This window comes from Burkholderia sp. MSMB1072 (assembly GCF_001524725.1).
In the GTDB taxonomy this organism is placed as follows: Bacteria; Pseudomonadota; Gammaproteobacteria; order Burkholderiales; family Burkholderiaceae; genus Burkholderia.
On sequence record NZ_LOYC01000032.1, the window covers coordinates 1 to 104,331 of the forward strand.

General features: G+C 66.5%; 87 protein-coding genes, 1 tRNA gene and 3 pseudogenes. 57 read left to right on the plus strand and 34 right to left on the minus strand.

The window, feature by feature from the left end; translation table 11 throughout:
- Positions 1–293: 293 nt before the first annotated feature.
- The 6 genes from leuC to asd all read left to right on the plus strand — a co-directional run bounded on the left by leuC (position 294) and on the right by asd (position 5,162).
- Positions 294–1,703 (plus strand): 3-isopropylmalate dehydratase large subunit, encoded by a 1,410-nt coding sequence (gene leuC, locus WS89_RS16475; RefSeq protein ID WP_059501151.1) that lies wholly within the window; start codon positions 294–296, stop codon positions 1,701–1,703.
- 3 nt (positions 1,704–1,706) lie between these two features.
- Positions 1,707–1,853 (plus strand): entericidin A/B family lipoprotein, encoded by a 147-nt coding sequence (locus tag WS89_RS16480; protein WP_034205173.1) that lies wholly within the window; start codon positions 1,707–1,709, stop codon positions 1,851–1,853.
- Between the two features lie 65 nt (positions 1,854–1,918).
- On the plus strand, positions 1,919–2,569 hold the full coding sequence (gene leuD / locus WS89_RS16485; protein WP_034205172.1) for a 3-isopropylmalate dehydratase small subunit: 651 nt from the start codon (positions 1,919–1,921) through the stop codon (positions 2,567–2,569).
- 79 nt (positions 2,570–2,648) lie between these two features.
- Positions 2,649–3,716, plus strand: a complete 1,068-nt coding sequence (gene leuB, locus WS89_RS16490; RefSeq protein ID WP_059791988.1) for a 3-isopropylmalate dehydrogenase — start codon at positions 2,649–2,651, stop codon at positions 3,714–3,716.
- Positions 3,717–3,835: 119 nt separating this feature from the next.
- On the plus strand, positions 3,836–3,955 hold the full coding sequence (locus tag WS89_RS16495; RefSeq protein ID WP_006756675.1) for a hypothetical protein: 120 nt from the start codon (positions 3,836–3,838) through the stop codon (positions 3,953–3,955).
- Positions 3,956–4,040: 85 nt separating this feature from the next.
- On the plus strand, positions 4,041–5,162 hold the full coding sequence (gene asd, locus WS89_RS16500) for an aspartate-semialdehyde dehydrogenase (protein WP_059783982.1): 1,122 nt from the start codon (positions 4,041–4,043) through the stop codon (positions 5,160–5,162).
- A gap of 110 nt (positions 5,163–5,272) precedes the next feature.
- Here asd and flgE read toward each other — a convergent pair whose 3' ends face one another.
- Positions 5,273–6,517 (minus strand): flagellar hook protein FlgE, encoded by a 1,245-nt coding sequence (gene flgE, locus WS89_RS16505; RefSeq protein WP_059791990.1) that lies wholly within the window; start codon positions 6,515–6,517, stop codon positions 5,273–5,275.
- A gap of 813 nt (positions 6,518–7,330) precedes the next feature.
- Between flgE and WS89_RS16510 the strand changes: the two genes are divergently transcribed.
- From WS89_RS16510 to WS89_RS16565, 12 genes are all read left to right on the plus strand, one after another.
- A complete protein-coding gene (locus WS89_RS16510; protein ID WP_059791992.1) occupies positions 7,331–9,475 on the plus strand; it encodes a FimV/HubP family polar landmark protein in 2,145 nt (714 codons plus the stop codon).
- Positions 9,475–10,287, plus strand: a complete 813-nt coding sequence (gene truA / locus WS89_RS16515; RefSeq protein WP_034205167.1) for a tRNA pseudouridine(38-40) synthase TruA — start codon at positions 9,475–9,477, stop codon at positions 10,285–10,287. The genes WS89_RS16510 and truA overlap by 1 nt, the downstream gene beginning before the upstream one ends.
- Entirely contained in the window at positions 10,284–10,985 is a 702-nt protein-coding gene (locus tag WS89_RS16520; protein WP_059501146.1) for a phosphoribosylanthranilate isomerase, read from the plus strand. The genes truA and WS89_RS16520 overlap by 4 nt, the downstream gene beginning before the upstream one ends.
- 55 nt (positions 10,986–11,040) lie before the next feature.
- Positions 11,041–12,234 carry a tryptophan synthase subunit beta gene (gene trpB / locus WS89_RS16525; RefSeq protein WP_059791994.1) on the plus strand — a complete coding sequence of 398 codons (1,194 nt, stop codon included), beginning with the start codon at positions 11,041–11,043 and terminating at the stop codon, positions 12,232–12,234.
- 9 nt (positions 12,235–12,243) lie between these two features.
- The gene (locus tag WS89_RS16530) at positions 12,244–13,095 is read left to right on the plus strand and encodes a DNA-methyltransferase (protein WP_059791997.1); all 852 of its coding nucleotides are present in this window, start codon (positions 12,244–12,246) and stop codon (positions 13,093–13,095) included.
- A 42-nt stretch (positions 13,096–13,137) separates the two neighbouring features.
- Complete coding sequence (gene trpA / locus WS89_RS16535; RefSeq protein WP_059791999.1) at positions 13,138–13,950, plus strand: tryptophan synthase subunit alpha; 813 nt, start codon at positions 13,138–13,140, stop codon at positions 13,948–13,950.
- Between the two features lie 67 nt (positions 13,951–14,017).
- Positions 14,018–14,890 (plus strand): acetyl-CoA carboxylase, carboxyltransferase subunit beta, encoded by an 873-nt coding sequence (gene accD / locus WS89_RS16540; RefSeq protein WP_040139428.1) that lies wholly within the window; start codon positions 14,018–14,020, stop codon positions 14,888–14,890.
- Positions 14,891–14,990: 100 nt separating this feature from the next.
- The gene (gene folC / locus WS89_RS16545) at positions 14,991–16,301 is read left to right on the plus strand and encodes a bifunctional tetrahydrofolate synthase/dihydrofolate synthase (RefSeq protein ID WP_059792001.1); all 1,311 of its coding nucleotides are present in this window, start codon (positions 14,991–14,993) and stop codon (positions 16,299–16,301) included.
- 29 nt (positions 16,302–16,330) lie between these two features.
- Positions 16,331–17,167, plus strand: coding sequence for an SPOR domain-containing protein (locus tag WS89_RS16550; RefSeq protein WP_059792003.1), 837 nt, complete (start codon positions 16,331–16,333; stop codon positions 17,165–17,167).
- 7 nt (positions 17,168–17,174) lie between these two features.
- Entirely contained in the window at positions 17,175–17,669 is a 495-nt protein-coding gene (locus tag WS89_RS16555; protein WP_006479328.1) for a CvpA family protein, read from the plus strand.
- Positions 17,670–17,720: 51 nt separating this feature from the next.
- Entirely contained in the window at positions 17,721–19,253 is a 1,533-nt protein-coding gene (gene purF, locus WS89_RS16560) for an amidophosphoribosyltransferase (protein WP_006495945.1), read from the plus strand.
- A gap of 259 nt (positions 19,254–19,512) precedes the next feature.
- On the plus strand, positions 19,513–20,703 hold the full coding sequence (locus WS89_RS16565; protein ID WP_059501141.1) for an O-succinylhomoserine sulfhydrylase: 1,191 nt from the start codon (positions 19,513–19,515) through the stop codon (positions 20,701–20,703).
- A gap of 102 nt (positions 20,704–20,805) precedes the next feature.
- Here the strand turns inward: WS89_RS16565 and WS89_RS16570 are convergent, their stop codons facing one another.
- Genes WS89_RS16570 through WS89_RS16580 form a run of 3 tightly spaced genes read right to left on the minus strand, consistent with a single transcriptional unit; the run spans position 20,806 to position 23,904 of the window.
- Complete coding sequence (locus WS89_RS16570) at positions 20,806–21,771, minus strand: NAD-dependent epimerase/dehydratase family protein (RefSeq protein WP_059792005.1); 966 nt, start codon at positions 21,769–21,771, stop codon at positions 20,806–20,808.
- Complete coding sequence (gene gmd, locus WS89_RS16575) at positions 21,758–22,804, minus strand: GDP-mannose 4,6-dehydratase (protein WP_059792007.1); 1,047 nt, start codon at positions 22,802–22,804, stop codon at positions 21,758–21,760. The genes WS89_RS16570 and gmd overlap by 14 nt, the downstream gene beginning before the upstream one ends.
- A 35-nt stretch (positions 22,805–22,839) precedes the next feature.
- Positions 22,840–23,904: an acyltransferase family protein gene (locus WS89_RS16580; RefSeq protein WP_059792009.1), complete on the minus strand. Its 1,065-nt coding sequence runs from the start codon at positions 23,902–23,904 to the stop codon at positions 22,840–22,842.
- Between the two features lie 55 nt (positions 23,905–23,959).
- Between WS89_RS16580 and WS89_RS33800 the strand changes: the two genes are divergently transcribed.
- From WS89_RS33800 to WS89_RS16595, 4 genes are all read left to right on the plus strand, one after another.
- Positions 23,960–24,250, plus strand: coding sequence for a hypothetical protein (locus tag WS89_RS33800; protein WP_156440558.1), 291 nt, complete (start codon positions 23,960–23,962; stop codon positions 24,248–24,250).
- A 123-nt stretch (positions 24,251–24,373) separates the two neighbouring features.
- Positions 24,374–26,566 (plus strand): hypothetical protein, encoded by a 2,193-nt coding sequence (locus tag WS89_RS16585; RefSeq protein WP_059792011.1) that lies wholly within the window; start codon positions 24,374–24,376, stop codon positions 26,564–26,566.
- 49 nt (positions 26,567–26,615) lie between these two features.
- Positions 26,616–28,082: a flippase gene (locus WS89_RS16590; protein WP_059501137.1), complete on the plus strand. Its 1,467-nt coding sequence runs from the start codon at positions 26,616–26,618 to the stop codon at positions 28,080–28,082.
- Positions 28,079–30,547 carry a glycosyltransferase family 4 protein gene (locus WS89_RS16595; protein ID WP_059501136.1) on the plus strand — a complete coding sequence of 823 codons (2,469 nt, stop codon included), beginning with the start codon at positions 28,079–28,081 and terminating at the stop codon, positions 30,545–30,547. The genes WS89_RS16590 and WS89_RS16595 overlap by 4 nt, the downstream gene beginning before the upstream one ends.
- A gap of 385 nt (positions 30,548–30,932) precedes the next feature.
- Here WS89_RS16595 and WS89_RS16600 read toward each other — a convergent pair whose 3' ends face one another.
- Positions 30,933–32,108 carry an acyltransferase family protein gene (locus tag WS89_RS16600; RefSeq protein WP_034205151.1) on the minus strand — a complete coding sequence of 392 codons (1,176 nt, stop codon included), beginning with the start codon at positions 32,106–32,108 and terminating at the stop codon, positions 30,933–30,935.
- A gap of 216 nt (positions 32,109–32,324) precedes the next feature.
- On the opposite strand from WS89_RS16600, the gene WS89_RS34230 reads away from it, so the two are divergent.
- Both WS89_RS34230 and galU read left to right on the plus strand, forming a co-directional pair.
- A complete protein-coding gene (locus tag WS89_RS34230; RefSeq protein WP_006479318.1) occupies positions 32,325–32,468 on the plus strand; it encodes a hypothetical protein in 144 nt (47 codons plus the stop codon).
- A gap of 230 nt (positions 32,469–32,698) precedes the next feature.
- Entirely contained in the window at positions 32,699–33,586 is an 888-nt protein-coding gene (galU, locus tag WS89_RS16605) for a UTP--glucose-1-phosphate uridylyltransferase GalU (protein ID WP_059501135.1), read from the plus strand.
- 381 nt (positions 33,587–33,967) lie between these two features.
- Here galU and WS89_RS16610 read toward each other — a convergent pair whose 3' ends face one another.
- On the minus strand, positions 33,968–35,083 hold the full coding sequence (locus tag WS89_RS16610; RefSeq protein ID WP_059792013.1) for an acyltransferase family protein: 1,116 nt from the start codon (positions 35,081–35,083) through the stop codon (positions 33,968–33,970).
- 257 nt (positions 35,084–35,340) lie between these two features.
- On the opposite strand from WS89_RS16610, the gene WS89_RS16615 reads away from it, so the two are divergent.
- Positions 35,341–35,790, plus strand: coding sequence for an HU family DNA-binding protein (locus tag WS89_RS16615; RefSeq protein WP_006492882.1), 450 nt, complete (start codon positions 35,341–35,343; stop codon positions 35,788–35,790).
- Positions 35,791–36,118: 328 nt separating this feature from the next.
- Positions 36,119–36,482: pseudogene (locus tag WS89_RS32555) on the plus strand (AadA family aminoglycoside 3''-O-nucleotidyltransferase); the annotation flags it as partial.
- A 24-nt stretch (positions 36,483–36,506) separates the two neighbouring features.
- On the opposite strand, the gene WS89_RS16620 reads toward WS89_RS32555, so the two are convergent.
- From WS89_RS16620 to WS89_RS34665, 3 genes are all read right to left on the minus strand, one after another.
- Positions 36,507–36,980: a VOC family protein gene (locus tag WS89_RS16620; protein WP_059792018.1), complete on the minus strand. Its 474-nt coding sequence runs from the start codon at positions 36,978–36,980 to the stop codon at positions 36,507–36,509.
- Positions 36,981–37,373: 393 nt separating this feature from the next.
- Positions 37,374–38,531, minus strand: a complete 1,158-nt coding sequence (locus WS89_RS34660) for a porin (protein ID WP_059501132.1) — start codon at positions 38,529–38,531, stop codon at positions 37,374–37,376.
- Between the two features lie 417 nt (positions 38,532–38,948).
- Positions 38,949–39,905 (minus strand): YihY/virulence factor BrkB family protein, encoded by a 957-nt coding sequence (locus WS89_RS34665; protein WP_059792088.1) that lies wholly within the window; start codon positions 39,903–39,905, stop codon positions 38,949–38,951.
- Between the two features lie 144 nt (positions 39,906–40,049).
- Here WS89_RS34665 and fdnG point away from each other — a divergent pair, with 144 nt between their 5' ends.
- From fdnG to WS89_RS16700, 13 genes are all read left to right on the plus strand, one after another.
- On the plus strand, positions 40,050–43,121 hold the full coding sequence (gene fdnG, locus WS89_RS16640) for a formate dehydrogenase-N subunit alpha (protein WP_082742250.1): 3,072 nt from the start codon (positions 40,050–40,052) through the stop codon (positions 43,119–43,121).
- Between the two features lie 9 nt (positions 43,122–43,130).
- Positions 43,131–44,045: a formate dehydrogenase subunit beta gene (fdxH, locus tag WS89_RS16645; protein WP_027782651.1), complete on the plus strand. Its 915-nt coding sequence runs from the start codon at positions 43,131–43,133 to the stop codon at positions 44,043–44,045.
- Complete coding sequence (locus tag WS89_RS16650) at positions 44,042–44,668, plus strand: formate dehydrogenase subunit gamma (protein WP_059501130.1); 627 nt, start codon at positions 44,042–44,044, stop codon at positions 44,666–44,668. Before fdxH ends, WS89_RS16650 begins: the two co-directional genes overlap by 4 nt.
- A 108-nt stretch (positions 44,669–44,776) precedes the next feature.
- Positions 44,777–45,712, plus strand: a complete 936-nt coding sequence (gene fdhE, locus WS89_RS16655; RefSeq protein ID WP_179949379.1) for a formate dehydrogenase accessory protein FdhE — start codon at positions 44,777–44,779, stop codon at positions 45,710–45,712.
- 74 nt (positions 45,713–45,786) lie between these two features.
- Positions 45,787–47,226, plus strand: a complete 1,440-nt coding sequence (selA, locus tag WS89_RS16660) for an L-seryl-tRNA(Sec) selenium transferase (protein WP_059792022.1) — start codon at positions 45,787–45,789, stop codon at positions 47,224–47,226.
- The gene (gene selB / locus WS89_RS16665; protein ID WP_059792090.1) at positions 47,223–49,148 is read left to right on the plus strand and encodes a selenocysteine-specific translation elongation factor; all 1,926 of its coding nucleotides are present in this window, start codon (positions 47,223–47,225) and stop codon (positions 49,146–49,148) included. Before selA ends, selB begins: the two co-directional genes overlap by 4 nt.
- 33 nt (positions 49,149–49,181) lie before the next feature.
- Positions 49,182–49,277: transfer RNA gene (locus WS89_RS16670), tRNA-Sec, on the plus strand.
- 381 nt (positions 49,278–49,658) lie between these two features.
- Complete coding sequence (locus WS89_RS16675; protein WP_059792024.1) at positions 49,659–50,279, plus strand: TetR/AcrR family transcriptional regulator; 621 nt, start codon at positions 49,659–49,661, stop codon at positions 50,277–50,279.
- Between the two features lie 97 nt (positions 50,280–50,376).
- Positions 50,377–51,555, plus strand: coding sequence for an MFS transporter (locus WS89_RS16680; RefSeq protein WP_257128174.1), 1,179 nt, complete (start codon positions 50,377–50,379; stop codon positions 51,553–51,555).
- A 69-nt stretch (positions 51,556–51,624) separates the two neighbouring features.
- Entirely contained in the window at positions 51,625–52,563 is a 939-nt protein-coding gene (locus WS89_RS16685) for an alpha/beta fold hydrolase (RefSeq protein WP_059792028.1), read from the plus strand.
- A 676-nt stretch (positions 52,564–53,239) separates the two neighbouring features.
- Entirely contained in the window at positions 53,240–54,679 is a 1,440-nt protein-coding gene (locus tag WS89_RS16690) for an APC family permease (protein ID WP_059792030.1), read from the plus strand.
- A 5-nt stretch (positions 54,680–54,684) separates the two neighbouring features.
- Complete coding sequence (locus WS89_RS16695) at positions 54,685–55,404, plus strand: helix-turn-helix transcriptional regulator (protein ID WP_059792033.1); 720 nt, start codon at positions 54,685–54,687, stop codon at positions 55,402–55,404.
- A gap of 334 nt (positions 55,405–55,738) precedes the next feature.
- Positions 55,739–56,971, plus strand: coding sequence for a porin (locus WS89_RS16700; RefSeq protein WP_082741885.1), 1,233 nt, complete (start codon positions 55,739–55,741; stop codon positions 56,969–56,971).
- A 69-nt stretch (positions 56,972–57,040) separates the two neighbouring features.
- Here WS89_RS16700 and WS89_RS16705 read toward each other — a convergent pair whose 3' ends face one another.
- Genes WS89_RS16705 through WS89_RS16715 form a run of 3 tightly spaced genes read right to left on the minus strand, consistent with a single transcriptional unit; the run spans position 57,041 to position 60,287 of the window.
- A complete protein-coding gene (locus WS89_RS16705) occupies positions 57,041–58,528 on the minus strand; it encodes an aldehyde dehydrogenase family protein (protein ID WP_059792037.1) in 1,488 nt (495 codons plus the stop codon).
- A gap of 54 nt (positions 58,529–58,582) precedes the next feature.
- Entirely contained in the window at positions 58,583–58,951 is a 369-nt protein-coding gene (locus WS89_RS16710; RefSeq protein WP_059792039.1) for a cupin domain-containing protein, read from the minus strand.
- 34 nt (positions 58,952–58,985) lie between these two features.
- A complete protein-coding gene (locus WS89_RS16715; RefSeq protein WP_059792041.1) occupies positions 58,986–60,287 on the minus strand; it encodes an NAD(P)/FAD-dependent oxidoreductase in 1,302 nt (433 codons plus the stop codon).
- A gap of 344 nt (positions 60,288–60,631) precedes the next feature.
- On the opposite strand from WS89_RS16715, the pseudogene WS89_RS32565 reads away from it, so the two are divergent.
- The 3 genes and pseudogenes from WS89_RS32565 to WS89_RS32570 all read left to right on the plus strand — a co-directional run bounded on the left by WS89_RS32565 (position 60,632) and on the right by WS89_RS32570 (position 63,178).
- A pseudogene (locus WS89_RS32565) lies at positions 60,632–61,231 on the plus strand (transposase).
- 127 nt (positions 61,232–61,358) lie between these two features.
- Positions 61,359–62,480, plus strand: coding sequence for a DUF2827 domain-containing protein (locus tag WS89_RS16730; RefSeq protein ID WP_059792045.1), 1,122 nt, complete (start codon positions 61,359–61,361; stop codon positions 62,478–62,480).
- Positions 62,481–62,965: 485 nt separating this feature from the next.
- Entirely contained in the window at positions 62,966–63,178 is a 213-nt protein-coding gene (locus tag WS89_RS32570) for a hypothetical protein (RefSeq protein WP_082741886.1), read from the plus strand.
- A gap of 59 nt (positions 63,179–63,237) precedes the next feature.
- Here WS89_RS32570 and WS89_RS16735 read toward each other — a convergent pair whose 3' ends face one another.
- From WS89_RS16735 to WS89_RS16745, 3 genes are all read right to left on the minus strand, one after another.
- On the minus strand, positions 63,238–63,663 hold the full coding sequence (locus WS89_RS16735; RefSeq protein ID WP_059792047.1) for an NUDIX hydrolase: 426 nt from the start codon (positions 63,661–63,663) through the stop codon (positions 63,238–63,240).
- A 243-nt stretch (positions 63,664–63,906) separates the two neighbouring features.
- Positions 63,907–65,295 carry a nucleobase:cation symporter-2 family protein gene (locus tag WS89_RS16740; RefSeq protein ID WP_059500831.1) on the minus strand — a complete coding sequence of 463 codons (1,389 nt, stop codon included), beginning with the start codon at positions 65,293–65,295 and terminating at the stop codon, positions 63,907–63,909.
- A 233-nt stretch (positions 65,296–65,528) separates the two neighbouring features.
- The gene (locus tag WS89_RS16745) at positions 65,529–66,506 is read right to left on the minus strand and encodes a LysR family transcriptional regulator (RefSeq protein WP_059792048.1); all 978 of its coding nucleotides are present in this window, start codon (positions 66,504–66,506) and stop codon (positions 65,529–65,531) included.
- A gap of 134 nt (positions 66,507–66,640) precedes the next feature.
- Here WS89_RS16745 and WS89_RS16750 point away from each other — a divergent pair, with 134 nt between their 5' ends.
- The 3 genes from WS89_RS16750 (at position 66,641) to WS89_RS16760 (ending at position 69,093) form a co-directional block, all read left to right on the plus strand.
- Positions 66,641–67,360, plus strand: coding sequence for an SDR family oxidoreductase (locus WS89_RS16750; protein ID WP_059792051.1), 720 nt, complete (start codon positions 66,641–66,643; stop codon positions 67,358–67,360).
- A gap of 243 nt (positions 67,361–67,603) precedes the next feature.
- Positions 67,604–67,939 carry a putative quinol monooxygenase gene (locus tag WS89_RS16755; RefSeq protein ID WP_059500888.1) on the plus strand — a complete coding sequence of 112 codons (336 nt, stop codon included), beginning with the start codon at positions 67,604–67,606 and terminating at the stop codon, positions 67,937–67,939.
- Positions 67,936–69,093 (plus strand): iron-containing alcohol dehydrogenase, encoded by a 1,158-nt coding sequence (locus WS89_RS16760; protein ID WP_059792053.1) that lies wholly within the window; start codon positions 67,936–67,938, stop codon positions 69,091–69,093. Before WS89_RS16755 ends, WS89_RS16760 begins: the two co-directional genes overlap by 4 nt.
- Positions 69,094–69,186: 93 nt before the next feature.
- Here WS89_RS16760 and WS89_RS16765 read toward each other — a convergent pair whose 3' ends face one another.
- Entirely contained in the window at positions 69,187–71,367 is a 2,181-nt protein-coding gene (locus WS89_RS16765; RefSeq protein WP_034205131.1) for an ornithine decarboxylase, read from the minus strand.
- 506 nt (positions 71,368–71,873) lie between these two features.
- Here WS89_RS16765 and WS89_RS16770 point away from each other — a divergent pair.
- Together WS89_RS16770 and potE are read left to right on the plus strand one after the other, a co-directional pair.
- Entirely contained in the window at positions 71,874–74,174 is a 2,301-nt protein-coding gene (locus WS89_RS16770) for an Orn/Lys/Arg decarboxylase N-terminal domain-containing protein (RefSeq protein WP_059792055.1), read from the plus strand.
- A 61-nt stretch (positions 74,175–74,235) separates the two neighbouring features.
- Complete coding sequence (gene potE, locus WS89_RS16775) at positions 74,236–75,621, plus strand: putrescine-ornithine antiporter (protein WP_059500827.1); 1,386 nt, start codon at positions 74,236–74,238, stop codon at positions 75,619–75,621.
- Between the two features lie 3 nt (positions 75,622–75,624).
- On the opposite strand, the gene WS89_RS16780 is transcribed toward potE, so the two are convergent.
- A complete protein-coding gene (locus WS89_RS16780; protein WP_059792057.1) occupies positions 75,625–76,533 on the minus strand; it encodes a LysR family transcriptional regulator in 909 nt (302 codons plus the stop codon).
- A gap of 196 nt (positions 76,534–76,729) precedes the next feature.
- On the opposite strand from WS89_RS16780, the gene WS89_RS16785 reads away from it, so the two are divergent.
- Positions 76,730–77,314, plus strand: coding sequence for a putative glycolipid-binding domain-containing protein (locus WS89_RS16785; RefSeq protein ID WP_059792059.1), 585 nt, complete (start codon positions 76,730–76,732; stop codon positions 77,312–77,314).
- Between the two features lie 39 nt (positions 77,315–77,353).
- Here the strand turns inward: WS89_RS16785 and WS89_RS16790 are convergent, their stop codons facing one another.
- Both WS89_RS16790 and WS89_RS16795 read right to left on the minus strand, forming a co-directional pair.
- The gene (locus WS89_RS16790) at positions 77,354–78,346 is read right to left on the minus strand and encodes a sulfonate ABC transporter substrate-binding protein (RefSeq protein ID WP_059792061.1); all 993 of its coding nucleotides are present in this window, start codon (positions 78,344–78,346) and stop codon (positions 77,354–77,356) included.
- A gap of 205 nt (positions 78,347–78,551) precedes the next feature.
- Complete coding sequence (locus tag WS89_RS16795; RefSeq protein WP_034205125.1) at positions 78,552–78,959, minus strand: DUF427 domain-containing protein; 408 nt, start codon at positions 78,957–78,959, stop codon at positions 78,552–78,554.
- 371 nt (positions 78,960–79,330) lie between these two features.
- Between WS89_RS16795 and WS89_RS16800 the strand changes: the two genes are divergently transcribed.
- Positions 79,331–80,995, plus strand: a complete 1,665-nt coding sequence (locus tag WS89_RS16800; protein WP_059500823.1) for an ABC transporter substrate-binding protein — start codon at positions 79,331–79,333, stop codon at positions 80,993–80,995.
- 45 nt (positions 80,996–81,040) lie between these two features.
- Here the strand turns inward: WS89_RS16800 and WS89_RS34670 are convergent.
- Positions 81,041–81,232, minus strand: a pseudogene (locus WS89_RS34670) (TauD/TfdA family dioxygenase); the annotation flags it as partial.
- A gap of 120 nt (positions 81,233–81,352) precedes the next feature.
- Between WS89_RS34670 and WS89_RS16805 the strand changes: the two are divergent.
- Positions 81,353–81,727, plus strand: a complete 375-nt coding sequence (locus tag WS89_RS16805) for a phage protein NinX family protein (protein WP_059500822.1) — start codon at positions 81,353–81,355, stop codon at positions 81,725–81,727.
- Positions 81,728–81,756: 29 nt separating this feature from the next.
- On the opposite strand, the gene WS89_RS16810 is transcribed toward WS89_RS16805, so the two are convergent.
- The 5 genes from WS89_RS16810 to WS89_RS16830 all read right to left on the minus strand — a co-directional run bounded on the left by WS89_RS16810 (position 81,757) and on the right by WS89_RS16830 (position 87,009).
- Entirely contained in the window at positions 81,757–82,743 is a 987-nt protein-coding gene (locus WS89_RS16810) for an ABC transporter substrate-binding protein (protein WP_059792092.1), read from the minus strand.
- Between the two features lie 126 nt (positions 82,744–82,869).
- Entirely contained in the window at positions 82,870–83,301 is a 432-nt protein-coding gene (locus tag WS89_RS16815; protein ID WP_059792063.1) for a DUF1090 family protein, read from the minus strand.
- A gap of 169 nt (positions 83,302–83,470) precedes the next feature.
- The gene (locus WS89_RS16820) at positions 83,471–84,646 is read right to left on the minus strand and encodes a LysR family transcriptional regulator (protein ID WP_059792065.1); all 1,176 of its coding nucleotides are present in this window, start codon (positions 84,644–84,646) and stop codon (positions 83,471–83,473) included.
- 61 nt (positions 84,647–84,707) lie between these two features.
- Positions 84,708–85,436, minus strand: a complete 729-nt coding sequence (locus WS89_RS16825) for an aspartate/glutamate racemase family protein (protein WP_059792067.1) — start codon at positions 85,434–85,436, stop codon at positions 84,708–84,710.
- A gap of 22 nt (positions 85,437–85,458) precedes the next feature.
- A complete protein-coding gene (locus tag WS89_RS16830) occupies positions 85,459–87,009 on the minus strand; it encodes an NCS1 family nucleobase:cation symporter-1 (protein ID WP_059792069.1) in 1,551 nt (516 codons plus the stop codon).
- Here WS89_RS16830 and WS89_RS34675 point away from each other — a divergent pair.
- Both WS89_RS34675 and WS89_RS16840 read left to right on the plus strand, forming a co-directional pair.
- Complete coding sequence (locus WS89_RS34675) at positions 86,971–87,504, plus strand: hypothetical protein (RefSeq protein ID WP_257128176.1); 534 nt, start codon at positions 86,971–86,973, stop codon at positions 87,502–87,504. The two genes, WS89_RS16830 and WS89_RS34675, sit on opposite strands and share 39 nt — an antisense overlap.
- A 194-nt stretch (positions 87,505–87,698) precedes the next feature.
- Positions 87,699–88,250: a DUF3005 domain-containing protein gene (locus tag WS89_RS16840; protein ID WP_059500817.1), complete on the plus strand. Its 552-nt coding sequence runs from the start codon at positions 87,699–87,701 to the stop codon at positions 88,248–88,250.
- Between the two features lie 63 nt (positions 88,251–88,313).
- Here the strand turns inward: WS89_RS16840 and WS89_RS16845 are convergent, their stop codons facing one another.
- Positions 88,314–89,075, minus strand: coding sequence for a DUF4397 domain-containing protein (locus WS89_RS16845; RefSeq protein ID WP_059500816.1), 762 nt, complete (start codon positions 89,073–89,075; stop codon positions 88,314–88,316).
- 295 nt (positions 89,076–89,370) lie between these two features.
- Entirely contained in the window at positions 89,371–90,678 is a 1,308-nt protein-coding gene (locus WS89_RS16850; protein ID WP_059500815.1) for an MFS transporter, read from the minus strand.
- 536 nt (positions 90,679–91,214) lie between these two features.
- On the opposite strand from WS89_RS16850, the gene WS89_RS16860 reads away from it, so the two are divergent.
- Positions 91,215–91,661, plus strand: coding sequence for a MarR family winged helix-turn-helix transcriptional regulator (locus WS89_RS16860; protein ID WP_059792072.1), 447 nt, complete (start codon positions 91,215–91,217; stop codon positions 91,659–91,661).
- Positions 91,662–91,679: 18 nt separating this feature from the next.
- Here the strand turns inward: WS89_RS16860 and WS89_RS16865 are convergent, their stop codons facing one another.
- From WS89_RS16865 to WS89_RS16885, 5 genes are all read right to left on the minus strand, one after another.
- Positions 91,680–93,965, minus strand: coding sequence for a xanthine dehydrogenase family protein molybdopterin-binding subunit (locus WS89_RS16865; RefSeq protein ID WP_059792074.1), 2,286 nt, complete (start codon positions 93,963–93,965; stop codon positions 91,680–91,682).
- A 164-nt stretch (positions 93,966–94,129) separates the two neighbouring features.
- Positions 94,130–94,783 carry an isochorismatase family protein gene (locus tag WS89_RS16870; RefSeq protein WP_059792094.1) on the minus strand — a complete coding sequence of 218 codons (654 nt, stop codon included), beginning with the start codon at positions 94,781–94,783 and terminating at the stop codon, positions 94,130–94,132.
- Positions 94,784–94,802: 19 nt separating this feature from the next.
- Positions 94,803–95,843 (minus strand): hypothetical protein, encoded by a 1,041-nt coding sequence (locus WS89_RS16875; protein ID WP_059792076.1) that lies wholly within the window; start codon positions 95,841–95,843, stop codon positions 94,803–94,805.
- Between the two features lie 42 nt (positions 95,844–95,885).
- Entirely contained in the window at positions 95,886–96,716 is an 831-nt protein-coding gene (locus WS89_RS16880; protein ID WP_059792078.1) for an alpha/beta fold hydrolase, read from the minus strand.
- A 27-nt stretch (positions 96,717–96,743) separates the two neighbouring features.
- Complete coding sequence (locus WS89_RS16885) at positions 96,744–97,496, minus strand: maleate cis-trans isomerase family protein (protein WP_059792080.1); 753 nt, start codon at positions 97,494–97,496, stop codon at positions 96,744–96,746.
- Positions 97,497–97,794: 298 nt separating this feature from the next.
- Here WS89_RS16885 and WS89_RS16890 point away from each other — a divergent pair, with 298 nt between their 5' ends.
- The 4 genes from WS89_RS16890 to WS89_RS16905 all read left to right on the plus strand — a co-directional run bounded on the left by WS89_RS16890 (position 97,795) and on the right by WS89_RS16905 (position 102,580).
- Positions 97,795–98,952 carry an FAD-dependent monooxygenase gene (locus WS89_RS16890; protein WP_059792082.1) on the plus strand — a complete coding sequence of 386 codons (1,158 nt, stop codon included), beginning with the start codon at positions 97,795–97,797 and terminating at the stop codon, positions 98,950–98,952.
- A gap of 175 nt (positions 98,953–99,127) precedes the next feature.
- Positions 99,128–99,631 carry a (2Fe-2S)-binding protein gene (locus tag WS89_RS16895; RefSeq protein ID WP_059792084.1) on the plus strand — a complete coding sequence of 168 codons (504 nt, stop codon included), beginning with the start codon at positions 99,128–99,130 and terminating at the stop codon, positions 99,629–99,631.
- Positions 99,621–102,023 (plus strand): c-type cytochrome, encoded by a 2,403-nt coding sequence (locus tag WS89_RS16900; protein WP_059792086.1) that lies wholly within the window; start codon positions 99,621–99,623, stop codon positions 102,021–102,023. Before WS89_RS16895 ends, WS89_RS16900 begins: the two co-directional genes overlap by 11 nt.
- A gap of 224 nt (positions 102,024–102,247) precedes the next feature.
- Positions 102,248–102,580, plus strand: a complete 333-nt coding sequence (locus WS89_RS16905; protein WP_059500807.1) for a hypothetical protein — start codon at positions 102,248–102,250, stop codon at positions 102,578–102,580.
- A gap of 117 nt (positions 102,581–102,697) precedes the next feature.
- Here the strand turns inward: WS89_RS16905 and mmsB are convergent, their stop codons facing one another.
- On the minus strand, positions 102,698–103,588 hold the full coding sequence (mmsB, locus tag WS89_RS16910; RefSeq protein WP_059792095.1) for a 3-hydroxyisobutyrate dehydrogenase: 891 nt from the start codon (positions 103,586–103,588) through the stop codon (positions 102,698–102,700).
- Positions 103,589–103,611: 23 nt separating this feature from the next.
- A partial coding sequence (locus tag WS89_RS16915) for an aldehyde dehydrogenase family protein (RefSeq protein WP_156440562.1) occupies positions 103,612–104,331 on the minus strand: 720 nt, incomplete at its 5' end.

Here is a 104,331-nt window from a genome sequence, read left to right on the forward strand (position 1 = left end):
CTCTGGCAGCAATGCTAACCCGCGCTTGATTCCTCACGGCAGGCCAGCCTTTGCCCCGCGGGAGTCATACTGACTAGGCGAGGGCACGGATACGGGCGCCGCACGCGCGCTCGCCGCGCGCCGGCTCGTGCGTGCCCCGTTTTGGCTGGTAATGCCGATACAGGTATTGGCACTACCAGCCAAACCACTGTTTTTAATGGGTTTTTTCGCGTCCGGCCTGCGCCGTGGCGCGTTGTGCGTGGCATAATCGACCGCATCCGCAAGGCTTGTAGTCACAACGACCCCGCATACCCATGGCACAGACTCTCTACGACAAACTGTGGAACACCCACGTGGTCCACACCGAGGAAGACGGCACGACCCTGCTCTACATCGACCGTCAACTGCTGCATGAAGTCACGAGCCCGCAGGCATTCGAAGGGCTGAAGATCGCGCAGCGCCCGGTGTGGCGCATCAGCGCGAACCTGGCCGTGTCGGACCACAACGTGCCGACGACGGACCGCAGCCACGGCATCGCCGATCCCGTCTCGAAGCTGCAGGTCGACACGCTCGACGCGAACTGCGACGCCTTCGGCATCACGCAGTTCAAGATGAACGACGTGCGCCAGGGCATCGTCCACATCATCGGGCCGGAGCAAGGCGCGACGCTGCCGGGCATGACGATCGTGTGCGGCGATTCGCATACGTCGACGCACGGCGCGTTCGGCGCGCTCGCGCACGGCATCGGCACGTCGGAAGTCGAGCACGTGCTCGCGACGCAAACGCTCCTGCAGAAGAAGAGCAAGAACATGCTCGTGAAGGTCGAGGGTGCGCTGCCGCGCGGCTGTACCGCGAAGGACATCGTGCTCGCGATCATCGGCAAGATCGGCACCGCGGGCGGCACGGGCTATGCGATCGAATTCGGCGGCTCGACCATTCGCGCGCTGACGATGGAAGGCCGCATGACCGTCTGCAACATGGCGATCGAGGCCGGCGCGCGCGCGGGCATGGTCGCCGTCGACGATACGACGATCGATTACCTGAAGGGCCGTCCGTTCGTGCCGACCGGCGCGGAATGGGATCAGGCCGTCGAATACTGGCGCCAGTTCAAGTCGGACGAAGGCGCGCAGTTCGACCGCGTGGTCGAGCTGAATGCGGCCGAGATCGTCCCGCAGGTCACGTGGGGCACGTCGCCGGAAATGGTCACGTCGATCGACGGTCGCGTGCCCGATCCCGAGCGCGAAAAGGATCCGGTCAAGCGCGACGCGATGGAGCGTGCGCTGGCCTACATGGCGCTCGAGCCGAACACGCCGATCGAATCGATCAAGGTCGACAAGATCTTCATCGGCTCGTGCACGAACGCACGGATCGAGGACATCCGCGCGGCCGCGTACGTCGTGAAGAAGCTGAACCGCCGCGTCGCCCCGAACGTGCGGCTCGCGATGGTCGTGCCGGGCTCGGGCCTCGTGAAGGCGCAGGCCGAGCGCGAAGGGCTCGACAAGGTGTTCACCGATGCGGGCTTCGAATGGCGCGAGCCGGGCTGCTCGATGTGCCTCGCGATGAACGCCGACCGGCTCGATCCGGGCGAGCGCTGCGCGTCGACGTCGAACCGCAACTTCGAAGGCCGGCAGGGCGCGGGCGGTCGCACGCACCTCGTGAGCCCCGCGATGGCGGCGGCCGCGGCGATCGAAGGTCACTTCGTCGACATTCGCCAGCTGGGGTAACGCGTGACGGCATCGAAGCTCATCGCGCGGCTGGTCGCCGCGCTGGCGCTCGCGGGGCTGGGCGTCGGCCTGGCCGGCTGCAATACCGTCCGAGGCTTCGGCGAGGACGTCCATGCCGCCGGCAACGCGCTGCAGCGCGCCGCGGACTGACGCCACCCGAGAATTTGTCGATGGGTGCCGGCCGCGTGCCGGCCCTTCAACCGGATAGACGGATCATGGAAAAATTCACTGTACATACCGGCGTCGTGGCGCCGCTCGATCGCGAGAACGTCGACACCGACGCGATCATCCCGAAGCAGTTCCTGAAGTCGATCAAGCGCACGGGCTTCGGTCCGAACGCGTTCGACGAATGGCGCTATCTCGATCACGGCGAGCCGGGCCAGGACAACTCGAAGCGTCCGCTGAACCCGGATTTCGTGCTGAACCAGCCGCGCTATCAGGGCGCATCGGTGCTGCTCGCCCGCAAGAACTTCGGCTGCGGCAGCTCGCGCGAGCACGCGCCGTGGGCGCTGCAGCAGTACGGCTTCCGCGCGATCATCGCGCCGAGCTTCGCGGACATCTTCTTCAACAACTGCTACAAGAACGGTCTGCTGCCGATCGTGCTGACCGAGCAGCAGGTCGATCACCTGTTCAACGAGACGGTCGCGTTCAACGGCTATCAACTGACGATCGACCTCGACGCGCAGGTCGTGCGTGCCGCCGACGGCCGCGAGTATCCGTTCGAGATCGCCGCATTCCGCAAGTACTGCCTGCTGAATGGCTTCGACGACATCGGCCTCACGCTGCGCTACGCGGACAAGATCCGCCAGTTCGAAGCGGAGCGGCTCGTGAAGCAGCCGTGGCTCAACACCAAGCTGGTCGGCTGATCGCGCGTTGCGGGCGCGCCGCGCGTGCGCCCGCCCGCCTGCCTGCTTCCCCAATACCCTACCCAGTCAGGAATTTCGCATGAAGATTGCAGTGCTGCCGGGCGACGGCATCGGTCCGGAAATCGTCAATGAAGCGGTGAAGGTGCTGAACGCACTCGACGAGAAGTTCGAACTCGAACAAGCGCCGGTCGGCGGCGCGGGCTACGAGGCGAGCGGCCATCCGCTGCCCGACACGACGCTGGCGCTCGCGAAGCAGGCCGATGCGATCCTGTTCGGCGCGGTCGGCGACTGGAAGTACGACTCGCTGGAGCGCGCGCTGCGCCCCGAGCAGGCGATCCTCGGGCTGCGCAAGCACCTCGAGCTGTTCGCGAACTTCCGTCCGGCGATCTGCTATCCGCAGCTCGTCGATGCGTCGCCGCTGAAGCCCGAACTCGTCGCGGGCCTCGACATCCTGATCGTGCGCGAACTGAACGGCGACATCTACTTCGGCCAGCCGCGCGGCGTGCGTGCGGCGCCGGACGGCCCGTTCGCCGGCGAGCGCGAGGGCTTCGACACGATGCGCTATTCGGAGCCGGAAGTGCGCCGCATCGCGCACGTCGCGTTCCAGGCCGCGCAAAAACGCGCGAAGAAGCTGCTGTCGGTCGACAAGTCGAACGTGCTGGAGACGTCGCAGTTCTGGCGCGACATCATGATCGACGTGTCGAAGGAGTACGCGGACGTCGAGCTGTCGCACATGTACGTCGACAACGCGGCGATGCAGCTCGCGAAGGCGCCGAAGCAGTTCGACGTGATCGTCACCGGCAACATGTTCGGCGACATCCTGTCGGATGAGGCGTCGATGCTGACGGGCTCGATCGGCATGCTGCCGTCGGCGTCGCTCGACAAGCACAACAAGGGCCTGTACGAGCCGTCGCACGGTTCGGCGCCGGACATCGCGGGCAAGGGCATCGCGAACCCGCTCGCGACGATCCTGTCGGCCGCGATGCTGCTGCGCTACTCGCTGAATCGCGCGGAGCAGGCCGATCGCATCGAACGCGCGGTGAAAACGGTGCTCGAACAGGGTTACCGTACGGGCGACATCGCGACGCCGGGCTGCAAGCAGGTCGGCACGGCTGCGATGGGCGACGCGGTGGTCGCCGCGCTGTAAGCGGACGGAAATGAAGTCCGGCAATTAAGATGAAAAGGGCGCGAACGGGCCGTAAAAATCGGCCGGTTCGCGCGCGGTTGGCCGTTGTGCGGGCCACCGGCTTTGTGTAGACTCGAACGATGGCGCTGATTTCCCTGATCTCCCCGGTCCTGAAACTCCACGGCAACACTGCCCGTGCGGGTGCGCGCGCCATCGTCATCACGAAAACCATTACCACGAAAACGATCATTAAACGCTGATCGCCGTCGTGCCCGCCTGTTTCCCCGCGCGGTCACGCGGGGACGGAAATGGCGGGGAAGCTCCATTCAAAGCAAAGGGTTAGTCATGAACGTAGGTCTCGTAGGTTGGCGCGGCATGGTCGGCAGCGTCCTGATGCAGCGCATGCAGGAAGAGGGCGATTTCGACCTGATCGAACCGGTGTTCTTCAGCACCAGCAACACGGGCGGCAAGGCGCCGTCGTTCGCGAAAAACGAGACCACGCTCAAGGACGCGACCAACGTCGACGAGCTGAAGAAGTGCGACGTGATCATCACGTGCCAGGGCGGCGACTATACGAACGACGTGTTTCCGAAGCTGCGCGCGGCCGGCTGGAACGGCTACTGGATCGACGCGGCATCGTCGCTGCGGATGAAGGACGACGCGGTCATCATTCTCGATCCGGTCAACCTCGACGTGATCAAGGACGCGCTGGTCAAGGGCACGAAGAACTTCATCGGCGGCAACTGCACGGTCAGCCTGATGCTGATGGCGCTCGGCGGCCTGTTCCGCGAGAACCTCGTCGACTGGATGACGGCGATGACGTACCAGGCCGCGTCGGGCGCGGGCGCGCAGAACATGCGCGAGCTGCTGTCGCAGATGGGCACGCTGAACGGCGCGGTGCAGGAGCAGCTCGCCGATCCGGCTTCCGCGATTCTCGACATCGACCGCCGCGTGCTGGCTGCGATGAACAGCGATGCGATGCCGACGAGCCACTTCGGCGTGCCGCTCGCCGGTTCGCTGATTCCGTGGATCGACAAGGATCTCGGCAACGGGATGTCGAAGGAAGAGTGGAAGGGCGGCGCGGAAACCAACAAGATCCTCGGCAAGCCGGCGATGGGCGAGCCGGGTTCGATCCCGGTCGACGGCCTGTGCGTGCGGATCGGCGCGATGCGCTGCCACTCGCAGGCGCTGACGATCAAGCTCAAGAAGGACGTGCCGCTCGACGAGATCAACGGCATCCTCGCGTCGGCGAACGACTGGGTGAAGGTCGTGCCGAACGAGCGTGAAGCGTCGATGCGCGACCTGTCGCCGGCGAAGATCACCGGCACGCTGTCGGTGCCGGTCGGCCGCCTGCGCAAGCTCGCGATGGGCGGCGAATACCTGTCGGCGTTCACGGTCGGCGATCAGCTGCTGTGGGGTGCGGCCGAGCCGCTGCGCCGCATGCTGCGCATCCTGCTCGACAAGTAAGCCCGCACGCTGTCCGGCCCGCGGGCCGGGCTGCACGATACGACGCGCCGCGTCGGCCTCGAGATTCAGGGCCGGCGCGGCGCGTTTTTCATGCGCGGTTCAGCGCAGACTCAGCGCAGGTTCAGCAGCGTCTGATCGACGGCCTGCTGGGTCTTGATCGTCTGCGCATTCGCCTGATAATTGCGCTGCGCGGTGATCAGGTTTACGAGCTCGTTCGTGAGGTTGACGTTCGAGTTTTCCAGCGCGCTGCCCTGCAGCGTGCCGTGGTTCGTGCTGCCCGGCGCGGAGATCTGCGGCACGCCCGACGCGGCGGTTTCCGCATACTGGTTGCCGCCGATGTTCACGAGCCCGTTCGGGTTGTTGAAGTTCGCGAGCGCGATCAGGCCGAGCACTGCGCTCTGGCCGTTCGAGTAGTTGCCGGTCAGCGTGCCGTGGGCGCCGATCGAGAACGTCGTCAGCGTGCCGCTCGCGAAGCCGTCCTGCGCGAGATTGTTCACGCCGTCCTTGCCGCCATACTGCGTCGTGCCGCCCAGATCGAGCGTCAGGTTCTGCGGGTTGGCGCCGCCCGTCGTGTTCGGGATCGAGAACGCGAACTGGCCGAGGCTCGGCGTCGGCTGGCCGTTCGCGCCCGACGTCGTCGAGCTGATCCGGCCCGATGCGTCGAACGTGACGGTGCCGAGATTCGTCGGCGTCTGGCCCGGCACGCCCGCGTAGGCCTGCCACGTGCCGGCCGCGCGCTTCGCGAAGTACATCGTGACCTGTTGCGAGCCGCCGAGCGTGTCGTAGACCTGGATCGACGCGTTGTAGTTGTACGTCGTGTTGTCGGTCGCGTTGAACGGCGTCCTGGTCGGCACCTTGTCCTGCGCGTTCAGGTTGAACTGGCCGGTGATCCTGTTCGTCGCGCGCGGCGCGAGGTTGCCGGTCGGCGCTTGCAGCGGCACCGTTTGCGCTGTGTTGATCGCGCCGCCGGCGCCTGCCGCATAGCCCATCAGGTTGCGGCCGTGCGCGTCGACGATCGCACCGTTCTTGTCGCGGTGGAACGTGCCGTCGCGCGAATAAGTGATCGCGCCGTTGCTCGACATCTGGAAGAAGCCGTTGCCGTTGATCGCGACGTCGAGCGCCGACTTCGTCGAATCGATCGTCCCCTGGCCGAAATTCTGCTGCACCGACGCGAGCCGCGTGCCGATGCCGATCTGCGTGTTGACCGACGTCGCGACCGAATTCGCGTACATGTCGGCGAAATTCGCGCGCCCCTGTTTGAAGCCAACCGTGTTTGCGTTCGCGATGTTGTTGCCGATCACGTCGAGCTTGCTCGACGCGCCGGCCAACCCGCTCAAACCCTGCTGATAGCCCATGTTCGGTCCCCGTAACGAGCTGGTGAGTGAATGCAGTCGTGCGACTGCGCGATGGCCCTCCGGCACTTCACGGCAGCAGCCTGGCCGAGCGGGCTCCCGCCTTTCCGGCATGAGCAGGCGCGAGGCCGAAATGCGCCGATTCCTGTTTAGGGGCGATCGTATCGGCGGTAATTAATCGATCTGTGTAATTTTGTGTAATGAAATTGAATTCGTGTGAAAGTGGTCGCTTTCATATGAACGATGGAGCATGAGGAAGGTGCTGAAAGCCTTGTGGGGTGGAGCTTCGGGAGTGTGGATTTTCATTTCTTCGATAAGAGCGGGAAATTGCCTTCTTATCGAAGAACTGGATGTAATTGGAGCGAGCTTGATCGCCGGTCGCGATTTGTTTTGATTTTCGGCTGTCAATTCATTAATGGCGGCCGGGGCGGATTGCCGAGGGGACGTTGGCGTTTCTGTCGCCGCGATCTTGCGGCGTACACGCGGTGAACGTGCCAGAAAGCAGCCATTCGAACGGTGGGGCGATGCCGCTGCGAGATGGTTTTCGACTGCGCGCGCAGGTTGGCTTCGATCGATCGGATGCATGGGCTGACGCAGGTGGACCCGCGCGACACGAGCGCCCGCCGGCAGCCGTTGCATCTACGGGCGACGAATTCGGCCGGAACCCGATCGTGTGAAGTAAACTACGCGGTTACGACGCACAGACCCGCCGAAAGCGTCGCGTTCCGCGCGACGCTTTTGCATTTCTGCAGCCACTTTATTGACGCTTCCAACCGTGAATCCGAGCCGCGCCCGCGCGCGGCGATAGAGCCAACGATGTCCCGAATTTCCTTGTTTCCGCGTCAGTCCCGTCTGTCGCGCGCCGTGCGTGGCGTGCTGGCGATCCTGGCGCTCGGCGCAGCCGCAACGGCGTGGGCGGTCGGCACCGGCGAGCTGCCGGCGTCCGCCGCCGGCGGCGCCGCTCCACTTACCGTGACGGTCCAGCCGGGCCAGTCGCTGAACGACATCGCGAAAGCGGCCACGCAATCGCACGATCCGGCCGTGCTCGCGCGCGCGGGCCGTGCGCTGTTCGACGCCAATCCGCAGGCGTTCATGAAGCGCGACGCGAGCCGCCTGAAAGTCGGCGCGACGTTGACCTTGCCCCCGCTCGACGCCACCGGCGCGGCGCTGGCGCCGGCCGGCGCGTCCGCTGCATCGGGTACGGCGGCCGCTTCCGCACCCGCCGCATCGGGCGGGGCGGCGAGCGTGCAGCACGGCGCATCCGCGCCGCATGCCGGCTCGGCCATGCAGCCCGCGCCGATGGCGCCGGTCGTGCATGCAGCGCCGGTGAGCGGGGCGAGCGCCGCGACGGCGGCGGCGGGGGCGTCGGCTTCGAGCGGTGCTTCGGCTTCGAGCGGCGCGTCGGCTTCGATCGGTGCGTCGGCCGCCCATGGCGCGTCGGTTGTCGATGGCATGCAGCCGGCGGCGCCCACCGCAGGTGCAAGCGGCCCGCACGTATGGACCGGTGCGATCCAGTCGGCGCCGTCGTCCGCGAGCGAGGCTGCGGGGCCGTCGGTGCCGGGCAGCCCGGTCTTCGGCGTGCATGAACCGGCCGGCGCGGCGCCCGCCGTCGGTGCGTCGCAGCCGCGGCCGTCGAGCCTGCAGCAATTGCTGGCATTGAAGAATCGCGTGCTGATGGAGTTGCAGAAGCACGGCATCGGCAAACCGGCAACGACGACCGGCGTTGCGCCTGCGACCGCTCCGGCACCCGCCGCGCCGCGTCCGGCCGCGAATGACGCCGGTGCGTCGGCCGCTGCATCGACGGCGGACGAGGTCGCGTCGGGTGTGGCAGCCAGTGCGCCGCAACCGGCATCGGCTTCGGTACAACCGGCCGCACCCGTCGCGACGCCTGCACGTCGTACCGAGCAGATGGACTGGCGCCCGGCCGCTGCGGCCGGCGCTGCCGTGATCGTGCTCGCGGCCGGCTTCGCGTGGCGCAAGCGCCGCAAGGGTCGTCGCGCGGACGATGCGGGGACGGCTGCGACTGCGGCCGCGGCAGGCGGTGCTGCGGTTGCAGAAGCGGAAGCCGCGCCGTCCGTCGAACGCGAACTGCCGATCACGCCCGAGATGCCGGTCGCACGCGATGCGGCGTCCGACATGAATCTCGCCGCAGCGGCCGCCGCTGCGGCGGAGACGGTCGAGCCACCCGTCGCGGACACATCGTCCGCGCCCGACCTGACGGCGCCGCGCGACGAATCGCCTGAATCGCTGCCTGCGCACGCTGCGGAGCCGGCCGCGAGCGCGGCGACCCCGGTTTCGACCGCGGCGTCGCACGACGCGGAACCGGCCGAAAAAGCCGCTGCCGCCGACGAGCCAGCCGAGCCGGCCGCCGCATCCGCTGCACCTTCGACGACCGAAGCGCAGCACGCGACGCTGATGCAGAACGCGATCAGCGCGCTCAATAGTCTCGACATGCCGTTGCCGCCGCGGGCGGCAGGCGAACCATCGGCGGCGGAGGAGGAACCGTCTGCGGGGGCGACGCAGATCGACGCCGATAAAATTGCAACTAACGGTCAATCTACCCAGCGCCCGGCAATGGGTTCGGGTGAAGCGGTACCGGAACATCCGGCCGACCAGGAAGACGAGTTCGACTGGGATCCGGATGCGGCGACGCCTGCCGGCCACGCGGGCAACCCGCCCGCGACGTCGTCTCTGCCGCCGCTCGGCGGCGCGCAGTTCGGCGCGCTGAAGCTCGACTTCGATCTCGACCTGCCGTCCACGCCGGGCGCTGCGCTGCCTGCGCTTACCCCCGACGAGCTCGCGCGCATCGCCCGCAACAAGCTGGACCTCGCGGCCGAATACGTCGAACTGGGCGACCTGTCGGGCGCGCGGACGCTGCTGCAGGAAGTGGTCGACGCGAACGACGCCGCGACGCACGACGACGCACGCGCACTGCTCGCGAAACTGGCGGACGAGGCGTGATGCGGATCGCGCTTGGCATCCAGTACGACGGCGCGGCGTTCTGCGGCTGGCAGGCGCAGCCGCACGGCAAGACCGTGCAGGACCGGCTCGAACACGCGCTGGCCGAGTTCGCGCGGGTGCCGCTGCACACGACGGTTGCGGGGCGGACCGACACCGGCGTGCACGGGCTCGGGCAAGTCGTGCATTTCGACACCGACCTCGAGCGCGAAGCGTTCTCGTGGGTGCGCGGCACCAACGCGTTCCTGCCGCCGACCGTGTCGGTGCAATGGGCGAAGCCGATGCCGGACACGTTCCACGCGCGTTTCTCGGCGTTCGAGCGCACTTACTACTACGCGCTGTACGTGCACCCCGTGCGCTCGCCGATGCTGGCCGGCCGTGCGGGCTGGATCCACACGCCGCTCGACGACGACGCGATGCGCGCCGCCGCCGCGCACCTGATCGGCGAGCACGACTTTTCGTCGTTTCGGTCGTCGGAATGCCAGTCGAAGACGCCGGTCAAACACCTGTATCAGATCGACGTGCGACGCGCGGGGCATTTCATCCATTTCCGCTTCCGCGCGAACGCGTTCCTGCATCACATGGTACGCAACCTGATGGGCTGCCTCGTCGCGGTCGGACGCGGCCGCTACCCGGCCGACTGGCTCGCCGACGTGCTGGCCGGGCGCGACCGCAACCTCGCGGCGCCCACGTTCATGGCCGACGGGCTGTACCTTGCCCACGTCGGCTACCCGGCGGAATTCGCCGTCCCGCCCGCGCAGCTCGGCAGCGTGCCGTGGAGCAGCGTCTGGGCCGATCTGGACCCACTATCATGACGGATCACGACGTGCCTTCTTCGAATTCCGCCGCGGCGGGCCTGCCGCCGCGCACGCGCATCAAGCTGTGCGGGCTGTCGCGCCGCGAGGACGTGCTGCACGCGGCGGCGCTCGGCGCCGATGCGATCGGCCTGGTGTTCTACCCGAAGAGCCCGCGCGCCGTGACGATCGCGCAGGCGGCCGAGCTGGCGAGTCTCGCGCCGCCGTTCGTGTCCGTGGTCGGGCTGTTCGTGAATGCGACCGAAGCCGAGATCGAGGCCATCGTGCGCGACGTGCCGCTCACGGTGCTGCAGTTCCACGGCGACGAGACGCCGGAGCAGTGCGATGCGCTCGGCCGCGCGGCGCGCCTGCCGTGGTTGCGCGCGGTGCGCGTCGGCCCCTCGACGCAGCCGTCCGATTTGGTAGAATCGGCTCTTCATTATTCGAAAGCGCGCGGCCTCCTGTTCGACACCCTGGTGCCGGATTACGGCGGTAGCGGCAAGGTCTTCGATTGGTCTCTTATTCCCGCAGAGCTCGCGCGTCGGGCCGTTTTGAGTGGTGGCTTGAACGCGCAAAACGTCGGTGATGCGATCCGCCAGTTGCGTCCGTTCGCTGTCGATGTCTCGAGTGGCATCGAAGTGGAGGGCGCGAAGGGCGTGAAGGATCACGCCCGGATGGCGGCGTTCGTACGCGCGGTGCGCGAAGCGGACGCCGGATGAGGCAAGCCGGTGCGGCCCGACAAGCGGGGCGCACCGACCGATCGAGAGAGACACCATGTACAACCTTCCCGATGATCGCGGCCATTTCGGCCCGTATGGCGGCGTGTTCGTCGCCGAGACGCTGATTCACGCGCTGGACGAACTGCGCGCGGCGTATGAAAAGTTCCAGAACGATTCCGACTTCGTCGCCGAATTCGAGCGCGAGCTGAAGTATTTCGTCGGCCGTCCGTCGCCGATCTATCACGCGCAGCGCTGGAGCGAGATGCTCGGCGGCGCGCAGATCTACCTGAAGCGCGAAGACCTGAACCACACCGGTGCGCACAAGATCAACAACGTGATCGGCCAGGCGCTGCTCGCGAAGCGCATGGGCAAGAAGCGCGTGATCGCGGAAACCGGCGCCGGCCAGCACGGCGTCGCGACCGCGACGATCTGCGCGCGCTTCGGGATGGAGTGCGTGGTCTACATGGGCGCGGAGGACGTGCGCCGGCAGGCCGCGAACGTCTACCGGATGAAGCTGCTTGGAGCGACGGTCGTGCCGGTCGAATCGGGTTCGCGCACGCTGAAGGACGCGCTGAACGAAGCAATGCGCGACTGGGTCACGAACATCGAAAGCACGTTCTACATCATCGGCACGGTCGCGGGCCCGCACCCGTACCCGATGATGGTGCGCGACTTCCAGCGCGTGATCGGCGACGAGTGCAAGGTGCAGATGCCCGAGCTCGCGGGCCGGCAGCCGGACGCGGTGATCGCCTGCGTCGGCGGCGGGTCGAACGCGATGGGCATCTTCTATCCGTACATCGACGATCGATCGGTGCAGCTGATCGGCGTCGAAGCGGCCGGCGACGGCATCGACACGGGTCATCACGCGGCATCGCTGATCGCCGGCAGCCCTGGCGTGCTGCACGGCAACCGCACGTATCTGCTGCAGGACGACAACGGCCAGATCATCGAGACGCATTCGGTGTCGGCGGGCCTCGACTATCCGGGCGTCGGCCCCGAACACGCATGGCTGAAGGACAGCGGCCGCGCGCAGTACGTGCCGATCACCGACGACGAGGCGCTGAAGGCATTCCACGACTGCTGCCGGATCGAGGGGATCATCCCCGCGCTCGAGTCGAGCCACGCGATCGCGTATGGCGTGAAGCTCGCGCCGACGTTGCCGAAGGACAAGATCCTGCTCGTCAACCTGTCGGGCCGCGGCGACAAGGACATGCACACGGTCGCCGAGCGATCGGGCATCGAGCTCTGACCCCGACCGATGCGTGACCTGATCGAAGAGCCGGGCGGCGGCGCCGCGAGCGAGGCAGAGGCGGCCCAGCCCGCCGCTGCCGTGCCGCGCGTGCTGCCGCACGGTATCGAACTGCACAACCGCGATTTCCTGACCGATGCCGCGCACCTGCCGGATGCGTCGATCGACCTGATCGTCGCCGATCCGCCGTACGGGCTCGGCAAGGACTACGGCAACGACTCGGACAAGCGTTCGGGCGACGATTTCCTCGCGTGGACGCGCGAGTGGCTCGAGCTCGCGATTCCGAAGCTGAAGCCGAGCGGGTCGATGTACATCTTCTGCACGTGGCAGTACGCGCCGGAAATCTTCAGTTTCCTGAAGACGCAGCTCACGATGGTCAACGAGATCATCTGGGACCGGCGCGTGCCGAGCATGGGCGGCACGACGCGCCGTTTCACGTCGGTGCACGACAACATCGGCTTTTTCGCGGTTTCCAAAGCGTATTACTTCGATCTCGATCCGGTCCGCATCCCGTACGACGCCGACACGAAGAAGGCCCGCTCGCGCAAGCTGTTCGAAGGCAGCAAGTGGCTGGAGATGGGCTACAACCCGAAGGACGTCTGGTCGGTCTCGCGCCTGCACCGGCAGCACGCGGAGCGCGTCGATCATCCGACCCAGAAGCCGCTGGAAATCATCGAGCGGATGGTGCTCGCAAGCTGCCCGCCGGGCGGCCGCGTGCTCGATCCGTTCATGGGCAGCGGCACGACCGCGGTGGCCTGCGCACGGCAGGGGCGCGACTTCGTCGGCTACGAGATCAACGAAAGCTATTGTGCGATCGCGCACGAGCGCGTGAGCGCGCTCGCCGCGCCGGCGTGCGCGTGAATCGCGCCGCCGCGTCGCCGAAACGCATCAAGGAAAATTGCCATGTCCCGTATTCAGCAGACCTTTGCCGCGCTCGCCGAACAAGGCCGTAAGGGCCTGATCCCGTTCATCACGGCCGGCGACCCCGATCCCGCGAAAACCGTCGAATTCATGCACGCGCTCGCCGCAGGCGGCGCGGACGTGATCGAACTCGGCGTGCCGTTCTCGGACCCGATGGCCGACGGCCCCGTGATCCAGCGCTCGTCGGAACGCGCGCTCGCGCGCGGCGTCACGCTCACGAGCGTGCTCGCCGACGTGAAGCGTTTTCGCGAAACCGACACCAAAACCCCCGTCGTGCTGATGGGCTATGCGAACCCGATCGAACGGATGGGCGTCGATGCGTTCGCGGCGCAAGCGCATGCGGCCGGCGTCGACGGCGTGCTGGTGGTCGACTATCCGCCTGAAGAGGCGGGCGTGTTCGCGGAAAAGATGCGGGCCGCGCAGATCGATCCGATCTTCCTGCTCGCGCCCACGTCGACCGACGAGCGCATCGCCGACGTCGGCAAGATCGCGAGCGGCTACGTGTATTACGTGTCGCTCAAGGGCGTGACCGGCGCCGGAAATCTGGATGTTTCGAGCATTGCAGGTAAAATCCCGGCCATCAAGTCGCGCGTGCCGGTTCCGGTGGGCGTCGGCTTCGGTATCCGCGACGCCGAAACGGCGCGCGCGGTGGCCGAAGTGTCGGACGCCGTCGTGATCGGCAGCCGCCTGGTGCAGCTGCTCGAGAGCGCCGCGCCGGAAGGCGCCGCCGCCGCGCTGAAGGCGTTCATCGCCGAGCTGCGCGCCGCGCTGGACGGCGCCGCCAAGGCAGCGTGATAAACACAACACAGGAAGCGGGAACGAGCCGATCGGCCCGCCCCGCCACGGAACAGGAAACCATACGATGAGCTGGCTCGACAAACTGTTGCCGCCGAAGATCAAGCAGACCGACCCGAAAAGCCGCAAGGGCATTCCGGAAGGCCTGTGGGTCAAGTGCCCGTCCTGCGAGGCCGTTCTCTATCGCAACGACGTGGACGCGAACCTGCACGTGTGCCCGAAGTGCGATCACCACATGCGCATCGGCGCGCGCGAGCGTCTCGACGGGCTGCTCGATCCGGAAGGCCGCTACGAGATCGGCCAGGAAGTCGTGCCGGTCGACTCGCTGAAGTTCAAGGACAGCCGCAAGTACCCCGATCGTCTGAAGGAAGCGATGGACGAAACCGGCGAGACCGACGCGATGGTCGTGATGGGTGGAGCGATCCACACGCTGCCGGTCGTGGCTGCCTGCTTCGAGTTTTCGTTCATGGGCGGCTCGATGGGTTCGGTCGTCGGCGAGCGCTTCGCGCGCGGCGCGCAGAACGCGCTGGAACAGCACGTGCCGTTCATCTGCTTCACCGCATCGGGCGGCGCACGGATGCAGGAAAGCCTGCTGTCGCTGATGCAGATGGCCAAGACCACCGCGATGCTGACGAAGCTCGCCGAAGCGAAGCTGCCGTTCATCTCGGTGCTGACCGATCCGACGATGGGCGGCGTGTCGGCAAGCTTCGCGTTCCTCGGCGACGTCGTGATCGCCGAGCCGAAGGCGCTGATCGGCTTCGCGGGCCCGCGCGTGATCGAGCAGACGGTTCGCGAGAAGCTGCCGGAAGGCTTCCAGCGCGCCGAATTCCTGCTGAAGACGGGCGCGATCGACATGATCGTCGACCGCCGCAAGATGCGCGACGAGATCGCGCAGCTGCTCGCACTGCTGCAGCGTCAGCCGGCCGACGCGCTGGCCTGAGCGCAGGGGCTGTGAACCGCGCGCGTCGCCCGGCTTCAGCGTCGGGCGGCGCGCTTCGTTTTTTGGCGTAGTGTGGCCGTACCGATTCAGATTTGATCCGATGAGCACTTTTCCCACTCTCGACGCGTGGCTTTCGCATCTCGAGCGCGCGCACCCGGTCGGCATCGACATGGGCCTCACCCGCATCGGGCAGGTCAAGGCGGCGCTGCAGCTCGAATTCGCGTGCCCCGTGATCACCGTCGGCGGCACGAACGGCAAGGGCTCGACTTGCGCATTCCTCGAGACGATTCTCGTGCGCGCGGGCTACAAGGTCGGTTGCCACACGTCGCCGCACCTGCTCGAATTCAACGAGCGCGCACGCGTGAACGGGCAGAACGTGACCGACGACGAACTGCTGCCGCACTTCGAGGCCGTCGAAGCCGCGCGCACGTCGCTGGCCGAGCCCGTGTCGCTCACGTATTTCGAATTCACGACGCTCGCGATCCTCAATCTGTTCGCGTCGCGCGGGCTCGACGCGGTGATTCTCGAAGTCGGCCTCGGCGGCCGGCTCGATGCGGTCAACATCATCGATACCGATTGCGCGATCGTCACGAGCATCGACATCGACCACACCGAATACCTCGGCGACACGCGCGAGAAGATCGCGTTCGAGAAGGCCGGGATCTTCCGCGCGGGCAAGCCGGCGATCTGCGGCGATCCGGCCGCGCCGCAGACGCTGATCGACCACGCCGAAGCGATCGGCGCCGATCTGTGGCTGGTCGGCCGCGATTTCCGCTACGAGGCGCAGGCGGGCGCCGAGCGTCAGCAATGGAGCTACCTCGGCCGGGAGAAGCGCTATCCGGCGCTCGCGTATCCGGCGCTGCGCGGCGCGAATCAGCTGATCAACGCGTCGGCCGCGCTCGCCGCGCTCGAGGCGCTGCGCCCGGTGCTGCCGGTGTCCGCGCAGGACATCCGGCTCGGGCTGGCGAACGTCGAGCTGCCGGGGCGCTTCCAGGTGCTGCCCGGCAAACCGGCGATCGTGCTCGACGTCGCGCACAATCCGCATGCGTCGGCCGTGCTCGAGCAGAACCTGGGCAACATGGGCTTCTTCCCGTACACGTACGCGGTGTTCGGCGCGATGCACGACAAGGACATCGACGGCGTGCTGCAGCATCTGAAGGGCGAGATCGACCACTGGTGCGTGACCGATCTGCCGCTGCCGCGCGCGGCCTCCGCGGAGCAGCTCGAAGCCGCGCTGCGCAAGGCCGGCGTGGAGGAGGGGCCCGATTCGAGCGTGACGCGTTACGCGTCGCCCGCGGAAGCGTTTCGCGATGCACTAAAAAGAGCATCCGAGAATGATAGAATCGTGGTTTTCGGCAGTTTCCATACGGTTGCCGGCGTGCTGGCCTACCGTAAATCGCAGCAACACTGACTGACGGGCAGTTTCGGACTCAGCCATTCATGGGAATTTTCTCGTTCGGCAAAAAAGACGACGACGCGCCCCCGCGGCGCGGCGGTCGTACCGGGGCCTCCCGGAACGTGCGCACGGAGCGCACTGAACGCGTCGAGCGACGCTCGCGCCGCACCGAGCGTCCGGAATCGGACGCACTGCTCCTCGATCCGACCCTTCCAGAAAAGCAACGTGCGCGCCGTCGCCTCGTCGGCGCGATCGCGCTCGTCGTGGCCGCGGTGATCGTACTGCCGATGGTGCTCGATTCGCATCCGAAGCCGGTCACCGACGACATCGCGATCGACATCCCGAACCGGCCCGCGCACCAGGCGGTCGCGCCGCGCGACGACGATGTGTCCGACGTGCAGGCGGGCGTCGCGCACGACGAACCGCCGGCCTCCGACACGGCCGTTGCGGCCGCACCGGCACCCGCGCCGAAGGATGCCGCCAAGCCGGTCGCGAAACCCGATACGACCACCACCGCGAGCGTGACGCCGCCGAAGCCCGCGCCGAAGCCGGCTGCTCCCGCGGCGAAACCGGCCACGCCGAAGCCTGCGCCCGCAACCGTCGCGAATACCGACGCGGCGAGCCCGGACAGTGGCGACGCGTCGTCGCCGGCATCGCCGGCCGGTGCGCGCTTCGCGGTGCAGCTCGGTTCGTTCAAGGATGACGCGACGGCCCGTTCGTGGGCGGCCAAATTGAAATCGGCGGGTGTGCCCGCATATGTCGAGCATCGCAAGCAGGCAGACGGCAGCACGGCTACACTGTTGCGTGCCGGCCCGTTCGCGGATCGCTCGGCGGCCTCCGCCGCGATCGCGAAGGTCCGCGAAGCCGGTCTGACGCAGTAATGCCACGATGCTGACGGCTTTCGACTACGCTGTATTGGCGGTGATCGTGTTGTCGGCGCTGCGCGGCGCGTGGCGCGGCTTCGTGTCCGAGATTTTCGGGCTGATCGGCTGGATCGCGGCGATCGTGATCGCGAGCCGCTACGTCGGGCTGGTCGTGCCGTATATCCCGGCGAACTGGCCGGGCGGCGCGCTGACGCAGTGGGTGATCGCCTTCGCGTTGCTCGTGATCGGCGTCGTGCTGGTCGCCGGCGTGGCGAACGCGCTGCTGTCGCGGATCGCGCAGGCGAGTGGCCTGGGCGGCGTCGACCGCTCGCTGGGCATGATGTTCGGGCTGGTGCGCGGCTGCGTGCTGGTGGTGCTGCTGGTCGCGGCGGCCGGGCTGACCGAACTGCCCAAACAGGATTTCTGGCGCAATGCGCTATTGCGTCCTTTTGCCGAACAGGGCGTGCACGAGCTGAAGCAACTCCTGCCCGACGGCATGGCCCAGTACGTACGCGTGTGACGACGCGGCCGGGCAAGACGGAACCGATTTTGTCATCTTGAAGGACATGCCATGTGCGGCATCGTAGGTGTTATCTCCCAATCCCCGGTCAATCAGCTGATCTATGACAGCCTGCTGCTGCTGCAGCATCGCGGTCAGGATGCAGCGGGCATTGCGACGGCGGACGGCAGCAATTTCCACATGTACAAGGCGAACGGCATGGTGCGCGACGTGTTCCGCACGCGCAACATGCGCAGCCTGCCCGGCACCTACGGCATCGGCCAGGTGCGCTACCCGACGGCCGGCTCGGCGTCGAGCGAGGCCGAGGCGCAACCGTTCTACGTGAACGCGCCGTTCGGGATCATCCTCGCGCACAACGGCAACCTGACGAACTGGCAGCAACTGAAGGACGAGATGTTCCGGATCGACCGCCGGCACATCAACACCAATTCCGACAGCGAAGTGCTGCTCAACGTGTTCGCGCACGAGCTGCAACTGTCGACCACGGGCCTCGAGCTCGATCCGGCGTCGGTGTTCAAGGCGGTGTCGGGCGTGCATCGCCGCCTGCAGGGTTCGTACGCGATCGTGTCGCTGATCGCCGGCTACGGCCTGCTCGCGTTCCGCGACCCGTTCGGCATCCGTCCGCTGTGCATCGGCAAGCTCGAGACCGAACACGGCACCGAATGGATGGTTGCGTCGGAATCGGTGGCGGTCGAAGGCATCGGTTTCGAATTCGTGCGCGACCTGGAGCCGGGCGAAGCGATCTTCATCGACAAGGCCGGCAACTTCCACAGCCAGCAGTGCGCGGAGAACCCGACGCTGAATCCGTGCATGTTCGAATACGTGTATCTCGCCCGTCCGGACTCGTGCCTCGACGGCGTGCCGGTCTACAACGTGCGCCTGCGCATGGGCGACTATCTCGCCGAGAAGATCAAGCGCGAGCTGCCGAACGTGCCGATCGACGTCGTGATGCCGATTCCCGATTCGTCGCGTCCGGCTGCGATGCAGGTCGCCGCGAAGCTTGGCGTCGAGTATCGCGAAGGCTTCTTCAAGAACCGCTACGTCGGCCGCACCTTCATCATGCCGGGCCAGGCCGTGCGCAAGAAGTCGGTGCGCCAGAAGCTCAACGCGATGAGCATCGAGTTCAAGGACAAGCACGTGCTGATCGTCGACGATTCGATCGTGCGCGGCACGACCTCGCACGAAATCGTGCAGATGGCGCGCGATGCGGGCGCAAAGTCGGTGATCTTCGCGTCGGCGGCGCCGCCCGTGAAGTTCCCGAACGTGTACGGCATCGACATGCCGACGCGTGGCGAGCTCGTCGCGCACGGCCGTACCGACGAGGAAGTCGCGAAGATCATCGGCGCCGACCACCTGATCTACCAGGACGTCGACGACCTGCGCCGCGCGGTGCGCGACATCAACCCGAAGCTGGAGCGCTTCGAGGCGTCGTGCTTCGACGGCAACTACATCACCGGCGACGTGACGCCCGAGTATCTCGATGCGATCGAGCGCGCGCGCCTCACGCCGGCGTCGCAGGCCGATCGCGACACGGCCGGCGACACCGAGCGTTCGCAGATGAACCTGCAACTGTCGGTCGAGTAACGCCGGCGCACGCTTTTATCGAGGCGTGATAGGATGTGGCCTTGCGTCGATTTGATATCAGCTTGCGGACGCGGGGCCACTTCCCAAAACAGCTAAAGCGAAGGCCGGCGGCAGCCGGCCCGAGTCGATCGCTGTCGTACCGCACCGAAGCCCGCTGATGCCGACGCATAGCGGGCTTTTTGTTTTTGGCCTGGGTTTTGACCGGGTCCGCGCCATATGCACGACCGTCGGCGCGGCCATCGAATACGGAAAACGGAACATGGACGACTCCCTCAACTTCGACACGCTTGCGGTGCGCGCGGGCACGCTGCGCAGCGACTTCAACGAACATTCGGAAGCGCTGTTCCTCACGTCGAGCTTCTGCTTCTCGAGCGCCGCCGACGCGGCCGAGCGCTTCGCGAATTCGGAAGACTATTTCACGTACTCGCGCTTCACGAATCCGACCGTCACCATGTTCCAGGAGCGTCTCGCCGCGCTCGAGGGCGGCGAGGCGTGCATCGCGACGGCGTCGGGCATGGCCGCGATCATGTCGGTCGTGATGTCCGCGCTGCAGGCGGGCGACCACCTCGTCAGCTCGCGCAGCCTGTTCGGCTCGACGCTCGGGATGTTCTCGCAGATCTTCAGCAAGTTCGGGATTACGACCACCTTCGTCGACCCGACCGACCTGAACGCGTGGCAGGAAGCCGTGCGGCCGGAAACGAAGATGTTCTTCCTCGAGACGCCGTCGAACCCGCTGACCGAGCTCGCCGACATCGAGGCGATCGGCAGGATCGCGAAGGCCGCGAACGCATTGTTCGTCGTCGACAACTGTTTCTGCAGCCCGGTGCTGCAGCAGCCGCTGAAGCTCGGCGCGGACGTCGTGATGCACTCGGCGACGAAATTCCTCGACGGGCAGGGCCGCGTGCTCGGCGGCGCGCTGGTCGGCTCGAAGGAATTCATCATGGGCAAGGTGTTCCCGTTCGTGCGCAGCGCCGGTCCGACGCTGTCGGCGTTCAACGCGTGGGTGCTGCTGAAGGGAATGGAGACGCTGTCGCTGCGCGTCGAGAAGCAATCGGCGAATGCGCTGGAGATCGCGCGCTGGCTCGACTCGCATCCGGCGGTGGCGCGGGTGTTCTATCCGGGGCTCGAATCGCATCCGCAGCATGAACTCGCGAAGCGCCAGCAGAAGGCGGGCGGCGCGATCGTGTCGTTCGAGCTGAAGGGCGATACGCCCGAGCAGCAGCGCGCGAACGCATGGCGCGTGATCGATGGCACCAGGCTGGTGTCGATCACCGGCAACCTCGGCGACACGCGCACGACGATCACGCATCCGGCCACCACGACGCACGGCCGCATCACGCCGGAAGCGCGCGCGGCGGCGGGAATCACCGAAGGGCTGATCCGCCTCGCGGTCGGCCTCGAGCACGCGGGCGACATTCGCAACGATCTGGCGCGCGGTCTGGACGGCTGAGCGCTACGGCCGAGGTTCGTTCGGCATCGATGAAACGGGCCGCTCGGGAAAGAGCGGCCCGTTGTCGTTTCGGCGCATGCCGTCGCGCGCGTGTTTTCTCGTTCAGCCAGCGGCGTGCCCGTGCGGTGCGGCACGCATCGCGTCCACCATCCATCGCAGCGTTTCGTCGAGCGGCGTGACAGGTAGTTCGCCTACCGCGCGCCGCAGCTTGTCGCGCGACCCGCTCAGGCTTTTCACTTCATTGTGCCGCACGAAGCGCGGATCGATCGTCACGTCGATCACGTAGCCGGCGATGCGCGACAGCATCGCCAGCACTTCCTTCAGCGAATACGCGCGCTCCGAGCAGACGTTGAACGTCTCGCCGGCCGGCGCGGCTTGGACCAGCTTCAGATAGGCGGCCGTCACGTCGCGCACGTCGGAGAAATCGCGGCTCACGTCGAGGTTGCCGAGCGAGATCCGCGGTGCGTTGGACGCATAGTGCGCGACGAGCTTCGGCAGCAGATACGCATCGCTCTGGCCGACGCCCGTGTAGTTGAACGGCCGCGCGATCACGATCGGCAGCCGGTCGGCCCATAGCTTCGCCGCATATTCCATCGCGAGCTTGCTGACCGCGTAGTCGTTCGCCGGGGCGGGCGCGACGGTTTCGTCGAGCACGCCGGCCGTCGAGTTGCCGTAGATGTTCGCGCTGCTTGCCAGCAGCACGGCCGACGGGCGGCGGTCGAGGCCGGCGAGCGCCGCCAGCAGATTGCGCGTGCCGACGATGTTGACCGCGTAGGTCTGCGACGGCTCGTCCTGGGCGACATGCGCGCGCGCGGCGAGATGCACGACCGCGTCGGGTCGCGCGTCGGCCGCAGCCGCGCGCATTGCATCGGCGTCGAGCAGGTCGACGGGCACCAGCGTGCAGTGTGCGAACGCCGGATCGGCGGGGCGGGGCGCGCCGGGCGCGACCGTGCCCCAGACGTCATAGCCGGCCGCCTGCAGGCGTTCGGCCATGTAGCGACCGGTGAAGCCCGTCAGGCCCGTGACGAACGCACGGCGCGACGGACGCCCGGTTTCAGAACGTGTCATGGTGTTGGTTCCGCGTCAAATCCGCTTCGACCATCATCTGGCAAAGTTGTTCGAGCGTCGTCCTGGGTGCCCAGCCGAGTTTGCTTTTCGCCTTGTCCGCGCAGCCGATCAGCAGATCGACTTCGGCCGGGCGGTAGAACTTCGGGTTCACTTCGACGAGCACGTTGCCGGTCGATGCGTCGAGGCCGCGCTCCTGCTCGCCCTTGCCGGTCCATTCGATCTGGTAGCCGGCCGCCGCGAACGCCATCCGCACGAAGTCGCGCACGGTTTCGGTCCGGTTGGTCGCCAGCACGTAGGTGTCGGGCTCGTCGGCCTGCAGCATCCGCCACATGCCTTCGACGTATTCGAGCGCGAAGCCCCAGTCTCGCTTCGCGTCGAGATTGCCCAGTTCGAGGCGGCTCGCCTTGCCCAGCTTGATCTTCGCGATCGTGTCGGTGATCTTGCGCGTGACGAATTCCCGGCCGCGCAGCGGCGATTCGTGGTTGAACAGGATCCCGCTGCTGCCGAACAGGCCGTACGACTCGCGGTAGTTCACGGTCATCCAGTGCGCGTACAGTTTCGCGACGCCGTACGGGCTGCGCGGATAGAACGCCGTGGTTTCCGTTTGCGGAATGGCCTGCACCTTGCCGAACATCTCGGACGTCGACGCCTGGTAGAAGCGCGTCTTCGGGCTCACGACGCGAATCGCCTCGAGCAGGTTCAGCGGGCCGATGCCGGTCACTTCGGCGGTCGTCGCCGGCTGGTCGAACGACACGCCGACGAAGCTTTGCGCGGCGAGGTTGTAGAGCTCGTCCGGCTGCGTGCGTTCGAGCAGGCGCAGGCTCGAACCGGCGTCGGTCAGGTCGTGTTCGACGAGCGTCAGATTCGGATGCGTGTCGACGCCAAGCTCGGCGATGCGCCAGAAATTCACCGAGCTGGTGCGGCGATAGGTGCCGGTGACTTCGTAGCCCTTGTCGAGCAGCAGTTTGGTCAGGTACGCACCGTCTTGCCCCGAAATTCCGGTGATGATGGCCTTTTTACGAGTTTGGCTCATGGCGTTGTCCTGGTAGAAGCGATGGATGATGAAATTCAGGCGGTCGTGCCGGCGGCAGCCGGCAACGTACGGCGCGCAGGCCCGCGCGTCAGGCGCCGTTCGAAGCCGTACCAGCTCAGGGTTGCGTAAGCGAGGCTGATCGCGAGCGCGAGCGCGGCCGTGACGAAGCGGTTCAGGTGCAGCGGCCACAGCGCATACAGCACGCTAAGGTGGATCAGGTAGACGGTGTAGCTGACGGTGCCGACGTAGACGAGCAACGGGTTCGTCAGCACGCGCTGCACGAGGCCGCGGCCGCGCAGCGCGATCACGACGATCGACGTGCACAGCAGCAGCGAGATGCTGTAGAGCGCCGCATTCGACATCGGCGTGTTCGCGGCGCGAAAGCGCGGGAACGACAGGTGCAGCCAGCCGAGAATCGCTAGCGATACGAGCGCGCCGACGATCGCGAGCGGATAGAACGGCTCCAGCGCGCGCCGGTCGCGGCGCAGCACGATCGCGAGCAATGCGCCGGCCGCGAGCAGGTCCATCCGGAACGGCGTCAGGTAGTAGATCGGCCAGAACGAATCGAACCACGGCGTCGCGATCGCGCGCAGCACCGGCGCCGCGACGATCAGCGCGGCGGCGACCCACAGCAGCGCGCGCTCCGAGCACCAGAGCACGACGAACGGCCAGAAGATGTAGAACTGCTCCTCGACCGCGAGCGACCACAGCACGTTCAGGCTGTCATGGCCGATGCTGCCGAGCGACAGCCCGATATTGGTCGAGAAGAACGCGAACCACGGCCAATGCGGCAGCCAGCTCGCGCCGAACAGCAGCGTCGACACCGCCAGCAGCAGCACGTACGGCGGCAGGATGCGGCGCACGCGGCGTGCATAGAAGTGGCTGAAGTACGACTGCCCGCGCGCCTTGCGATCGAGCAGGATGCCGGTGATCAGCAGGCCGCTCAGCACGAAGAACAGATCGACGCCCATCCACAGCGGCGCCTTCAGCGCGTGCTGCAGGAACACGGCGCCGACCGCGATCGCGCGCAGCCCGTCGAGCTGGACGATGCGGCCGTGTTGCGGCGGGGCGAGGTCGGCGGTGCGCGACAGGGCCGTCATCGCGCGGCTCCTTCACGACCCGCATCCGATGCGTGTACGTATTGCATGCCTTTAAATGGAATATGAAATCGAAATCGATTCTAGGGAAAAGAAATCGGTAAAAAAACGCGCGACATTTATCTGCCGATCAACATCCAAATGCCGGTTATTACGATCGCGAGATGAAAGGTTGGCGGCCGGGCGGGCGCGACAGGCGGCGCAGAGCGGAATTTTCTACACGGCGGCGGCCGAAGGGCGGTCGTTATTGCCGTTTTCGGACGCCATTTACACGCTGTTCCGGTTCGATATTTCAGGCAGAAACATCCCCAAATATTTCCAAATTTCTTGTGATTATTTTTGCTTGTAACCTGCATCGCGACGTTTGAAACCCATTTAGCGACAGGGCGCGGCTGCGGGCGATCCGTGGCGGCGCCGGTCGCTGTCGTATCGAGTCTGGAGAAGCGCATTGCGACGTCTGATTCTGGTTGGCATGACGGTATGCGCGGCACTGCTGACGAGCGCCGTGCCGGCCGAAACGGTGTTGCCCGCGACGACGTCGTGGATCGGCAACACGTTCGGCTATGGCGACGGCGCATGGACGCAGATCGACATCCGCGCGATCGCGGTGACGCCCGAGGGCAAGGTGTATACGAATGCGCCGTGGGACGAGAGCGGTGCCGAGGCGAGCGTCTATCAGGACGGGAAGATGCTCGGCTTCGCCGGCGGCACGCACGGCTGGGGCAATCTCGGCGGCAACGCGATCGCCGTCAACAGCAAATATGCGTACGTCGCGATCGGCGTCGGCAATGAGCGCGGCCATCTGCAGTCGCCCGGCATCTGGCCGGACAAGGGCAAGCAATGGTTCGGCATCTCGCGGCGCGCGATCGGCGACATGAAGCAGCCGGCACCGTTTCGCGCGTCGCCGCAAGTCGCGCCGGGCGGGCGTGCCGACGCCGGCCGCGCGCGGATGGCTGCGAGCTTCATGGTGATGAACGAGGTGCCGGCGCCCGCGCGCTCGGAAGTGGGCGACGCGAAGGCGGAAGCGGGCGGCCTCGCGGCCGACGACAAGACATTGTTCGCCACCAATCCGTCGCGCGACGCGGTGGAGGTGTATGACGCGGAGACGATGCAGCGGAAGGGCACGTGGAGCGCGCACGAGCCGGGCCGCATCGCGCTCGCGGGCGACGGCACGCTGTGGCTGCTGACCGATACGCTGGGCGGGCCGGCGCATCTGGTGCACGTGCGGGCCGACGGCAGCAAGCTCGACGACGCGCCGGCGTTGCCGGAAGGCACCGACGCGGTGGACGTCGCGGTCGATGCGAAAGGGCGCGTGCTGGTCGCGGACAACGGGCCGCGCCAGCAGATCCTGATCTTCTCGAAAGGCGGCAAGGGCTATGCGCAGTCGGGCACGCTCGGCGAGCGCGGCGGCATCTTCGCGGGCCCGGTGCCGGGCCGGCCCGGACCGCAGCGCTTCAACGGGCTGACGGGCGTCGGCGTCGACCGTGCCGGCAACATCTATGTGTCGATGAACGGGATCGGGCCGCGCCACGACACGATCGGCGCGGGGCTCGGCGCGGTGCTGGAAAGCTATACGCCGGACGGCAAGCTGCGCTGGCAGGTGCAGGGGCTGCTGTTCGTCGATGGCGCATGGCTCGACCCCGCGCGGCCGAACAGCGTGTACACGGGCAACAAGCGCTTCGAGCTCGACCTGTCGAAGCCGCCGGGCCAGGACTGGAAATACGTCGGCTTCCTGTCGAACCGCTTCAAGTATCCGGACGATCCGGTGTTCCACACGGACCAGTATCCGGGCATGCCGATCGCGCGGCGCGTCGACGGCCGTACGTTCCTGTACCTGACCGACATGTACGCCGATCACCTGAAGATCTACCGCTTCGACGCGAAGCGCGACGGCGAGGTGGCGATTCCGTCCGGCCTGATCGCGGGCCGCGCGCGGCCGGTCGACAAGGTGCCGAACAAACCGCCGGGCGGCGACTGGCTGTGGCGCGACGCGAACGGCAACGGCCGGATCGACGCCGACGAGTTCGAGATCAACACGACCGGCAAGGCGAAGGCGGGCGGCTGGGGCTGGTGGGTCGACACGAAGGGCGACATCTGGCGCACGAGCGACGTGCGCGGCATCCACCGCTTCCAGTACGGCGGTGTCGACAAGGCCGGCAACCCGATCTATTCGTACGACAAGGTCACGACCTACCCGATGCCGCAGCCGTTCACGCAGCTGCGCCGTGCGATCTACGAGCCGCAGACCGACACGCTGTACGCGACCGGCTACACGGCCGACGCGCCGCCGCAGCCGGGCATCAACAAGGAAGTGGGGCGCGTGCTGATCCGCTTCGACAAGTGGTCGACGGGCTCGCCGGTCGTGCGCTACCAGGTGGCGTTGCCGTGGAAGCTCGATGCGAAGCCGATCTTCGACCTGATCGGGATCACGGTCGAGGGCCGCTACATCTTCACCGTGGAGCCGGTCGGCAAGATCCACGTGTACGACAAGGACACCGGCAAGGAAGTGGGCGTGATGAGCCCGGGCGCGGAGGTCGGCAAGGCGTCCGGCTGGGTCGACGTGCCGTTCGGCATCAGCGCATTCCGGCGCGAGAACGGCGAGTACCTGGTGTTCGTCGAGGAAGACGCGCGCGGCAAGGTGCTGATGTATCGCTGGAAACCGTGACGGGCGGCGCGCCGCCCACGACGTCGTCGCCGTCACACAAGGCACAAGCATGGACAAAGGCATACTCAAGAACGTTTCGATCAACTTCATCGGGCTGATCCTGCCGACCTTCGTGTCGCTGGTGACGGTGCCCGCCTATATCCATGCGCTCGGCGTCGAACGCTACGGCGTCGTCAGCCTCGTGTGGACGCTGATCGGCTATTTCGGGATCCTCGATCTCGGGATGAGCATGGCCGCACAGAACCACATCTCGAAGGCGCTCGCGAGCGGCAACGCCGACGAAAGCGCGCGGGTGTTCTGGAGCGCGTTCTGGCTGAATCTCGGCACCGGCATCGCGGGCGGGCTGCTGATCTACTTCGGCGCGTTCGTCTACACCGCGTATTTCACGAAGGTGTCGGCCGCGATGCAGCACGAGGTGTATCTGGCGCTGCCGTGGCTCGCGCTCGCGATTCCGCTCGCGAACGTGTCGTGGGTGTTCGCCGGCGCGATCAACGGCGCCGAACGGTTCGGCGTGTTCAACACGAACCAGACGATCGGCACGTTCCTGTTCCAGCTGCTGCCGCTCGGCGCCGCGTGGTGGATCGCGCCGAACCTGCAGACGGTGCTCGCCGCGGCCGTCGTCGCGCGGCTGATCGCCGCGGCGATGCTCGGTCACGCGAGCATCAAGGTGCTCGGGATCCGGCGCATCGACCCGCCGCAGTGGGGCACCGCGAAAGGGCTGTTCAACTTCGGCGGCTGGATGCTGATCGCGAGCATGACGAGCATGATCGCCGACACGCTCGATCGCGTGATGCTCGGCGCCGGCATGGGCGCGAAGTTCGTCACCTACTACACGGTGCCGCAGAACCTCGTTACGCGCCTGAACATGCTGCCGAACGCGCTGGTGCGCACGCTGTTCCCGCGCCTGTCGGCAGTCGGCCGCGACCATGCCGACACGCTCGCACGCCAGTCGCTCGAATTCCTGAACGGCGTGTTCACGCCGGTCGGCATCGTCGCGATCTTCGCGCTCGCGCCGTTCCTCACGCTGTGGGTGGGCGCCGATCTCGCCGCGCATTCGGCGCCGGTGGGCCGCGTGCTGGTGATCAGCGTCTGGCTCGTCGGTCAGGCGAGCGTCACGCGCATCCTGATCCAGTCGCAGGTCAACCCGGCCCGCGCGGCATTCGCCGGGCTCGTCGAGATGCCGTTCTTCGTCGGCGGCCTGTGGCTCGGCATTCATCACTTCGGGCTGATCGGTGCGGCGGTGGTCGTCGCGGCGCGCGCGCTCGTCGATTACGGCGTGCTGCTGTACCTGTCGGCGATCCGGATGCGCGCGATCGTGCTCGACATGCTGGCCCATCTCGCCTTCCTGCTCGCCAGCCTGTTTCTGGCGCAGGCGTGGTCGGGGCTCGGCGAGTCGATCGGCATGTGCGCGGTCGTGCTGGTGCTGAACGTCGCGTGGTCGCTCACGATGACCCCGGGGCTGCGCGCGCTCGTGCGCGACCTGTTTGTCCGTCTCAATGCGAGGAAAACCATATGAATCGCGATCTGGCGGAACACGCCGTCCTGAATCTCGCCACGGCCGATGCCGCCGTGGCCCACGCGGGCGATGCCGCCGCGCTGCACCGCGCGGTGCCGGCCGAGCGCGCCGGCGCGCGGCAGCCGGCGCGCGCGCTGCGCGTGGCGATCGTCCACGACTGGCTCGTCACCTATGCGGGCGCCGAGCGCGTGCTCGAACAGATCGTCGCGTGCTTTCCCGACGCGGACCTGTTCAGCCTCGTCGATTTCCTCGACGACCGCGCGTTCGTGCGCGGCAAGCGGGTGACGACGTCGTTCATCCAGAAACTGCCGTTCGCACGCACCAAGTACCGCAGCTACCTGCCGCTGATGCCGCTCGCGATCGAGCAGCTCGACGTGTCCGAGTACGACCTCGTGATCTCGAGCAGCCACGCGGTCGCGAAGGGCGTGCTGACCGGGCCGGACCAGGTGCACATCAGCTACGTGCATTCGCCGATCCGCTATGCGTGGGACCTGCAGCATCAGTATCTGGAGCAGTCGAACCTCACGCACGGGCCGAAATCGCTGCTCGCGCGGATGATCCTGCACTACATCCGCAACTGGGATACGCGTACCGCGAACGCGGTGGACGGCTTCGTCGCGAACTCCGCGTTCATCGCCCGGCGCATCAAGAAGGTCTATCACCGCGACGCGGCGGTGATCTTCCCGCCGGTCGACGTCGACGCGTTCTCGCTGAACGCGGTGAAGGAGGATTTCTACCTGACCGCGTCGCGGATGGTGCCGTACAAGAAGATCGATCTGATCGTCGAGGCGTTTTCGCGCACGCCCGAGCGCAAGCTCGTCGTCATCGGCGACGGCCCCGAGATGCAGAAGATTCGTGCGAAGGCTGGCCCGAACGTCGAGATCATGGGCTACCAGCCGTTCGCGGTGCTGCACGACCGGATGCGGCGCGCGAAGGCGTTCGTGTTCGCGGCCGAGGAGGATTTCGGAATCTCGGTCGTCGAGGCGCAGGCGTGCGGCACGCCGGTCATCGCATACGGCAAGGGCGGTGCGCTCGAAACGGTGCTCGACCCGCAATCGAACCTGAATCCGACCGGTCTCTTCTTCGACGAACAGACGGCGCACGCGATCGTCGCGGCCGTCGACGACTTCGAGCGCGCACCGCAGCGCTTCACGCCGGACGCCTGCCGCGCGAACGCGGAGCGGTTTTCCGCCGATACGTTCCGGCGGCGCTTCCTCGACTACGTGGAGCAAGCGCTGCCCGGCTCGACCGCGCAGCGCGGCACGGCCGCACCGATGCCGGCCGCACGCGGTCCGGCGACGCTCGTGCTCGATCAGAGCGGCGTGCTCGGCGGCGCCGAGCTGTCGCTGCTCGAGATCATGAAGCACATGCGCGCGAACGCCGACGTGCTGCTGTTCGACGACGGCCCGTTCCGCGCGGCGCTCGACGAGATCGGCGCGCGCGTCGACGTGGTCGAGCAGGGCGCGCTCGCGGGCGTGCGCAAGCAGGGCGGCGTGTCGTTCGGCGCGGTGAAGCAGCTCGTGCGGCTGGTCCGCGACGTCGCCCGGCGCGCGCGCCGCGCCGAGGTGATCTACGCGAACACGCAACGCGCGATGGTGGTCGCCGCGCTCGCCGGGCGGCTCGCGCGCAAGCCGGTGGTCTGGCACCTGCGCGACATCGTCAGCACCGACCATTTCGGCGGCAAGCAGCTGCAGGCGATCAAGTACTGCGCGCGGCTTGGCGTCACGCGCGTGATCGCGAACTCCGACGCCTCCGCGCAGGCGTTCCGCGCGCTGACGGGCTTCACGCCGCAGCACGTCGACGTCGTGTTCAACGGCATTTCGGCCGAACCGTTCGATGCGCTGAAAGGCGTGAGCCAGGCCGCGCTGCGCGCGCGCCTCGGGTTGCCCGAGGACGCCTGGCTGGTCGGCTCGTTCAGCCGTCTCGCGCGCTGGAAGGGGCAGCACGTGCTGCTGGAGGCCGCCGAGCGGCATCCCGACATGCATGTGGTGCTGGTCGGCGCGCCGCTGTTCGGCGAGGACGAGTATGCGGCGCAACTGCACGAATACGTCGCGCAGCACGGGATGGACGAACGCGTGCATTTCCTCGGGTTTCAGCGCGACGTGGCCGCATGCATGACGGCGGTCGACGTCGTCGCGCACACGTCGATCACGCCGGAGCCGTTCGGGCGCGTGATCGTCGAGGGGATGCTCGCGCGGCGGCCGGTCGTCGCGGCCCGCGCGGGCGGCGTCGTCGAGATCATCGAGGACGGCGACAACGGGCTGCTCTGCGAGCCGGGCAACGCGGCCGCGCTGGCCGATGCGCTGGCGGCGCTCAAGCGCGACGGCGCGCTGCGCGAGCGGCTCGTCGCGAGCGGGCGTGCGACCGCGGTGCGCCGGTTCGGCACCGAAACCTACGTGGAGCGGGTCGAGAAGATCCTCGCGGATACCGCCAAGGCGGCCAAGGCCGCGAACGCGAAGAAGTAGCGGTCGGTGCGAGCCGGCGGGAAACGGGCCCCCATGCGGCGTTGCGCTGCGCGGGGGCTTTGCTTTTCGGCGGGCGACGCGTGCGGTTGCGGCGGAGAGGCGGGTTTGCGCCCCCGGGGCCGAGTCGGGCGCGGGCGTGGCCGGTCGTCATTCTGGAACGGAACCGGGCCGTCGGGAACGTGGGGCGATCAGGCGCTGCCGCCGCAGCCATGGATATCGCCAGGGAGCCGCCCACGCGGGCCGTAGCGCGGTCGGACGGACCAGGCAGCCCGGTTCCTCTCGACCTGGCCCGCAACCGCGTGACGGCCATGAAAGAGCCCCCGCGCGGCGAGATACCGCGCGGGGGCTCCGGACCGGACGGGGCGACCGAGCTGGCCGCCTCGGGTCAGACGGCCTGTTCGGGCGACGACGCGACGACGCGGGCCGCGCGGGTCGGCTTGAAGCTGGCCGACCACATCATCGCCGGCCGTTCGAACATCCGGTAGAACAGGTACGCCACTGGAATCGCGACGGCCATGAACGCGAACGACGGCCAGATCGACAGTTGCAGTTCGGAGTGGAACAGCACCGAGCCGAGGCAGACGAACAGCGGCAGGTGGACCAGGTACAGCGAGTAGCTGAAGTCGCCGAACCAGCTGAGCACGCGCAGCGGCGGCGTCGGGCGCGGCGGGCGGGCGAGCGCGCGATACAGGAAGCATGCGAAGCCGGCCGACCACAGCTGGAACGCGCCGTACTGGCCGAAATGGAATGCGCCGCAGCCGGCGGCCAGCAGCACGGCGGCCGCGACGTACCACGCGCGCGACGGCACGACGGCCGTGCCGCGAGACTGCTGCGCGCGCACGTCCGCGATCCATGCACCGATCGTCCAGGACAGCCAGTACGACGTGAAGAACTGCAGGTCGTGCCGTTCGAGCAGCCAGGCCGACGCGACGTTGACGAGCGCGACCGCGGCCACGACGGCCGGCATGCCGATGCGCCGGCGCAGCGCGAACAGCAGCGGGTAGATCGCGTAGAACTGCACTTCCAGCGACAGCGTCCACAACGCGCCGTTCGACCCGTACGTGTAGCCGGCGACGCCCTGCAGCGAGAACAGGTTCACGAGGAACGCGACGAGGCCGACGTCGCGGATCTTGTGGCTGACGGGCTCGATCTGCAGGCTGACCGCGTCGAGCGCGAGCGTGAACAGCAGCGCGGCGAGCAGCACCGGATAGATGCGCGCGAAGCGGCGCACCCAGAAGTTCGGCGCGTCGAGCCGGTACGCGGGGTTGGCCGCGAGCTTGAGTGCCGCATTGCGGTGGATGCAGTAGCCGCTGATCACGAAGAAGATCGGGACGCCGGCGGAGCCCCACGCAAACGGAAAGGTCAGGTAGCCGGCGATCGCGCCCGGGCTCAGTGCATGACCGTAAGCATGATGGAAGCTCTGCATGCCGACCCAGACGACCTGGCGGCAGTGGAAATAGGCGACGAGCAGCGCCGCGAAGCCGCGCATCGCGTCGATCACGTGTTCCTTGTGATCGGCGACGGGCGGCGCGGCCAGAGACGATCCGCTGAAAGCTTGCATGCGATTCGATTCCTTGCGACGGATGGACGGGAAGTTTCATCCAATCGTAATGCGCAAGAATTCGGTCAATGAATAAAAAAATCTCGCCGGAAATTCCGGTATTCCGCATCATGGGTTTATTCAGGGATGAAGGAGGGCCGTCGAGGAGCTCCAATTATTTGCCGATTTTTTTCTGATAGTTTGAAGCTCCGGTTGATTGATGCAAGGAGCGGCAAGATGGACATGCATTGGATCGCGAGCGCTGCAGTACTGCTGGTCATGGCCGTGCTGTCGGCGTACCGCGAGGCGCTGAAGAACGAACCGATCCGCCCCGGCCTCGAGCGGGGCGGCGTGCCCTATATCGAGGAGTTCGAATCGTAAGAATTTGTATCCGGGAAATCGGTAATTTGTTTCTGCTTCGGCAATCGGTTCGGCAATATCGACCGAACTGAAACGATTATATTTTTTCCGAAATAATTGGGCGATCAGTCCATATCGAAAATGAGCGGAGTGGAATTGGCAGTACCGTCGATTCTCGATATGCCGTTCGGAACACAATCGCGCCGGGTCGCGGGTCGACGCGGCGCAGTCAACGCTATCAGGATGCGAACATGTTGAAAGTTACCAAGGCCGTGTTCCCCGTTGCCGGTCTCGGCACGCGGTTCCTCCCGGCAACGAAGGCGAGCCCGAAGGAAATGTTGCCCGTCGTCGACAAGCCGCTGATCCAGTACGCGGTCGAGGAAGCGATCAACGCCGGTATCACCGAGATGATCTTCGTGACCGGGCGCAGCAAGCGCGCGATCGAGGATCACTTCGACAAGTCGTACGAGATCGAGGCCGAACTCGAGGCGCGCGGCAAGGAAAAGTTGCTCGAACTCGTGCGCGGCATCAAGCCGAGCCACGTCAACTGCTTCTACGTGCGCCAGCCGGAAGCGCTCGGTCTCGGCCACGCGGTGCAGTGCGCGGAGAAGCTCGTGCACGGCGAGCCGTTCGCGGTGATCCTCGCCGACGACCTGCTGCACGGCGAACAGCCGGTGCTCAAGCAGCTCGTCGACGTGTTCGACCACTATCACAGCTCGGTGATCGGGGTCGAGACGATCCCGCGCGAGGACAGCCGCTCGTACGGCGTCGTCGAAGGCCGGGAGTGGGAAGAGGACATCATCAAGCTGTCGGGCATCATCGAGAAGCCGGCGCCCGAGGATGCACCGTCGAATCTCGGCGTGGTCGGCCGCTACGTGTTCATGCCGACGATCTTCGATCACCTGCGCAAGCTCAAGCCGGGTGCAGGCGGCGAACTGCAGCTCACCGACGCCATCCAGTCGCTGCTCGCGAACGAGCAGGTGCTCGCGTATCGCTACTACGGCACGCGTTTCGACTGCGGCAGCAAGATCGGCTATCTGAAGGCTACCGTCGAGCTCGCGCTCCAGCATCCGGAAGTGAGCCGCGAATTCGAGGCGTACCTGCGTACCTGTTTGCCCGCGCTGGCTGCCGTCGCTTAAGCGGCCGCGCGCTCCGTCGTTTCAGGTGGTGGTTGTTCCGTTGGCCCCGGCCGCTCGCGCGCCGGGGCTTTTTTGTTTTTGCGGGCGCACGAGCCTGGTGCGCGACGTCTGCATGCGGTGCCGGGAATGTGCGGAGGGCGGCGTGGCGCGACGCGCGAAGTGTGTCGATGACGCGGGATGTCGCGCGTGAAACCGGTGCCGAAGTATTCGCTGCGTGACCGGATCGGCGGATAGGTTGCGCGGTATGCACGACGCTCGCGCGGGTGGCGCCCGACGACGCAACATCGGCTGCGATGCCATCGGCCGTCGGGCTTCGTTGCCGGTATCGCGGCGTTGCGATCCGGCGTCCGCCGAGTGCCGCGTGCTGCGTTCGTGTGCCGCTCAACGCGGCGACGCGCTCGGCTGCGCGGCGAAGTGCCGGGCCAGCATCGCGGCGATGGGTTTCTTGAAGTCGAGCAGCCGCTTTTCGAGATAGCGCCAGGACAGGTGCGCGAGCAGCACGGCGAGCGCGAATTGCAGCACTTCCGGCAGCGCGTCGCGGACGATGTCCGGTATCGGCACGTGCGCGAACGACGCGGGCAGCACGCCGAAGCGCGCCGGAATCAGGTTGTGGAACAGGTAGAAGCCGTAGCTGATCGTGCCGAGATAGGCGAGCGGCGCCCAGTCGAGCAGCGCGACGACGGGATGCTCGGGCTCGCTGACGATCCACAGCATCAGCGCGCCGAGCGACACGGACAGGCCGAGATCCGCGAGCCCCGCGACCGCATCGGGCAACGCCGTGCAGGCGGGCAGCACGAGGAAGAACGCGACGCCGGCCGCGCCGAGCCAGGCGGGCGGCACGCGGCGCGTGGCGTCGGCGCGATCGGCGAGCGCCATCGCGCCGACGCCGCCGAGCGCGATCAACGCGAAATTCCACGGGGAAAACGCGTAGATCAGTACCGGCGACGCGTCCGACAGGTAGAGCGCGAGATGCGCGAGCGCGCACAGCGCGACGGCCGCGACGCCGAGCGCGACGTGTCGCGCGGCGGGCAGCGCGAGCAGCGCGAGCGGGGCGATCAGATAGAACTGCTGTTCAACGGCGAGGCTCCAGAAGTGCGACGTGGAGCCCGGCCAACCGTCCTTGACGACGCCGATCCAGTAATTCGACAGGAACACCGCGTGCCACGCGAGCCCGAGGTTGACGCCGCGCTGGTAGAACAGCGCGTGCGCGATCGCGAGCGCCGCGAGCAGCAGGTAATACACGGGAAAGATCCGTAGCGCGCGCTTCGCCAGGAACAGCGCCAGCGCGTGGCGACGCGTCATGGTGCCGCGCTCGACCGCCTGGCGGTTGCGATGCAGCTCGCCGACGATCAGGAATCCGCTGATGAGGAAAAACGTCCACACGCCAAGCTTGCCGACGTCGACGGCAAGGACATGGCCCTTGTGGGACAGGAAAACGAGGATGACGGCGAGGGCTCGCAGGCCGTCGAGTCCTTTGACGTATCTGACTTCGCGCATGGAGGCATCCGGGCATTGAGCGAGCCCAGTATAGGTGCGCAAATATCGAACGTAATTCGAGTTCGGACGTATACGTGAAGGCGTTTTTTCACGCTCGAGCGTCGACGAAGTCGGTCGCGCGCAACAAAACCTGCGGGAAACCCCGTGAAAACGCATAAAAGTACTGCACGAAGCGTCAAGGCGCTTGTAGAATCCGGCGTTGAAGCGCGCGCGTTGCACGCTTCGTGTATCCAACGACCACACCTGGTAGGAGAAACATGGCGACTTCCGCAAAAAAGGTGGCCAAGAAGGCTGCCGCACCGGCCACCAAGAAAGTGGCTGCCAAAAAGGCTGCGCCCGCGAAGAAAGTAGTGGCCAAGAAGGCTGTCGCGAAGGCAGCACCGGCTGCTCCGACGCCGCTGAAGGACAAGTTCACGAAGGCATCGCTCGCAACGCACATCGCTGAGCGCGCAGCTGTCGAAGTGAAGGCGGTCAAGGCAGTGCTCGCCGCACTCGAGAACGTCGTGCTGGGCTCGGTTCACAAGAAGGGCGCAGGCGAGTTCACGCTGCCGGGTCTGCTGAAGATCACGGCACAAGTCGTGCCGGCGAAGAAGAAGCGCTTCGGCAAGGATCCGTTCACGGGCGAAGAGCGTTGGTTCCCGGCGAAGCCGGCCAGCGTGCGCGTGAAGGCACGTGCGCTGAAGAAGCTGAAGGACGCGGCAGCGTAATGCCGCGCAACGACTGCCGAATGCAAGTCGGCAGCCGTTGCGATGTCCCGCGATCCCCGTACGCGACAGCGTGCGGGGATTTTTATTGCGCCGCGCAAATCGCGCGGCAGCGAACGGCCGGCGTGGCAATGACGGGCGGCCCGACGCACGATGGGCGGCGGATCGTATGCCGCACATTCGCATCCATATGCGCATCGCCGGGCGACGACCTTCTTGCGCGCGAGGCGCTGTTTCGTCGCGTTCCGTAGCGAGCGCGTCGCCAGGTTCGTCATCGTGACGGACCTCTTCCCGTACGACATCGCCGGCCGGGTCGCCGCCGCGCGCCGCGATCGAACGGCAGCCCGGTGCGATGCCGCAAGCGATCCACCCGTTCGGATCGACGCTCGACGGCGGCCTGAAATTGCGCGGCGACATCGATTTGCTGGCGACGGTCGCGGTGCGCCCGGACGAAGCGGCGCGCTGATGTCGGACCTGCTCGGCGCGTCGGCGTTGCCCGGTCGAGACGGTGTGCGTGCGCTGGAGATCACCGTCATCGCGCTCGGCGACGTGGTGCCGTGGCGTCATCGGGCGCGACGCGAACTGCAGTTAGGCGAATAGCTGCGCCGCGATCTGGAAGCCCGGTATCGTCGAGCCGCTGGTGGTCGATCACGATCGCCATCCTGCTGACGAAGGCGCGACAGCACGCGGCGTCACGCGAGCGCCGGCCGCCCCTGTCGTCAGCCCGCCGTGCCCGCAAAGGCGGCCTTCAGCGCGGCGTCGTCGAACTTGGTCATCTGCATCATCGCGGCGGCCACGCGCCCCGCCTTGACCGTGTCGCGGTCGGCCATCATCGGGATGAGCGCTTCCGGAACGATCTGCCACGACACGCCATAACGATCCCTCAGCCAGCCGCAGCCGTCGGCCGTGCCGCCGTTGTCGAGCAGGGCGCTCCAGTAGCGGTCGAGTTCCGCCTGGTCCGCGCAACTGACGAGCAGCGAGATCGCGTGATTGAACGCCTCCGTGCTCGGGTGGCTCATCGCGAAGAATGGCTGCCCGAACAGCTCGAATTCGACCATCCGCGTGCCGTCGGTGCCGGGTACGGCCGTGACGCGCACGATGCGCGAGTCCGGAAAGATGCCGGCATAGAAGGCCGCTGCTTCTTCGGCTTGCGTCGAATACCAGAGAAAAGGCGTGATTTTCTGAATCGTCATGACGAGTCTCCTGTCTGTATGGGTCCGGGGCAAACCGTGTGCCGCCATCGATACGACGGACGACGCCCGCCGGAATCGACGCGCGGCGCGCACAAATTTCGCATCGGTCGAGCCGGGCGACCCCGGCTATGCGGATGGTAGTCGCTGAACGGAGAAACGGCGACCTCTCCTGACATCGGAAACGGTGTTGCGGATGCATTGCAGCCGCCAGGCGCCGCTGCCGGCGCGCGGACCTATGTCGGGGCTCGCCTTTGGCGCGGAGGTCCTGCGGGCGGTGCCGGCCGCGCCTGCAGGAGACGGACGAAAAAAAGCCAGCCGCGGCCGAAACCGGGGCTGACTTTCCAGGTCGGCGACAAGGCGTCGAAGACGCCATGCACGCCGGATACTTCGTTTTTAGAACTTGTGACGCAGGCCGAGTGCGACGATTTCCTGCGAGCTCTTGCCGGCGATGCCGTACGAACCGACCGACGCTTGCGCATCGCTGCCGTCGGCGTTGTGGCCGCTTGCGTGCTGGTACGCGCCAACCAGGTAGATGTCCGTACGCTTCGACAGCGAGTAGTCCGCGCCGAGCGAAACCTGGTGATACTTGGCGTCCGTCTGGCCGCTACCCTTCGTGTAGATGTAGCCGACGCCCAGCAGCAGCGGTGCCGATGCTTGGTACGTGACGAACGCGCGGCCCGTGTTGTACTTCTGGTTCGTGCCGAAGCCCGAGTTCGCATCCGCCTTGTACTGCGCGTTGCTGTAGCCGAGGCCGAACGTCACGGGACCGAATGCATACTGGCCAGCGACTTGCGCGATGCCGATCGACGATGCCGACGTGTACGCGTTGTTGATGAAGCTGCCCGAGCCGTCGAAGATCGCGTCCGACGTGCCGGCCCAGCCGGTGCGCTGGCCGGTTGCGTTCAGCGGAGCCGAGTTGTTCGCGTGGAAGTAACCTGCAGCCAGGCCGAGCGGGCCGTTGTTGTACGCTGCAGCTGCCGCCCACGTCTGACCCTTGCCGGTTGCGCCGGCGACGCCGCCGAGCGCGTACATCGCTTCGACCTGCAGGCCTGCCCAGACCGGCGACGTGTACTTGATCGCGTTGCTGACGCGCAGGCTGTTGTCGTTGTTGTCGACGTCGCCCGGCGTGGCGAACACGCTGCCGAAGTAGTTGTCAGCCGTGACTGCCTGAACCAGGTCGACGAGCGGGTCGTACTGGCGACCCAGCGTCAGCGTACCGTACTGGTCGCTTTGCAGACCGACGAAAGCCTGGCGACCGAACATGCGGCCACCCTGGCCCAGTGCACCCGATGCCGAGTTGAAGCCGTTTTCCAACTGGAAGATCGCCTTCAGGCCGCCACCGAGGTCTTCCGAACCCTTCAGGCCGAAGCGGCTGCCTTGCAGGTTGCCGCTACCCATCGACCACGAATTGTTACCTTGACCATCGTTGCCGTGAACGTAGGTGATCGACGTGTCGATCACGCCGTACAGCGTCACGCTCGACTGAGCTTGAGCAGCGCCGGCCGCGCCCAGCAGGGCGAGCGAGAGGGTCGAGAGAGCAAGTTTCTTCATCGTTGAGTTTCTCCACGCAAGTGATTCATCGTTATTTGTTGCGGATTGGAGAATAGCTCAGTGCCATACACGCAAGAAAGCTTAAAAAATAAAGTGTCTCGAAAAGGTAACAGCGGGAAAAAGTCCATATATATCAAGCACATCAACGACTGTTCCTGTTTGTGAAATAGTTGACAATTGCTGCGTTGCGATTGTTTCAGTAGTTGACGCACATGTCGGCAGACCCCCCGTTTCGGCCCGTTACAGCAGGAAAACGAGGGTGTGCAAACGTTTGCCGTTGCAGGTGCGTGCGCGTCGATGTGTCGAGATGGCGCCGACGCTGCACGAATGCGCGGCGAATGCCGGGATGGCAAAGGCGCGAGCGCGTGTGCGGGGCGCGCGAGACCGACGCACGGTCGTTTTCAGCGGACGGGCAAATCAGTCGTCGCGCGGGCGATGCTCGGCTTGACCGGCTTGACCGGCTTGATGGGCGGCTTGAGCGGACGCGGCCGGCGCCGCAGGCTCGGCCGGCCGATGCGCGTCGCCGCGGGCTGCCGCGAATTCCGCGCCGAGCAGCAGCACGATCGCGGAGAAGTACAGCCACATCAGCAGGACCGCGAACGAACCGGCCGCGCCGAACGCACTCGCGGTGCCCGCATGCGCGAGATACAGCGCGAACAGCTTCTTGCCGCCGGAGAACAGGATCGCCGACACGATGCCGCCGATCGCGGCGTCGCGCCACGCGACGCGCGCATCGGGCAGGAATTTCATCAACGAAGCGAACGCGGCCGCGAGCACCGCGATGCCGACGAAGAACTGCACGAAGTTCGTGACGACCACGTACGGCGAATTGCCCAGCAGCCAGGTGCCGATGAAGGTGATCGCGGTGTCGAGCACGAGCGACACGATCAGCAGGAACGCGACGCCGAGCACGAGCCCGAACGAGATCAGCCGCACCCGCACCAGCCCGAGCATGCTCGACCAGCGGCTTTCGGTGGCCGGCCAGATCACGCTGAGCGCCGCGCTGAGCGACGCGAACGTGGCCGACGCGCCGATCGCGAGCGCGGCGAACGAGATCAGCGTGGCGAGGCCGCCGCGCTCGCCCGCGCGGTGCGCGTTCTGCACGATCGTCTGGATACTGGCCGCCGCGTCGTCGCCGATCAACTGGTGCGCCTGTTCGAACACCTGGCCGCGCGCGGCGTCGTCGCCGTAGAACCAGCCGGCCACCGCGATCACCATCACGAGGGTCGGCGCGAGCGAGAACGCGGAGAAAAACGCGATGCCCGCGGCCATCGCGGAGCAGCGGTCGGACGAGAAGCGCTTGAACGCGGTGAGGGCCCAGTTGGCCTGCTGCTGGGCGAGACGGGTGGCTTCGGAAGTGATCTGTCGTTTCATGACGGTTCGGTTGCGCGCGGAACGCGGATCATCGCAGAGTTGGTCGGACAAATCGGTATTGATCCGAGGATTCGATCATAGTTGCCTGAACTGTCTATAATTCCTTTCAGTTGCACCCCACCCCACAATAACGCCGAGACCGCCATGCTACAAATGTCCCGGCGCCAGTTCCTGAAGGTGACGGCCACGTCGCTTGCCGGATCGAGTCTTGCCCTGATGGGCTTTTCTCCGTCCGAAGCGCTGGCCGAGGTCCGACAGTACAAACTGGCGCGCACAGTCGAAACGCGCAACACCTGTCCTTACTGCTCAGTGGGTTGCGGCATCCTGATGTACAGCCTCGGCGACGGGGCGAAGAATGCGCAGCCGAGCATCATCCACATCGAAGGCGATCCCGACCACCCCGTCAATCGCGGCACGCTGTGCCCGAAGGGCGCGAGCCTGATCGACTTCATCCACAGCCCGAACCGCCTCACGCATCCCGAGTATCGGGCGCCCGGCTCGGACAAGTGGGAACCCATCTCGTGGAACGACGCGCTCGACCGCATCGCGAAGCTGATGAAGGCCGACCGCGACGCGAACTTCGTCGAGACGGCCGAAGACGGCGCGAAGGTCAACCGCTGGCTCACGACCGGCATGCTGGCCGCGTCGGCGGGCAGCAACGAGGTCGGCTACCTGACGCACAAGACCATCCGCAGTCTCGGGATGCTCGCATTCGACAATCAGGCGCGTGTCTGACATGGCCCGACGGTGGCAGGTCTTGCCCCGACGTTTGGCCGTGGAGCGATGACGAACCATTGGGTCGACATCAAGAACGCGGACGTGATTCTCGTGATGGGCGGCAATGCAGCCGAGGCCCATCCGTGCGGTTTCAAGTGGGTAACGGAGGCGAAGGCGCACCGCAAGGCGCGGCTGATCGTCGTCGACCCGCGCTTCACGCGTACGGCCTCGGTGGCCGATTACTACGCGCCGATCCGCACCGGCACCGACATCGTCTTCCTGGGCGGCGTCATCAATTATCTGCTGACGAACGACAAGATCCAGCATGAGTACGTGAAGAATTACACGGACTTCACGTTCATCGTGCGCGAGGATTTCGCGTTCAACGACGGCATCTATTCCGGCTACGACGCGGAGAAGCACGCGTACCCGGACAAATCGAGCTGGGACTACGAGCGCGGCGACGACGGTTTCGTGAAGGTCGACCCGACGCTGCAGCATCCGCGCTGCGTCTACAACCTGCTGAAGCAGCACTACGCGCGCTATACGCCGGACATGGTCCAGCAGACGTGCGGCACGCCGAAGGACAAGTTCCTGAAGGTGTGCGAGATGCTCGCGACCACGGCCGTTCCCGGCCGCGCCGGCACGGTGCTGTACGCGCTCGGCTGGACCCACCACTCGATCGGCGCGCAGATCATCCGCACCGGCGCGATGGTGCAGCTGCTGCTCGGCAACATCGGCATCGCCGGCGGCGGGATGAACGCGCTGCGCGGTCACTCGAACATCCAGGGGCTGACCGACCTTGGGCTGATGTCGAACCTGCTGCCGGGCTACATGACGCTGCCGATGCAGGCCGAGCAGGACTTCGACGCGTACATCAAGAAGCGCGTGCAGCTGCCGCTGCGGCCGAACCAGTTGAGCTACTGGAAGAACTACAAGGCGTTCCACGTCAGCTTCATGAAGGCGTGGTGGGGCGACGCGGCCACCGCCGAGAACAACTGGGCCTACGACTACCTGCCGAAGCTGGACAAGCAGTACGACCTGCTGCAGGCGATCGAGCTGATGAATGCCGGCAAGATGAACGGCTACATCTGCCAGGGCTTCAATCCGCTCGCGGCGGCGCCGTCGAAGGTGAAGACGGCGGCAGGCCTCGCGAAGCTGAAGTGGCTCGTGATCATGGATCCGCTCGCGACCGAGACGTCCGAGTTCTGGAAACCTCACGGCGACTACAACGACGTCGATGCGTCGAAGATCCAGACCGAGGTGTTCCGCCTGCCGACCACCTGCTTCGCGGAGGAAGACGGCTCGCTCGTGAGTTCGAGCCGCGTGCTGCAGTGGCACTGGAAGGGCGCCGAGCCGCCGGGCGAAGCGAAGAGCGACCTCGAGATCATGTCGGGGCTGTTCCTGCGCATGCGCAAGATGTACCAGAAGGACGGCGGCAAGTACCCGGACCCGATCGTGAACCTGACCTGGCCGTACGCGAACCCGGAAAGCCCGACGCCGGAGGAGCTGGCGATGGAGTTCAACGGGAAAGCGCTCGCCGATCTGCCCGATCCGAAGGATCCGGCGAAGACGCTCGTGAAGAAGGGCGAGCAGCTCGCCGCATTCGCGCAACTGAAGGACGACGGCACGACCGCGAGCGGCTGCTGGATCTTCTGCGGCGCGTGGACGCAGGCCGGCAACCAGATGGGGCGCCGCGACAACTCCGACCCGACCGGCATCGGCCAGACGCTGAACTGGGCGTGGGCATGGCCGGCGAACCGGCGGATCCTGTACAACCGCGCATCGTGCGACGTCGCCGGCAAGCCGTTCGACCCGACCCGCAAGCTGATCGGCTGGAACGGCAGCGCGTGGAAGGGCGTCGACGTGCCGGACTTCAAGGTGGACGAACCGCCCGAAAACGGGATGGGGCCGTTCATCATGAACCCGGAAGGCGTCGCGCGCTTCTTCGCCCGCGCGGGGATGAACGAAGGTCCGTTCCCCGAGCACTACGAGCCGTTCGAGACGCCGCTCGCCGCGAACCCGCTGCACCCGGGCAACCCGCTGGCGCTGAACAACCCGGCCGCCCGCGTGTTCCCGGACGACCGGGCATCGTTCGGCAAGGTGTCCGAGTTCCCGCACGTCGCGACGACGTACCGGCTGACCGAGCATTTCCACTACTGGACCAAGCATGCGCGGCTGAACTCGATCATCCAGCCCGAGCAATTCGTCGAGATCGGCGAAGACCTCGCGAAGGAAGTCGGCGTCGCGCATGGCGAGCGCGTGAAGGTGTCGTCCAAGCGCGGCTACATCGTCGCGGTCGCCCTCGTCACGAAGCGGATCAAGCCGCTGACGATCGACGGCAGGAAGGTCCAGACGGTCGGCGTCCCGTTGCACTGGGGCTTCAAGGGCCTGACGAAGCCCGGCTATCTCGCCAATACCCTGACTCCGTCCGTGGGCGACGGCAACTCCTATACACCGGAATTCAAGTCGTTCCTGGTGAAGGTCGAAAAGGCGTAAGGGGGAGAGATGGCATTGCAATCGCTGGATATCAAGCGGGTTTCGGCCACCACGACGCCACCGCCCACGGTGCGCGAACCGGTGACCGGGAGCGTCGCGAAGCTGATCGACGTATCGAAGTGCATCGGCTGCAAGGCATGCCAGACGGCGTGCATGGAGTGGAACGACCTGCGCGACGAAGTCGGCACCAACGTCGGCGTGTACGACAACCCGGCCGACCTGACTGAGCATTCGTGGACGGTCATGCGGTTCTCCGAATACGAGAACCCGGCGGGCGACCTCGAGTGGCTGATCCGCAAGGACGGCTGCATGCACTGCGAGGATCCGGGCTGTCTGAAGGCGTGTCCGTCGCCGGGCGCGATCGTGCAGTACAACAACGGGATCGTCGATTTCCACGAGGAGAACTGCATCGGTTGCGGCTACTGCGTGACCGGTTGCCCGTTCAACGTGCCGCGGATCTCGAAGAAGGATCATCGCGCGTACAAGTGCACGCTCTGTTCCGACCGCGTCGCGGTCGGCCAGGAACCGGCCTGCGTGAAGACCTGCCCGACGGGCGCGATCGTGTTCGGCACCAAGGAGGACATGAAGCAGCACGCGGCCGAGCGCATCGAGGACCTGAAGGAGCGCGGCTTCGAGCATGCGGGGCTGTACGACCCGCAGGGCGTCGGCGGCACGCACGTGATGTACGTGCTGCACCACGCGGACAAACCGTCGCTGTATCACGGATTGCCCGACAATCCGTCGATCAGCCCGATGGTGAAGCTGTGGAAAGGCATCGCGAAACCGCTCGCGGTCGCCGGCCTCGCGCTGACCGCGCTGGCCGGATTCTTCCACTACGTCCGCGTCGGTCCGAACGAGGTGAGCGACGAAGAGGAATCGGCCGCGCGCGACGAAGCGCGACGCATCAAGGAGGACGCGAAATGAACCACGACGACCCCAACCTGATCGTCCGCTACACGCCGAACGAGCGCACGAACCACTGGATCACCGCGATCACGTTCGTGCTGCTCGCGTTGTCCGGGCTCGCGCTGTTCCATCCGTCGATGTTCTGGCTCACCGCGCTGTTCGGCGGCGGTCAGTGGACGCGGATCCTGCATCCGTTCGTCGGCCTCGTGATGTTCGTGTCGTTCGCGATCCTCGTCGTGCGCTTCTGGCACCACAATGCGCTTGACGCTGACGACCGGCAGTGGCTGAAGCAGATCGGCGACGTGCTGACCAACCAGGAAGACAAGCTGCCGCCGGTCGGGCGCTATAACGCCGGGCAGAAGCTGCTATTCTTCACGCTGGTGGCGTGCCTGCTGCTGCTCCTGCTGTCGGGAGTCGTGATCTGGCGGCGCTATTTCTCGTTCTACTTCCCGATCGGGATCATCCGCGCGGCCGCTGTCGTGCATGCCGTGGCGGCCTTCGTGCTGATCGCGAGCATCATCGTGCACATTTACGCGGCGTTGTGGGTGAAGGGTTCGATCGGCGCGATGGTGCGGGGCACCGTCACGCTGGGCTGGGCCCGCAAGCATCACCCGAAGTGGTTCCGTGAAAGCGTGAAGTAACGCAGCGGAGCGGGGCGGTACGCCGATTGCGGCGTATCGTTCCGCCAACCGCCGGAATCGCCCGAAAGCGCCGATTCGTCGGCGCTTCGTTTTTTGGAAGACATTTTCGTGACACAACGCATTCTGGAGCCGACCGAGATCTCGGCACTCGATCATTCGGCCATTCCGCGCTTTCGCCTGCCGGAGCGTGCGACCGCGTTCGCGGCGCGCGCCGCGCGGCTGCGCAAGCTTGCCGACCTGAACCCGATCAGCGGCTATCTGCGGCTGATGGCCACCGTCGCCGACGCGCAGCACGCGACGCTGCAGACGCTGGAGCTGCCGCTGCCGTCGAAGGAAGCGATCGCACGCGCACAGGAACATTCGATGCCGCTCGTGCCGGCGCTCGACGGCCAGCGCGATTCGCGGTGGCGCGCCGTGCTGTATGAACTGCTCGATCGCGTCGAAAGCGCCGGGCTCGTCAATCCGCAGCTCGCGAAGCTGCTCGACCGGCTGCGCCTGACGGCGCCCGCCGAACTCGACGCGCAGGCCGATGCGATCCTCGCGCTGCGCTTCGCGGAGGTCGATCCGGCCACCGCGCCGTTCCTGATGGCCGCGCTGCAGGTCGCGTGGACCGATCTCGCGAGCCGCGTGACGCCGGCCGATGTCCCGTATCTCGACCAGCCGGGGCTGTGCCCGGTGTGCGGCACGCATCCGGTCGCGAGCGTCGTGCGGGTCGGCGGCCAGTACCAGGGCTACCGTTTCCTGCAGTGCGGGCTGTGCACGACCGAGTGGCACATGGTGCGCACCAAGTGCTCGCACTGCGATTCGACGAAGGGCATCGCGTATCACGGGATCGAAGGCGGCAGCGAAGCCATCAAGGCCGAATCGTGCGACGAGTGCAAGACCTATCGCAAGATCGGCTATCAGGAGAAGGACTACGAGTTCGAGCCGCTGGCGGACGATCTCGCAAGCCTCACGCTCGACCTGCTGATGAACGAGGCCGGCTACCAGCGCAGTTCGCCGAACCCGCTGCTGTGGCCCGACGTCTCGCGCGAGGCGGACTGACGGCACGGGGCCGTGGCGGCGCGCGAGCGCCGGCCCCGGCCGACTGCGGAGCATGAGACTGGAGCGACAACGACGTGACCGAACCGGGTGTGAATGAATTGAATGCCGTGCTGGCGCGCGTGCCGTCGGTCGAGCGCGTGCTGTCGTCGGCGCCGCTGCAGCCGCTCGTCGCGGACTATGGCCGCACGCGCGTGCTCAATGCCGTGCGCGCCGAACTGGAACGCTGGCGCACGGCGGCACAGCACGATCCCGCGGCGGCCGAGCCGCTCGACGAGCCGCGCATCGCCGCGGCCGTCGCGCACGCATTGGCCGCACAGAGCGCGGGCGCCGTGCGCCCCGTGTTCAACCTGACCGGCACCGTGCTGCACACGAACCTCGGGCGAGCGTTGCTGCCCGACGACGCGGTGCGTGCCGTGGTCGACGCGCTCACGCGGCCCGTCAACCTCGAGTTCGATCTCGCCACCGGCCGCCGCGGCGACCGCGACGACCTGATCGACGATCTGCTGTGCGAGCTGACGGGCGCGGAAGCCGCGACCATCGTCAACAACAATGCGGCGGCCGTGCTGCTGACGCTGTCGGCGCTTGCGACGAAGCGGGAAGTGGTCGTGTCGCGCGGCGAGCTGGTCGAGATCGGCGGCGCGTTTCGCATCCCCGACATCATGAGCCGTGCCGGCGCGAAGCTGCGCGAAGTCGGCACGACCAACCGCACGCATCTGCGCGACTACGCGGATGCGATCGGCTCGCGCACGGCGCTGCTGATGAAGGTGCATTGCAGCAACTACGCGATCAGCGGCTTCACGAAGGAGACGACGCTCGCCGAGCTCGCGCCGCTCGCGCGCGAGCACGGGGTGCCGGTCGCCGTCGATCTCGGCAGCGGCACGCTGGCCGACCTGTCGCAATGGGACTTGCCGCACGAGACGACCGTGCAGGAAACCGTCGCTGCCGGCGCGAACGTCGTCACGTTCAGCGGCGACAAGCTGCTCGGTGGCCCGCAAGCCGGCCTGATCGTCGGCGATCGGGCGCTCATCGCGAAGATCAAGAAGCATCCGCTCAAACGTGCGCTGCGCGTCGGCAAGCTGACGCTCGCGGCGCTCGAACCGGTGCTGCGCCTGTATCAGGCGCCTGAATTCCTGCGCGACCGGCTCACGACGCTGCGTCTGCTGACGCGCCCGCAGCGCGACATCGCCGAAGCCGCCGAACGCATGCGCCCGGTGTTGCAGGCGGCGCTCGGCAGCGGTTTCGACGTGACGGTCGAGCCGATGTTCAGCCAGATCGGCAGCGGTGCGCTGCCGGTCGACCAATTGCCGAGCGCCGGGCTCGTCGTTCGCGCCGCGGACGGCAAGCGCAGCGGCCGCGCGCTCGTGCAGCTCGAAAAACGCCTGCGCGAATGGCCACGCCCGGTGATCGGCCGCGTGGGCGACAACGCGCTGCGGCTCGATCTGCGCTGCCTCGAAGCGGCCGACGAAGCGGCGTTCGCCGCGCAATGCGTGCCGCTCGCGGGGCCGGCCGCATGATCGTCGGGACCGCTGGACACATCGACCACGGCAAGACCACGCTCGTGCGGGCGCTGACGGGCGTCGACACCGATCGGCTGAAGGAAGAGAAGGCGCGCGGCATCTCCATCGAGCTCGGCTACGCGTATACGCCGCTCGACAACGGCGACGTGCTCGGCCTGATCGACGTGCCGGGCCACGAGAAACTGATTCACACGATGGCGGCCGGTGCATGCGGCATCGACTTCGCACTCGTCGTGATTGCCGCCGACGACGGCGTGATGCCGCAGACGCGCGAGCATCTCGCGATCCTGCAACTGCTCGGCGTCACGCATGGCGCCGTCGCGCTGACGAAATGCGATCGCGTCGATGCCGCACGCGTTGCCGAGGCGCGCGACGAGATCGCCGCGTGGTTGCACGATTCGACGCTGGCCGGCGTGCCGATCTTCGAAACGCGTGCCACGGTGGCCGGCGATCCGGGCGTCGCCGCGTTGAAGCAGCACCTGGCCGACGCTGCGATCGCGTGGCGTGCGCGTCGCGACGACGGGCTGTTCCGGCTCGCGGTCGATCGCGTGTTTACGCTCGCCGGGCAAGGCACCGTCGTGACCGGTACCGCATTCGCGGGCCGCGTCGCGACGGGCGACACGCTCGCGATCGTGCGCACGGGCGACGCGGCCCGCGTGCGCAGCATCCATGCGCAGAACCGGCCGGTCGAGGCCGGGTGCGCGGGCGAGCGCTGCGCGCTGAACCTGGCCGGCGTCGACAAGGCCGACGTCGAGCGCGGCGACACCGTCACCGATGCGCGGCTCGTCGCGACGTCGCCGCGTCTGGACGTCGACCTGACGCTGCTCGCGGACGCGGGGCTGACGCTGACTCACTGGGCGCCGCTGCATGTGCATCTCGGCACGCTGCATCGCGTGGCCCATGTCGCGCTGCTCGACGGCGACACGCTCGCGGCCGGCCAGCGGATGCGCGTGCAACTGGTATTCGACGAGCCGGTGTTCGCGCTGCCGGGCGACCGTTTCATCGTCCGCAATCCGCAGGCGACGCGTACCGTCGGCGGCGGCCGGGTGCTCGATCCGTTCGGGCCGGCACGCAAGCGCCGCACGCCTGCGCGCCGCGCATGGCTCGATGCGCTCGCGGCGTGGCTCGACGAAGGACGCCTCGATGCGCTGCTCGCGCAGGCGCCGCTCGGCATTGCGCGCGCGACGCTCACGCATCTGACGGGATTCGCACCCGATGCGCTGGTGTTGCCCGACGATGCGCTGGCGATCGGACAACGCGATGCCGCGTCGAACGAAGGTGCGGTGATTTCGCATGTGCACTGGCGTGCATTGCAGACGCGGGCGGTCGATACGCTGCGTGCGTACCACGAGCGCATGCCCGACGAGCAGGGGCTCGACGCCGCACGCTTGCGGCGGATGGCTGCGCCGCTCGTCGGCGATGCGCTGTGGCGCGCGCTCGTCGATGCGCTGGCGGCGGGCGGCGAAGTCGCGCGCAGCGGGCCGTGGCTGCATCTGCCGTCGCATTCGGTGAGCCTCGAGCCGCGCGAGGAAGCGCTGGCGCAGCAACTGCTGCCGCTGATCCACGCGGGGCGCTTCGATCCGCCGTGGGTGCGCGACCTGGCCCGCGACACGGGTGCTGCCGAGGACGCGGTGCGCACGCTGCTGCGCAAGCTCGCACGGCGCGGCGACGTGCATCAGGTCGTGCGCGACCTGTTCTATCATGCGGACGTCGCGCGCGAACTGGCGGAACTGGTCGCACATCTCGCACCGTCGCGCGGCGGCGGGCTCGATGCCGCGACGTTCCGCGATGCGACGGGGCTCGGTCGCAAGCGCGCGATCCAGATTCTCGAGTTCTTCGATCGGGTTGGGTATACTCGCTTCCGCCGCGATCTTCACTACCTGCGGCCTGACAGCGGTTGGGTGGGTATTCAGGCGTAGGCGCTCGTCGTTCTCGTGATTCTTTTTCTCCGCGGAAGGCATTCGTATCCGGTGGTACGGCCGGGCTTCAAACCCGGTTAGGGGCGTCAGCCGCTCCTGGGTAGGTTCGACTCCTGCTGCCTTCCGCCACATGGGCCTTCCGGGCCATTCCGGCTTCTTCCGTTGATGTCCTGTAGGTCGCTGATTTTAAAGCGGTTTATGGGTAACGACGTGCTTGCGACTACCGTTGACGTCCCGCACAATTTCCTCACGAAGTATGGGTAGCGATGTGGGTTTGTGGGTAGGGAGGGCAACATGGCGGGACGACAGATACATCGACTCAGCGCTCCGAGTCGCGTTTCCCCACGACACAAGCGTCGGAAGGGAGGGGCCCACGCGCGACTGGCCCATTGCCTAGGGCGACCGATCGCTACGATTTATTGGACGGCTGGAACTAGGGCAGTAATACCAGCACGAGAGGATGCAAAAAATCTCTTGATTTGGAAACGATTGCTTTCTAATATACGCAGCATGAACACTTCCTTCACTGACAGAGTCACATCGCGTGGCGCAGGCCGACCGCGTGAATTCGAGCTCGACGACATACTGGACAAGGCGATCATAGTCTTCAGTGAGTTCGGGTTCCACGCGACATCACTGGGCAGGTTGACGGCGGCACTTGGCATTACGGAAGGCAGCATCTACAAAGCATTCAAGGACAAGCGGGCCGTTTTTCTGGCAGCTTTCGAACGTTACGTGAGCCTGCGCAACGAGCGGATGGCGCGGGAACTGGCGAGCGCACAGACGGGCAGGCAATGCGTCGAGACGATCCTCGGACTATATGCGGAATACAGTCACGGAGTGGTTGGACGGCGCGGCTGTCTCGTGGTCGGCAGTGCCGTGGATCTGGCAAGCTCCGATGCGGAAATGGCCAAGCGCGTAGCCAGCGTGCTCAAAGTGCATGAAAAGCGTCTTGTGGAGGCTGTCCGGCAAGGCCAGGAAGACGGCTCTATTTCCTCGCGCCTGGATGCCGAGTCCACTGGGCGGCTGCTGCTTTGCGTCGTTCAGGGCATGCGCGTGCTGGGCAAGACGGGGCGGTCGCATGGCGAGATGATGGGCGTTGTCGAAAATGCGCTCGAATTGCTCAACTGATTTTTTTTGTCAAATTTGGAAGTGATTGCTTCCTATTGTGGAGCTGCAAACCGTGAAGACGACTCATGCTGGAACAGCACCGCGTTCGATGCTATCGATGCAGCTCGCGCTGATCCTTGCCGCGGCAGGCGCATTCATTACCGCAAACCTTTACTACGCGCAGCCTGTGGTTGGCCTGATTGGATCGGCATTCAGTTTGTCGCCGGCTACGACGGGCCTTGTCGTCACGCTCACGCAGCTCGGCTACGGACTGGGGTTGTTGGCGATTGTCCCGTTAGGCGACCTTTTCGAAAATCGTCGGCTGATTCTTCTATTGACGCTCTGTTGCGTGACCTCGTTGTTCCTCGCATCGATGTCGCGTCATGCCGGCTCCTTCCTCGCCGCCTCACTGTGTGTCGGGATTTCGTCGGTCGTGGTGCAGATCCTGATTCCCTACGCATCACATCTTGCACCAGAAGAAGGGCGCGGCCGCATCATCGGTCTGATGACCAGTGGGCAGATGCTCGGCATCATGCTGGCGCGACCAGTGGCTGGCGTGGTAGCGCATGAAGCGTCGTGGCGCGCCATATTTGTGATGTCCGGGGTGTGTCTGTCAATTGCCGGCGCCGTGCTATGGAGCGTGCTGCCACGACGCATGCCAGACGCGGCGCTGGATTATCGTCAATTGCTTCGATCAATGGCCCGTCTGGCGTGTACGACCGAGGTGTTGCAGCGGTGTGCTTTCTATCATGCCGCCCTCTTTGCATCCTTCTGCCTGTTCTGGACCGTCGTGCCCCTGTTGCTCGCCGGCCTCCGCTATGGTTTGTCGCAAGTAGACATCGCCTGGTTTTCGCTTGTCGGCGCCGCTGGCGTTGCGGCGGCACCCGTCGCAGGCACAGTCGCGGATCGCGGCTGGACGCGCACGGCAACCGGCGTCGCGATGTTGCTCGTTGCCGCGAGTTTTCCGATGACCTGGCTGGCGCACCGTAATACTGCGGAAGGCGTCGCGATGTTTGCCGGTGCAGCAGTCGCGCTCGGAATTGGCGTGACGCTCCATGTGGTGCTCGGGCAGCGCGCGATTTTCGCGTTGGGCGTCGAGCATCGCAGCAAACTGAACGGCCTGTTTATGGCCGCTTTCTACCTGAGCGGCGCAGCTGGGTCTGCGATCGGTACCTGGGCATACGCGCGTGGCGGCTGGCCGCTCGCTTCTGCGATCGGCTTTGCTTTGCCAATGGTGGCGGCAATGGTCTTTGCGACCGAGTTCCGTCCCGGTCGCCCGCGCCCATCGCACCGATGAGTCGTCCGTTACTCGCACTGCCCACCGGCGGTGTGTTGGCGCAACATTGAGCAGAGGAGAAAAGTTGTCATGGAGCAGAGCGTAATTTGCACGTCGGCGGCCGATACATGCCCGCCGTTTGATGCCACCGAATTCTGGCGTGTGTTTCATCACGGTACTGCCACAGTGAACGGCGTGCGCCTGCATTTCGTGGAGGGTGGTCGCGGCGCGCCAGTGTTGCTCCTGCCCGGATGGCCGCAAAGCTGGTATGCATGGCGGTATGTCATGCCACTGCTTACCGCGGCGGGGCGACGCGTGATTGCCATCGATCCGCGAGGCATGGGAGATTCGGATCGTCCTGCCGCCGGGTACGACATGCGAACGGTGGCAGCCGAGATTCACGGGTTCGTCGAAGCGCTGGAACTGGTGTCCGATGGTCCGATCGACGTCGTGGGACATGATCTCGGCACCTGGATCGGCTATGCGTATGCCGCCGAGTGGCCGCAAGACGTGGGCCGTCTCGCAGTCTTCGACGCGGCGTTGCCCGGCATCTCGCCACCCCCGTCAGCAGGCATTCCGACCGAAGAAGCCAATGTCAAGACGTGGCATTTCGCTTTCAACCGTCTAGAGGATCTGCCGGAAATCTTGCTGCAGGGCCGTGAGCGGGAATTCCTGGCCTGGCTGTTCCGCGTCAAAGCGCTTCGCGGATGGACCATTATGCCCACGGATCTCGAAGAGTATGTAAGAGTGAACGCCGCACCTGGCGCGACGCGCTCAGCGCTCTCCTATTACCGGCACATGCTCGGTGTCGAGGGGCTGGAACACAGCCGCCAGCGCGCCCGGACCAAGCTAGACATGCCGGTGCTCGCGTTTGGAGCGCAGACGGGCGTCGGATCGATGCTGTTCGACACCATGCGCCTCGTCGCTCGAGACGTTCATGGCGGCGTATTTAACAATTGCGGCCACTATATGCCGGAGGAGGCGCCACGTGTTGTCGCGAGTCAGATTCTCGCATTCGCGGCGGCGTGACGGAAGCGGAGGATTGGCAACGGAGACCGCAATTGGCATCGGTAGTGCACACAGCGCACAAACGAGTGATGTGATGAACTAACGATCGGCCTTCCGCCACACATTTTCTGGCTTGACTGCCTTGTTCGGTTTGTCACGGGCACCGCCTTCTTGCGAAGCAAAGGGGGAAGGTCTCCCCCATGTCGAACTAACAATTGATCCGGAGAATATCGCCTCGCAGAGGGTAATCGCTGCGTGCAATGCGACCTGGCGGACGCACCGGCGCAATAGGGCTTCCTCCATGGCATTGACAATCGAGAGTCTGCCGCCTTCCGCCACTCGCATTTCGTCGATTTCGCGCTCCTGACCTTCGGGGCGTCCATGCTCGTCCGTCGTCACGCTACTGCGCTTACCGTGGTCGGCCTGCTCGCGCTTGACCCGTACGTGCAGCGTTTGCGGTGTGCAGCCAGTCGTCGGCCCCATTCGATCGAAGTTCGCATCGACGGATGTTCGCTACACTGCTCGCGCATCGGCGTGCGGCGCGCCGCTGCTGGCGAAGGCTGGCGGCGGTTGCTGGTGTATGGAAACTGAAAGAAAAAATCAGCCGAACGGTTGATTGTGCGCGGTGATTTGGCTTTGAAGAATGGTCTTCACCCGACCTCATCGAGAAGGTCGTGGATTCAGGAGACAGTCGAAAATGAAGGGAGATGTCCAAAGCAAGCCAGCGCTCAGGAAAAACGCGCTCGGCATGTTGTCGATCGTATTTCTGGTCATTGCGACCAACGGCCCGTTGACCGCGCTTGTCGGCGTGATACCCGTGAGCATCAGTCTCGGCAACGGGATTGGCGTTCCCGGCACATTCGTATTCGCTGGCCTGATTTACCTGCTTTTCAGCGTCGGGTACGCCGCGATGAGCCGTTACGTGAAAAACGCCGGGGCGTTCTATGCCTACATTGCGACGGGCCTTGGCCGGCCTGCCGGCGTCGGCGGTGCGTTCCTCGCGCTGCTGGCCTACAACGCGATGCAGCTTGCTTGCTATGCGTTGGTCGGTTTCTTCATCAGTCAGTCGGCGGAAGCCCATTTTGCGGTGCACGTGCCATGGTGGATTTCGGCCGCAGCCGTGGTGCTCGTCGTGCATTACTTTGGCTACCGCAACGTCGAATTCAGCGGCAAGTTCCTTTGCATGCTCATGGGATGCGAAATCGCCATCATCGTGATCTTCGATGCCGCGGTTGCCATTCATGGAGGCCCCCAGGGCTTCTCGCCCAGTTCGTTCACACCGTCGACCGTGTTCACCGCAGGGTTCGGACCGTCCCTGGTGTTCGTCGTCGGCTCGTACATGGGCTTCGAGACCACGGCGATCTACTCCGAGGAGGCGCGGGACCCAGTGCGCAGTATCCCGCGCGCAACGTACATGGCGATCACCGTCATCATGTGCCTGTATGCCGTCTCGGTATGGATGATCATCACCGCCTACGGTCCTGCCGAGGCGATCGTGCAGGCCGGCAAGGATCCCGGCAACATGTGGTTCGCGATGACGGGGAAGCTGGTGGGCAACTGGGCGGCCGATGCAATGGGCGTGCTGATGATCACGAGCCTGCTCGCCGCATTGATCAGCTTTCATAATACGATTTCCCGTTACTTCTTCTCGCTTGCGCGAGAGGGTGTGATCTGGCCTGCCCTGGCGCGCACCCATGCGACTCAGCAAACGCCTTATGTCGCCAGCGCGGTGCAGACGGCTTGTGCGTTGGCGGTAGTGACGGCTTGTGCCGTGAAGCATGTCGATCCGCTGTTGGGCGTACTCCCATGGTCGAGCGTCGTGGCGTCGGTCGGCATCGTTGCGGTTCAGGGTTTCGCTTCATTGGCCGTGCTGGGATTTTTCTGGAAGAATAGCCGCGGCGTGTCGATCTGGCAGCGTCTCGTGGCGCCTGCGCTGGCGTCGCTGGGGCTGTTTTTCTGTCTGTGGCAGATATTTGCGCATATCGACCTGCTCAGCGGCAGCGACTCGATCGTCGCGCGTCTGGTGCCGTTCGCGACCCTGGCGGTTGCGGTCGTCGGTGCCGCGTTTGCGATGTGGCTCCGGTCGGCTCGCCCGGCGCTGTACGCGAATCTGGGGCGTTTATTGAGCGAGGTGTAGTTGAAATGCACGAGTGCGAGTGGACGAATGCGGGACGGCGGAATCAGTTCTCGGCGGATTCGCGCTTTGCGGAAGAGACCCTTCACTTCGTGGCGCGAACGACCGGGGTCAAGACGGTGGCGTTCTATCTCGTCGACGACAACACTGGTTACTGCAATTTCCAGCGCCACGAGGTGCCCGAGACGTTCCATCGCCAATACGAAACCGGCATGTGCAAGTACGACCCCTTCGAGATTCATCGGGTCGCCCTGTCGGATGTGCGCAGTGCGGTGCTGACGCAGCGCGTCGGTCACTGTCCGGAGGATCAGCACTATGTTCGATTCCTTCGCGCGCATGGTTATACGGACATCGTGGAGATGTTGTTTCGGAACGAAGGACGCGTCGTCGGCGGCATGTCGCTGCTGCTTCACGATAGCGATGACGATGCGGCGATCCTGTCAGCAGTCGATGCGATGCAGCCGTACATCGAGTTCAATCTCTGCCGGGCGCGCAATCGCGGTACGCCGACTCTCAAGCGGGAGGCGGCGCAACGCTTCCTGTTGTCGTCGCGTGAAATCGATGTGGTCGATTTGATGATGCGGGGGACTACGAACAACGATATCGCATCGAGCCTCAATATCAGCGTGGCAACAGTCAAGACCCATGTACTGAAGATCTTCCATAAGGTCGGTGTGTCGAATCGCTCGACGCTCGTGTCGAAATTGTCCGAGTACGGTTTTCATTGATCTTCGCTGCCGGGGTCCGTGCGTCTCGGCAGCAATACGCTATTCATCAGTTTCCGCGCTCCGTCATTCCCCTACGTTCGTATCGGCATTCCGCTTCCGCGGCATTGTCCACGTCACTCCCCCTTAAGTGTTTACCCGTCCAGGTCACGAAATCAACCAAACGGTTGATGTCGGCGTAGCGGATCGGTGCAGGACAATCGATTCGGCGGGACGGTTATCCGTTCCGCCGAACCGGCGGCTAGCCGCGAGATAGTGCGGCTAATCGGGAAAGTCAGACAGGCGGGGCCGGCAAGAAGCTGTCGGCATGCGTCCAAAAAACTAAGGATAACTACTGATGAAAGCATGTCTATTCGATCTGGCATGTCGCGGAGGTCAGGGTGGTGCGATCGCGGTGGCAGCAATGCTTGCCTGCGGCAGTTCTCATGCACAAAGCAGCGTCACGCTATACGGTGTGATCGACACCGGCATCACGTACGTCAACAATCAGCAGCAATCGGTGGCGGGCGGTGTCGCCGGAAAGCGTGCGTGGAGCATGACGAGCGGAAACGTCGCGCCGACCACGCTGGGTTTCAAGGGTACCGAGAGCCTCGGTGGCGGATACAGTGCGATCTTCGACCTGAGGAACTATTTCCTCTCGAATAATGGTGCGCTGTTCGAGCAGAATGCCCTGTTCGACGCGACTGCCATCGTCGGAATCCAGTCGGATCGATGGGGTACGCTTACGTTAGGGCGGCAGTTCGATTCGTATACCGATGCGTTGGCGCCGTTTGCGGTCAGCAATACCTGGGCCGGGCCTGCCGGCGCGCATTTCGGCGATATCGACAATCTCAATGCCGCCTTCAATGTCAACAATGCGGTGAAATACCTGAGCCCGAGTTTTTCGGGACTGTCGCTTGGCGGTACATTCAGCTTCGGCAACCAGGCGGGTGCATTTGCGACGAACCGCGCGTGGGCGTTGGCGATCAACTATTCGAACGGTCCGTTCTCGGCCGCGGCCGGCTATCTGTCGATGCGCAATCCGCTGACCGCCGGGCTGCGTGGAGATACGGTGTATATCGGTGAACTCAGTTGCGGACAAAGTCCGTCGAGTTACTGCGGGATGCACGACAGCGACGAACTGCGCACGTTCGGAGCAGGCGCCAGCTATGCATTCGACAAGCTGACCCTGTCGACTGCGGTTACGCAGGCGAAGCTGCTGGGCAGCCGCTACCTGACGGCGATTGCAGGGCCGGTCAGCGATATCCGGTTCGACACGGCCGAGGCCAGCGCGCTCTACAACGTGACGCCGGCGCTGCAGGCAGGCGTCGCGTACAGCTATACGCTCGCGAAGATATCGGCCACCGATTCGCGGACCGATATTCACAAGGTGAGTGTGGGCGGCATCTACAGCCTGTCCAAGCGGACCGCACTGTACGCGACGGTGAACTATGAAAGGATGGCCGGTGACGGTTTGGGTATCGACCCGCTGACCGGCGCGATGCGCAACTACGCACAGTTGGCCTACGTGGGTAGCGCAAATGCGTCGTCGCAAGTGGCCGTATCGGTCGGAATCAAGCACACGTTCTGATCGTGGCACGAATGCAAAGGGCCGGCGTCTCGCAGCGCCGGCCCTTGAGTGCGAGATGTCGGGTGTTCTTCAGTGCCGGATCATGACCGACTTCAGTTCCGTGTAATCGTCGATGAAGGCCGAGCCGAATTCTCGGCCGATGCCCGATGCCTTGACGCCGCCGAAGGGCAGCGCAGGATCGAGGAACGTGTGCATGTTGACCCAAACGGTACCTGCTTCGATTCGGGGAATCAGGTTCATCGCCTTGCCGAGGTCGTTGGTCCACAGGCTTGCCGCCAACCCGTACGGTGTGTCGTTGAACAGGTCCACGAGTTCTGCCTCGTCGTCATAGGCCAGGAACGTCGCGATCGGGCCGAAGGTTTCCTCGCTGAGCATCTTCGCGCGGCGATCGTCGACGAGGACTGCGGTCGGCGTCACGAAGTAGCCGGTGCGGTCGAGCGGTTGGCCGCCGAACGCGATCGTGCCGCCTTCGCTGCGTGCCAGATCGAAGAAGCCGACGATCTTGTCGAAGTGGGCGCGGTTCGAGAGCGGACCGAACTGGGTGTGCTCGTCCATCGGATCGCCGATCTGGAGACCCGCCAGCGCACCCTTGAGTTTTTCGAGCACCTCGCCGAGACGCGAGCGATGCACGAAGAAACGCTCGCCGGCGGCACATACTTGCCCCTGGTGAACGAAGCCCGATTCGAGGATGCCGGACACGGTCTTGTCGGCATCGACGTCCTTCAGAAATCCGACGGCGTTCTTGCCGCCGAGTTCGAGCGTCGCACGCGTGAGCTTGGCGTCCATCGCGCTACGGCCGACGGCAACGCCGGTCGGCACCGAACCGGTAAAGCTGACCTTGGCCGTACCTTCATGATCGACCAGCCAGCGCCCGGGATTGCCGCCGCCGCTCACGACGTTGAACGCGCCGGCCGGTGCGCCGGCTTCGGAAGCCAGTTCGGCGATGCGCAGTAGCGTCAACGGCGTGAACTGGCTCGGCTTGATGATCACGGTGCAACCGGTCGCCAGCGCGGACGCGAATTTCCAGACTGCGATCAGGATCGAGAAATTCCACGGCACGATGCCGACCACTACACCCACCGGCTCGCGGCGAGTGAATGCGCTGTATCGCTCGCCGTTGAACGACGGCAGCGACGGCGTGATGGTTTCGCCGTGGATGCGCGTGGCGGCGCCGGCGTAGTGCTTGAGAAAGCCGATGGCTTGGTCGACTTCGAATGCGCGCGAAATCTGGATGATCTTCCCCGACTGCAGCGTTTCGATTTGCGCGAGCTCCTCGCGATGCTTCTCGAACAGGTCGGCCAGCCGAAGCAGGACATTCGCCCGCTCGGCCGGGGTAGTCCGTCCCCATGCGCCTTCAAACGCGGCGCGGCTTGATGCCACCGCTGCATCGACGTCGTCGCGTGTCGCGTCGGCGACTTCGGCGATTACCTGTTCGTTCGACGGGTTCACGACCGCGATGCGGTCACCTCGACCTTCGACGGCCCGACCGTGGATGTAGTGCCCGTGAGGGCGGGAAAGAAAGGCCGTGACTTCCGGCAGGATTGAAATCGCTGTCATGGGGAATCCATCGAAAAAAATGGACGTTGAAGGATGCGAAGAACCGGCGTGTCGTCAGGCAAACAGCAGGAAATGCTTCGTGTAGCCGTCAGTCAGGACTTCCCAGATAGTCGATGTGCCCTTCGTAACGAACCAGGAGTCGCCGGCCTTGAAGTGCCGAGTCTCGCCCGTCGATTCATCGGTGATACGCACCTCGCCATGCATGATCGTCGCCTGCTCCGAGAACGGGTAGACGAGGCGGTATTTGCCCTTGCTGGTGCCGAAATAGCCTGCATTTACCGGGTCCGTGAAGGTACCGTAGGTACTGTGTGCGTACGCTTGTACGTCGCCTCCTTCGAGAATCTCGCCTCCGAGGGCCGTCAGGCTGCCGATCGAAGCGAGTTCGGCGATGGTTTTGCCTTGCTGGAGAGAAATCATGGACATGGTGTGCTCCTGAACGGGAAGTTTCGAGTGGCGCTCAACGGCGCCCGTGGAAATAGCCGGACGTCTGATGGGCGAGCTTGCCGAGACTGACCAGCAGTGCGCGGAAATGATCCTTGCCGGGGATCGAGGCATGGCTGATCGAGCTCAGCAGGCGGTAGCGCTCGGAGCCGCCCATGATCCCTTCCGCCAGGATCTTGCAGAGCAGTTGGCTGGGCGTGACGCCGAAACCGGAGTAGCCCTGTACGTAGAAGACATTCGGGCGGTCGACGAGTGTGCCGAGTTGCGGAAAGAGTTTCAGGCTGCAGGGCAGCGGGCCGCCCCACGCCATGTCGATCCTGACGTCGTTCAGGTACGGGAAGATCTGCAGCATGCGAGCCCGGCAGAACGCATACAGGTCGCTGGGCATGTATTCGAGCAACTGGTGCGCGGTGCCGAACATCAGCCGGTTGTCGGTAGTGACACGGAAATAGTCGATGACCGGCCGAATATCGCTGTACGCACCACGGATCGGGCTGATTTGCTCGATCAGCGCGGCCGGCAGCGGTTCGGTAACCGAATTGAACGCCCAGACGTCGAGTGTCTTTCGATGCAGTTCGGGCTCGATGCGATTGTTGAAGCCATCCACTGCCCATACCAGTTGCTTAGCCCGAATGTTGCCCTTCGCCGTGCGGACATGGACGCGATCGCCATAGGTGACTTGCAGAGCGGGGCTGTGTTCGAAAATGCGCACACCGTAGCGCTCCGATACGACCTGTGCTTCACCCAGCAGCAGGTTCAGCGAATGAACGTGACCGCAACCATTATGAAGGAGTGCTGCATGATAGACGTCCGAGCCGATGATTTGCTTCACTTCGCTGCCTTCGAGGTAGCGGATTTCGTGCGGTGATCCCAATGACGAAAATTCGGCTTGCCATTGCTGGAGGGTGCGGGCCTGACGCGCATTGAAGGCAAGATAACCATAGCCGCTGCATATGTCCGCCTGGATGTCGTACCTGGCGATACGCTCGCGCATGATCTGCGGCCCCAGTTCATTGAGCGCGAAGATCGCCTTCAGGCCGTCTTCGCCTACGTCGCGCCGGATACCGTCGAGGTCGTGTCCGACGCCGACCATGACATGGCCGCCGTTGCGGCCGGAGCCGCCATATCCGAGATAGCGGGCTTCCAGCACGACCGTATTCGTGAGCCCGTGCTCGGCAAGTTCGAGCGCGGTATGGATACCCGAAAATCCGCCGCCGATGATGACCACGTCGGTTTCCAGATCGGCTTCCAGCGACGGGAAGCTCAAGTCGTACTTGGCGGTTGCCGTGTAGTAGGTCGCGGTTTCGTCTACATGCATGATATGGATGTTTGTTTTACGTGAGCCGGCAGGTAGAGGTTCACTGATTCGCGAGGGTCTCCTTGAAGCAGGAATCGCTGCATCTGCCGGTTCGATTGCACGATCGATCCCGCTACGGGAAACGGATATTGGGCGACGCGCGACTCACGGACGAGCGACGGGTGCTTCGATCATGTTGTCGAACAGGATCGAGCCGATTCTAGGTAGCCGCGGCAATGGATTGAATCAACCAAAAGGATGATTTTTCGACGAGAAGGGGGAGAAGGGTTCCGGCAGATTACTGGACCGGCCAGCTTTTCGTAGACATCTTCGAACCATAATTTATGGCAACCGAGGAGGTCAGCATGAGCGGCAAGCGGTACACGGATGAGTTCAAGATCGAGGCAGTCAAACAGGTAACCGAACGGGGTCATTCGGTGGCAGAGGTGGCCCAGCGTTTGAGCATCACGACCCACAGCCTTTACGCATGGAAACTGAAGTTCGGCAGGCCCGACGTCGTGCGGCAGGCGGAGCTGGATCAGAGCGCCGAGGTTCGGCGACTGAAGACCGCGCTCAAGCGCATGACCGAGGAACGCGACATTCAAAAAAAGCCGCCGCGTACTTTGCAAAGGGATAACGGCAAGGTACGCGTTCATGCGATCCCATCTCGGCGAGTTCCACCTGCACTCGATGTGCCGAGTCCTTGGCGTGCATCGCAGCGGCTATTACGTCTGGCAGCGGCGGCTGTGATGGATCTGTACTCGCACAATGCTGTGGCTGAGAGCTTCTTCAGCGCCCTAAAAAAGGGGCGAATCAAGCGGCGCATCTATCCGAGTCGGGCGACCGCGACCTCGGACCTGTTCGATTACATTGAAATGTTTTATAACCCGGTTCGTCGGCATGGTTCCGCCGGCGGTCTTTCACCGATTGAGTTTGAGCGGCGCCACGCGCTAAACGGCTCGTGAGTGTCTATGAAACTCTGGCCGGTCCAGTCCGGCGGGAAAACGTTCCAGGTTTTGACAGTTTTTAACCGCTCTGAAAATGCGGGGGCGCTATGATTTGCACCTATTTGACGAGCACACCGGATACCCAATGAGTTCCGCACGATCGCTTAGCATCGGCATCACAATCGGCCTTCATCACGCGACCGAGAGTCTTTGGGTCAACGGCATCAAGCAGAACGCCTTGTATCTGATGAAGCTCTTTCAATACTCGCCGCTCGGTCATCAAGTCAAGCTCGTCAACACAACGAGCGTCGAGATCACGTCCGCTCTTCCCTGGGATATCAAGCAGTTTCCGGTGTGTTCCTTCGACGACGCGAAAGATTCGCTGGATGTCCTGATCGAGCTCGGGGGGCAAATCGATCAACAGCAAACCTCGTATCTGCAGGCACGTGGAGCAAAAGTCGTAAGCTATTGTTGTGGTCCGGAATACGTGCACATGATGCAGGCGATGATTTTTGGCAGACGGCATGCCGAAACGGTATTCATCAACCAGCGTTACGACCAAGTGTGGATCATCCCGCAAGTCGTCGATACCAGCGCCGGCTTCTTCAGCGTTTTGCGACGCCAGCCTGTTCGCGAGGTGCCGTTTGTCTGGGACCCCATCTGCGTGGAAGAGCGATCGGCCGCACTCCCGCATCGCGGGGAATATCGCCCGACCGGACAACCGAAGCGGTTGTCCGTGATGGAGCCGAACATCGACGTCACCAAGTTCTGCCTCTACCCGATCTTGATTGCGGAATTGGGTTATCGGAGGCTAGGCGAGAAAATATCGTATGTGCACGCGACGAACACGGAGCATCTCGCGAAAGGCAGCCCCGAATTCATCGGCATCGCAACTCATCTGGATCTTGTGCGGGATTCGAAAATAAGCTTTGTCGGTTATTACAACACGCCCCAATTTCTTTCGGAATACACCGACATCGTCATTTCTCATCAATCCGGTCTTGCATTGAATTATTTCTATTTCGATGTTTGCTGGAACGGTTACGCGATGGTTCACAACGCCGACCTATGCCGAGAACTGGGCTACTTCTACAATAAAAATGACGTGGATGAAGGGTGCCGTCAGCTGGAGCGAGCCGTCGAATTTCACGATGAGGATTGGCAAGGTTATCGAATTCAGCAACGAGAGCGGATCGGGCGATTTTTGTCCACCAATCCGAAGCAGATCGAAGCGTATGACAGGTTGCTTGTCGGGCTTTTCGAGTGAAATCGATCGCCCCGCTTCAGGAAGCGCGTGGCCACGATGTATAGCTGGTCGGCAGGGCGTGCTTGAGCGACCTGGATCCCGCGGCGTACCTTGGCTACGTGCCTGACCGCATGCCGATCGTGAGTGAGCCGCATAGGCCAGATGCTACCTTGGCACTTGGCGCCATTGCTGCTCTCTACTGCTTCGCGTCGAGCCAATCGATAGCGTCGCGGACTCCGCAGTCGGCAACCCGCCGGTTTCCGCTGGCGAATCTGCTCCCGTTGATGGGCGACACGCAAGCTGCGCGACGGGCCGGGAAATGAGCCGGGGCTCGATACCGCGCACCGGGCACGACGCCGCGCAACGGTCGCGACCGCGCAAACTTGATGGGGAAAAGCACTAGAAGTATGAGAATTATTTCCCGGCTATAGTGGAATGACTGAAGGTAGACGCGACGCTTTCTTGCCGATACCGATCAGGCCATGACTGTATAGACGGGTTGCCGTATGAAAAATAAAATCGACAAGACCGCCGGACCGATCTGGGGCGTGGCAGCAGGATTGCTTCTTGCTGGCACGGGATTGAGTCTCGGTATTTTCCCGGCGGCGCTGCACGGTGCGGGAAGCGCAAACGACTTTCTGGCGTCCGGCGTCACGATGCTGGGTATCTTCCTCGTCGTCTATTCCACGCACGAACTGCGAAGAAAGCGCTCGTACTGAACCTTCGCTCATCCCCGATCACGACAATCGACTCGAGCCGGCCGACTGCTCGGGATGCGTTACGTCTTGCGGATTTCGTGGTTGTAGACGAGTTCGACGATTCGCTTCGTCGGAATACTCGCGCGCAGACGGTCGACACCGTCGATCGGAAACCACTTGCATTTCTCGATCTCGTTGTTCGCTTGCGGCGTCTGGTCCGGCGCGACTTCCGCGAAGAACACGTGATGGATCTTCGCGAGCCCGGTGAACTGCATCGAGTACGTCAGATCCTGTCCGGTCATGCCCGTTTCTTCGCATAACTCACGATGCGCGGCTTCGAGCGGCGTCTCCCCGTGCTTGATCGTGCCGCCCGGAAGCGCCCAGCGCGATGCCGCGCGCGTGACGAGCAACACGCGCTCGTCGCGATAGCAGACGACGGTCGCGCGTTCCTTGATCGGGGCGGCAGTCGTTTCGGGGGCGTTGTCGGGCGCGAGGATCTGGGGCATGTCGTGATTCTAACCAGCGCGACTCGATCGGCCAAGGCAGCCTGACCGGGTTTGACGATTGACGGTCGCCAATGCGTGGCCGGCCGTCGCGTGACACGCCGAAAGCGCAAGGCCGGCGGCAGGGCCGTGCGCCGGCCCCCTGATGCCGTTCGGCCTTGGCACGACGACCGGCGCGCCCCATCACGCCCCATCGCGCCCCATCGCGTCCGGCACGTCGTCATGCGGTTCGCGCCGCGATTGCCTTTACTTCTTTGCCGGCAGGAACCAGTTCATCACGAGCGCGCAGATGCCGCCCGTCGCGACGCCCGATTCCAGCACGTTCTTCAGTGCATGCGGCAGGCTGTTCAGGATGTCCGGCACCTGCGACACGCCGAGGCCGAGCGCGAGCGACACCGCGATGATCAGCAGCGCGCGGCGATCGAGGTGGACGCCCGCGAGGATGTTGATGCCGGACGCGGCCACCGCACCGAACATCACCATCGCCGCACCGCCGAGCACGGGCTCGGGCACGGCCTGCAGCACGCCGGCGACGACCGGGAACAGGCCGAGCACCACCAGCATGCCTGCGATCCAGATACCGACGTGACGGCTCGCGACGCCGGTGATCTGGATCACGCCGTTGTTCTGCGCGAATACCGAGCTCGGGAACGTATTGAACACGCCGGCCAGCAGCGAGTTCGCACCGTTGACGAGCACGCCGCCCTTGATGCGCTGCATCCACACCGGCCCTTCGACCGGCTCGTTCGAGATCTTGCTGGTGGCCGTCACGTCGCCGATCGCTTCGAGCGACGTGACGAGGTAGATGATCAGCATCGGTACGAACAGCGCCCACGAGAAGCCGATGCCGAAGTGCAGCGGCGTCGGCACCTGGAACAGCGCGGCCTGGTGCATGCCGGTGAAGTCGAGGCGGCCGAGGAACGCAGCCGCGAAATAGCCGATCGCGAGCGCGATGACGAGCGCGGTGCTGCGCACCCAGACGATCGGCACGCGGTTCAGCAGGATGATCGTGCCGAGCACGAGGCCCGACAGCGTGAGGTTCTCCGCGCTCGCGAACGTGCCCTTGGCCATCGCGCCGTAGCCGCCGCCCATGCTGATGAGGCCGACCTTGATCAGCGTGAGGCCGATCAGCAGCACAACGATGCCGGTGACGAGCGGGGTGATCAGGCGCTTCACGAACGGCAGGATGCGCGACACGCCCATCTCGACGAACGACCCGGCGATCACGACGCCGAAGATCGCGGCCATCACGGTCTCGACCGGCGTGCCCTGCTTGACCATCAGGCTGCCGCCGGCGATCAGCGGGCCGACGAAGTTGAAGCTGGTGCCCTGGACGATCAGCAGGCCGGCGCCGAGCGGGCCGAAGCGCTTGCACTGGACGAAGGTGGCAATGCCGGAAATCACCAGCGACATCGACACGATCAGGGTCGTATCGCGGCTGGACACGCCGAGCGCCTGGCAGATCAGCAGGCCCGGCGTGACGATCGGCACGATGATCGCCAGCAGGTGCTGCAGCGCGGCAACGAAGGCGACCATCGGCGCCGGCCGGTCGTTCGGGCCGTAGACGAGGTCGCGGGCCGCTTCTGCGGCGTCGGCGCCATGGGAGGCGGATTGGGCGGAGGAGGCGGGTTGCATGGCGAGCGGGCCGGACAAGGTGGAAAGTGCGGCATTTTAGCCGAAGGGCCCGCCGGCGCCGCCCGGCCGTGCCGCAATAGTGGGGATTCGGCGGAACGTGGAAAAGGGCCGGTTCGGCACCCGGCGATCGGCGCATCGCTGCCAGGCGATCGCGGTCCTGTCGAGCAACCGCTTCGCGAATGGCGCAATCCTGCACCTCGGCGGCGGCGGCGGCCGGCTCGGGCCGCGGAACGTCAGTCAGCGGCGTGTGCTTCGTTGCCGCGCGCCGCCGTGCGTGGCGGGCGGGAATTGGGATACGCGCGCTGGCAGACGGCGATGACCGTGTCGCGCAGGCGGCGATGTACGGGGTCGCCGTGCATGCGCGGATGCCACAGCGCGGACACGAGAATCGCCGGTAGCCGGACCGGGATCTCGAAACTGCGCAGCCCGAGGGCTTCGATGAGTCCCGGCGAGCACGCGTTGCCGAGGCTCGAGTGCGGCACCAGCGCGATCAGGTCGGTGCCGGCTGCGACACGCATCGCGTCCGGATAACTCGGCACGACGACGTGCACGGCGGGGCCAGGGGCGATCGCGCCGGTCGAGTCGTCGGTCGGTCCGCCGAAATCGCCGAACTGGGCCGAAACGACGTGACGGCAGGCTGCATAGCGCGCGGGCGTGATCCGGGCCGACGCGAACAGTGGATGGCCGGCGCGCGCCACCGCGACGTGCCAGTCGTGAAAGAGCATGCGCGTGTGCAGTTCGGGTGCGTCGTCGCCGCGCTTGCCGATTTCGAGGTCGACGGTGCCGTCGCGCAACGCTTGCGGATCGCGGTCGAGTTTCGGGACGAAGCGAATACGCACGCGCGGCGCGACGTCGGCCAGGGCGGCGACGACCGGGCCGGCCAGCATTTCCATGAACGATGCGGCTGCCCGGATGGTGAAGGTGGCCGTGAGCGTGGCGAAGTCGACGTCGGCGGTCGCCGGACGCAGCACCGCGCGCGCGTCGCTCGCGACGGCATGCACGCGGTCGCGCAACGCGGCGGCGTGCGGCGTCGGCACGAGCTTGCGCCCCGCGCGCACGAGCAGTTGGTCGCCGGTCGCGATGCGCAGCCGCGTGAGCGTGCGGCTCATCGCCGACGTGCTCAGGCCCAGCCGGCGCGCGGCGCCGGTCACGCTGCTCTCCGACAGCAGCGCGTCGAGTGCGGTGACGAGGTTCAGGTCGATGTCTTCCATGCGAACAGGATACGCCACTGCGGGGTTTGGCATGGCGTTCGATGCAACGATGGATTGCATTCGATGCGTCTGGCGCCTGTCGCAGTGTGCGCCTATAGTGGGTGCGTCACGAAACAGGGCAAAGGCGAAACACCATGCAATCGACCGAATCGAATCGACGAAACGCTCCCGCGATCCTGCTCGTTGCAGCGTCGCGCGGCCTCGGGCTGGCGATGGCGGAGGCATTCCTGAACAAGGGCTGGCACGTGACGGGCACCGTGCGCGAAGGATCGGGGCGCACGAAGCTGCACGACCTGGCCGACCGGTTCGACGGCTGGGTCGAGATCGGCACGCTCGACATCTGCGAGCCCGCGCAATTGGCCGCACTGCGCGAGCGCCTGTCGGGCCGGCGCTTCGACATGCTGTTCGTGAATGCCGGCACGACCAACGATCCGAATGAAACGATCGGCGAAGTGACGACCGACGAATTCGTGCGCGTGATGATCACGAATGCGCTGGCGCCGATGCGGGTGATCGAGACGCTGCAGGATCTCGTGACCGACGACGGGCTGATCGGCGCAATGTCGTCGGGACAGGGCAGCGTCGCGAACAACGTTACCGGCATGCGCGAGGTGTACCGCGGCAGCAAGGCCGCGCTGAACCAGTTCATGCGCAGCTTCGCGGTGCGTCAGGCCGATACGCGCCGCGCGCTGGCGCTGATGGCGCCCGGCTGGGTCCGCACCGAACTCGGCGGGCCCGATGCGCGCCTGACCATCGACGAGAGCGTGCCGAGCCTCGTCGACGTGCTGCTGGCGAAGCGGGCGCGGCCCGGGCTTGAGTACCTCGACTATCTGGGGCGGACGGTGCCGTGGTGAGCAGGATGCTGGCCCAAAGCTCGCGGCGGCCGGCCGGGCTCCGGCTTGCCGTGAGCGTGCCGTGCGGGATCGGGCCCGATGTTCGCGGCCCGGCCGCGGCGCTGCGAAGGCCGTGCCGATTCAATACAATGCGACGACGCGTCAGCGATACGGTGCCGCCTCATCGCGTTTGAATCCGTCCGGTTCATGGCGGATGGTGTGCGCTCCCGTCGTGACGGCCTTGTGTCGAACCTGGAGCGCAGCATGAACGAACCCTATCTGCAGGTGATCGCGCATTACTTCGCGAAGCCCGGCAACGGCGACCGCGTGGTCGAACTGCTCGCGGAGCTCGCGCCGGCCACGCGGGCCGAGCCGAAGAATCTCGACTACGCGTACTTCCGGTCGCCGGAGAACCCCGACCACATCGTGATCCTCGAGCGCTACCGCGATGCGGACGGCCTCGATGCGCATCGGGAAACGCCGCATTTCCAGCGGATCGGCGTCGGCGCGATCATTCCGTTGCTCGATCGTCGCGACGTGATCCGCTACATGGTGCAGCCGGACACCGGCACGGCGACGCCACCGGGAGGCACCCGATGAACCCGTTTCAATTCCGTACCGTTCCGACGCAGATCGTCGAATTCGGCGCCGCGCGCCGGCTCGGCGCGCTGTTGCGCGAACGCTTTCCGGCGCTCGCGCGGTTGTGCGTGGTCACCGACGCGTTCCTGCATCGCAGCGGCGTGCTCGCGCCCGCGCTGGAGAGCCTCGCCGCGCACGGCTGGCAGGTCACCGTGATCGACGACGTGATCGCCGATCCGCCCGAGCACGTGGTGCTCGAAGCGACCGAGCGGGCCGTCGCGGCCGATGCCGAGATCGTGCTCGGCCTGGGCGGCGGCTCGTCGATGGACGTCGCGAAGCTGATCGCGGTGCTCGCGCCGGGGCAGCAGGCGCTGGCCGACATGTACGGCGTCGACAAGGTCGCCGGCGCGCGGCTGCCGCTCGTGCAGATGCCGACCACGGCCGGCACAGGCTCCGAGGTCACGGCCGTGTCGATCGTCACGGTCGGCGAGGCGCGCAAGATGGGCGTCGTATCGCCGCATCTGTTCGCGGACGTCGCGATCCTCGACGCGGAACTCACGCTCGGCCTGCCGCGTGCGGCGACGGCCGCCACCGGCATCGACGCGATGGTGCATGCGATCGAGGCGTACACGTCCGCGCGGCTGAAGAATCCGGTATCCGACATGCTGGCCACGCACGCGCTGACGCTGCTGTCGCGCAACCTGCTTGCCGCATGCGACGACGGGCAGAACCGGCACGCGCGCGAAGCGATGCTGGTCGGCGCGATGTTCGCGGGGCAGGCGTTCGCGAATGCGCCGGTCGCGGCCGTGCATGCGCTGGCCTATCCGGTCGGCGGCATCTTTCATGTGCCGCACGGGCTGTCGAATGCGCTCGTGCTGCCGCACGTGCTGCGCTTCAATGCGCCGGCCGCCGCGCCGCTGTATGCGGAACTGGCGGCCATCGTCGCGCCGTCGGCCACGGGCAGCGACGAAGCGAAAACGCATGCGCTGATCGCCGAGATCGACCGGCTGATCGTCGCGACGGGCATTCCGCGCACGCTGCGCGAGGTCGGCATCGGCGAGGCCGATCTGCCGAGGATGGCGTCGGACGCGATGCTGCAGACGCGCCTGCTCGTGAACAATCCGCGCGAGGTGACCGAGGCCGACGCGCTGCAGATTTACCGGCAGGCGTGGTGAGGGGCGGTGCGCGCACGGCGTTGGCCGTCGCGGGGCGCGATGCGCACGCGCATGCCGGCACGCCGGCCGCGAGTCCGCAGCCGCCCACCGTCCTTACAGGCGCGACGCGTCCGCGCCGGCCGCGACCACGTACGCCGAGGCTTGCCGGGTGCCGTCCGGCTTCGTCTGCAGGTACACGCCCTGGATTTCCGGCTCGAAGCCCGGCAGCGCGTTGATCCCGGCTTCGAGCGCGCGGAAGTAGTCGAGCGCCGGGCCGCCCCACACTTCACCCGGCACCACGCAGAAGATACCGGGCGGATACGGCAGCGCGCCTTCGGTCGCGATCCGGCCCGCGATGCGGTCGAGCGTGACGAGTTCGACGTTGTTGCGGATCAACTCGGCATTCGCGGCCTGCGGCAGCATCGCCTGCTTCGGGAACTGCGCGCGCCGGAACATCTGCTTCTGCAGATGCTTCATGTCGTGGCTGCGGTAGAAATCGTGCATGCGCTGGCACAGCTGCCGCAGGCGCATGGTGCCGTACAGCTCCGGATATGCTTCGCACAGCGATGGAATCGCTTCGCGCAGCGGCGTGTCCTGGTCGAGATGGCGCTCGAACTGCGCGAGGTGCGCGACCAGATGCTGCAGCTTGCCGAAACTCTCCGACGGCGTGAGCAGGAACAGGATCGTGTACAGGTCGGCTTTCTCGGGCACGACGCCGTGCTCGCGCAGATAGCGCGCGAGAATCGGCGCCGGTGCGCCGAACGGCGCGTATTCGTGGGTATCGCGATCGATGCCGGGCGTGGTCAGCAGCAGCTTGCACGGATCGACGAAATACTGGTCGTCCGCATAGCCTTCGAAGCCGTGCCACGTGTCGGCCGGATGGAAGCGGAAGAAGCGCAGGTCGTCGACGATCTGCTCGGTCGGGTAATCGGCCCACGGGCGGCCGTCGATCTGCTGCGGGACGAACGGGCGGATCTGGCGGCAGGTTTTCAGCAGCAGCTTGCGCGCATCGACGCCATGTGCGACGCAGTCGCGCCACAGGCGCTTGCCGGCCGGGCCCGCGTGCATCTGCGCGTTGACGTCGAGCGCCGCGAACATCGGGTAGAACGGGCTCGTCGACGCGTGGATCATGTACGCGTTGTTGAAGCGCCGATGATCGCAGAAGCGCTTCTGGCCTTCGATGTGGCTGTCCTTCTTGTGGATCTGCGACGTCTGCGAGAAGCCGGCCTGCTGCTTGTGCACCGACTGCGTGACGAAGATGCCGGGATCGTCGGGGCCGAGCGTCAGCATCAGCGGCGAGCAATCCTGCATCATCGGGATGAACTGCTCGTAGCCGACCCACGCCGAATCGAACAGGATGTAGTCGCACAGATGGCCGATCCGGTCGACGATTTCGCGTGCGTTGTAGATCGTGCCGTCGTAGGTGCCGAGCTGGATCACCGCGAGCCGGAACGGGCGCGGCAGGTCGGCGCGCTCGGGCGCGACGTCGCGGATCGCGTCGCGAATGCGCGCCTCGCCGAGCGCCGCGCTGTCGACGCCGCCGATGAGGCCCCACGCGTTGCGCGCGGTCTCCAGATAGACCGGCCGCGCGCCGGACAGCACGAGCGCGCCGAGGTGCACCGACTTGTGGTTGTTGCGGTCGAACAGCACGAGATCGTCGGGCGCGAGCAGCGCGCTCGTGACGACCTTGTTCGACGTCGACGTGCCGTTCAGCACGAAGTAGGTCTTGTCCGCGTTGTAGATGCGTGCGGCGTTGCGCTGCGCTTCCAGCGCGGGCCCTTCGTGGATCAACAGGTCGCCGAGCCGGACGTCCGCGTTGCAGAGGTCCGCGCGAAACAGCGTTTCGCCGAAGAAATCGAAGAACATCCGGCCGAGCGGATGATTCGAAAAGAACTGGCCGCCCTGGTGGCCCGGGCAGTCGAATTCGACGTAGCCGCGCTGCACGTATTCGCGCATGACCTTGAAGAACGGGGGCAGCAGGTTCTCGCTGTAGATGTCGGCGGCGGCGGAAATCTGCCGGCCGTAGTAATGGCGGCCGCCGTGCCGAAGCTGGATCACGCCGCTCGCGCGCGGCAGGACCGACGGCGGCACTTCCTGGTCGGGCTCGACCGCGACGAAGAACGGAATCGCGAAACCGGTTCTTTCGACGGTTTTCAGCACCTTTTCCGCGGAATCGATTCCAACGACGATTGCCGCGATATTCGTGAAATCGGTCTGAAATACGTCGACCTGTTCGTGCGTGGTGAGGAAGGCGCCGATCAGCGCCGGCTCGACTGCGATTTTCAACAGGCTCACGCGAACTCTCCGGTAAATGACCTGAAAACGGGAGCCGCATTCACGTCGGCGCGCAATCCGGGCCCGACACGCGCTGCAGCCGATCGAAACGGTCCCGCGAATGCTGAATGCCGAATGCGCACTGCACCAGAAGCCCTGCGCGGCGCGGCACCGCCGCGATCGGGCCATGCCCGGCGCAGCCGATCGTAGCAACAAAATCCCGCGAATTCAATCGAACCGAATCGGCAATGTCATTGCAGCATGAGCATGATCAAACAATCCGGAATTGGCATGCTGCGGCGCACATAAAAATGATCCAATGATGAAATCCGATTTGAAAGGCGCCGATGGTTTTACCGAATCGTCAGCTTTTCAGAGAAAAGCATCTATGGCATAGTCGGCTCCGAATTGGATGGCGAATCAAGCCGGAATTGCGAGCGTCTCATGCCGCTGCCCGTGGCCTGCTGTCCGCGTGCTCGTGAGACGAACGATACCAATCGAAGCAACGCAACAGCGAGGGCAATACCATGAATACATCCGTCGGCGGCATTCGTCGTCTCGGCATGCGTGCGCTACTGGTCGACGACGAAATCGCGCAGGAAACCGCAACCGGGCGCGCAGTCCGCACGCTGAGCGCGGAGCTCGTGCAACGCGGTATCGACGTGTTGACGGCCACGTCCGCCGACGACGCCATCGTGCTGATACGCTCCGATCCGTCGATCCAGTGCGTGCTGCTCGACTGGGATCTCGGCGTGGACGGCCACGGGCCGTCCGAGGCCGTGGTCGACGCGATCCGGCATCGCAACGGCAGCGTGCCGATCTTCCTGCTGGCCGACCGCAGCGTCGCGTCGTCGGTACCGGCCGCGGTGATGGGCAAGGTCGACGATTTCGTGTGGCTGCTCGAGGATACGGCCGACTTCATCGGCGGGCGCATTCACGCGTCGATCGAACGCTATCGCTCGACCGTCCTGCCGCCGATGTTCGGCGCGCTCGCGAAGTTCTCGCGCGTCTACGAATACTCTTGGCATACGCCTGGCCACACCGGCGGCACCGGCTTCCTGAAATCGCCGGTCGGCCGCGCGTTCTTCGAATACTTCGGCGAATCGCTGTTCCGCTCGGACCTGTCGATCTCGGTGGGCGAACTCGGCTCGCTGCTCGACCACTCGGGCCCGATCGGCGAAAGCGAGCGCTACGCGGCACGCGTGTTCGGCGCGCATCGCACGTATCACGTGACGAACGGCTCGTCGACGTCGAACCGCATCATCCTGATGGCGAGCGTGAGCCGCGACCAGATCGCGCTGTGCGATCGCAACTGCCACAAGTCTGCCGAGCACGCGATGACGATGTCGGGTGCGATCCCGACGTACCTCGTGCCGACGCGTAACCGCTACGGGATCATCGGGCCGATCGCCGCGGAGCGCCTCACGCAGGCGGCCATCCGCGAGGCGATCGCATCGAACCCGCTCGCAGCGGGGCTGGCGGATCGCCAGCCGAAGCACGCGATCGTCACGAACTCGACGTACGACGGCCTCTGCTACAACGTGACGCGTGTCGAGGAACTGCTGGGCGCGAGCGTCGACCGGCTGCACTTCGACGAGGCGTGGTACGGCTACGCGCGGTTCAATCCGATCTACCGCGACCGCCATGCGATGCACGGCGACCCGCGCGACCATCATGCGGACCGGCCCACGGTGTTCGCGACGCAGTCGACGCACAAGCTGCTGACCGCGCTGTCGCAGGCGTCGTACATCCACGTGCGCGACGGCCGCAGCCCGATCCCGCATGGCCAGTTCAACGAAACGTTCATGATGCACGCGTCGACGTCGCCGAACTACGCGATCATCGCGTCGAACGACGTCGCGGCCGCGATGATGGACGGCCCCGGCGGCGCCGCGCTGACGCGCGAGTCGATCGAGGAGGCCGTCGCGTTCCGGCAGATGATCGCGCGAATGAACGGCGAATTCGGCGCGAAGGGCGACTGGTTCTTCGAATGCTGGCAGCCCGACACCGTGCTGGAGGCGCGCACGGGCCGCACACTGCCGTTCCACGATGCGCCGCCCGAACTGCTCGCGAGCGACCCGGCGTGCTGGGTGCTGCGCCCCGGTGCGCAATGGCACGGCTTCGGCAACATCGAGGACGGCTACTGCATGCTCGATCCGATCAAGGTGTCGATCGTCACGCCGGGCGTCGCGCCGGCCGGCGGCCTGATGCCGGTCGGCATTCCGGCGAGCGTCGTCACCGCGTATCTCGATGCGCGCGGCATCGTCGTCGAGAAGACGACCGATTTCACGATCCTGTTCCTGTTCTCGATCGGCATCACGAAGGGCAAGTGGGGTTCGCTCGTCAGCGCGCTGTGCGATTTCAAGCGCGACTACGACGCGAACCTGCCGCTCGACATGGCGATTCCGTCGCTCGCGAAGGCGCATGGATCGCGCTATGCGGGCATGGGGTTGAAGGATCTGGCCGACACGATGTTCGCGGCGATGGAACAGCTCGGCACGACGCGCCTGATGTCGGAGGCGTTCTCGATCCTGCCGAAGCCGGAGATGAGCCCGGTGCGCGCGTACGAGCATCTCGTGCAGGGCCGCATCGAGCAGGTGACGCTCGACGAGCTGGCCGGGCGCACGGTGGCCACCGGCGTCGTGCCGTATCCGCCGGGTATCCCGCTCCTGATGCCGGGCGAGAACGCGGGGCCGGCCGGCGGCCCGGTACTCGGCTACCTGAAGGCGCTCGAAGCGTACGACCGGCGGTTCCCGGGGTTCGCGCACGACACGCACGGCGTGGAGGTCGAGGACGGCACGTACCGCGTGTATTGCCTGACGGCCTGAAGCCCGACCGGGCGTACGAGCGACCGGCCGCGCGGCGGCCTCACATCGAAGGATCGACATCATGGAAAACGCAGCGCGCATGTCCGACGCGGCACCGGCGGCCGCGCCGAAGAGCCGGATGAACGTCTGGCAGCTCACCATCCTCACGGCGGTCAACATGATGGGCTCCGGCATCATCCTGCTGCCGTCGAAGCTCGCGCAGGTCGGCACGATCTCGCTGCTGTCGTGGATCGTCACGGCCGGCGGCTCGCTCGCGCTGGCCTATGCGTTCGCGCGCTGCGGGATGCTGAGCCGCAAGCCGGGCGGGATGGGCGGCTACGCGGAGTACGCGTTCGGCAAGGCCGGCAACTACATGGCGAACTACACGTACGGGCTGTCGCTCGTGATCGCCAACGTCGCGATCGGCGTCACGGCGGTCGGCTACGGCACCGTGCTGTTCGACGCGACGTTGTCGCCGCTGCAGACCGGCCTGTGGACGATCTTCCTGCTCGTGCTGACGACGGTCGCGAACTTCGGCGGCTCGCGCATCACCGGCCGGATCGGCGCGGTGACGGTGTGGGGCGTGATCATTCCGGTCGTCGTCGTGTCGCTGATCGGCTGGTTCTGGTTCAGCGGCGCGACCTGGGGCGCGGCGTGGAATCCGCACGGCATGCCGTTCGGGCCGGCGGTCGGCAGCTCGATCGCGGTGACGCTGTGGGCGTTCCTCGGGCTCGAATCGGCGTGCGCGAACTCGGACGCCGTGGAGAATCCGGAGCGCAACGTGCCGATCGCCGTGCTCGGCGGCACGATCGCGTCGGCGATCTTCTACATCGTGTCGACCAACGTGATCGCGGGCATCGTGCCCAACGCGATCCTCGCGAAGTCGAATGCGCCGTTCGGCATCGCGTTCGCGACGATGTTCACGCCGACCGTCGGCACGATCGTCACCGCGCTGATGGTGATCGCGTGCATCGGCTCGCTGCTCGGCTGGCAGTTCACGGTGGCGCAGGTGTTCAAGAGCTCGGCGGACGTCGGCTATTTCCTCCCGGTGTTCGCACGCGCGACGCGCACCGGCACGCCGATCGTCGGCATGGTGATCCTGCTGGTCGCGCAGGTCGCGCTGGCGCTGATGACGATCAGCCCGGAGCTGAGCAGCCAGTTCCAGAAGATCGTCGATCTCGCGGTCGTCACGAACCTCGTGCCTTACGTGATGTCGATGGCCGCGCTGATCACGATCCAGAAGGTCGCGAAGGTGCCGCCGGGCAAGGCGCTGGTGACGAACGTGATCGCGATGGTCGCGACCGCGTACAGTTTCTATGCGCTGTTCAGTTCGGGCGAGCAGGCGCTGATGCTCGGCGGCCTGTGCGTGTTCCTCGGCTGGACGCTGTTCGGCTTCGTCAGCGCGCGCTTCTATCAGATGGAAGTCGATGCGCACGTGAAGGAGCCGGGGAAATCGCTGCAGGCGTGATGGCTACCGCTGACGGTGCGCCAGCAGCGGCGGGAGTGCCTTTTTCAGCAGATCGACGGCGGCGCGCACGCGCGGCGGCAGCGGCCGCTGCGCGTGCACCAGCACGTTGAGCGCGAACTCGGGGATGTCGTAGTGCGGAAGCAGGCGGACGAGCCGGCCGTGCGCGAGCGCATCGGCGCAAGCCGGGTACTGAACCACGCCGATGCCGCCGCCCGCCGCGATCGTGTCGTACATCGGGCGCCAGTGGCTGGTGGTGATGACCGTCCGGATGCGCGCGTACTCGACTGCGCTGCCGTCACGCTGCAACGGCACCTGTTCGTTCGCGAACACGCCTTTCACGCGGATGAACGGATGGTTCGCGAGATCGGCCTTCGTGTCGAGCGGGCCGTGCCGGTCGAGATACGACGGCGCGGCGACGAGCACGCGGCCGACCGCGCCGAGCGCGTAGGCGACGAACCCGCCGTCGCCGAGTTGGCCGACCCGGATCGACACGTCGACGCCCTCGGTGACCGGATCGACGATATCGTCGTTCAGCACCAGGTCGATGTGCAGCTTCGGATACGCGGTGCGGATCTGCATCAGCACGCCCGGCATCACGACCTCGCCGAAACATTGCGGCGCCGCGAGCCGGATCGTGCCATCGAGCGCATTCTCCGTCTTCGAGACCGATGCAACGGCCAGTTCGGCCGCTTCGAGCAGCGCCTTGCTGCGTTCGTAGAAGATGCGGCCTTCCTCCGTGCACGCGAGGGTGCGCGCACTGCGCATCAGCAGCCGCGTGCCGAGATGCCTTTCGAGTTTCTCGATGCGCTCGCTGACGGCCGGCTGGCCCATGTCGAGATCTCGCGCCGCGCCGGACATCGTGCCGCGCTCCACGACCCTGACGTAAATGCGCATCGTCGCCAACAAATCCATGAAGTCGCGCCTTTTGTCTTCCGGTCCGATTTTTACCGATCGACGGATGGTACCAAAGCGGCGCGGGGCCACGGTGTGCATCGAGCCGATACTGACTATCGGCCGGAACGCGACCCGCGCTGTCGAAGCTGCGTGCGTTCGTCCATGCCGTGAGCGAAAATCGATTTCCTTCCGCGCGACCGACAGGAGACCCGACATGACGCAACGGAATGAAGCCCGACGCACGCACTGCGTCGCGTGGCAGATCGTGCAGACGTGGCAGGCGGCCGAATGGTGCCAGCTCGACGAGTCGCAAACGGGCATTGCGCTGTCGGGGGCGGTGACGGGCGCGATCGACGGCACGCCGTTTCGCATCGATTACACGATCGCATGCGGGGCCGACTGGCTCACGCGCTCGGCATGCGTGACGCAGTGGACCGGCACGGCGCCGCCACGGCAATGGAGCATCGCCTGCGATGCCGGGCAGTGGGCGATCGACGGCGTCGCTGCGCCAATGCTTGCGGGCGCAACCGATATCGATCTCGGCTTCAGTCCGTCGACCAATACGCTGCCGATCCGGCGGCTGGCGCTTGCCGTCGACGAGTCGGCCGAGATTCGCACCGCGTGGCTGCGGTTTCCGGATTTCGACATCGTGCGCGGCGAGCAGCGCTATACGCGCACGGCGTCGCACGTGTATCGCTACGAGAGCGGTGCCTATGCGGCCGATATCGCGATCGACGACGCGGGCCTCGTCACCGACTACGACGAATGGCGGCGTATCGGTGCGGCGCCTGCTTCGTGATGCGTCGCATCGCGAATCGCGCGCCTGCGCCGTGACGCATCAACGTGCGCTCGCCACCGACAACTTGCCCGGAATCAGCTTCAGCGCGCTGAACGCGTCGGCGATGTTCTGCTGGTACGCGACCGTCGCATCGGCGATCGGTTGCACGCCGTAGCCGGCGCGCTTGAGCGCGACTTCGAGCGTCGGCGCGTCGAGGCCCACGAGCGGCGACAGTTGCGCGGCCACCTCGGGCACGTGATCGCGCGCCCAGCGATCGACCGCGTCGACTTCGTCGAGCAGCGCACGCAGCACCTGCGGGTGCGCGGCCGCGTACTTGCGCGCGGCAAGGTAGTACTGCGTGTTGCGCACGAGCCCGTCGCCGTTCGCGATCACGCGGGCGCCGAGCTGCCGTTCGGCAGCGGCCAGATACGGATCCCAGATCACCCACGCATCGACGCTGCGCTGCACGAAAGCGGCGCGCGCGTCGGCCGGCGTCAGGTAGATCGGCTGGATGTCGGCATACGCGAGGCCCGCGTGCTCGAGCGCCTTCACGAGCAGATAGTGGACGTTCGAGCCCTTGTTGAACGCGACCTTCTTGCCGCGCAGTTGCGCGACGGTGCGGATCGGCGAATCGGGCAGCACGACGATCGCCTCGCCCTGCGGCGCGGGCGGCTCGTTGCCGATGTAGACGAAATCGACGCCGGCGGCCTGCGCGAAGATCGGCGGGGTTTCGCCGACCGTGCCGACGTCGATCGCGCCGGCGTTCAGCCCCTCGAGCAGTTGCGGGCCCGCCGGGAATTCGAGCCATTGCACGGTGACGCCCTGGCTCGCGAGACGCTTCTCGAGCGTGCCGCGCGCCTTGAGCACGACGAAGTTGCCGTATTTCTGGAAGCCGATGCGCAATCGCGTGCCGCCGGCGTCGGCGCGTGCGGGCGCGGCCGCGAGCGGCCCGAGCGCGAGCCCGGCCAGCCCGGCGGCCGCGCCGTGCAGCCACCGGCGGCGGCGCGGGTTCGCCGGGGTCGTTTCAAGGTCTGCATGCGGTGTGTCGTTCATCGAGGCGTCCTGCTGGCGGGTTCACGGGTCGCGCGGGCATGGCGCGATCGGCACGGGACGCGGCCGGTCGCGAGCGATGCGCGCGGCCGGCCCGCGCCGGACTCAAGACGATACGGCCAGGCGGGACGGCGGCCAACCAATGAATCCGCATATGCAAATCAGCAGCCGGACGATACGTGAACGGTGACGCGGCAGGGCACCGCGCTTAGGCGGTGACGAGCAGGCTTTCCTCGATCGAATCGACGCGGTCCGGATAGAACGCGAGGTGCCCGCGAATCGATTCGACCGCCGGATTCGGATGCTCGTACGTCCACACCGCATTGGTCGCGCGTTCGCCGCCGGCCGGAATCGAGTAGTACGCGCAATCGCCCTTGTACGGGCAGTAGGTCGCGTGGTCGGTGCGTTCGAGCAGCGACATGTCGGCATCCTCGCGCGGAATGTACAGCACCGCCGGATAGCTGGCCTCGCGCAGCACCAGTGCATGGCGCGTATCGGCGACGACCTTGCCGGCGACCTTCACGACCACGCGCGACGAGTGCGGTTCGATCAGGATCGGATGATCGGGGCCCGGCGACTTCACGGGACGAGACGGCGTATCGGGGTTGAGCGACATGCGTGGTCCTCCAGGAACGGGCGGCGCACCGGCGGGTGCGCCGTGCCGGCATGCGTGCGCCGGCGGATTCCCGCGCACCGGTGCCGGCGTTGGCCAACCGATACGATGCGCCAATTCGGCGGAACCTGCAGGGGGCCGGAAGGATGTCCGCGACCGTGAGCGAACGGCGCTGCGTCATGACGCCGGGCCGGGCGTCGCGGCGGTGTTCCGCGAGCAAGTCCACGGCGCTCGCATGGACATTCCCATGCAGGGGCAGCGGGATGCATCCGCGACGATAAGCAACGCGGAATTAATTGGTAAGCGATCGGCGGGATGCGCGCGAAGATCGACGGTCGTCATTCGCATGGCACCTCTTGCTTGCCTCTCTCACCATGAAGAATCCTTTCGTTTCGTCAGCCGCGCGCCGTACGCGCGGCGTATCGCATGCCGGCGCCGCGCTGCTGCGCTGCATGGCCGCGTCGCTGCTGCTGGCCGGCGCCGTGCCGCACGCACTCGCGGCACCCGCGGGCAAGACACTCGTGTACTGCTCCGAAGGCAGCCCGGCCGGCTTCGACCCCGGCCAGCACACGACGAGCACCGATTTCGATGCGAGCACGTACACGATCTACAACGGGCTCGTGCAATTCAAGCGCGGTACGCTCGATCTCGTACCGTCGCTGGCTACGAGCTGGGACGTGTCGCCCGATCAGCGCACGATCACGTTCCATCTGCGGCGCGGCGTGAAATTCCAGACGACCGCGTGGTTCAAGCCGACCCGGCCGTTCCAGGCCGACGACGTCGTGTTCACGTTCCGCCGGATGCTCGACCCGGACGATCCGTTTCGCCAGGCCTATCCGGTCAGCTTCCCGTATTTCAGCGATCTCGGCTTCGACCGCAACATCGAGCGCATCGAGAAGGTCGACGACTATACGGTGCGCTTCGTGCTGAAGTCGCCCGACGTCGTCTTCGTGCGCAATCTCGCGATGGCGTTCGCGTCGGTGCTGTCGGCCGAATATGCGTCGCAGCTCGCCGCACGCCATCGCGAGTCGGACATCAACCAGTTCCCGGTCGGCACGGGGCCGTTCCTGTTGCGCACGTACCAGAAGGACGCGCTGATCCGCTACGATGCGAATCCCGACTACTGGAAACCGGACGACGTGAAGCTCGCGCGCCTCGTGTTCGCGATCACGCCCGATCCGGCTGCGCGGTTGCAGAAGCTCGTGGCCGGCGAGTGCCAGGTGTCGGTGTTTCCGCGGCCGGCCGATCTCGAGACGGTGCGGCGCGACCCGAAGCTGACGCTGTTCTCGGGGACGGGCTTCAACGTCGGCTTCGTCGCGTACAACACGCAGCATCCGCCGCTCGATCGCGTCGACGTGCGGCGCGCGCTCGACATCGCGATCGACAAGGCGGCGATCATCAAGACCGTGTTCAACGGCGACGCGACGATCGCGACGAACCCGATGCCGCCCGCGCAATGGTCGTACAACCCGCGCCTGAAGGACGCGCCGCGCGATCCGGCGGCCGCGAAGGCGCTGCTCGCGCAGGCCGGCTTTCCGAACGGTTTCGACCTGACGCTGTGGGCGATGCCCGTGCAGCGCCCGTACAACCCGAATGCCCAGTTGATGGCGCAACTGATCCAGCAGGACTGGGCGAAGATCGGCGTGCGCGCGAAGATCGTCAGCTACGAATGGGGCGAATACAACCGCCGCGCGAAACACGACGGCCAGCACGACGCGATCCTGTACGGCTGGTCGGGCGACAACGGCGACCCCGACAACTGGCTCGGCACGCTGCTCGGCTGCGACGCGGTGCACGGCAGCAATCTCGCGAAGTGGTGCAACAAGGACTTCGAGCAACTCGTGACGGCGGCGCGTTCGAATGCGGATGTCGCGAAGCGCACGGCGCTGTACGAGCAGGCGCAGGTGGTGTTCAAGGACCAGGTGCCGTTCACGCCGATCGCGACGTCGATCGTGTCGCTGCCGATTTCCAGGCGCGTACACGGGCTGACGTTCTCGCCGCTCGGCGGACACCGGTTCGACGGCGTGTGGCTCGATTGACGGAGAAAAGCCGGCGCGCGCGAGCCGACGTTCGCAGCGTCGGCCGAGGGCGACGGCTGACGCCGTTTCGACCGGCGTGCCTTCGTGCGCGATCGAAGGCCGTCCGTCGGGGCCGACCGGCACGTCGCCGATGAGTATCGTGCGATAGAGCTGGCGGTCGGAGTCGAGATCGAAGATGTCGACGGGCGTGAGATGCGCGGTCGCACGGTCGTCCCGGAACGCGATGCAGCGCGGTTGAACTATGCTTGTCGCAGGGCGACGGGGGACGCAACCCTGTCGCGCATGGGACGCCGTCCTCGTCGTCGTGCACACGGCAGCGAGGACGTCGTTCGACAGAACGGTCATGCGGAGACGGCCATGCAAGTCCAGGACCTGACGGGAGCCACGCTCGATTACTGGGTGGCGATGGCGGAAGACCTCGTCGAGCCGCGCGTCGACACGTCGGCATGCACGGTGATTCGCGAGCCGGGCGGCGCGCCGACGCCGTTCGCGCCGTCGTCGTCGTGGGCGGACGGCGGCCCGCTCGTCGAGCGGCTGCCGTTCGCCGCGTTCGAGCGCGACGGCGGGCGGGGCGTCTGGCGCGCGGTGCTGCACCGGGCCGTGCCGGCCGCGGGCGAGCGCTGCACGTTCAACCAGTCGGGGCCGACGTTGCTGATCGCCGCGATGCGCACGCTCGTCGCGTCGACGTTCGGCGACGACGTGCCGGATCTCGATATGGCGCGGCCGCGCTGAACGCGTGCCCGCGCCCCGCGTGGCGCCACTCAGGCCGCCACGTTCCGGATGGCGATCGACGCGACGTCGACGCGGCGCGGCAGGATCGCGTCCGCCGCCGCGCGATCGGCGACGCGCTGCAGCACGTCGATGTCGGCGCCGCTGAGGCTGCGCTGCGCGAGCGCGGCCCGCCGTGCGATATCGGTGGCCGCGTCGGGCGGCAGGCGCGTGAGCGATGCATAGACGCTCGCATAGTCGGCGGGATGCGCGAGCGCCCATTGGCCTGCACGGGCGAGCCGCGCGAGCACGTCCGCGAGCGCCGCGCGCTTGCCGCGATCGTCGAGGGTTTCGATCGGCGACGTGAGGAACGCGAGCCCCGAATTGATGCCGCTGCCGTCGCGGACGATGCGCGCGCCGCGTCGCACCGCATGCCCGTAGTACGGATCGAACGTGGCCCAGATGCCGATCCGCTTCGCCTCGAACGCAGAGAACGCGTCGACCGGCAGCACGAAGCGCACGTCGACGTCGCGCGGCGCGAGCCCGTGTTCGCGCAGCGCGCCGTACAACTGGTATTGCGAGATGCTGCCGCGCGCGGACGACACGACGACGGTTTGCCCTTTCAGGTCGGCCACCGTGCGAACCGGCGAGTCGGGCTGCACGACGATGCCGAGCGACGCCGGCGAGCCGACGCGCGTCGCGACGATCCGCAACGACGGATCGCCGAGCGCGGCCGTCAGGACGGGGAGGTCGCCGGCTGGCGCGAGATCGATCGCGCCCGCGCGCTGCGCTTCGAACAGCGGCGCGGCGCCCTGGAAGTTGGCCCAGCGGAACCGGTACGGCGTGCCGTCGAGCACGCGCGCCGCTTCGGCCAGCGCCCGCAGGCCGCCGGCCTGGTCGCCGAGCACGAGCGTGACGCCCGACAGGTCGGCGCCGGCCGCGCTCGCGGGCAGCGCGAGGCCGCTCGCGAGCGGCGCGGCGGCGAGGGCGGCAAGGCGTTGCAGCGTGCGGCGGCGTGCCGTGGCGAAAGAGTGGGTCATCGGCGGTGTGTCCTCGGTGATCCGCGCGCGGGCGGCGCGGCTGCCGGGCAGATTACGGAATCGGTTTCCGGCCGACAAACATCGAATCGTGAAATGCATATTCGCGCGGCACGCCGTTTCGATCCGTCAGCCTTTCAGCGCGTCGCGATCGACCTGCGCGTCGTGCAGGTCGCGCGTGGCGTTGCGCAGCTTCGCCTGCTTGTCTGCGAGCTTGCGTTGCGCATGGTTCAGCTTCCTTGCGTCGCCGAGCGCTTCGGCTTCGCGGACGCGCGCCTGTGCGTCGCGTACCTCGTCTTCCGCATTGCGCAGGTCGCGCGCCTTGTCGGTCAGCTTGCGTTCGGCGCGCGCGAGCTGGCCGGCGTCCGTGCAGTTGGCCGTGATCCGATCGAGCGCGGCCTGCTGGCGCATCGCCTGTTGCATGTTGCCGAACCGTTTCGCGTTGTCGATCTGCGTGTTCAGCGCACGGATGCGTGTCGAGCAGTCCTGAGTGCCGGCGAATGTGCCGGCGCTCGCGAATAGCGCGACCGGGACGGCCAGCGCGACGAGTGCGTTCTTCATGCGGATTTCCTCGATTCGATAAAGCGGCTACGGGCGTTCGCGAGGCGACGCCCGTCGGCACGTGTTCAATGCGTCATTCTGGCGAGTCGTCGCGGCGCGGGTAAATAGGACCGGTCTGACATGCGGCGTGGCGTCCGAGCGCACGCTTGCGGCCCGGGTGCGGCGTCGGTCAGTGCGACTTCGTCGCGATGCGATGGACGCGTGCCGCCTGCGCGACGCGTGCCGGATGCGACGCATGGCAATGCGTGGCTGGTCTGCGGCGCGTGCGCCGGACGGGCTCGGGCGGATCGGCGGTGGCTGGCGCGGTTGCCGGGATGTCCGCATCGGCCCCGGAAGCGGCGACCGCGGCGACTGCCGGCAGCGTCGCCTCGGCGTCGAGCCACGCGCGCGTCGCTTCGGCGATCAGTCCGCGCAGCCACCGACCGCCTTCCGCGCACGATCCCGCTTCGTTCCACGTCATCCGGTACACGATGTCCGGCGGCTCGGCCGGCAGCGCGACCGCGGCGAGCGGCAGCAGCTTCGCGTAGTGCCGCGCGAGCCGGTACGTGGTGGTGAGGATCAGGTCGGTGCGCACGAGCGCATGCGCGGCGAGCTCGAAGTGCGGCAGCGTGACGGCGATGCGCCGCTGCAGGCCCACACGTTCGAGCTGCCGATCGATCGCGCCGGACGCTTCGAGCCACGACGGCGTCGGGCACAGCTGCGGCGCCGCCGCGAACCCGGCGGCCGTCATCGCGCCGCGCCGCGCGAGCGGATGCGTCGCGCGCATCAGGCACACGACGCGATCGTCGAACAGGTCGTCCTGCCGAAAGCGCGACCGGCGTGCGGGCCGGTTGTCGATCACGACGTCGAGTTCGCCGTCGGCCAGTGCGCGTTCGTCGTCGAACCCGTCGCCGAGCGGATGAAACACCAGTTGCGCGTTCGGCGCCCGCTCGCGAAACAGCGCGACGAGCTTCGGCACGAACAGCACGTTCAGGTAGTCGGGGCAGCCGATCCGGTAGGTGCGCACCGACGTGCGCGCGTCGAACCGCGGTTGCTGGATGCGGATGAAGTCGATCACGCGCAGCGCATTGCGCAGCGGCTCGATCAGGCGCGCGCCGAACTCGGTCGGCACCATCCCGTAGCGGCTGCGCACCAGCAGCGGGTCGCCGAGCAGCGTGCGCAGGCGCTTGAGCGCGGCGCTCGTCGCCGGCTGCGACATGTTCAGGCGCACGGCCGCACGCGACACGGTACGCTCGGTCAGCAGCGCGAGCAGGATGCGCATCAGCCGTGCATCGAGCACGTCGAGCGCGCCCGCGGCGTCGGACGCGCCGCGGGGCAGGGCCGTCCGGTCTAGCGGGTTGCGCATGCCGATACGCGTCCCGGCGAGACGGGGCGTGCGCGCCACATGGCAGCCAACCGGCGGCCTGTCATTTCGCGAAGGTTCCCGGCCAGCCGACGATCCGCTTCGCGCGCGGCGGCGCGTACGTGCGGACCTTCGACGTCTTCAGCTTCAGGCGCACCAGCGACTCGGCGAGCGCGACCGCCGCCGACACGCCGTCGACCACCGGCACGCCCGTGCATTCCTCGATCTGCCGATCGAGGCCGGCCATTCCGCCGCAGCCGAGGCAGATCACTTCCGCGCGATCGTCCTGCACCGCGCGCCGCGCCTCGCCGACGATCGATTCGATCGCGCGGGCCGGATCCGCTTCCAGCTCGAGCACCGCGAGGCCGCTCGCGCGCACCGACGCGCAGCGCGCATCGAGCCCGGCGAGCTTCAGGCGATCCTCGATCAGCGGCACCGTGCGGTCGAGCGTCGTGACGACCGAGTAGCGATGGCCGAGCAGCATCGCGACGCTGGCGGCCGCTTCGGTGATGTCGACGACGGGCACCGTCAGCAGTTCCTGCAGCCCTTCGCGGCCGTGTTCGCCGTAGCCGGCCTGGATCACCGCATCGTACGGTTCGTCGTAGTTCAACACGCGATCCATCACGGCGATCGCCGCGAGGTAGCTCTCGAAGTTGCCTTCGATCGACTCCGCGCCGAAGCGCGGCGTCAGCCCGACGATCTCCGTGCCGGGCGACGCGGCGGCCTGCGCCTGTGCGGCGATCGCGTCGGTGATCGACTCGGTCGTGTTGACGTTGACTACCAGGATCCTCATCGTGACTCCGTATGCGTGTGTGTCAGTGGTGCGCGCAGGCGACCGCGATGTGTTCGCCCGAGCGCGCTTCGTAGTGCCGCTTGCGATCGGCCAAGAGCCAGTACACGCCGCCCGCGATCGCTGCGCCGAGCAGCCACGAGAACGGCGTCATCGCGCTGAAGGCCGGCACGACGGCGAGCGCGATCGAGATCAGCGCGGACGGCACGAGCGCCGCGAGCGCCTTGCGGTTCACGCCGCGCGTGTAGAAGTAGGCGCCGGTCGGCGCTTCGGTATAGAGCTCGGGCACGTTCACGCGCTGCTTGCGCACGAGCCAGTAGTCGACCGTGATGATCCCGTACAGCGGGCCGAGCAGCGCGCCGAGGCCAGACAGGAAATAGACGATCACGATCGGGCTGTTGTACAGGTTCCACGGCAGGATCAGCACGGCGATCGTCGCGCTGATCAGGCCCGCGCGGCGGAACGACAGGCGGTGCGGCGCGAGGCTCGTCAGCACGAAGGCCGGCGCGACGAAGTTCGCCATGATGTTCACGGCCACCGTCACGATCAGGAAGGCCAGGCAGCCGAGCACGAGGAACAGCTTGTTCGGCACCGTCGCGATGATTTCGGTCGGGCTGTGGATGATGTGGCCGTTCAGCTCGAACTGCGCGCCGGCGAGCACGAAGCTGATCGTCGCGAATACGAGGATGTTGACCGGCAGGCCCCAGAAGTTGCCGACGCGCACGGTCTTCGCGCTCGGCGACGAACGCGCGAAATCGCAGAAGTTGAGCACCAGCGTGCCGTAGATCGCGAGCCACAGCGAGCCGCCTGCGAAGATTTCCGTCCACATCTTCAGGCCGGTCATCGGCTTGCCGATCGACATCGCGAGATGGCCGTCGGTGCGGCTGATCATCCATGCGGCGAGCGACAGCGTCGTGACGAGGATTACCGGGCCCGCGAGCCCTTCGTACTTGCGGACCGTTTCCATCCCGTACGTGAGGATGCCGATCTGCACCAGCCAGATCGCGACGAACGTGATCCAGCCGAGCGTCGACAGCCCGAAGATCGCATTCTGGTCGAACGCGGCGAGGCCCGGCCAGATCGCGGTGAGCAGCACGCGCAGCACGACCGACGCGAGATAGGTCTGGATGCCGAACCATGCGATCGCGATCACCGCGCGAATCATCGCGGGCAGCAGCGCGCCGTAGATGCCGAAGCTCATCCGGCTGATCACCGGGAACGGCACGCCGGTTTTCTGGCCCATGTAGCCGGTGAGATTCATGAAGCAGTACACGAGCACCGCGCCGATCGCGAGCGACGCGAGCATCTGCCAGCCCGACAGGCCGAGCGCGAACAATCCGATCGCGAACGAGTAGTTCGCGATGTTGTGCACGTCGTTGGTCCATAGCGCGAAGATGCTGTAGCGGCCCCAGGTGCGGCCTTCGGCCTTGGTCGGCGCGAGATCGGGGTTGTGCAGCCGCGGGCTCAGCGCGGGATCGCGCGCGGCCGTGTCGGTTCGATGCGATGCGTCGTCCGCGCCGAGCGCGAGGCCCGTGCGGTGAAGGGCTTCCAGTTGCACGCCGTTGTCTCCTTCCATGTGCGGGGCGCGAAACCGCGCCGCGGGTGTACGCAGCGCGGGCCGGGCCGCCGTGGACGTTATGTCTCGGATTTGTTCGCGAGTATGGGCGGCGGCCCCGGCGATGGGAAATTAAATATTCGGCTGGGCGTCATTCGAAAAATGAATGCGACGCACGCGGCCGCGGCGGTGGGGCGGCACGCAAATTGCGGGTCAGAGGATTCCATCCACATCGACATCAGCGGAGGTGTCATGCAGCGATATTCATTTCGTCACGTATCGCGAGCCGTCTTCGCCGGCATCCTGATCGCGGGCCTGGCGGCAGGCGCGGGTTGCCAGAAGAAGGGCGACAACGGCGCAGCCAGTTCCGACTCGGGCGCAGCGAGCGGCATGTCGGCCGCGCCTTCGACCGCGCCATCGGGCATGCCTGGCAGCGGGGCGGCCGGCAGCAGCGGCGATACCGGTGCAAGCATGCCGGGCGCGGCTTCCGGACCGGCCGGCGCGAGCGGCGGCTGACGCACGGTTGAAGGTCGGGCGGGCGGCGCGCGAGCGCGCAGTCCGCCTGCGGGTGCCGTGCCGGCGGCACGCGCGCCGGATGGCGTGCGTGGGTGGCCGTGTGCATGAAAGATTTGCAAGGACCGTTGTAGCGATTTCCGGCCCGGCGGCGCTGGCGTGACGCTGGCGTCCGTGGGGCCGGCCAAGGAGGTGCGATGCAGAACGCGGAATCGAACCCTACCCCGGAAAAGCAGCGGGAACAGATCGAGAAGAGCCCGGTGAAGACGCCGGCGGCCGGCGACATGCCCGACGCCGCGACCCAGGCCGCGCAGACGGCGCGGCGTCCGCTGACGCCGGAGGCGGTCGCCGGGAAAATGCCGACCGGCCTGCCGGCGATCGACGTCGACGCGCATGCGGTGGACAGCGGCGACCCCGTGCGCCGCGCCGCTGGACGGATCGTCACGCTCGACAACGCGAACATGGCGATGACCGACAACACGGTCGACGTCGACGGCAAGGGCATGGAAGCGCGCACCGGCGCGTCGGAACTGCAGGACAACGTGATCTATTCGAACGCATCGCTCGACGAAGCGATCGATACGCCCGACGAAGGGCTCGGCGGGATCGAGAGCCGGCCGTCCGGCAACATGCCGCAGATCGCGACGCGGCCGGGCTGGCGCGTGCGCCATGTCGGCGACGTCGATATCGAGCACGGCGACGGGACGCGCGCCGAGCACGTGATCTGCCTCGAACGGTCCGACGACTGATCCGGGATTCGACATACGGCGGCCGATGCGTGTCGCACCGGCCGCCGCGACCGTTTTCGGCCCTTACTGCGGCCCCAGCTCCTGCGCGGACGTATCGGCGTCGTTGCCCTGCGCGACGAGTACGTGAATGTCGTTCGGCGTCACGTCGCCGACCCCGCCCGACGGAATCGTCAGGAGCAGCCAGTCGGCGTTGTTTCCGATGCTGACCGGCGCGGTCTTCAGGATCGGCGACTTGCTGCCGGCCGTCGTGACGACCACCTGGTAGGTGCCGCCGTTCAGGTAGACCGAATCCTGCGTCGTTGCCGGCACGGCATTCTGGTAGGCTGCGCCCGCCATCGTCGGGCTGACGGTCGTGATGTCGGTGCCCGGCGCCACGACGTAGACGTCCACGTTCTGCGCATTCGGCGATGCGTTGAAGCTGCGCACGCGCGCCTTGTCCGACAGCAGGCCCTTGTCGTACGGATCGTCGATGACGGAGATCAGCGACGTCGTGCTCGGCAACGCGATCGTCGTGTAGTGGTGACCGTTCGCCGCGCTGAACGATTGAGATGCAACGGTCGTGGTCGTGCCGGACACGTCGTAGCTGGCGTTCTGCGTGCCCGAATCGATGTCGTGATAGCGCGTCACGCCCTTGTATGCGACGCCAGACTGGTCGATCTTCGCATTCAGGTAGTAGTCGAGGTTCGGGCCGGCCGGCACCGCGTTGATGAAGCGCGCCTGCGGCTTCGAGATGCCGAGTACGGTCCCGGCGTCGTCGCCGCCGCCGCATGCTGCGAGCACGGAAATGACCGAGCACAGGGCCACTATCGTTCGTATTGATTTCATGTCGTCCTCTCGTTCAGGAAACCTGCATTGCGATGCGGGACCGCCGCGCAAAAAGCCGCGCGGGTCGCAGCGCCGGTTGGAAGGAAGATGGCTGTCCGCCGGAGGGCGGGCGCGGGGATGGCGCAATCGACGTGCCTGCGCGGTGCAAAAATCGGCGAACGGCGGCGGCGTGGCGGGGGGAAGCGCGCACGCACCGGCGGGACGGCGTGCGCGGGATGACGCGGGGGACGTAGGGGGCAGACCGCGCGATCGGCGCGGTTGTAAAAAGGCAGTGTTGCGCGCGCGGCGCGATGCGTCAGCGGTTCACGAGCCGGGCCGGATAGGCGAGCGCGAGTGCGCAGCCGACCAGCATGCACGCGGCGAAACCGACCAGCCCCGCGCTTTGCGAGTGGAACGTGTCGCGCAGCCAGCCGATGAAATAGGTGCTGCCGAATCCGCCGAGGTTCGCGATCGAGCATGCGAACGCGATGCCGCCGGCGGCGGCCGAGCCCTTCAGGAAAGTCGACGGCAGCGCCCACACGACCGGCATCGCGGCGGCCGCGCCGGCGTTGATCAGCGAGAACAGCAGCACCGTGCCGAGCGTGCCGTGCGACGACGAAGCCGCGATCGCCAGTGCGACGGCCGATACCATGAACGGGACGACGATATGCCAGCGGCGTTCGCGCGCGCGATCGGAGCTGGCGCCGCAGTACAGCGTGGCGAGCACGGCGGCGGCGTTCGGGATCACCATCAGCCAGCCGATGTGATACGCGTCCTTCACGCCGGTGTCGCGCAGGATCGTCGGCAGCCAGAAGCTCACCGCATACAGACCGAGCAGCACGCACAGGTCGATCAGGCCGAGCGCCCATACCTTCGGATCGGAGAAGGCCTTGCCGAGCGCGTGGCTCTTGTTGCCGGCCGGATCGGCGTCGAGATTCGCGCGCAGCACCCGCTTCTCGTCGGCGTTCAGCCATTGCGCGGATTCGATGTCGTTGGGCAACCAGCGCAGTACCGCGAAGCCGAGCAGCACCGACGGCAGCGCTTCGAGCAGGAACAGCCACTGCCAGCCGCCGAGCCCGTGCACGCCGTCGAACGCACGCATGATCCAGCCGGAGATCGGGCTGCCGATCATGCTCGACAGCGGCAAGCCGACCATGAACAGCGCGACGATCCGTGCACGACGCGCATCGGGATACCACTGCGTCAGGTACAGCAGCACGCCCGGCAGGAAACCGGCTTCGGCGGCGCCGAGCAGGAAGCGCACGACGTAGAACTGCATCGGCGTGTGCACGAACATCGTCGCGCCGGACAGCAGGCCCCACGTGATCATGATCCGCGCGATCCACAGCTTCGCGCCGACGCGTTGCAGCACCAGATTGCTTGGGACTTCGAACAGGATGTAGCCGGCGAAGAACAGGCCGGCACCGAGGCCGTATACGGTGTCGCTGAACTTCAGTGCATCGAGCATCTGGAGCTTTGCGAGCCCGATGTTGATGCGGTCGAGATAGGCCGCGAAGTAACACAGGCAGAAGAGGGTGATGAGGCGCAGCGTGACCTTGCGATAGAGAGGGCCGTGCAGCGCGTCGTCGGCGGAAACGGCGGCGCTCGGGTGTGCGGTAGACATGGGACTGCCCCTGTTCGAATGTGACGGATGAATGGGTGGCTCGATCGACGCGAGCGGACGTTCCGCTGCGCACTGGAGTCTGTATATCACGTCAAATACATAGCGTACACACTAGAAAATACCGAATCGCACAGGCATGAATCCGGCCATCGGAATGTCAGCGTCAGACCGGGAAAATCCGTGTTTTAAAAGGGGTTATGGACGATATGAAGCGTGCGCTGAAAACGCTGCGGCACGCGCGCCGGCATGCACGAAATTCGTGCGTATGCACTCAAAATTGAAGTGTGTGCACGAAAGCCGGCAGCAGTGCGCGCAGGGTTCTGCGGCAGCCGCCGCGACGGTGCGCGGCCGGCCCGGCGCGCCGATGCGACGAGCGGGCGACCGCTGCGCTCGGGCGACCGTCACGCGCAATCTGCATGCGATGCCACGAATCGCGATGCACCGCAATGACGCGATCGTTCTGCCGGCGGCCGCACCGATTTGAGGGTGTACACTGCTTGTCTTTCATTTGCATGCGGGCGCGGGCCCGCACTCTCATGGCGTCTTCCAAGGATTCGTACGATTTTCACGATCAGGTCGGGCATCTGCTGCGCCGCGCGTATCAGCGGCACGTTTCGATTTTCCAGGAAGCGATCCCCGATTCGGATCTCACGGCCGCGCAGTTCGTGACGCTGTGCGCGGTCAAGGAACGGCAGGCGTGCTCGCTGAACGACATCGTCAAGGCGACCGCGATCGATCAGGCGACGATTCGCGGCGTCGTCGAGCGCCTGAAGACACGCGCGCTGGTCGAGGTGTTGCCCGACCCGAACGACGGTCGCAAGCTGATCGTGCGCACGACCGCGGCCGGCCTCGCGCTGATCGATCGCACGGTGCCGTTCGCGCGGCAGGTGACGGAGCGCACGTATGGCGCGCTCAATCCCGGCGAACGGGTCGCGCTGCAGTTCCTGCTGCGCAAGATGATGGAAGAAGACGGCGACGCGTGACGCGCGGCGCAGGCTGCCCTACGTCGCGCCCGCCGTGGCCGATGCGCGGGCCGCGTCGGCGTTCATCAGCCGGCCGGCCTCGCGCAGCGCGGCGCGCACCGTTTCGGGCGTGAACGGCGGCGCGTAGAAGCGTACGCCGGTGGCATCGAACAGCGCGTTCGCGACCGCGGCCGGGCCCGGCACCGATGCCGATTCGCCGGCACCGAGCGGCGGTTCGCCTTGCCTCGGCATCAGCACGACATCGACGTCCGGCACTTCCGAGAACGTCAGGATCGGGTAGCTCGCCCATTCGCGCGACGCGACCTTGCCGTCGGCGAACCGCACGCGCTCCTTCAGCGTGCGGCTCAATACCTGGATCACGTTGCCGTGGATCTGGTGGCGCACGCCGTCCGGGTTGATCATCGTGCCCGTGTCCTGACCGACCGTCACTCGTTCGATACGGATCTCGCCCGACACGCGATCGACGCTCAGGTCGACGACCCAGGCCGACCACGCCGCGCCGAAGCCGGGGAAGCGGCTGTGCACGTAGCGCGCATACGCGATCCCGCGGCCGCGCACGAGCCGCGATTCGTCGCGTTCGGTCGGCGCGCGCGGCGCGCGCGTGGTCCATCCCGCGCGATCGGCCACCGCCCGCAGCAGATCGGTCGCGCGCGCGTCCTGCAGATGGCGCAGCCGGAACGCGAGCGGATCGACGCCGGTCAGCGCCGCGCATTCGTCGACGAATGCATCGTGCGCGAACGAGTTCGGCAATGCCGACACGCCGCGCAGCCACGCTGCGCGCACGAGCGGCGCGAGATCCTCGCAGACGAAGCGGCGATGCGGGCTCGCATACGGCGACACCGCCGTGCGGTCGCCCATCTCGAACACGCGCGGCTCGGGCGCGGTCGCGCCGGTCAGCAGCGCCGCGAGCAGCGGCGCGTCGTTCGACGGGTAGCGCGTCGTGAAGTCGTAGCCGAGCAGGCGGCCGTCGCGCGTGACGGTGCCCGTCACCTGCATCGACTGGCCCGCGCCTTTCGGTTCCCACAGATGTTCGTCCGCGCGCGACAACTGCACGCGCACCGGGCGGCCGATCGCGCGCGACAGCAGCAGCGCGTCGCCGCACACGTCGTCCGCGCCGTTGCGGCCATAGCAGCCGGCCGCTTCCATCCGGACCACGTCGACATCGGCTTCGTCGCGCGCGACGAGCGTCGCGAGGTCGTAGCGCAGCGACACGGGGTTCTGCGTGCCGGACCACACGGTGATTCGCCCGTCGCCCGGTGCGCGGTAGTCGGCGAGCGCGCACGACGGGCCGATCGAGCCGTGCATCTGGAACGGCCACGCGTAGGTGCGCGACAGCGTGAGCGTGTCCGGTTCCGTTCGCGCGGCGTCGACGTCGCCTTCGTCGAGCAGCACGCGGCGTCCGGCCGGGGCGGCGGCGATCGCGGCGGCCGGCTCGTCGAGCGGCGGCAGCGCGGGAAGCGGCCGCCACGTCACGCGCAACTGGCGCGCGGCGCGGATCGCCTGCTCCTCGCGCTCGGCCACCACGCCGACGAAATCGCCGATCGCGACGACGGCCACGAGCCCCGGCACATCGGCCACCGACGCGCGATCGACGTCCATGAGCGACGTGCCGACGAACGGACCGCTGTCGTGGCCCGCGTACGGCGGCCGCACGACGCGGCCGTGCAGCATGCCCGGCACGCGCATGTCGTGTACGAACGTGAGCTGGCCGGTCGCTTTCGCGGGCAGGTCGACGCGCGGCGACGAGCGGCCGACGATCCGGTATCGAGCCGGGTCCTTCGTGCGGGTGTTCGGGTCGAGCGTCAGCGCGATCCGCTGCCCGGCGACGAGCGCGGCGAACGTCATCGCCTGCCCATCGGCTGAAATCGTTCCATCGTCGATGTCCAGCCGTGCCGCGTCGACACCGAAGCGCTCGGCCGCGAGCGCCAGCAGCGCGTGACGAGCCTGCGCGGCCGCGCAGCGCAGCGGCGTCGCGGAAATCTGGATCGTCGCGCTCGCGATGGTCGGGCCCTGGTTCGGTGTCGCGGCCGTGTCGCCGAGCACCATCGTCACACGCGCGACCGGCACGTCGAGCTCCTCGGCGACGATCTGCGCGAGCGACGTGCGGATGCCGGTGCCGAGATCGACGTGCCCGTTGAACGCCAGGATGCGGCCGTCGTCGAGAATCGCGACGAAGATTTCGGGCAGCGCCGGCACGTAGGACGACGGGCTGCCCGGCTGACCGGGCGCCGGCTTCACGGGCGGCGCGGGCGGCCGGATCACGGTCAGGCAGCCGGTGCGCGCGAGCAGTTCGGAGCGGTTCACGGGGGAGAGGTCCTGTCGAGGGGCGGCGCGGCCGGCGGGCGATGGGGGCGCGAAGCATTCGGGCGGCGGCGCGCGTCGAGTCAATCTAGGTCGCCAAAAGCGCAGCGTCAATCGCGGCGGCACACGATGCACTTGCACGCGTGCCGCCCGCGATCCGTCGCGACTCAGCGCGCGCGGGCCTGGACGGCGTCGATCGCCGCGATCGCATCGTCGAGCGGCATCACGGCCGCATATTTCTGCTGCATGTCGAACAGGTTCGCGTCGTGCGGCGCGATCGCGCGATCGCCGACGCAATCGGCGAGCACGAGCGGGCGGAACCCGTGCGACATCGCATCGACGACGCTCGCGCGCACGCAGCCGCTCGTCACGGCCCCTGCGACGAGCAGCGTCTGCACCGCGCGCTGCGCGAGCCACGGCGCGAGCTGCGTGCCGAAGAACGCGGACGGCACGGTCTTGCGCACGACGAGTTCGCCTGGCGCGGGCGTGAGTTCGGGCACGATCGCGCTGTTCGGGTGATGCTCGGTCAGCGTCGCCATGCCGGGCACTTTCAGTGAGAACACGTTGTCGTCGCTGCCGTCGTCCGCGTAGACGATGCGGCTGTGCGCGACCGGCCAGCCGCGTTCGCGCGCCAGCGCGAGCGCACGCGTCGTGCGCGCGATCGCCGGCGCGATGTTGCCGCCGCCGAACGTCGCGGGATCGGCGAAGCCGACCACGAAGTCGACGATCAGCAGGCCGAGGTTGCCGTGCGGCGGCAGCGGCGTGCCGAAGCCCTGCTGGCGATACACGTTCGCTTCGGCGTGACGGGAAAGATCGTTCATGGTGTCGAGCACTCGTCGGTCAGGCGGGTTGATCGGTCACGCGGCCGTCGCGCACGACGGTCTCGCCGTCGAGTTCGACCGTGCAGCGGCGCAGCGGGATGTCGATATGGCAGGTGGTCGTGCGGTTGCCGCCGCCTTCGTTGTTCGGGCCGAGCGAGAAAAGGAAGTTGCCCTCGAACGCGCGCGCATCCATCCCGATCGTCGCCTCGCGGTCGTACAGCCCGAGCGTCGACCAGCGTGCGCGCGGCTGCAGCCCCCAGCCGATATGCGAGATCGCATAGCCTTCGGGGTCGGCGAACGTTTCCATGTAGTCGCGCAGCAGATCGGCGTCGACGCCGCCTTCGATGCGCGTCGCGTAGCCGCCTTCGACGGTCAGCGCGATCGGCTCGCGCACGTAGTGCTTCTGCGGCAGCAGGATGTCGCCGCGATCGATCACGATCGTGCCGCGTGCGGTGCGATCGTTCGGGTAAGTCAGCGCGAAGCCGCTCGGCCAGTGGTCCCAGCGGCCCGGTGCGTCGACGAAGCCGTACTCGGCGGTCGGCGGAAACTCGCCGAGCGGGCATACGAGCGCGGTGCCGGCCGCCGAGCTCACGCGCATCTCGCGCGCGGCCGCGATCTTCTTCGATGCGGCGAGCACGCGCGTGCGGTCGGCCAGGGTCGGCACCATCCGCACGAGCACTTCGGGCGGCTCGACCGCGAGCAGGATCTTCGTGCCCGATTTCAGGATGTCGTGTTGCTCCGGCGAGAACAGCAGCGTCATCAGGTCGAGCACGAGATCGCTCTCGCGCAGCGCGGCGATCGCGGCCTTGTTGCCGGTCAGCGGCGTCGTGCCGAGGTAGGCGAGCGGATCGCGGCTGAACGCCTTGTCGCCGTTGACGGGCGGCAGGTCGAGCCGGTTGACGATCGCGCCCAGCGATTGCGTCGCGATCAGCGCGCACGACAGCGTCTGCGGATGGGTGGCCGCGCTCGTCAGGATCGTGACGGTCTGGCCCGGTTCGAGGCGCGACAGCGTGAGGACCTGCTTCCACGCGTCGATCAATTGGGTGTCGCTGACTGGCATCGTCGGCTCCGTTAAAGAAGGAAAGAGGCGGGCGCCGCGCGCTCAGGCCGCGAGCGGCGCGCCGAGGAAATCGCCGAACGCCGCGTAGAAGCCCGCCGCGTTGTCCCACGGGATCATGTGGCCGGCATCGGGCACGCGCACGTGCCGCATCGACGGCGTCGCGCGCTGCAGTTCGGCGACATCGTCGTCGCGCACCACGTCGCCGCGCTCGGCCGTGATCAGCAGCGACGGCACGGCCAGTTGCGCGGCATCCGCGTGGAAATCGTCGGTGTGGAAGCCTTCGTACGACGTGCGCACCGCGCGCTCGTCGCAGGTATGCAGCCATTCGGCGCGCAACCGCAGTTCGGCATCGGTCCAGGTCGGGCAGAACGCGCGCATGCCTTCAGCGTCGGTGCCGGCGCGCGCAAGCGCCATCGAGTCGATGTACCACGGCAGTTTGCCCGGATAATCGCGGCGGTTCGGGCCCGACACGGGTGGGTCGACGAGCACGACCGACGCGAGCCCGCGGGTGCCGCGCCGGGCTGCGCGCGCGGCGATCCGCGCGCCCATCGAATGGCCGACGAGGCTCGTGCGCGGCAAGTCGAGCGCGGCGACGAACGTCGCGACGTCGTCCGCCTGCGCATCGAGGCTGTAGTCGAGCGCCGGCGATGCTTCGGACAGCCCGCGGCCGCGCACGTCGAGCACGTAGGTGTCGAACGCCGCGCCGAAGGTTTCGCCGACGAAGCCCCAGGTGATCGCGGGGCTCGTGATGCCTGGAATCAGCACGATTGCCGGGCGCGATGCGCGTGCGCCGGTCGCGCCGCCGTAGCGCAGGTAGTGCTGGCGGATGCCGTTGGCGCGGACGTTCGCGCCGTACAGGAAAGTCGAGGGCATGGGGAGTCTCCGAAGTGGTGGCGGCACTCAGTACGCGCCCGACAGCAGCGCGCCGGCGCCGGGCACGACCGGCTCGAGATCGAGTTCGCGCAGCATCGCGTAGGTGGTCGCGATCGCGGCGGTGATCACCGGCTTGCCCGTCATCGCCTCGACCTTCGCGACGGCCGGCAGTGACGGCATCTGCACGCACGCGGACAGCACGATTGCATCGGCATCCCGGTACGGCAGCGTCTTCACGATGTCGGGCAGGCGCGCCGGATCGTGGCGGCCGACGTCGAGGTTGTCGGGGATTTCCAGCGCGCGGTAGGCGAGCACGTCGAAGCCTTCGTTGCGGATGTAGTCGACCACCAGCTCGGTGAGCGGCAGCATGTACGGCGCGACGACGACGATCCGCTTCGCGCCGATCACCTTCAGCGCATCGACGAGCGCACCCGCACTCGTCAGCACCGGCGCCTGCGCGCCGTTGTCGGCCGTGTGCTTCGTGAGGCGCGCCTGCGATACGCGGTGGTAGCCGTGCCCCATCGCCATGATCGCGACGAGGCACGCGTAGCCGAGCACGTCGACGCGCGCATCGCTCAGTTCCACCGCGCAGCGGTCGGATTCGGCATCCATTGCCGCGAGCTCTTCCTTGACGACCTTCTTCATCCGCATCCGGCTCGAGTGATACGTGAACCGCTCGGGACGGATTGCTTCGCGCAGCCGCAGCATCGCGGGGATCTCGGTTTCCATCGTCGTGTTGGAACTCGGCACGATCTGGCCGATGCGGTAGGTCTTGCTCATGACGGGAGGCTCCGTGTCGGTAAGGGTGGGGCGGCACGCTGGCGCGGGATCGCCGGATGTTGGGCAAAGTCTAGTGTGTACATTTGAAAATGGCAATGGATCAAAATGACGTCCGGCATGGATGGATTGTTTGTGTGCGCGGATTTTCGACGATTTATTGGTGTTTTCCCGAATGCCGAGGCGTCGATCGACAATCCTCTTGTCCTGAATAAATTGAGTGTGTACGCTACATGAACGCCATTCAATCCGCCCGTCTTCGCGCCGCGTTCGGCAACGGGCCCACGATCAGGAGATCTGCATGAGCAAACCCCGTATCGCAATCATCGGCGCCGGCCTCGGCGGCACGGCCGCTGCGGCGCTGCTGCAGCGCGGCGGTTACGACGTCGCGCTGTACGAGCAGGCGCCCGCGTTCTCGCGTCTCGGCGCGGGCATCCATCTCGGTCCGAACGTGATGAAGATCATGCGGCGCATCGGCTGCGAGGACGCGCTGGAAACGATGGGTTCGCATCCGGATTGCTGGTACAGCCGCGACTGGCAGACGGCCGACGTGCTGTCGCGGATTCCGCTCGGCGACTACGCGCGCAAGACCTACGGCGCGAGCTACCTGACCGTGCATCGCGGCGATTTCCATGCGCTGATGACGCAGGCGGTGACGCCCGGCACGATTCGCTTCGGCAAGCGGCTCGCGGCGGTGGAGGACACCGGCAGCGAGGTGCGCCTCACGTTTGCCGACGGCAGCGTCGAGACGGCTGACATCGCGATCGGCGCGGACGGCGTGAATTCGCGGCTCCGCGAGCATCTGCTCGGTGCGGAACCGCCGCGCTACACCGGTTACGTCGCACACCGCGCGGTGTTCCCCGCCTCGCTGCTCGGCAACAAGCCGTACGACATGTGCGTGAAGTGGTGGTCGGAGGATCGTCACATGATGGTCTATTACGTGACCGAGAAGCGCGACGAGTACTACTACGTGACGGGGGTGCCGCAGGCCGAGTGGCCGGAAGGCGTGTCGATGGTCGACAGCAGCCGCGACGAGATGCGCGAGGCGTTCGCCGGTTTCCATGCCGACATCCGGCACCTGATCGACGTATCGCCGTCGATCACCAAATGGCCGCTGCTCGAACGCGATCCGCTGCCGCTGTGGAGCCGCGGCCGTCTCGTGCTGCTCGGCGACGCGTGCCATCCGATGAAGCCGCACATGGCGCAGGGCGCGGCGATGGCGATCGAGGACGCCGCGATGCTCGCGCGCTGTCTCGACGAAGTCGGCATCGGCGACCATGCGGGCGCGTTCGCGCTGTACGAGGCGAACCGTGCGGCGCGCGCGTCGAAGGTGCAACTCGTGTCGCACAACAACACGTGGCTGCGCACCAACGAGGATCCGTCGTGGGTGTTCGGTTACGACGTGTTCGACGTGCCGCTCGAAGCGCCGTCGCGCGGCAACGTGGCGGCCGCGGCCTGACGCGCGGGCGCCGGCGCCCGCGGCGCGTTGCTGCCGCTTCGCCGGCGCGGGAATCGATGCGTCGCAACGCGCGCATTTCGGCGTGTTATATGTCAGGCGCGCCGGCAGGCGCCAGCCGGCGGCCGTGTCCGCCGCCGGCCGACTCCGGCCCGCACGCCGTATTCCGGATCCATTCATGTCCCATCCCGCTTCTCCGTCGCGGCCGCTGGCGTTTCGCGTGAACGGCACGCCGCATACCTTCGCCGATGCCGCGCCCGACGCGCCGCTGCTGCTGGTCCTGCGCAACGATTGCGCGCTCAACGGCCCGAAATACGGTTGCGGGCTCGGGCAGTGCGGTGCGTGCACGGTGCTCGTCGACGGGCAGGCCACGCGTTCGTGCGTCGTGCCGGCCGCAGCCGCGCACGGGCGCGACGTCACGACGCTGGAAGGGCTCGGGTCGTGCGACGCGCCGCATCCGATCCAGCGCGCGTTCATCGACGAGCAGGCCGCGCAATGCGGTTACTGCCTGAACGGAATGATCATGAGCACGAAGGCGCTGCTCGACCGCAACCCGGCGCCCGACGATGCAGCGATTCGGGATGCGTTGCGCTTCAACCTGTGCCGCTGCGGCACGCATCTGGAGATCATCCGCGCGGTGCGTCGCGCCGCACGCTATCTGCGAGGCGGCGATGAAGCATGATGCGGATCTGCCCGCGGCGCCGGCGCGCGTGACGGAACCGGCGCCGCACGATGAAGCGGCCGCCGACGCATCGCGTCCGCACCACGCGCGCTACGCGTGGCCGCTCGGCGATGCGCGCACGCATGCATCGTTCGATATCGAAACGCGGACCGCGCCCGACGGCCGGATGACGGCCTGGCGCTATCGCGCGCGGGCGGCCGGCGCAGGCGATGCTCGGGCAGTGGAGGAGCGCGCCGATCCCGGCTCCGCATCGCCATTCGTGTACCGGCACGCGCAGACGTCGATCGAGCTGGCCGATGCCGACGGCGCGATTCCCGGTCACGCCCACGCCTTTGCCCGCGAATCCTTCGTCGACGAACTGGCGGGCGCATTGCGGCGCGATCCGGTCGCGTTGCGGTTGCAGCATCTCGACGCCGCGCGGGATGCGGGCCCGCGCGAAACGATCCGGATGGTCAGCGAACGCGCTGCGTGGGGCGTGCCGGCTGCGGCCCGGGCGAACGCGGCGTCGCGTGTCAGCGGTCGCGGTTTCGCTTTCGACGGCGAGCGTGTCGATGCGCGCGCAGTCGCGCCCGGCGACGATGCCGGCCACGATTCGCACTGGTCCGCGTGGGTCGTCGATCTCGAAGTCGATTGCGCGACGGGCGATGTTTCGGTGCGGCGCGTCGTGGCCGGGCAGGGCGCGGGCGAGCCGGGCGACACGTCGACGGCGGGCCTGCCGGCGTGGCAGATCGAGGCCGCGATATCGCGCGTGATGGGGGCACGGTTGTCCGCGCGGCCCGCGTACGACGAGACCGATGCCGGCGCGCGGCCCGATGCGTTCGCGCACGAGCTGGTTGCAGTCGATGCAGCCGCGCATCGCGCACACGGCGACCTGTCCGCATACGACGCGCGGCGAATCGAGCAGGCAGTTGCGCCGGCCGCGGCCGCGATCGCCAACGCACTGTACGACGCGACGGGCGTGCGTTTTCGTGCGCCGCCGTTCGACGCCGCGCACATTCGCGCCGCGCTCGCGCAACCGGCGCCGGCGGATGTCGGCGACCGGCCGCGGGCGGCCGCGCGCCGCGCATCGCGTTGGCGCCGCTGGCTGGCCGGCGGCGGCGCGGGCGGCGTGGTCGGCGTGGTCGGCGGGCTGATCGGGCTGGCGTGCGCGATCCTGCCGGGCCCCGCGCCGATCGCGCCTGTTGCGCCGGGCGGCGCGGACGGCGCGATGTGGAGCGCGGCGACGCTCGAACGTGGCCGCCAGGTCGCGCTCGCCGGCGATTGCGCGGTGTGCCACACGGCGCCCGGCGGCGCGGCCAACGCGGGCGGCCTCGCGCTCGATACGCCGTTCGGCACGATCTACACGACGAATCTCACGCCCGATCCGGAAACCGGCATCGGCACGTGGTCGTATCCGGCGTTCGCCCGTGCGATGCGCGAAGGCATCTCGCGCGACGGCTCGCACCTGTATCCGGCGTTCCCGTACACCGCGTTCGCGAAGCTGAGCGAGCCCGATCTGCTCGCGCTCTATGCGTACCTGATGTCGCAGCCGCCGGTGAGGCACGAGCCGCCGAAAACGAAGCTGCCGTTCCCGCTCGACCGGCGGCGTCTCGTGGCCGGCTGGAACTGGCTGTTTCACGATGCGCGGCCATTTGCGCCGGACCCGGCGCGCTCGGCGACGTGGAATCGCGGCAAGTATCTGGTCGACGGCGCGGGGCACTGCGGCGCCTGCCACACGCCGCGCAACGCGCTCGGTGCGGAGAAGGGCGGGCTTGCCTACCTGGCGGGCGGCGAGGCGGAAGGATGGGTCGCGCCGCCGCTCGTCGCGTCGCCGGCTTCGCCCGTACCGTGGACCGAAGGCGCGCTGTTCGACTATCTGCGCACGGGCTTCTCGGCGCAGCACGGCGTCGCGGCCGGGCCGATGGCGCCCGTCGTCGCGGGGCTCGCGGCGCTGCCCGAGTCCGACGTGCGGGCGATCGCGCATTATCTGGCGTCGCTGTCGCCGCCCGTCGACGCGGCAGTCGCCGCGGACGCAGCCAGCCGCCACGCGCGCGGCGCGGAAACGATCGCGACGCTCGGCCTCGAGAACGGCCGTCGCGCGTTCGACGCGGCGTGCGCGGTCTGTCACGCGGAATCGGGTGGCGTCGGGCATTTCGGCGTGCGTCCGCTGATGGGGCTCAACACGAGCGTCAGCCAGGCGACGCCGGACAACCTGCTGCGCGTGCTGCACCACGGGATCGACCAGCCGGCCACCGACGGGCTCGGCTACATGCCGGGCTTCGGCGATGCGTTCGACGACCGCCAGATGGCCGAGCTTGCCGCCTACATTCGCGCCCGCTATGCGCCGGGGCAGCCGGCGTGGCGAAACCTCGCGGAAGCGTCCGCGAGAATCCGGCAGGCGGGGGCGCATTGACCGTCGCGCCGGCGTGAGCGCCCCGGCCGGCGGGCGCACCGGGCGAAATGACCTGCCGGACGAAAACGATGGCCGGCGACGGGCGTAAATCTTGCCTGATTCGGCCATCGTTTAACCATTCGAAACAATGTGTTCACCGAAAGGGGCATGATCTCCGGCGATCGAGCAGGCATACTGTCGCCTATGTTGCTCAATGCACGTCGCCCGGCGTGCGCTTGCCCTCCATGTCCATTCCAGTCTCTTTTCGAACCTTGCGATGGTTGACCATTGCGGCGGCTGCATGCTTGCTCGCCGCGTGTTCGACTGCTTCCGACGTGACCGCGACGTCGAACCCGAACGTGTTCACCGTGACGACGCACACGGTCGGCGTGTCGACGACATGGGCCGACGCCCACGCGAAGGCCGTCAGCGAAGCCACCAACTACTGCACGCAGCGCGGGATGCGCGCGAGCATGAAGCAGGAATCGCTGACCGGCGGCCGCCGCATCGACGCACGTTCCGAACTCGCGTTCGAGTGCCATCCGACCTTCGAAACGGCGTCGAACCCGCGCGGTTGACCGAGCGGCGGCATGATTACGCCGCCCCGTTTTCCTTCTCCCCCCGCATGCAAACCGACCCGCGACGCCATTCGGGCACATCGCGGGTCGGCGCACGTCCGGTGACGGTCGGGCGGGTCAGGCCGGCTGCGCCTCGTACAGCTTCACGCACGCGGAGAAGTCGAGCGTGCCGAGCCCCTGCTGACTCATCGACTGATACAGCTGCTGTGCGAGCGCGCCCATCCAGACCGGCTGATGCGCGCTGCGCGCGGCTTCGGTCGCGAGCCCGAGATCCTTCAGCATCAGGTTCGCCGCGAAGCCGCCCGCATAGCCGCGCGCGGCCGGCGCCGTGTCGCTCACGCCCGGATACGGGTTGTACGCGTCCGAACTCCAGCAGCGGCCGGTCGACGTGTTGATGATGCCGGCCAGCACGGCCGGCTCGATGCCGAGCGCGGCGCCCAGCGCCATCGCTTCCGCCACGCCCATCATCGAGATCCCGAGCAGCAGGTTGTTGCAGATCTTCGCGATCTGCCCGGTGCCGGTGCCGCCGCAGTGCACGACGTTCTTGCCCATGTCGAGCAGTACCGGGCGGATGCGCTCGAACAGCGCGCCGTTCGCGCCGACCATGAAGGTCAGCGTGCCGGCCTGCGCGCCGCCGGTGCCGCCCGACACGGGTGCGTCGGCGAGTGGGAAGTCGCGCTGCGCGGCGGCTTCGGCCACCGCGCGCACGGTGCCGGGATCGATCGTGCTGCAGTCGATCAGCGTCGCGCCGGCGCGCGCACCGGCCAGCACGCCGTCGCCGCCGAGGTAGACGGCGCGCACGTGCTGCGCGGCCGGCAGCATCGTGATCACGACGGCGCCGCGCGCGGCCGCGTCGCGCGGCGAGCCGGCCGCCGTCGCGCCGGCGCGCACCGCGGCGTCGACCGCGTGCGCGTCGAGGTCGAACACCGTCAGCGTGTGGCCGGCCTTGAGCAGGTTGGCGGCCATGGGGCCGCCCATGTTGCCGAGTCCGATGAATGCAATGTCCATGTCGAGGTTCCCCGTGCGCTGCATCAGCGCAGCGCGATCGTCGTGTTCACGCCGCCTGCCGTCGCGTCGTCGTCGAACCAGCGCGCGGTGACCGTCTTGGTCTGCGTGTAGAACTGCACGACCTGCTTGCCGTACGGGCCGAGATCGCCCAGCTTCGAGCCGCGCGAGCCGGTGAAGCTGAAATAGGGCACCGGCACCGGAATCGGGATGTTGATGCCGACCTGGCCGACGTCGATCTCGCTCTGGAATTTGCGCGCCGCCGCGCCGCTCTGCGTGAACAGGCCCACGCCGTTGCCCATCGGATTCGCGTTGACGAGCGCGATCGCGTCGTCGAGCGTGTCGACCTCGAGCACCACCACCACCGGGCCGAAGATTTCTTCGGTGTAGATCGACATGTCGGTCGTCACGCCCGAGAAGATCGTCGGGCCGACGAAGTTGCCCTGCTCGTAGCCGGGCACCTTCACGTCGCGGCCGTCGAGCAGCAGCGTCGCGCCGGCCTTCACGCCGGCGTCGATCAGCGACAGGATGCGTTCTTTCGCCGCCTTCGACACGACCGGGCCGACGTCGGTGCCGGCTTCGGCGCCCGCGTTGACCTTCAGCGCCTTCGCCTTGTCGACGAGATCGGGCAGCCAGTCGCGGGCCTTGCCGACCAGCACGACGACCGACGTCGCCATGCAGCGCTGGCCGGCCGCGCCGAAGCCCGCGCCGACGAGCGCGTTGATCGCCTGCTCGCGGTTCGCGTC

Excerpts from the sequence above, each read along its gene's own strand:
- leuC (WP_059501151.1), top strand. The coding sequence starts at position 294 with ATGGCACAGACTCTCTACGACAAACTGTGGAACACCCACGTGGTCCAC.
- leuD (WP_034205172.1), top strand. The coding sequence starts at position 1,919 with ATGGAAAAATTCACTGTACATACCGGCGTCGTGGCGCCGCTCGATCGC.
- leuB (WP_059791988.1), top strand. The coding sequence starts at position 2,649 with ATGAAGATTGCAGTGCTGCCGGGCGACGGCATCGGTCCGGAAATCGTC.
- WS89_RS16495 (WP_006756675.1), top strand. The coding sequence starts at position 3,836 with ATGGCGCTGATTTCCCTGATCTCCCCGGTCCTGAAACTCCACGGCAAC.
- asd (WP_059783982.1), top strand. The coding sequence starts at position 4,041 with ATGAACGTAGGTCTCGTAGGTTGGCGCGGCATGGTCGGCAGCGTCCTG.
- flgE (WP_059791990.1), bottom strand. The coding sequence starts at position 6,517 with ATGGGCTATCAGCAGGGTTTGAGCGGGTTGGCCGGCGCGTCGAGCAAG.
- WS89_RS16510 (WP_059791992.1), top strand. The coding sequence starts at position 7,331 with ATGTCCCGAATTTCCTTGTTTCCGCGTCAGTCCCGTCTGTCGCGCGCC.
- truA (WP_034205167.1), top strand. The coding sequence starts at position 9,475 with ATGCGGATCGCGCTTGGCATCCAGTACGACGGCGCGGCGTTCTGCGGC.
- WS89_RS16520 (WP_059501146.1), top strand. The coding sequence starts at position 10,284 with ATGACGGATCACGACGTGCCTTCTTCGAATTCCGCCGCGGCGGGCCTG.
- trpB (WP_059791994.1), top strand. The coding sequence starts at position 11,041 with ATGTACAACCTTCCCGATGATCGCGGCCATTTCGGCCCGTATGGCGGC.
- WS89_RS16530 (WP_059791997.1), top strand. The coding sequence starts at position 12,244 with ATGCGTGACCTGATCGAAGAGCCGGGCGGCGGCGCCGCGAGCGAGGCA.
- trpA (WP_059791999.1), top strand. The coding sequence starts at position 13,138 with ATGTCCCGTATTCAGCAGACCTTTGCCGCGCTCGCCGAACAAGGCCGT.
- accD (WP_040139428.1), top strand. The coding sequence starts at position 14,018 with ATGAGCTGGCTCGACAAACTGTTGCCGCCGAAGATCAAGCAGACCGAC.
- folC (WP_059792001.1), top strand. The coding sequence starts at position 14,991 with ATGAGCACTTTTCCCACTCTCGACGCGTGGCTTTCGCATCTCGAGCGC.
- WS89_RS16550 (WP_059792003.1), top strand. The coding sequence starts at position 16,331 with ATGGGAATTTTCTCGTTCGGCAAAAAAGACGACGACGCGCCCCCGCGG.
- WS89_RS16555 (WP_006479328.1), top strand. The coding sequence starts at position 17,175 with ATGCTGACGGCTTTCGACTACGCTGTATTGGCGGTGATCGTGTTGTCG.
- purF (WP_006495945.1), top strand. The coding sequence starts at position 17,721 with ATGTGCGGCATCGTAGGTGTTATCTCCCAATCCCCGGTCAATCAGCTG.
- WS89_RS16565 (WP_059501141.1), top strand. The coding sequence starts at position 19,513 with ATGGACGACTCCCTCAACTTCGACACGCTTGCGGTGCGCGCGGGCACG.
- WS89_RS16570 (WP_059792005.1), bottom strand. The coding sequence starts at position 21,771 with ATGACACGTTCTGAAACCGGGCGTCCGTCGCGCCGTGCGTTCGTCACG.
- gmd (WP_059792007.1), bottom strand. The coding sequence starts at position 22,804 with ATGAGCCAAACTCGTAAAAAGGCCATCATCACCGGAATTTCGGGGCAA.
- WS89_RS16580 (WP_059792009.1), bottom strand. The coding sequence starts at position 23,904 with ATGACGGCCCTGTCGCGCACCGCCGACCTCGCCCCGCCGCAACACGGC.
- WS89_RS33800 (WP_156440558.1), top strand. The coding sequence starts at position 23,960 with ATGGAATATGAAATCGAAATCGATTCTAGGGAAAAGAAATCGGTAAAA.
- WS89_RS16585 (WP_059792011.1), top strand. The coding sequence starts at position 24,374 with ATGACGGTATGCGCGGCACTGCTGACGAGCGCCGTGCCGGCCGAAACG.
- WS89_RS16590 (WP_059501137.1), top strand. The coding sequence starts at position 26,616 with ATGGACAAAGGCATACTCAAGAACGTTTCGATCAACTTCATCGGGCTG.
- WS89_RS16595 (WP_059501136.1), top strand. The coding sequence starts at position 28,079 with ATGAATCGCGATCTGGCGGAACACGCCGTCCTGAATCTCGCCACGGCC.
- WS89_RS16600 (WP_034205151.1), bottom strand. The coding sequence starts at position 32,108 with ATGCAAGCTTTCAGCGGATCGTCTCTGGCCGCGCCGCCCGTCGCCGAT.
- WS89_RS34230 (WP_006479318.1), top strand. The coding sequence starts at position 32,325 with ATGGACATGCATTGGATCGCGAGCGCTGCAGTACTGCTGGTCATGGCC.
- galU (WP_059501135.1), top strand. The coding sequence starts at position 32,699 with ATGTTGAAAGTTACCAAGGCCGTGTTCCCCGTTGCCGGTCTCGGCACG.
- WS89_RS16610 (WP_059792013.1), bottom strand. The coding sequence starts at position 35,083 with ATGCGCGAAGTCAGATACGTCAAAGGACTCGACGGCCTGCGAGCCCTC.
- WS89_RS16615 (WP_006492882.1), top strand. The coding sequence starts at position 35,341 with ATGGCGACTTCCGCAAAAAAGGTGGCCAAGAAGGCTGCCGCACCGGCC.
- WS89_RS16620 (WP_059792018.1), bottom strand. The coding sequence starts at position 36,980 with ATGACGATTCAGAAAATCACGCCTTTTCTCTGGTATTCGACGCAAGCC.
- WS89_RS34660 (WP_059501132.1), bottom strand. The coding sequence starts at position 38,531 with ATGAAGAAACTTGCTCTCTCGACCCTCTCGCTCGCCCTGCTGGGCGCG.
- WS89_RS34665 (WP_059792088.1), bottom strand. The coding sequence starts at position 39,905 with ATGAAACGACAGATCACTTCCGAAGCCACCCGTCTCGCCCAGCAGCAG.
- fdxH (WP_027782651.1), top strand. The coding sequence starts at position 43,131 with ATGGCATTGCAATCGCTGGATATCAAGCGGGTTTCGGCCACCACGACG.
- WS89_RS16650 (WP_059501130.1), top strand. The coding sequence starts at position 44,042 with ATGAACCACGACGACCCCAACCTGATCGTCCGCTACACGCCGAACGAG.
- selB (WP_059792090.1), top strand. The coding sequence starts at position 47,223 with ATGATCGTCGGGACCGCTGGACACATCGACCACGGCAAGACCACGCTC.
- WS89_RS16675 (WP_059792024.1), top strand. The coding sequence starts at position 49,659 with ATGAACACTTCCTTCACTGACAGAGTCACATCGCGTGGCGCAGGCCGA.
- WS89_RS16680 (WP_257128174.1), top strand. The coding sequence starts at position 50,377 with ATGCAGCTCGCGCTGATCCTTGCCGCGGCAGGCGCATTCATTACCGCA.
- WS89_RS16685 (WP_059792028.1), top strand. The coding sequence starts at position 51,625 with ATGGAGCAGAGCGTAATTTGCACGTCGGCGGCCGATACATGCCCGCCG.
- WS89_RS16690 (WP_059792030.1), top strand. The coding sequence starts at position 53,240 with ATGAAGGGAGATGTCCAAAGCAAGCCAGCGCTCAGGAAAAACGCGCTC.
- WS89_RS16695 (WP_059792033.1), top strand. The coding sequence starts at position 54,685 with ATGCACGAGTGCGAGTGGACGAATGCGGGACGGCGGAATCAGTTCTCG.
- WS89_RS16700 (WP_082741885.1), top strand. The coding sequence starts at position 55,739 with ATGAAAGCATGTCTATTCGATCTGGCATGTCGCGGAGGTCAGGGTGGT.
- WS89_RS16705 (WP_059792037.1), bottom strand. The coding sequence starts at position 58,528 with ATGACAGCGATTTCAATCCTGCCGGAAGTCACGGCCTTTCTTTCCCGC.
- WS89_RS16710 (WP_059792039.1), bottom strand. The coding sequence starts at position 58,951 with ATGTCCATGATTTCTCTCCAGCAAGGCAAAACCATCGCCGAACTCGCT.
- WS89_RS16715 (WP_059792041.1), bottom strand. The coding sequence starts at position 60,287 with ATGCATGTAGACGAAACCGCGACCTACTACACGGCAACCGCCAAGTAC.
- WS89_RS16730 (WP_059792045.1), top strand. The coding sequence starts at position 61,359 with ATGAGTTCCGCACGATCGCTTAGCATCGGCATCACAATCGGCCTTCAT.
- WS89_RS32570 (WP_082741886.1), top strand. The coding sequence starts at position 62,966 with ATGAAAAATAAAATCGACAAGACCGCCGGACCGATCTGGGGCGTGGCA.
- WS89_RS16735 (WP_059792047.1), bottom strand. The coding sequence starts at position 63,663 with ATGCCCCAGATCCTCGCGCCCGACAACGCCCCCGAAACGACTGCCGCC.
- WS89_RS16740 (WP_059500831.1), bottom strand. The coding sequence starts at position 65,295 with ATGCAACCCGCCTCCTCCGCCCAATCCGCCTCCCATGGCGCCGACGCC.
- WS89_RS16745 (WP_059792048.1), bottom strand. The coding sequence starts at position 66,506 with ATGGAAGACATCGACCTGAACCTCGTCACCGCACTCGACGCGCTGCTG.
- WS89_RS16750 (WP_059792051.1), top strand. The coding sequence starts at position 66,641 with ATGCAATCGACCGAATCGAATCGACGAAACGCTCCCGCGATCCTGCTC.
- WS89_RS16755 (WP_059500888.1), top strand. The coding sequence starts at position 67,604 with ATGAACGAACCCTATCTGCAGGTGATCGCGCATTACTTCGCGAAGCCC.
- WS89_RS16760 (WP_059792053.1), top strand. The coding sequence starts at position 67,936 with ATGAACCCGTTTCAATTCCGTACCGTTCCGACGCAGATCGTCGAATTC.
- WS89_RS16770 (WP_059792055.1), top strand. The coding sequence starts at position 71,874 with ATGAATACATCCGTCGGCGGCATTCGTCGTCTCGGCATGCGTGCGCTA.
- potE (WP_059500827.1), top strand. The coding sequence starts at position 74,236 with ATGGAAAACGCAGCGCGCATGTCCGACGCGGCACCGGCGGCCGCGCCG.
- WS89_RS16780 (WP_059792057.1), bottom strand. The coding sequence starts at position 76,533 with ATGGATTTGTTGGCGACGATGCGCATTTACGTCAGGGTCGTGGAGCGC.
- WS89_RS16785 (WP_059792059.1), top strand. The coding sequence starts at position 76,730 with ATGACGCAACGGAATGAAGCCCGACGCACGCACTGCGTCGCGTGGCAG.
- WS89_RS16790 (WP_059792061.1), bottom strand. The coding sequence starts at position 78,346 with ATGAACGACACACCGCATGCAGACCTTGAAACGACCCCGGCGAACCCG.
- WS89_RS16795 (WP_034205125.1), bottom strand. The coding sequence starts at position 78,959 with ATGTCGCTCAACCCCGATACGCCGTCTCGTCCCGTGAAGTCGCCGGGC.
- WS89_RS16800 (WP_059500823.1), top strand. The coding sequence starts at position 79,331 with ATGAAGAATCCTTTCGTTTCGTCAGCCGCGCGCCGTACGCGCGGCGTA.
- WS89_RS16805 (WP_059500822.1), top strand. The coding sequence starts at position 81,353 with ATGCAAGTCCAGGACCTGACGGGAGCCACGCTCGATTACTGGGTGGCG.
- WS89_RS16810 (WP_059792092.1), bottom strand. The coding sequence starts at position 82,743 with ATGACCCACTCTTTCGCCACGGCACGCCGCCGCACGCTGCAACGCCTT.
- WS89_RS16815 (WP_059792063.1), bottom strand. The coding sequence starts at position 83,301 with ATGAAGAACGCACTCGTCGCGCTGGCCGTCCCGGTCGCGCTATTCGCG.
- WS89_RS16820 (WP_059792065.1), bottom strand. The coding sequence starts at position 84,646 with ATGCGCAACCCGCTAGACCGGACGGCCCTGCCCCGCGGCGCGTCCGAC.
- WS89_RS16825 (WP_059792067.1), bottom strand. The coding sequence starts at position 85,436 with ATGAGGATCCTGGTAGTCAACGTCAACACGACCGAGTCGATCACCGAC.
- WS89_RS16830 (WP_059792069.1), bottom strand. The coding sequence starts at position 87,009 with ATGGAAGGAGACAACGGCGTGCAACTGGAAGCCCTTCACCGCACGGGC.
- WS89_RS16840 (WP_059500817.1), top strand. The coding sequence starts at position 87,699 with ATGCAGAACGCGGAATCGAACCCTACCCCGGAAAAGCAGCGGGAACAG.
- WS89_RS16845 (WP_059500816.1), bottom strand. The coding sequence starts at position 89,075 with ATGAAATCAATACGAACGATAGTGGCCCTGTGCTCGGTCATTTCCGTG.
- WS89_RS16850 (WP_059500815.1), bottom strand. The coding sequence starts at position 90,678 with ATGTCTACCGCACACCCGAGCGCCGCCGTTTCCGCCGACGACGCGCTG.
- WS89_RS16860 (WP_059792072.1), top strand. The coding sequence starts at position 91,215 with ATGGCGTCTTCCAAGGATTCGTACGATTTTCACGATCAGGTCGGGCAT.
- WS89_RS16870 (WP_059792094.1), bottom strand. The coding sequence starts at position 94,783 with ATGAACGATCTTTCCCGTCACGCCGAAGCGAACGTGTATCGCCAGCAG.
- WS89_RS16875 (WP_059792076.1), bottom strand. The coding sequence starts at position 95,843 with ATGCCAGTCAGCGACACCCAATTGATCGACGCGTGGAAGCAGGTCCTC.
- WS89_RS16880 (WP_059792078.1), bottom strand. The coding sequence starts at position 96,716 with ATGCCCTCGACTTTCCTGTACGGCGCGAACGTCCGCGCCAACGGCATC.
- WS89_RS16885 (WP_059792080.1), bottom strand. The coding sequence starts at position 97,496 with ATGAGCAAGACCTACCGCATCGGCCAGATCGTGCCGAGTTCCAACACG.
- WS89_RS16890 (WP_059792082.1), top strand. The coding sequence starts at position 97,795 with ATGAGCAAACCCCGTATCGCAATCATCGGCGCCGGCCTCGGCGGCACG.
- WS89_RS16895 (WP_059792084.1), top strand. The coding sequence starts at position 99,128 with ATGTCCCATCCCGCTTCTCCGTCGCGGCCGCTGGCGTTTCGCGTGAAC.
- WS89_RS16900 (WP_059792086.1), top strand. The coding sequence starts at position 99,621 with ATGAAGCATGATGCGGATCTGCCCGCGGCGCCGGCGCGCGTGACGGAA.
- WS89_RS16905 (WP_059500807.1), top strand. The coding sequence starts at position 102,248 with ATGTCCATTCCAGTCTCTTTTCGAACCTTGCGATGGTTGACCATTGCG.
- mmsB (WP_059792095.1), bottom strand. The coding sequence starts at position 103,588 with ATGGACATTGCATTCATCGGACTCGGCAACATGGGCGGCCCCATGGCC.